The organism is Kitasatospora sp. NPDC057904 (genome assembly GCF_042887925.1).
Lineage (GTDB): Bacteria > Actinomycetota > Actinomycetes > Streptomycetales > Streptomycetaceae > Kitasatospora.
In genome coordinates, this window is sequence record NZ_JBHVOL010000015.1 from 70,716 (window position 1) to 183,804 (window position 113,089).

Consider the following 113,089-nt stretch of genomic DNA (forward strand, 5'->3'; position numbering starts at 1 on the left):
CGGCGTCATCCCGACCGTCGCGCCCTACCTGCTGCCCGCCGTCCTGCGGCTGGTCCGCCGCCGCTACCCGGAGCTGGAACTGCACGTCCACGAGGAGCGCACGCCCTCGCTGCTGGAGGGGCTGGCCGCCGGGCGGCTGGACGTCCTGCTGCTCGCGCTCCCGGCCGGCGGCGCCTCGCCGACCCGGGACATCCCGCTGTTCGACGAGGACTTCGTGCTGCTGACCCCGCCCGGGCACCCGCTCGCCGGGCGGATCGACGTCCCGCGCGACGTGCTGCTCGACCTGGACGTGCTGCTGCTGGAGGAGGGCCACTGCCTGCGCGACCAGGCCCTCGACATCTGCCGCGAGGTCGGCGCCGACCCGGCCGGGTCGACCACCCGGGCGGCCGGCCTGTCCACCCTGGTCCAACTCGTCGCCGGGGGCCTCGGGGTGACACTGTTGCCCGCGACCGCCCTGGACGTCGAGGCCGGCCGCGCCGACCGGCTCGCCGCCGTCCGCTTCGCCGCCCCCGCGCCCGGCCGGCGCATCGGCCTGGCCACCCGCCCGGGCTCGGCCCGCAGTGCCGAGTACGACCGCTTCGCCGCCTCGCTGCGCGAGGTCCTCGCCGAACTCCCGGTCCGGATCGTCGAGTAGGGCGTGCCTACGGGACCTCCGCCGGCGCCGCCAGGCACAGCCCGACCGTCGTCGCCACCAGCAGGTCGAGCGCCCGCACGGTGTCCGCGTCCGGCCCGGCGGCGGGGTCGGCGCCCAGCGCGAGGTAGCGCGCCGTCAGGCCGTCGAAGCCGCTGAGGAAGTGGACGGCGATCTCGCGCGCCGGCATCGGCAGGGTCAGTCCGTGCGCCGCCGCGAGGGCGGTGAGCATCTCGGTCGCCGTGCCCTCGACCTCGCGCTGGAGCGCGAGCATGATCTCCTGCAGGTCGGCGTCGCGCATCGCCAGCGCGCCGAACTCGCTGAGCAGCACGCAGCGCCCCTCCTCGCCGGTGGCGGCGTCCCAGAGCGCGTGCACGAGCGTGCGGACCTGCTCGCCGAACGGGCCGTCACCGGGGGAGGCCGCCCGGACCTGGCCGATGAAGTCGGCGGTCAGCTGCTCGACGACGGCCCGGTAGAGGTCCTTCTTGGTACCGAAGGTGTAGTGCACCGTCGCCTGGGCCACGCCGAGCTCGGCCGCGATCGCCCGGGTGCTGCCGGCCGCGATGCCCTCGCGGCTCATCAGGTCGAGGGCGGCCTGCACCAGCTGGGGCCGCCGTTCTGCGGCGGGGACGTGTGCCATCCAGCCAGGGTATCGCCATGGTCGGACAACTGTGTCGAACGATTCCGTCGATTGCTCGTGTCGCTCGACTTTGTCATCCGACAAAGTCGAGCGTACGGTGGATCCGAGACCTGGTCAGGCACCCGCCTGCCCGACGACCGGACCGAAGGGTCAGCCATGGCCACGTACCTGTACCGATTGGGCCGCTCCTGCTTCCGGCGCAGGCGGGCCGTCCTGGCCGTCTGGATCGCCGTGCTGATCGCCGTCGGCGGGGCCGCCGGGGCGTTCGCGGGCAAGACGAGCAACGAGTTCAAGGTCCCCGGCACCGAGGCGCAGGCGACCCTCGACCGGATCAAGGACGCCTTCCCGCAGCAGGGCCACGGCTCCGCGCAGATCGTCTTCGCCGCCCCGGCGGCCGACGGCGTCAAGGCGCCGGACGCGGGCCGCGCGGTGAGCGAGGCCGTCCACCGGATCGCCGCCGTCCCGGGCGTGGCCGCCGCGCCCGACCCGTACGCCACCGGCGCGGTCTCGCCGGACGGCAAGGTCGCGATCGCGCTGGTCTCCTTCGACCGCAAGCTCGGCGACATCACCGACCAGCAGCGCGACGCGGTCAGGGCGGCCGCCGAACCGGCCCGCGCGGCCGGGCTGGACGTCGCCTTCGGCGGCGACGCGTACAACCGGATGGCCCAGGTCGACGGCGGCGAGGCGATCGGCCTCGCGGTGGCCGGCGTGGTGCTGGTGATCACCCTCGGCTCGCTGGTCGCCGCCGGACTGCCGCTGCTCACCGCGCTGGTCGGCGTCGGTGCCGCGATGGCCGGACTGCTCGCGCTCACCGGCTCGTTCGAGATCATCACCACCGCGCCGGTGCTGGCGCTCATGGTCGGGCTCGCGGTCGGGATCGACTACGCGCTGTTCATCCTCTCCCGCCACCGCCGCCACCTGGGCGAGGGCCTGACGCCCGAGGAGGCCGCGGCCCGCGCCACCGCGACCGCGGGCAGCGCCGTCGTGTTCGCGGGCCTGACCGTCGTCGTGGCGCTCGCCGGGCTCGCCGTCGCGGGCGTCCCGTTCCTCACCGTGATGGGCCTCGCCGCCTCCGGCGCCGTCGTCGTGGCCGTCCTGGTGGCGATCACGCTGCTGCCCGCGCTGCTCGGCTTCGTCGGCCGCCGGATCGACCGGCTGCCGGTCTGGCGGCGGGCCATGCGCACCGGCGGCACGACCACGATGGGCGAGCGCTGGGCCGGTTTCGTCGTGCGCCGCCCGCTGCCCGTCCTGCTCGTCGGCCTGGCCGGGCTCGGGGCCCTCGCGGTGCCCGCCGCGAGCCTCGGCCTCGGCCTGCCGGGCGGCGGTTCACAGGCCGCGGGGACGGACGCGCGCAAGGCGTACGACCTGGTGAGCGAGGGCTTCGGGCCCGGGTTCAACGCGCCGCTCGTCGTCGTGGTGGACGCGAAGGGCACGCCGCAGCCCGAGCGGGCCGTGCAGGGCGTGGCGGCGCAGCTGCAGACGCTGAAGGGCGTGCAGACGCTGCTGCCGCCGGCCGTCGACCCGGCCAGTGGGACGGCCCTGCTGACCGTCATCCCGCGGACCGGGCCCGACGACGAGGCCACCAAGTCGCTCGTCAACGAGATCCGCGCCCAGCGCGCGGAGTTGAAGGCCTCGACCGGCGCCGGCATCGCCGTCACCGGCACCACGGCCGCCAACATCGACGTCTCCACCAAGCTCGGCCAGGCGCTGCCGCCCTTCCTCGCGGTCATCGTCGGCATCGCGATGGTGCTGCTGGCGCTGGCGTTCCGCTCGGTGCTCGTCCCGCTCAAGGCGGTGGCCGGGTTCCTGCTCAGCATCACCGCCTCGCTCGGCGCGGTGGTCGCGGTCTACCAGTGGGGCTGGCTGGACGGCCTGATCGACGTGCCGAAGGTCGGCCCGGTGGTGAGCTTCGTGCCGATCCTGCTGATCGGGGTGCTGTTCGGGCTGGCGATGGACTACGAGCTGTTCCTGGTCTCCGGGATGAAGGAGCAGCACGTCCACGGCGCGGCGCCGCGCGAGGCCGTGGTGGCCGGGGTGCGGGGCGGCGCCCGGGTGGTGACGGCGGCCGCGCTGATCATGGTGGCGGTGTTCGGCTCGTTCGTCTTCGGCCACGACCCGATCGTCCAGCCGATCGGCTTCGCCCTCGCGGTGGGCGTGCTGGTGGACGCCTTCGTCGTGCGGATGGCGCTGGTGCCGGCCGCGATGGCGCTGTTCGGCGAGGCCGCGTGGTGGTTCCCGAAGCGGCTGGAGAAGGTCGTGCCGCGGGTGGACATGGAGGGCGAGCAGCTGATCGCCCGTCTGGACCGGGAGCGGGTGTCCGGGGCGGCGAAGGAACCGGCCGGGGTCTGACCGGCCCCACGAGCCGGGCCCGGCGGGATCACTTCCCGCCGGGCCCGGCCGTCGGCCCGGTCGTCACTGCGGCAGCCGCTGCTCGAACCAGACCACCTTGCCGGTGCCCAGCCGGGTCGCGCCCCAGCGGTCGGCGCAGCGGGCCACGATCTGCAGCCCGCGCCCCCGCTCGTCCTCGGGGCCGGTCCGGCGCGGGCGGGGCAGCAGCGGGCTGTCGTCGCCGACCTCGCAGCGCAGCCGGGTGGTGCGCACCAGGCTCAGGGTGACCGGACGGGTCGCGTGCTGGACGGCGTTGGTGACGAGCTCGCTGACCATCAGTTCGGTCGCCTCGCTGAGCTCGCCCAGGCCCCAGCGGCGCAGCGTGTGCGCGGCCAGCCGGCGGGCCCGGCCCGGCGTCTCGTTGCGCGGCTGGAGGTACCAGTGCGCGACGTCCCCGGCCGGGATGCCGTCGAAGCAGGCGCCGAGCAGGGCGATGTCGTCGCCGCGGTCGCCCGGCGGCAGGATCCGCAGCGCCTCCTGGCACAGCTGCTCGGGGGCGTGCCAGGTGGAGCCGGCGATCTTGGCGCGGAGCAGTTCGAGGCCGTCGCTGAGCGGGCGGCTGCGGGTCTCGACCAGGCCGTCGGTGAACAGCAGCAGGGCCGAGCCGGGCGGGGCGGGCAGTTCGACGGAGTTGAAGTCGACCCCGCCGACGCCGATCGGCGCCCCGGAGTCGAGCTCGACCAGTTCGGCCGTTCCGTCCGGCCGTACGAGCACCGGCGGGACGTGCCCGGCGTTGGCGATCACCACGCGGTTGGCGATCGGGTCGTACACCGCGTAGACGCAGGTGGCCAGGTGCTGTTCGCGGCCGAGCCGCTGGGCCTGTTCGTCCAGGTGGTAGAGCACCTCGTGGGGCGGCAGGTCGAGCGCGGCCAGGGTCTGCGCGCTGGTGCGGAGCTGGCCCATGATGGCGGCCGAGGTGAGCGAGTGGCCCATCACGTCGCCGACGATCAGGGCGACCCGGTTGCCGGGCAGCGGCACTGCGTCGTACCAGTCGCCGCCGACCTGGGCGCCGCGCTCGCCGGGCAGGTAGCGCTGGGCGAGGCGCACGCCGTGCGGCTGCGGGAGGCGCAACGGCAGCATGCTGCGCTGGAGTTCGTTGGCTATCTCCCACTCGCGGGCGTACCGCAGGGCGGTGTCGACGGCCAGCCCGGCCTGGGTCGCGAGGTGCGCGGCGGTCGCGGTGTCGGCGGCGTCGAACGCCGGGCGGCCGGTGCGTTCGGGAGGCCGGCGGATCAGCACGAGCAGACCGAGCACCGCCTTGCGCCCGCGCAGCGGCAGCGCGAGGACGGACGTGCCCGCGCCGAGCCGGGCCAGCCCGCGGGTGCCGTACAGCTCGCGCAGCAGCGTCTCGGTGCGCTCGGCGGCGGGCGTGCCGATCACGGCGGCCTCGGCGGGGCGGCGGCTGAGCAGGGCGTGCGCGAGGGCGCCGCCGCGGGTCACCGGGGTGGCGGGCCCGCCGTCGGCGTTCGAGCGGGTGCCCCAGCGGGTGCGCCGGCGGTCCTCCGCGCCGCTGGGGCGGCCGCGGCGCCCGATCCGGGTGCCGGTGCTGTAGTGGATCCGCAGTTCGTCGGGGAAGCCGGGTTCGCGCTCGACGTTGGGCAGCGGGTCGCGCAGGTGGACGACGGCGGCGTCGGCGAGGGCCGGGACCAGCACCCGGCCGACGTTGCGCAGCGTCGCGGCGAGGTCGAGGGCGCTGTTGATCCGCCGGGTCGCCGAGTCGAGCCAGCCGAGGCGCCCGGCGACGTCGTCGCGACCGGCCGCCGCGGGTTCGCTGCGCGGCTGGGGGAGCGCAGGCGGCTGTCCGGCCTCGGTGTTGAGCTGGTCGCGCACGGCTGCCTGTCCTGGGCTCGGGGTGGGCTCTGGGGGTGTGCTGCTTGCTGGTCTCTTCCGCTGTCGCGGCTGTCGGCGTGCTCGGGAGCCGCCGCCGGGCGGTCAGCCGACGCGTCGGCAGCAGAGGAACAGTTGCTCCTCCGGCGGCAGCGAGGTACTGGCCGGCGCGTACGGGTGCCCCGAACACTCCTCGACGGCGAACCCGGACGCGACCAGAACCCGTTCCAGATCCTCCCGCAGATACCCGCTGATCCGCAGCTCTCTGCCAAGGAACGGAAGCGGAACGTGATCCAGATCGGCCTCGACCATCCCGAGGGCCAGCAGCCCGCCCGGCCGCAGCAGCGCGTGCAGCCGGCCGAGGACGGTCGGGATCTCGTCCTGCGGCAGCAGGATCAGCGAGAAGAACGCGGTGACGGCGGCGAACCCGCCCGCGCCGTCCGGCCCGAGCCCGGGCACGTTCCAGACCCGCCCGGCGCGCTCGGTGCCCAGGTCGTAGAGGTCGATCCGGTGGAATACGGGCGGGTGCTCCCCCGGGTGGTGGGCCTGCGCGGCCAGCGTGAGCATCACGTCCGAGAGGTCCGTCGCGGTGACCCGCAGCCCGCCCGCGGTCAGCTGGCGGACCGTCGGCTCCCCGGTGCCGCAGCCGACGTCCAGGACCCGGGCGCCCGGCTCCAGCTGCGCCAGCAGCCGCCGGCCGCACGCGAGCTGTCCGTCCTTGGCCGGGAACGCCTCGCCGTACCCGGCGCCGATCGTGTCGAAGGCGACCGCCTGCAAGGCCCGTACGGCCCGGCGCCGCCGGGTGTCGGGCTCGTCGTCACCCGCGTCCTCGCCGACGGGGAACGGGTCCGATATCTGTCCGGTCGTCACGATAGAGAGGCACCCTTCCACCCTGGCCTCCGCCAGCCTGGCCGGCCGCTGCCGGTGGCGGTGCGTCACGCTCCCCGCATCACACTGACGGACTGCACTCCGCACGCTGAGAACTGGGCATTCCGAAACTCTGGCACGTCGCCGGCCGGCACTTGTGTGTGCACTGGCATCTGAGAATATGCGTGATCACACCGCCGTGGGGCCCCTTTCCGGCCAACTCGTCGTTCTTGGGCCGTTGTGGACGGTGTTGCGGAAGCACGACGGTGCGGGCCGGGGTGGTGCGCGTCGGCCCCGCACGCCGCACAGCGCGCCGGGGGCGTGGGTGCTGACCTGCGGTTTTCACCGCTCCGCAGGCTGACAATCGGACGTTTATCGAACGTCAATCGGCGCGGTGCACAGTAGGGACCAGCGCCGGGGAAGCGTTGAGGGCGCTCCCGCAGCCGGGGGGCTGCGGGAGCGCCGACGCAACGCGAATCGGGGGAGGATCTCCGCTGGGGGGTGGAGGCCTCACGGCGCCGGGGGTGAGGAAGAGGCAGGCTCGGTGTGCTGCTGGGAGATGAGGTCCGCCACGGGGGAGGCCTCCGGCACACCGAGCCGCGTGAACATCGCGTGCGCCTCCCGCAGACACGCCAGCCCGCGGGCCGGCTGCGCGAGCGCCAGCAGCGCCTCGCCGAGCGCGGCGTTGGCGAGGCCCTGGCAGTAGGCGCCGTCGATCTCCTGGGCGATCGCCAGCGATTCGCCGGCCGCCTCGGCCGCCTCGCCGGCCTGTCCGATCGCCAGCAGGCTCTCCGAGAGCCGGGCCAGCGTGTACCCCTCGCGGAGCCGGTTCTGCTGCTCCTGGTACAGCTTGTGCGCCTCCCGGAGGTGCGAGACGGCCTCCACCGGCGCACCCGTCGACGACAGTACGACGCCGAGCTGGTACACCGTGTCCGCGAGGCAGGCCCCGTTCGCCGACCTGCGCGCATTCGCCACCGCCGCGTGGACGGACTCGACGGCCTCCGCGGTCCGCCCGACGTCGAGCTGGGCCCGGGCGATGTTCCCGAGCAGCCGCGCCTCGCTGATCGGTGCGCCGACGACGTGGCTGATCGAGAGCGCCTGCTCGAAGAACGGCAGGGCTTCGGCGCTCCGGTTGGCGATGCTCAGGATGATCCCGAGGGTGTTGGTGACCATCGAGCGCACGACCGTGACGTCGTCCGGGTGCTGGAGCGACAGGCTCTCGCGCAGGGAGTTCTCGGCGCCCAGGAAGTTGTTCGCGAAGTACTCCAGCGTGCCCCAGGCCAGGTGGACCCGGGCGAGCGCCCGGGTGTCCCCGTGCGACTGGGCGTTGGAGTCGGCGATCTCCAGCAGACGCCGGGTCCTGGGGGCGTGAGTCGGGTCCTCGACGATGCTGTTGAGCGTGATCAGCAGGTCCAGAGCGGGCCGCAGCAGGTTCGGCGGGCCTCCCAGCGCCGCCTCGAGCGTGCTCAGCAGCATGCCGGTCTCGGCGCGCAGCCACTGCTGGGCGTCGGCGGCGGTCGCCAGGCCGAGCCCCGGCGCCTTCAGTTCCTCCAGCGTCTCGAAGAGCAGATCGTCGGGCTCGATGGCCTGCGCGGCGGTGCGCAGCGTCGGCAGCAGGTGCTCCAGCAGCCGGAGCACCGCCTGCTGCTGCTCCTGCGTGTCCGCGGACTTCTCGTTCTGCCGCTGGGCGTAGAGCCGCAGGAGGTCGTGGTAGCGGTAGCGCCCGGGCGTGAAGCACTCCAGCATGTTCGCCTCGACCAGTGCCTCGGCCAGGTCCTCGGCACGCTCCTCGGCCTCGCCGAGGAGCGCCGCCACGGCGTCCAGCGGCAGGTCGGGGGAGTCCACGAGGGAGAGCAGGCGGAAGGCACGGGCCTCGTCGGCGCGCAGTTGGCCGTACCCGAGCCCGATCGTCGTTTCCACCGCGAGGTTGCCCAGCTGCAGCTCGTCGAGCCGCCGCCGTTGGTCCGCTAAGCGCCGGGCGAGGTCCGAGATGCTCCAGCGCGGCCGGCTGGCGAGCCGGGCCGCGGCGATGCGGACGGCCAGGGGCAGGAAGCCGCAGGCGGTGACCACCGCCAGGGCCGCGTCCGGCTCCGACGAGACGCGCTGCTCGCCGACGATGGCGGAGAACAGCGCCAGGGCCTCGGCGGGCGTCAGTTCCTCGACGTCCACCAGATGAGCGCCCGGGATCCCGGCGAGCCGCGACCGGCTGGTGGCCAGCACCGCACAGCCCGACACCCCGGGGATCAGCGGCCGCAGCTGGTCCGCGTCCTGGGCGTTGTCGAGCAGGATGAGCATCCGCCGGTTCGCCAGCAGCGAGCGGTACAGGGCGGAGCGCTGCTCCACCGAGTCCGGGATCTCGGTGACGCCGAGGGCGTGCAGGAAGTCGCCCAGGACGACGGCGGGTTCGGCCGGTGAGGCGCCCGCGCCGCGCAGGTCGACGTACAGCTGGCCGTCGGGGAACTCGGCCCGCACGCTGTGGGCGACGTGCACCGCGAGCGTCGTCTTGCCGACCCCTCCGATGCCGGCCAGCGACGTCACCACGACGGCCTGGCCGGTGGCGCTCTGGAGCACCGCGCGGAGCTCGTTGACCAGCCCTTCGCGTCCGCTGAAGTCCGATACGTCGGCGGGCAGTTGTGCCGGCGCCGGCACGCTGGTCGTGGCGTCGTGCCGGACGGCGGCGGGGCCGGTGCCGGTGGGCGGGGTCAGGGCGGGGTCGCCGGCCAGGATGCGGGCGTGCATCGCGGAGAGCCCCGCACCCGGTTCGACGCCGAGCTCGTCGATCAGCAGCTTGCGCGTGTCGGTGTAGACGCCGAGCGCCTCGGCCTGCCGCCCGCAGCGGTACAGCGCGAGCATCAGCAGCTCCCGCAGGCGTTCCCGCAGCGGGTGTTCCGACGTCAGCGAGCTCAGCTCGGCGACGACCTCGGTGTGCAGGCCGATCTCCAGCGCGACCGCGCAGCACTCTTCCCAGACCGACACGTGTCGCTCGGCCAGCCGCAGCCGCTGGGAGTCGGCGTACGGTCCCGGCACGCCGGCCAGGGCCCGGCCTCTCCACAGCGCCAGGGCGGAGACGAGCAGCCGGTGTGCTTCGGCCGGGTCCCCCTTGGTCCGGGCGGTGGCGGCCTCGGTGACGGTGGTTTCGAACACCGAGAGGTCCAGCGTCCCGGAGGAGATCCGCAGCGCGTACCCGTCGCTCACCGAGACGAGGATCTCGGCCGGCGCGCGCACCTCTCGGTGCGGCTCGATGACCGTGCGCAGCCGCGAGACGTACGTCCGCAGCGCGGCGATGGCCTGCGGCGGGGGCCGTTCGCCCCAGATGCCGTCCACCAGGTCCTGCGTCGTGACCGGGCGGCCCTGCTGGAGCAACAGCGAGGTCAGGACGGCCTGCTGCTGGGGGGATCCCAGCGACAGGGGCTGCTCGCCGCGCCACGCCTGCATGGGGCCGAGCACCTGGAAGCGCAGCGCCTTGCTGTGCGGCGTTTCCTGAGGCTCCATGAATCCCCCGATTGACCTGTGGCGGGTGCGCGGGGCGCTTGGGTGGTCCCGCTGTGGTCGCATCAGCTTAGGCGGGCGGCTGTAAACACCGGAGAGCGGCTCCGGCGGCGCGATGTTTATAGGACATTTAACGGCTCCTACGATACTGTCCCGGCGCCTTGGTCGAGTCAGTCGGGCGCGAGCAGACCTCAATGACCTGAAAGGCAGCCAACCCATGGCCGAGAATGACCCCACCAGCACTGTGACTCCGCAGGCCGCGCCGAACGCCAACGGGGCCGCCGCGGGCCAGCCCGCCGGCGCCGTGGCCACCGCGACTCCCGCCGCCGACGCGGCGGTGGCCGACGCCGCGTCGAACGTGGCCGGGTACATAGTGCCCGCGGACGAGCAGCACGTCGACCCCCAGGAGCTCATGGGCGGCGGCGAGGTGGAGGAGCCGCAGCACCCCCAGGGCAAGCCCGGCGAGACCGTCCCGCTCGGTGTCATCAACAGCCGGCCGTAAGTGACCCGGGCCGTCCGCCCGGTGCCGCACCCCTGGTGAGGCGCCGGGCATGCACTGTCGACGGCCCCGCGCGCACCGCCCGGCGATCCGGATTCCGGTCGCCGGCCCCCCAGGCAGAGCCGATCAGTTCGATAGCGAGGTTGTCATGAGCAAGCTTCGTCGTATTGCGGTGGTAGCGGTGTCGACGGCCCTTCTGGCCGCCGGTTCCGTGGTGACGGCCACCGGCGCCTTCGCCGGGGTCATCTTCAGCCGTCCCTGACTGGACGTCAAGGTCGCGCCCTGCGTTCGCAACTGGCGAGTGCGGGGCGTTCGTCGTTTTCGGGGGCACGGCGGTGGTCGGATCCCGCCCGTCGGCCTCCTTCGCGGCGCCGGCCCCGAATTCTCCCCCGGGAGTTTCGTGGCGGCCCCGGATCCTTTCCGGAATTCCGGATTCGGGGGAAATCGGCGCGATGTCTTGAATGGCCGTTTTGCTGGATTTTGCAGGGCAATGGCGGTTGTCGCCATTTTAACGAATGACGATCTCGTTCCGTGCCGCTAGCCGGCGCGCTCCCCGCCGAGGTGGCGGCAGCGGCCGCGGGCGGGGCGGCGGGGTCTTCCGGTCGGATCGGAGTCCGGGCCGTCGTCGGCCGGGGCGGGGCTCGGGGCGGGGGCCGGGGTGACGTGGGTCGGGTCGGCGGTCCATTCGCGGCCGCCGGACTCGGGGCGGAGGTAGTGCTCGCCGCCGATGGTGTCCATGTAGATGCCGGTGCGCCCGGTCCTGCGGTCGAGGACGCGGTCACCCGCGTGCGGCCGGTAGGCGGCGGCGTTGCGCTGACGGGGATTCACCGAACCCTCCCTAGCTCTGCGGTCGCCGTCCGCGCGTCCGTGGTGACGCTCGGCGACTACCCAGCATCTCTAGAGAAGCTAATATCTCTAGAGATGTCAACGGTCGTATCCGCTTACTTGCGACCGCGGGCGCGCCTACGATTTCCGAGAGGGAGAGGGAGCGGCGATGACCGGCAGCAGTGGCGACAAGCAGCCCAAGTACCAGCGGATCGCCGACACGCTCAGGGCGGCCATCGACGCCGGCGAGTACCGCGCGGGCGACCGGCTGCCGGGCGAGAACGACCTCATGGACGAGTACGGCGTCGCCCGGATGACCGCCCGCCAGGCCCTCGGGGTGCTGCAGAGCGAGGGCATCGCCGAGGCCCGCCGGGGCGCCGGGGTGTTCGTGCGGGACTTCCGCCCGCTGCGCCGGCACGGGATCCAGCGGCTCGCGCAGGGTCAGTGGGGCTCCGGGCGGTCGATATGGTCCGCGGACATCGACCGGCGCACCCTCGTCGTCGACCAGGTGTCGGTCACCGAGCGCGGCGCGCCCGAGCACGTGGCCCGCGTCCTCGGCGTCGACCCGGGCGAGCCGATGTGCGTGCGCCACCGCCGCTTCGTCCTGGACGGCAAGCCGGTGCTGCTGTCCACGTCCTACCTCCCGGCGGTCCTGGTCGCCGGGACGGCGATCACCCGCGAGGACACCGGCCCGGGCGGCACCTACGCCCGCCTCGCCGAGATCGGCGCGAAGCCCGTCCACTTCCGCGAGGAGGTGCGCTCGCGCATGCCGAGCGCCGAGGAGGGCGTGCGCCTGGACCTGACCGCCGGCACCCCGGTGATCCTGATCTGCCGCACCGCCTTCGCCGACGAGGGCCAGGTCGTCGAGCTGAACGAGATGATCCTCGACGCCGCGTCCTACGTGCTGGAGTACGACTTCGACGCGTGAGCTCCGCTGTGACCGTCAGCCGACGGCCGGCCGTCGGATGTCCTGCTCGCGGAGATCGGTGATGACCCGAGCGACGGTGGCGAAGTCGTCGTCCAGGTGCAGGACGGTCATGTCGTGGTGGACGGCGGTGCCGGCCAGCAGCAGGTCTGCCAGCCCGGCCGCTCGGTGCTGGCCTTTCTGGGTCAGCTTGTACTGGGCGGTGTCGATCCACTCCCAGATTGACTTCGGGGCACCGACGGTCGGGCCGAACAGTGCCGCGAGTTCGTCCTCCAAGTCGTCCCGATGCGCCGAGTTCCGGGCGGAGAAGAGGATCTCGGTCCTGGTGGACTTGCTGATCCTGATCAGGCCGGACTCGATGTGTCCCCACCACTGCGACCGAAGCTCACGGTCCGACACCAGTCGCACATAGGCCGAGGTGTCGATCAGGAAGCTGTCGATCATTCGGCTTCCTCCCGCTGCGCCCGCTTGCGGGCCTCGTAGACCCGGACGGTCGGCTCGAACTCGCCTGCGGCGGCTCGGCGGGACAGCTTCTCCAGAGCCTCCAGCCGCTTCAGTCGGTTGACGTAGTCGGCGAGGGCGTTGTTGACCGTGTCCTTCTTCGTCGTCGTCCCCATCAACCGCATGGCCTCCGCAAGGATCGTGTCGTCGACATCGATGTTGGTCATACTCACCTGCGCGCCTCCGTGGACGATGTGGGTGATCCACCTCTCTCATCCACGGTACCCACGTTCAGCCCGCGCCGGTATCCGAAACCGCCCCGGGCGCACGGAGGCGGCCGGGGCGGTGGGACGGGACCGGGGGAGGGCTACTCCTTCGAGCGCACCCGGAGGTTGGTGATCAGCGGGCCCTCGGTGGTCTCGCGGAAGAAGTCGTTGCCCTTGTCGTCGACGACGATGAAGGCCGGGAAGTCCTCGACCTCGATGCGCCAGACGGCCTCCATGCCGAGCTCGGCGTACTCCAGGACCTCGACCTTCTTGATGCAGTCCTGGGCGAGCCGGGCCGCCGGGCCGCCGATCGAGCCGAGGTAGAAGCCGCCGTGCGCGGCGCACGCGTCGGTGACCTGCTTGCTGCGGTTGCCCTTGGCGAGCATGACCATCGAGCCGCCGGCCGCCTGGAACTGGTCGACGTAGGAGTCCATCCGGCCCGCCGTGGTGGGGCCGAAGGAGCCGGAGGCGTAGCCCTCGGGGGTCTTGGCCGGGCCCGCGTAGTAGACCGGGTGGTCCTGGAGGTACTTGGGCATGCCCTCGCCGGCGTCCAGGCGCTCCTTGATCTTGGCGTGCGCGATGTCGCGGGCGACGACGAGCGTGCCGGTGAGCGAGAGCCGGGTCTTCACCGGGTACTTGGACAGCTCGCTGCGGATCGCGGACATCGGCTGGTCGAGGTCGACGCGCACCACGTCGTCGTCCAGGTGCTCGTCGGTGGTGTCCGGCAGGTACTTGGCCGGGTCCGTCTCCAGCTGCTCCAGGAACACGCCCTCGGCGGTGATCTTGCCGAGCGCCTGGCGGTCGGCGGAACAGGAGACGGCCATGGCGACCGGCAGCGAGGCGCCGTGGCGCGGCAGGCGCACGACGCGCACGTCGTGGCAGAAGTACTTGCCGCCGAACTGCGCGCCGATGCCGATCTTCTGGGTCAGCTCGGTGACCTTCTGCTCCAGCTCCAGGTCGCGGAAGCCGTGCCCGGTCTTCGCGTCGCCGGAGGTCGGCAGGTGGTCGAGGTAGTGCGCCGAGGCGTACTTGGCGGTCTTGAGCGCGAACTCGGCGCTGGTGCCGCCGATCACGATGGCCAGGTGGTACGGCGGGCACGCGGCGGTGCCGAGCGAGCGGATCTTCTGCTCCAGGAACGAGAGCATGCTCGCCTCGTTCAGGATGGCCTTCGTCTCCTGGTACAGGTACGACTTGTTGGCGGAGCCGCCGCCCTTGGCCATGAACAGGAACTTGTACGCGTCGCCGTCGGTGGCGTACAGCTCGATCTGGGCCGGCAGGTTGTTGCCGGTGTTCTTCTCGTCCCACATGGTCACCGGGGCCATCTGGGAGTAGCGCAGGTTGAGCTTGGTGTACGCGTCGTACACGCCGCGCGCGATGGCGGACTCGTCGGCGCCGGAGGTGAGCACGTTCTGGCCGCGCTTGCCCATGACGATCGCGGTGCCGGTGTCCTGGCACATCGGCAGGATGCCGCCGGCCGAGATGTTGACGTTCTTCAGCAGGTCCAGCGCGACGAAGCGGTCGTTGGGGCTGGCCTCCGGGTCGTCCAGGATGCGGCGCAGCTGGGCGAGGTGCGCGGGGCGCAGGTAGTGCGAGATGTCGTGCATCGCCTCGGCGGTGAGCAGGCGCAGCGCCTCGGGCTCGACCTGGAGGAAGGTGCGGCCGCCGGCCTCGAAGGTGGAGACGCCCTCGGAGGTGAGCTTGCGGTACGGGGTCGGGTCAGCGCCCAGGGGGAGCAGGTCGCTGTACTCGAAGTCTGGCGTGGGAGCCATGGGGGCGGTCCTTAGGTTTCCAGTGATCCGGCTGCGTCGGCGAAGCACCATCCAGGGTAGGACCCGGCGATCGCGTGCACGCGGACAGGTCCGCCTTGCGTGACCGGGCTCACTCGGGCAGCAGTGCGAGCGACTAGTCTTGGCCCGTGGACAACTCGCCGCCGCAGGACGATCAGGGTCGGCCGCCCGTGCCGGCGCCCGTGCCGATGACCAAGCCCGAGAACCATCCCGAACCGCAGCCCCGGCCCGAGCGGCCGGACCGGCCGGCGCCGGCGCCCGTGCACGCCCCGGTGGCCGAGGCCGAGCTGCGGGCCTCGGACGCCGACCGCGAGCGGGTGGCCGACCTGCTGCGCGACGCCTACGCCGAGGGCCGGCTGGACGTCGACGAGCACGCCGAGCGCATCGAGGCCGCGTACGCGGCGAAGACCCTGGGCGAGCTGGCGCCGCTCACCCGCGACCTGCCCAGCCACCGTCCGCTCTCCTTCGAGAAGCCGCCGCTGGACGCCCCCGCCGCCCGCCCGTCCGTCCCGGCGCAGCCGCCGGCCCGTCAGGAGGCGCCCCAGATGGTGGCGATCTTCGGCGGGGCGTCCCGCAAGGGCCGCTGGCGGGTCGGCTCGCACCTGAAGGTGGTCGCGGTCTTCGGCGGCGTGGACATCGACCTGAGCGACGCCGTCTTCGAGTCGCCGGAGGTCGTCATCGACGTGCTGGCGCTGTTCGGCGGCGTCGAGGTCCGGGTGCCGGAGAACGTCAGCCTGCACGGCGGCGGCGTCGGCATCTTCGGCGGCTTCGACGTCAAGGAGCAGACGGCGGCGGACCCTTACGCCCCGGTGGTCCGGATCCGGGGCACGGCGATCTTCGGCGGCTGCGACGCCAAGCCGCGCCGGGGCAAGAAGCTCAAGGAGTGGGTGCGCAAGCAACTCGGCGTCGAGTAGCGGGCGTTGGCCGGCGACTGTCCGGCCGCCGACCTGCGCGTGATCCGACCGGTGCCCGGCCGTGGGAGCAACTCCCGGCCGGGCACTCGGCGTTGCGGCGGGTGCAGCGAGTAGTCGATTGCGTGCAGTGTGCATGAATCGCGGCCCGGCGGGGTATTCCCTCTCGCACATCGCTTCTTGTACGGCTGCGCACCGGGGGCGGCCAGCGGCCGGCCCGGGGGTGGAGAGCGGGGGCTCGCAGCCGGGCAGGGGAGCGAGCTTCCCCGTGTCCGAGAGTCTCGTCAGGAGTACGGCCGTGCTGCATCCGATCGAGTCCCGCACCACCTCGCCCGTCGCCGCCGCGCAGCTGTTGGAGCCCCGCCCCGACAGCCGCCCGCAGCCGCAGGGCTCACCGGCCGGTCAGGGGCCCCAGGGGGAGGACAACCCCTGGCACACCGGCGCCGCGTGCCGTCGGGACGAGGTGGGGCTGTTCTTCGCGCCGTCCAAGGAGCCGACGGCGGCCCGGCTGTCGCGCGAGGACCAGGCGAAGCGGGTCTGCGCCCGCTGCCCGGTGCTGCTGGAGTGCCGTGAGCACGCGCTGGCGCAGCCGGAGCCGTACGGCGTCTGGGGTGGGCTGACGGCCGCCGAGCGGCGCGTGGTGCTGGCCCGTCGCCGCCGCCGGGAGTCGGAGCTGCGCGAGGCGGCCCGGGTGTCGACGGCCCACCGGCGGATAGCGGGCTGACGGCGCCGGATCGCGCGCCGGAACGCGCCGCGGCCCCGGCGGAGGGGGATTCCGCCGGGGCCGCGTCGTGTCGGGCTGTGAACTCCAGGCCTTGGAGCCTCAGTTGGCGCGGTCGAAGTCGATCGCGCTGTAGGCCCGCAGCTTGGACAGCTTGTGGGTGGAGTGGATCTCGCGGATGGTGCCGCTCTTGGAACGCATCACCAGCGAGCTGGTGGTGGCGGTCTCCGAGCGGTAGTGGACGCCGCGCAGCAGCTCGCCGTCGGTGATGCCGGTCGCGACGAAGAACACGTTCTCGCCGCTGACCAGGTCGTCGGTGGTGAGGACCCGGTCGAGGTCGTGCCCGGCGTCGAGGGCCTTCTGCCGCTCGGCGTCGTCCTTGGGCCACAGGCGGCCCTGGATCACGCCGCCCATGCACTTCATCGCGCAGGCCGCGATGATGCCCTCGGGGGTGCCGCCGACGCCCATCAGCAGGTCGACGCCGGTGCCCTCGCGGGCGGCCATGATGGCGCCGGCCACGTCGCCGTCCGAGATGAACTTGATCCGGGCGCCCGCCTCGCGGATCTGGCGGACCAGACCGTCGTGGCGCGGGCGGTCGAGGACGACGACCGTGACGTCCTCGACGGCACTGCCCTTGGCCTTGGCGACCCGGCGGATGTTGACGGCCGGCGGGGCGGTGATGTCGACGAAGTCGGCGGCCTCCGGCCCGGCGACCAGCTTGTCCATGTAGAACACGGCGCTGGGGTCGAACATCGTGCCGCGGTCGGCGACCGCGAGCACCGCGACGGCGTTGTTCATGCCCTTGGCGGTGAGCGTCGTGCCGTCGACCGGGTCGACCGCGACGTCGCACTCGGCGCCGGTGCCGTCGCCGACCCGCTCGCCGTTGTAGAGCATCGGGGCCTCGTCCTTCTCGCCCTCGCCGATGACGACCACGCCGTTCATCGAGACGGTCGAGACGAGGGTGCGCATGGCCTTGACGGCCGCGCCGTCGGCGCCGTTCTTGTCGCCGCGGCCGACCCACCGGCCGGCTGCCATCGCCGCGGCCTCGGTGACCCGGACGAGTTCGAGCGCGAGGTTCCGGTCGGGAGCCTCGGGCGCAACCTCAAGGGCACTGGGAAGGTGGTGCGGGTACTGCGTGGTCATCGTCGTTACCTCTCTGTACGCGACGGCCAGTGAGCGCCCGACTACTGCCTGGTCGAACGCCGTGGTGAGGGTCCTGCGATCGTATCTGCCTTAGAGATGACTGTCTGTGGCGCGGGTCGCCACGCTCGGCCCGGCTCCCTCCCGGTAACCACCGGTTCGTCCCGCTTCACCCGTACGCGGGCACCCCGGGTGACCTGTCCGGTGTGTGGATGAGTCACCATGTGGGGGTGGCAGGAGAGAGCAAGGGCATGAGGGGCCGGCAGACCGTGCGGGACATGGTCCTGTCGATGCTGGCGGTCGGCGGCGTGGTGTGGATCGGGTACCTGTTCCTCCCGCACGACGCGGACAGCGTGCCCCAGCACAAGGTCGAGTACCGGGTCGAGGCGGCCACCGCGAAGCGCGCCGCGCCGTACAAGCTGGTTGCCCCGGAGGGGCTGTCCGACAAGTGGCGCGCCACGTCGGTCAGCTACCAGTCGGCCGCGCAGAGCAACGGCAAGGGCAACGCCTGGCACCTGGGCTTCGTCACGCCGTCCGGGCAGTACGCGGCGGTCGAGCAGAGCGACGTCCCGCGCGAGTCGCTGGTGTCGGACAAGGTCGACGGCGCCAAGCCGGACGGCACCGCGGAGGTGGCCGGCCGCACGTGGGACCGCGTGCAGGGCGCCAAGGCCCGCGCGCTGACCTCGCAGGACGGCGGCGGCACGACGCTCCTGACCGGCACCGCCTCGTACGACGAGCTCGCCGAGTTGGCGCAGGCGCTCAAGTAGGCCGTAGGCCGTTCGGGCCGCGCGCCGAACAGGCCGCGCGCCGCAGGGGCCGTACTCCGCAGAGGCCGTACGCCGAAGGGCCCCCACCGGATGATCCGGTGCGGGCCCTTCCGCATGGCCGGGCGCGTCAGACGGTGGTGACGACCTCGTCGTAGGCCAGGCGCGGCGAACGCGGGAACCAGGCGTCCTCGCCCGGCTTGCCGATGTTCACCACGGCCAGCACCGAGTGCTCGCCGTCACCGAAGAACTCCTTGTTGATGCCCTCGGCGTCGAAGCCGGTCATCGGGCCGGCGGCCAGGCCGGCGGCGCGGACGCCGATGATGAAGTAGCCGGCCTGCAGGGCGCCGTTCAGGCGGGCGGAGCCCTCGCGGGCCGGGCGCTCCGAGAAGAACACGTCCTTGGCCTGCGGGAAGTGCGGGAACTGGGTCGGCAGCTCCTCGTGGAACTCGTTGTCCACGGCCAGGATGGCGACCAGCGGGGCGGCGGCGGTCTTGGCCTTGTTGCCGTCCGCCAGGTGCTGGACCAGGCGCTCGCGGCCCTCGGCCGAGCGGACCAGGACGACGCGCAGCGGCTGCTGGTTGAAGGCGGTCGGGCCGTACTTGACCAGGTCGTAGATGGCCTGGACCTGCTCCTCGGAGACCGGCTCGTCGGTGAAGGTGTTCGCCGTGCGCGCCTCGCGGAACAGCAGGTCCTGAGCGGCGGCGTCGAGTACCAGGGCGTCGGTGGTCATGCTTCTGCACCTCATGCGGGAGGGGGGTCGTCGGTGTGGCCGACCGCGGTCGGTCACTGCTCCCAACATAGGTGAAGTTTCAACTATTCCCAAGTGGTATGTGGCGCACATCACTTCGAAAGTGACGCCGGTGCCCCCCCGGGGCCGGTCACTCCCCGGCCCCGGTGCCCTCCTCGGCGGCCAGCGCGGCGTCCAGCCGGGCACGGGCACCGTCCAGCCAGCGCTGGCAGACCTTCGCCAGCTGCTCGCCGCGCTCCCAGAGCGCCAGCGACTCCTCCAGCGACGTGCCGCCGTTCTCCAGCTGCCGGACGACCTCCAGCAGCGCGTCCCGCGCGTGCTCGTAGCCGAGGGCGTCGTCCGCGCCCTGCGGCACCTCGCCGGGGCGGTCCTGCTCCTGCTGCTCTGCCATGCGAGCCAGACTAGGGGCTCACGCCGACAGAGCCGGCACAACGGCCGCGCCGGGTGGAATTCGGGTGCGCACGGCCGCGCCCCGGCACTACCCTCCGCCGCATGATCGACGTCCGCCCCGCCGCCCCGGCCGACGCGCCCGAGCTGGTCCGGCTGCGCAACCTGATGTTCGAAGCGATGCCGGGCATGGCCGCCCAGGCCGGCCCCGGCCCCTGGCAGGCCACCGCCGAGCGGGTGCTGCGCGAGCGCCTCGCCGTCCCGGCCGGCGCGCTCACCATGCCGTCCTTCGTCGTCGACGACCCCGCGCGGCCCGGCCGGCTCGCCGCCTGCGCCGTCGGCACGCTGGAGGAGCGGCTGCCCGCGCCCGGCAACCCGGAGGGCCGCTTCGGCTTCGTCTTCAACATCTGCACCGACCCCGGCCACCGGCTGCGCGGCTACGCCCGGGCCTGCACCGAGGCGCTGCTGCAGTGGTTCGACGACCACCGGGTCGGCCGGATCGACCTGCACGCGAGCAGTGGCGGCGAGGCGCTCTACCGCAGCCTCGGCTTCGGCGAGCACTCGACGGCGCTCTCCCGCCGGCGCTCGTTCTAGCCCGCGGAGGCCCCCTCCTCGGCCACCGTCACGCCGAACCCGCCGCCCGCCACCCTGGCGTGCAGCGCCTCCCCGGAGGCGACCTGGCCCGGATCCGTCACCACCGTGCCGTCCGCCCGCTGGAGCACCGCGTAGCCGCGCTCCAGGGTGGCCGCGGGGGAGAGCGCGACCACCCGGGCCAGCGTGTGCCCGAGGTCGCTCTGCGCGTGGTCCAGCCGGTGCCGCAGGGTGCGCCGGGCCCGCTCCAGCAGCCCGTCCACCTCCTGGCCCCGCCCGTCCAGCATCCGGTGCGGCGCGGCCAGCACCGGGCGGCTGCGCACGCCGTCCAGCCCGTGCTGCTCGCGCTCGACCCGCCCGTGGACGTACCGCCGGGCCCGGTCCCGCAGGTGGAGCACCTTGGCGAGCTCCTCGCCGACGTCCGGCACCACCCGTTTGGCGGCGTCGGTCGGAGTGGACGCGCGCAGGTCGGCGACGAAGTCCAGCAGCGGCTGGTCCGGCTCGTGCCCGATCGCGCTGACCACCGGCGTCCGCGCCGCCGCGACCAGCCGCACCAGCCCCTCGTCCGAGAACGGCAGCAGGTCCTCGACGCTGCCGCCGCCCCGGGCCACGATGATCACGTCCACCTCGGGGTGCTCGTCCAGCTCCCGGACGGCCGCGCTCACCCGCTCCACCGCGCTGACGCCCTGCACCGGCACGTTCCGCACCTCGAAGCGGACGGCCGGCCAGCGCCGCCGGGCGTTCTCCAGGACGTCCCGCTCGGCCGCCGAGCCGCGCCCGGTGACCAGCCCGACGCACTGCGGCAGGAACGGCAGCGGCCGCTTCCGCTCGGCCGCGAACAGCCCCTCCCCGGCGAGCCGCCGCTTCAGCTGCTCCAGCCGGGCCAGCAGCTCGCCGAGCCCGACCGGCCGGATCTCCGAGGCCCGCAGCGACAGCTGCCCGCGCGCCGCGTACCACTCCGGCTTGGCGTGCACGACGACCCGTGCGCCCTCCTGCACGACGTCCGCGACCTGGTCGAAGACCGACCGGAAGCACGTCACCGTGAGCGACACGTCGGCCTGCGGGTCGCGCAGGGTCAGGAACACCACGCCCGCCCCGGGCCGCCGGCTGAGCTGGGTGATCTGCCCCTCCACCCACACCGCGCCGAGCCGGTCGATCCAGCCGCCGATCAGCGCGGAGACCTTGCCGACCGGGAGCGGGGCTTCAGGGGAGCTGCTGTTGGCCATGCGTACGAGGTTAGGGCCCGTCGTCAAACTCCCGTCTGCGTGGCGGCGCTGGGGCACGCGCCTCGCCGCGTTGTCGTCGGTCGCCGATGCTCCGCATGGACTCCCTCCTCCGCCTTGCGATGCACGCACCCCAACGCCGCCACGCCCGCCCTCCGGGCGGACGACGGGAGTTCGACGACGAGCCCTAACGGCGCCCGCCGACAGCGTCTCCGCCCGCGTCGCCCGTGCCGCCCGTGCCGACCGAACCCTGCACGGCCAGCACCACCAGCCCGACCGCCAGCCACGCCACCCCGACGATCTGCGCCGTCGTCGAGGCCTCGTACACCACCGCCCCGATCACCGCGATCCCCAGCACCGGCACCACCACGTGCCGCAGCCGGTCGCGCGAGCCGTGCCGCACCGCGTACCAGCCGACGACGGAGGCGTGCAGGAGCGCGAAGGCGGTCAGCGCGCCCACGTTCACCACCGAGGTGAGCCGGTCGAGGCCGTCGTCCCGGTTCGCCGCCCAGACCGCCGCCGCCAGCGTGATCACCGCCGCCGCGAGCAGCGCCCGGCGCGGCACCGCCGAGACCGGGTCGACCGAGCCGAGCAGCCGCGGCAGCCGCCCCTCGCGGCCCATCGCGAAGACCAGCCGACCGGCCGCCGCCTGCCCGGCCAGCGCCGCGAAGGCCGCGCCGATCGCCTTGCTCGCCGCCACCAGCACGTGCAGCCAGTGCCCGACGCTGGCCTCCACGGTGTCGTAGAACGCCGAACCCTGCGCCACCGGGTCGGCCGCCAGCTGCGCCGGGGTGAGCGGCTCCAGCAGCGCCGCCAGGTACGTCTGCGCGACGAACAGCACCCCGGCCAGCGCCAGGCACCACAGCACCGCCCGCGCCACCGCCGCCGACGCCCCCACCGCCTCCTCGACGAACGTCGCGATCGCGTCGAAGCCCAGGTAGGAGAGCACCGCGACGGACACCGCCGAGATCACCGCCGTCAGCGAGAATGGGCCGACGGCGGTGAACGGCGTGTCCCAGGCGCGCCGGGCGCCGTCCTGGACCAGCACCACCACGGCCGCGACGACGAACACCGTGAGCACCGCGATCTCCATGGCGAGCACCGCGAAGCCGACCGAGGCCGCCGTCCGGACCCCGACCAGGTTGAGCGCCGTGGTCACCACGACCGCGAGCGCCGTCCACACCCAGCGCGAGACGCCCGGCACCAGCGAGTGCAGCGCGATCCCCGAGAAGAGGTACGCGACCGCGGGGATCAGCAGGTAGTCGAGCATCGCCATCCACCCGGCGACGAACCCGGGCCCCTCGCCGAGCCCGGCCCGTGCGTACGCGAACACCGACCCGGTCCGCGGCACCGCGCGCACCATCTGCGCGTACGAGAACGCCGTGAAGCCCATCGCGACCGTCGCCGCCAGGTACACCGTGGCGACGGCGCCGCGGCTCTTGGCGTCCAGCACGCCGAACACGCCGACCGGGGCCATCGGGGCGATGAACAGCAGCCCGTAGACCATCAGGTCGCGCACGCCCAGGCTGCGTCGCAGGCCGCCCTCGCCGCCCGTGCCGCCCGCGCCGCCCTGGGCGTCCTGCGCGATTCGCTCACTCATGAGCACCACATTTGAGCACCGGCGACCGGATCCGTCCGGATTGCGCCTCCCGTCGGCGCGGCTCCCCGCCGCCCGTACGATGGACCCATGTCCAACACCGCGCAGCGCCGTGTCCTGCTCGCCGCCCCCCGGGGCTACTGCGCGGGAGTCGACCGCGCCGTGATCGCCGTGGAGAAGGCCCTGGAGCAGTACGGGGCCCCCGTCTACGTCCGCAAGCAGATCGTCCACAACAAGTACGTGGTGCAGACCCTGGAGAAGAAGGGCGCGGTCTTCGTCGAGGAGACGGAGCAGGTGCCCGAGGGCTCGATCGTGGTCTTCTCCGCGCACGGGGTCGCCCCGTCCGTCCACGACGAGGCGAAGGCCGGCAAGCTGGCCACCATCGACGCCACCTGCCCCCTGGTCACCAAGGTGCACAAGGAGGCCGTCCGCTTCGCCGACGAGGACTACGACATCCTGCTGGTGGGCCACGAGGGCCACGAGGAGGTCATCGGCACGATGGGCGAGGCCCCGGAGCGGATCCACCTGGTGGACGGCGCCGAGGACGTGGCCAACGTGCAGGTCCGGGACGAGTCCAAGGTCGTCTGGCTGTCCCAGACCACCCTCTCGGTGGACGAGACCATGGCGACCGTCGGCGAGCTGAAGAAGCGCTTCCCGCTCCTGGTCAGCCCGCCCAGCGACGACATCTGCTACGCGACCCAGAACCGCCAGGTCGCCGTCAAGCAGCTCGCCCCCGAGACCGACCTGCTGATCGTCGTCGGCTCCAAGAACTCCTCCAACTCGGTCCGCCTGGTCGAGGTCGGCCTGGAGTACGGCGCCAAGGCCGCCCACCTGGTGGACTTCGCCGAGGAGATCCGCGAGGAGTGGCTGGAGGGCGTCACGACCGTCGGCCTCACCAGCGGCGCCTCGGTGCCGGAGATCCTCGTCGACGGCGTGCTGGAGTTCCTGGCCGCCCGCGGCTACGACACGGTCGAGACCGTCAAGACCGCCGAGGAGCACCTGACCTTCTCGCTGCCCAAGGAGCTGCGCCGCGACCTGCGCGCCGAGGCCGCGGGCAAGCTGTAACGCCGTGCCGCGAGGCCCGGTGCCCCACCCGGGGCGCCGGGCCTTTCTGCTGTGCGCGGCCGCGCGGCCTCTCGTAGTTTTGTGCACAGGCTGTGGACGACGGTCCGCGGCATCCGGCGGAGGGCGGTCGTGATGACGGCGGTATTCGGAGTGGACATCGGCGGTTCGGGCATCAAGGGCGCCCCGGTCGACCTGGGCCGCGGCGCCCTGGCCGAGGAACGCCACAAGGTGCTCACCCCGCAGCCGTCCGCCCCCGAGGCCGTGGTCGCCGCCGTCCGGGAGGTGGTCCGGCACTTCGGCCACGAGGGCCCGGTCGGGCTGACCTTCCCCGGCGTGGTGGTCGACGGCCGGACCAGGACGGCCGCCAACGTCGACAAGGGCTGGATCGGCCTGGACGCCGAGGGGCTGTTCCGCGAGGCGCTGGACCTGCCCGCGACCGTCCTCAACGACGCCGACGCGGCCGGCCTCGCCGAGACCGCGCACGGCGCCGGCCGGGAGCAGTCCGGCGTGGTCCTGGTGCTCACCTTCGGCACCGGCATCGGCAGCGCGCTCTTCGTGGACGGCGTGCTGGTGCCCAACACCGAGCTGGGCCACCTGGAGCTGCGCGGCAAGGACGCCGAGCGCCGGGCCTCCTCGGCGGCGAAGGAGCGGCACGACCTGAGCTGGGAGCAGTGGGCCGGGCGGGTCGACGAGTACCTGGACCTGGTGGACATGCTGTTCTCGCCGCAGCTGATCGTGATCGGCGGCGGGGTGAGCCGCAAGCACCAGAAGTTCCTGCCGCTGCTGCGCGAGCGCGGGGCCCGGGTCGTGCCCGCGGAGCTGCGCAACGACGCGGGCATCGTCGGCGCCGCCATGGCCGCGGCCCGCGCGGCCGGCTGAGGCCGCCCGCGGGGGCGCCGCTCAGCGCGAGCGCTGGATCCGGCGCTGGGCGACGAACCGGGCGAGGACGATCAGCGCGGCCAGCCCGGTGCCGGTGAAGAGCCAGCCGGCCCGCAGCGCGAGCCCGGTCGCCAGCGCCACCACCTGGGCGGTCACGCCCGGGGAGTTGACCGGCGCGAGCAGCGACAGTGCGAGCGCGAAGGCGATCGGGCCGCTGATCGGCGCGGCGAGCAGGTCGACGTAGCGCACCCGGACGGCCAGCTGGAAGCAGACGACCACGTAACCGAGGCCGAACAGCCAGCCGAGGCCGTCGAACAGCAGCCGGTCGGCCCCGGCCACCGCGAGGGTCGCCAGCACGCCGACCACGCCGGTGCCGACGGCGGTCAGCCGGGTGGGCCGCCCGGTGCGGCGGCGCCCGTAGAGCCGGGCGTCGCCGCGCCCGCGCAGCGGCAGCCGCAGCCGCAGTTTCGGGGTGGCCGGGCGGACGCTCGCGGGGGCCCCGGCCACCGGCCGCAGCCGGGAGGAGGGGGCCCCGGCGGCCTCGGGGCCGCGCCCGGGACCGGGGACGGCGGCGCCCTTGCCGTTCGGCGGACGGCGTCTGGGCCCTGGCGGCTGGGTACGGATGCTCTGCTCCACCCACCCAACGTACGGTCCGATCATCGCCACACTGTGTAATGGACCGTTCAGGCCTCGCTCCGTGTCTCCGGACGGAGTACTGATGTGATCGTCGTTCAGGCCCGCCGGCCTGCCCGGCCGACGCCGCTTCCACTCCGGCGACCGGCTGGGCAACCGGCCGGAGTTCCTGGAGCCCCTGCCGGTGGCGACCGGGGCGTGAGGAGCTGCCCGTAGACTTGGGGGTCGGCCCGCACGGTGCCGGTCCAACTCCTCCAAGCCCCGGGACTGCGCTTCATGTCGCTCACGATCGGAATCGTCGGCCTGCCGAACGTCGGCAAGTCGACCCTGTTCAACGCCCTGACCAAGAACGACGTGCTGGCGGCCAACTACCCGTTCGCCACCATCGAGCCGAACGTCGGCGTCGTCGGCGTCCCGGACACGCGGCTGGCCAAGCTCGCCGAGATCTTCGGCTCGCAGCGCATCCTCCCGGCCACCGTCGACTTCGTCGACATCGCCGGCATCGTGCGCGGCGCCTCCGAGGGCGAGGGCCTGGGCAACAAGTTCCTCGCGAACATCCGCGAGTCGGACGCGATCTGCCAGGTCGTGCGGGCCTTCACCGATCCCGACGTGGTGCACGTGGACGGCAAGGTGTCGCCCAAGGACGACATCGAGACCATCCACACCGAGCTGATCCTGGCCGACCTCCAGACCGTCGAGAAGGTCCTGCCGCGGCTCCAGAAGGAGGCGCGCCTCAAGAAGGACACCGCCCCCGTGCTGGCCGCCGCCGAGGCCGCGCAGGCGATCCTGGAGACCGGCAAGACCCTCTTCGAGGCCGGCTTCGACACCGCCCCGATCCGCGAGCTCCACCTGCTGACCGCCAAGCCCTTCCTCTACGTCTTCAACGTGGACGAGGACGAGCTGGCCGACGAGGACTTCAAGAACGCCCAGCGCGAGCTGGTCGCCCCGGCCGAGGCGATCTTCCTGAACGCCAAGATCGAGTCCGAGCTGATCGAGCTCGACGACGAGGAGGCGCTCGAACTCCTCCAGTCGATGGGCCAGGAGGAGCCCGGCCTCGCCACCCTCGCCCGCGTCGGCTTCGACACCCTCGGCCTGCAGACCTACCTGACGGCCGGCCCCAAGGAGACCCGCGCCTGGACCATCAAGAAGGGCGCCACGGCCCCCGAGGCGGCCGGTGTGATCCACACCGACTTCCAGAAGGGCTTCATCAAGGCCGAGGTCATCTCCTTCGCCGACCTGGTCGAGACCGGCTCCATCGCCGAGGCCCGCAGCAAGGGCAAGGCCCGCATCGAGGGCAAGGAGTACGTCATGCAGGACGGCGACGTGGTGGAGTTCCGCTTCAACGTCTGATCATTTGATTGCTTTGAGATAGATCGATCTGTCAAATGTGCAGGTCGGACGGGGCCCGCCTCCCTTGAGGCGGGCCCCGGTCCGTTTTCCGTGCTGACTCGGTGCTGACTTCTTCGGCCCGTCGCATGCACTTGAGTGGTACGTTATGTGGTACCGGTCATGGAAGGAGTTCAGTCGATGTCGATCACAGCCAGCGAGGCGCGCAAGGCTCTCTTCCCGTTGATCAAGAAGGTCAACGACGATCACGAGGCCATTGAGATCGTCTCCAAGCACGGGAATGCCGTGCTCGTCTCGGCCGAGGACTATGCCGCCTTGCGTGAAGGCTCCTACCTCTTGCGCTCGCCGGTGAACGCGCGCCGCTTGCTCAAGGCGTACGAGAACGCCCTTGGCGGCACAGGGCTTTCCGAGCGGGAGCTCATCGATCCTGATGCGGCGGGTGTCGAGAAGGGCGCCGCGTGAGGCTCGTCTTCGAAGAGGCCGGCTGGGAGGACTACACGTCCTGGCTCAAGAGCGACCGCAAGATGCTCGCTCGGATCAACAAGCTCATCGAGGACGTCCTGCGCGACCCGTTCACCGGGATCGGCAAGCCCGAGCCGCTGAAGTACCACTTGCCCGGTGCCTGGTCGCGGCGGATCGATGACGAGCACCGTCTCGTCTATCTGGTCACGGACCGGGAGATCATCATCCTGGCAGCCCGCTACCACTACTGATCGTCAGCAGCGGGTTCACGTCACCGTGCTGGTTCTGTGCTGACTTCGTTCGTCGGCAGGGGCGTTCTCGCAGGTTGCAGTGGTGTGATGGCAATTCCGCTTCAACGTCTGACCGCCGCCGGTGCGGTGGACCGCCCGGTTCCGTGTTCGCACGGGGCCGGGCGGTTCGGCGTTCGTGGGGGGAGTTCAGCGGACGGTGACGGTCGCCGTGCCGTCGGGCTCGGTGGTGACGGTGACGGCTTCGAGGGTGTCGGCGTGGGCGTCGGGGCGGTGGGCGGCGGCGCGGGGGCCGATGCCGACGACGCGCAGGCCGGCCGCGCGGGCGGCGGCGATGCCGGCCCCCGAGTCCTCGAAGGCGAGGCAGTCGGCCGGGGGGAAGCCGAGTGCGGCGGCGCCCTTGAGGAAGCCCTCCGGGTCGGGCTTGCTCGCGCCGACCGACTCGGCGGTCACCAGGACGCCCGGCATCGGCAGTCCGGCGGCGGCCATCCGGACCCGGGCGAGCGGCTCGTCGGCGGAGGTCACGAGGGCGTGAGGGAGGCCGGCCAGCGCGGTGAGGAAGGCGGGCGCGCCGGGGACGGGGACAACGCCGTCGGTGTCGGCGCGCTCGGCGGCGAGCATCCGCCGGTTGTCGGCGAGGTTCTCCTCGGCCGGGCGGCCGGGCAGCAGCTCGGCCATCGTCGCGTGGCCCTGGCGGCCGTGCGCGACGGCGAGGACGGCGGCCGGGTCGAGGCCGTGCACGGCCGCCCAGCGCCGCCAGCAGCGCTCGACAACGGCGTCGGAGTCGACGAGGGTGCCGTCCATGTCGAGCAGGAGGGCGCGGGCGGTCAGCCGGACGGGGGCGGCGGGCATGGGGCGGGCTCCTCGCGGTGCGGGCCGGCGGGGGCCGGCGGGCGGCGGTGGACCCGGCGAAGACGAGCCCTTTGTTCAATGATGATACAAAAGATCATCCGAGCAGGTGGGCGTTGACCGCCCGGGCCTCCGCCGCCAGCTCCGCCAGCTCGACCACCTCGACCCCGGCCGCCTCCAGCAGCGCCGTGCCCTGGCAGTCGGTCACGAACAGGTCCGGCTCGCGCCAGGCCACCACCACCCGCGGCACGCCCGCCGCGATGATCAGCCGGGCGCACGGTACCGGGCGCGAGGCCCGCTGCCCGCACGGCTCCAGCGAGCTGTAGACCGTCGCGCCGCGCAGCCGCGGGTCACCGGCCGGGAGCTTGCCGAGCGCGGCCTCCTCGGCGTGGTCGTGCGCGTCCGTCTCGCGGCTGTACCCCTCGGCGAGCACCTCGCCGTCGGCGCCGACGACCACCGCGCCGACCGAGAAGGCGGTCCCGGACGGCGGGCAGAGGCGGGAGAGTTCGACGGCCCGGCGCAGGTGGTCGAGGTCGGTGGTCACGGGGCGGGCTCCTTCGGGGCGTACCTGAGCAGGACGACATCGCCCACCGTACGTGCCTCCAGCAGGCGCATCCGCCGCGCCGGACCGCCCGGGAAGGCGGCCGGGTGGACGAACCGCGGCGCCTGCGCCTGGCCGACCAGCAGCGGGGCCACGGCCAGCTGGAGCTCGTCGGCCAGGCCCTGCGCGAGGAACTGGGTGTGCACGCTGCCGCCGCCCTCGACCATCAGGCGGCGCACGCCGCGGGCACCCAGGTCGTCCAGCACCGCGCCGAGGTCCACCGCGCCGCCGAGCGCGACCACGTTGGCCAGCCCGTCCAGCGCCGGGCGCAGGGCCGCCGCGCCGGCGTCCGTCGTGTACGCGACCTTGCCGCCGCCGGTGTGCCAGAACCGCAGCGCCGGGTCGAGTGCGCCGCTCGCGCTGAGCGTCACCTTCAGCGGGTACGCCGGCCGGCCGGCCGCGACCCGGGCGGCCCTCCGGCCGGCGTCGTTGACCAGCAGGCGCGGGTTGTCGGCGCGCAGGGTGTTGCCGCCGACCAGGATCGCGTCGGCGGCGGCGCGCTCCTCGTCGACCCGGTCGAAGTCGGCGGCGTTGGAGAGCAGCAGCCGCTCGGGGGAGGCGTCGTCGAGGTGGCCGTCGAGCGACACGGCGGCGCTCAGCAGGACGAAGGGGCGCGGGCCGGGCATGGGGCGGGACCGTTCTGTCGGGGGGCCTCCACGGTACGGCGGGCGGCGGGGCGGGCGCCGTCGGGTGGCCATCATGTGAGACGAATCTTCTCGCTATGCGAGAACAGGAGTAGCGTCGGGGGAAGCCGAACACGATCGAGGGGGATCCGATGAGCGGAACGTCCACCGTTTACACGCACGGCCACCAGGAGGCCGTGCTGCGCTCGCACCGCTCGCGCGGCGCCGCCGACTCCGCCGCCTACCTGCTGCCCGAACTGCGCCCCGGGCAGGCCCTGTTGGACGTCGGCTGCGGGCCGGGCACGATCACCGCCGACCTGGCCGAGCTGGTCGGTCCGAGCGGGCGGGTGGTGGCCGTGGACACCTCCGCCGAGGTGCTGGAGCAGGCGGCCGAGTACGTCGCCGCGCGGGGGCTGTCGAACGTCGTCTTCGAGGTCGCCGACGTCCACCGACTGTCCTACCGTGACGGCGAGTTCGACGTGGTGCACGCCCACCAGGTGCTCCAGCACGTGGCCGACCCGGTGGGCGCGCTGCGCGAGATGCGCCGGGTGCTGGCGCCGGGCGGCGTGGTCGCGGCCCGGGACGTCGACTACGCCTCGATGACCTGGTACCCCGAGGCGCCCGCGCTGGACGACTGGCTGGCGCTCTACCGGCGGACCGCGCGCGCCAACGGCGGCGAGCCGGACGCCGGGCGGCGGCTGCTGTCCTGGGCCCGGGCGGCCGGCTTCGCCGAGGTCGCCGCCACCGCCACGACCTGGACGTTCGCGACGCCCGAGCGGTGCGCGTGGTGGGGCGGCATGTGGGCGGACCGGACGGTCGACTCGGCGTTCGCCCGCACGGCGGTGGCCGCGGGCTTCGCCGACCGGGCGGAGCTGGAGCGGATCGCGGCCGGCTGGCGGGAGTGGAGCGGCGCCGGGGACGCCTGGTTCTCGATGCTCCACGGCGAGGTCCTGGCGCGCGGCTGAGGGGCGGGAACAAAGGGCGGGCAGGCGTTCGAAAAGATCGGGTAAAGTCGCGCGACCGTTCGTTCTCGGGCCCGTTCGGGTCCGAGCCGTGTGCCGAAGGCCGCCGAGCGGCGCAGAACGCCGAGTTGACGCCCGCACCGCCGGGCCGGGGGAGTCCACGTGTCCAAGCCCGATCCCGACGCGCCCGTCCCCGGGCCGGAGAACCCCGCGGCCGCCGAGAACCCGGTGGCCCCGGTGGCCCCGGCGGACCGGGTGGACCTCGGCAAGGAAGCGGCCCCGCCCGCCGAGTCTCCGCAGCCCGCGGACACCCCGGCGGACCGGGTGGACCTCGCCAAGACCGACATCCCGGCAGCTCCCGCCGACGCGGCCCCGCCTGCTGCCGCCCCGGCCCCCGCCGACCCGTGGGCCGCCCCCGCCGGGGCCCCGCCCCTGGCGCCGCCGCCGCCCGTCGGGGCAGCCGGGGCCACCGGGCCCGCCGGGGGCTGGGCGTCGGTGCCGCCCGCCGCGTACTCCGGCTTCCAGCCCGGTTACCCGTACGGCTACCCCCAGCCCCCCAAGCAGGTCAACGGGTTCGCCATCGGAGCCCTCGTGACCGGCCTCGTCTGCGCGTGGCCGGTCGCCCTCGTGCTGTCGATCGTCGCGATGGTCCAGATCAGGAAGCGCGCCGAGCGCGGCATGGGCATGGCCGTGACGGGCCTGGTGTTCGGCGTGTTCGGCGTCATGGTCACGGTGTTCGGCGTCCTCGGCGCCGTGCTGGGCCCGGTCGACCGTGCCGATTCCGGCGCGCCGCCCAAGGCCCCGGCCGGCTCGGTCCGCTGGTCCGCCCTCAAGTCCGGGGACTGCTACAGCTCCCCGGACGGGGGCAGCCGGGTCGACCCGGACGGCGGCGACGAGACGGTGTACTGGGTCCGCAAGGTGCCCTGCTCCGCCCCGCACCACGGCGAGGTGGCCGGCACCGCCAGGACCCCGGCCGGCGACAGCCGGACCTACCCGGGCGAGTCGGCGATCCGCGAGCGCGCCGCGGAGCTCTGCCGCCCCGTGCTCGACAACTACGCCCTCGACCAGTGGGCGATCCCGGACGGCATGGACGAGATCTACCTCTACCCGACCGCCGGCAACTGGAAGTACGGGGAGCGGTACATCACCTGCGCCTTCGAGGACCGCGACGCCGAGCACGTGGGCACCGTCCGCACCGACCGCGGCAGCCTGACCTCCGCCCAGCTCGCCTACCTGGAGGCCGTCCGCGGCTTCAACACGGCCTACGCGAACCAGCCCAAGGGCGAGGTCGCGACGGCCGGCTCCGAGTACGTGACCTGGGCCGGGCGGATGGCGGCCGCCTCCCGCGCCGAGGCCGAGCAGCTGTCCCGCACGACGACGTCCTGGCCGGACGCCGCGAAGCCGAAGGTCGCCGCGCTGGCCGCCGCCCAGCGGGACGCCGCCACCGCCTGGGAGTCCGCAGCGCGGACGACCGATCCGACCGCGTTGGAGGGCGAGATCCGGCGGGCGAAGCTGCTGACGGCCAAGACCACCCCGCTCAGCGTGGACGCCCGCCGCGAGCTGGGCCTGTCCACCGGTGAGCAGGTGCCCGACCTCCGGGTCTGACGCGCCGTCTTACCCGGAGTTAACCCGGCCCGTACCTGCCGGTAGCGAGCCGCCCGTACGGTTCGGGACAGGTATCCCCGGCCCGACCCCCACGCAGGCCGGGGATACGCTCCCGCCATGAGCACCTTTTGGGTGATGCGGCAGGACGACAACGGCAACCGCTTCGTCGTCGCGCGGGGACTGGCGAAGGACGAGGCCGAGCGCCTCGCGGCCGAGTTCGAGGCCCGCGGCCACAAGCAGCTCTACTGGACCGAGGCCGAGCGCGCGGCCCCGGGCGCCTAGGCTCGTGCCATGAATCCCGCAACCGTGAACATCGAGGAGCAGGCCGCCGTCCGGATCGTGATCGGCGGCGTGATCGTCCGGGCGGGGCGGGTGCTGGCCGCGCGCCGCAACACCCCCGCGGAGGTGGCCGGGCGCTGGGAGTTCCCGGGCGGCAAGGCCGAGCCCGGCGAGACGGAGTCCGAGGCGCTGGAGCGCGAGCTGCTGGAGGAGCTCGGCGTGCACGCCCGGGCGCTGGAGCGGCTGCCCGGCGCGTGGGCCGTCCGGCCGGGCCTGGAGCTGCACTTCTGGGCCGCGGAGCTGCTCGACGGCGACCCCCGTCCGCTCCTGGAGCACGACGAGCTGCGCTGGCTCGGCCCGGACGAGCTGGACTCGGTCGACTGGCTCGACCACGACCGGGACGTCCTCCCACACGTCGCCGGCCTCCTGGGCACCTGAGCCCCCACCTGTCGGCGCGAGCCCGGCGCCGCGCCAGGTAGGTCAATCGGACAAGACGACCCGGCAGCCGGGATAGCCTGGGTTCTGCTGGGTATGTCACTTTTCGGCACGTTTCGTCACCATCGGTGAGCCGCCCCAGCCGGCGCCGCCGATCCCGACCAGAGCCGGAGGCCCCGTCGGTGTCGAATACCGGTAACGGCGGCGGGGGAGCACGGCGGACAGGCACCGCGGGGAGCGCCGCCGCCCGCGCCCGGCTGCGCCGCGGCGCCCGCCCGGCGGCCCCGCAGCCGGCCGCCGTCCGCCGCCGGGGCCGCGGGCCCGCGGCCGTCACCGAGGCCGCCCCGGGCGGTGCCGAGGCCGGCACCCCGCGGCCCGCGCCGACCCTCGACGTCCCCGCCCCGGGCCTGCGCAGCCGGCCCGCCCGCCCGTTCCCCGGCGGGCCCACCGAGCCGCCGGGCGGGGCCGGCACCCCGGCCGAGGGCAGTCTGCTCGACATGCTCAAGGTCGCCATCGCGATCCTCGACACGGCCGGCCGCGTGGTGCTCTGGAGCCCCGCCGCCGAGGAGCTGCTCGGCTGGCCGAACGAGCTGCTGGTCGGCCGCCGGATCGACGAGCTCATCCCGGACCACGACCAGGTCGCCCGGATCCAGGCCGCCATCCGGGACACCCTGCGCAACGGTCGCTGGGCCGGGCCCGCCGAACTGCGCGACCGGGACGGCGTGCCGGTCGCCGTGGACGCCCGGATCTCGCTGCTGGTGGACGGCGACGGCACCCCGTTCCTCCAGGTCAACCTGGCCGAGGCGGCCGCCGTCCGGGCCGTCGAGCGCGACCTCGCGGTGCGTGACGCGCTGTTCGAGCAGTCCCCGCTCGGCATCGCCGTCCTCGACACCGACCTGCGCTACACCGCCGTCAACCAGACCCTCGCCGAGATGAACGGCGTCGCCACCGACGACCACGTCGGCCGCACCACCGGCGAGACCCTGCCCGAGCGGGCCGCCGACGAGATCACCGCCATCCAGCGCCAGGTGCTGGCCACCGGCGAGCCGGTCATCGACGTCACCCTCGCCTCGCCGGTCACCGCCCGCTCCGGCTACCGCTCGATCTCCTACAGCCGGATGACCGACCGCTCCGGCCGGGTGCTCGGTATCTCCGGCACCGTCATGGACGTCACCGAGCGCTACCGGGCCGTCGCCAAGGTCGAGCACGCCCGGCGCCGGCTCTCCCTGCTCAACGAGTTCGGCTCGCGGGTCGGCGACCTCCTCGACGCCGCCCGGATCGCCCAGGAGCTGGCCGGCTCCGTCGTCCCCCGGCTCACCGACCACTCCGCGGTGATCCTGCTGCAGGCCGTCGCCCACGGCGACGACCTGCCCCGCCACGGCCACGACCGGCGCACCTCGCTGCTCCAACTCGGTACCGCCTCCGTCCAGGACGGCCCCGAGGTCGACGTGATGCTGCGCCGCGGCGCCCGGATCACCTTCGCCGAGGACTCCGCCTGCGGCCGGGTGCTGCGCACCGGCGTGCCCGAGCTGCTCTCCGGCGCCGACCAGCTGAACGACGTCACCTACCCGGGCGACCCGAAGATGCAGGCCGCGCACGACCTCGGCGTGCACTCGATGCTCGTCGTCCCGCTGCGCGCCCGCGGCATCGTGATCGGCCTGCTGCTGGTCAGCCGGGCCGGCTACCGCGAGGGCTTCGACCGGGACGACCTCGCCTTCACCGTCGAACTCGCCGACCGGGCCGGCAGCTCCCTCGACAACGCCCGCCTCTACGCCCGCGAGCGCACCGCCGCGCTCACCCTCCAGCGCACCCTGCTCCCGCAGCAGGTCCCGCAGCCCACCGGCGTCGAGGTCGCCTACCGCTACGTGCCCGGCTCCAGCGGCACCGAGGTCGGCGGCGACTGGTTCGACGTCATCCCGCTGCCCGGCGATCGCACCGCGCTGGTCGTCGGCGACGTCATGGGCCACGGCCTGCGCGCCGCCGCGACCATGGGCCGGCTGCGCACCGCCGTCCGGGTGCTCGCCGCCCTCGACCTGCCGCCGGACGTGTTGCTGCGGCACGTCCACGAGCTCGCCGACGACCTCGCCCAGGGGCCGGACGAGGCGCTGCTCGCGACCTGCGTCTACGCCGTCTTCGACCCCGGCACGGCCCGGCTGACCGTCGCCAAGGCCGGGCACATCCCCCCGGTGCTCGTGGTGCCCGGCCAGGAGACCGAGGAGCCGACCCGCACCGGCGGCCCGCTGCCCGGCGGCACCGGCCGGATCCTCGACCTGCCCTCCGGCGCCCCGCTCGGCGTCGGGGGCGTCCCGTTCGAGTCGGTCGAACTGAAGATCCCCGAGGGCAGTCTGCTCGCGCTGTGCACCGACGGCCTGGTCGAGTCCAGGGACAAGGACCTGGACGTCGGCCTCGGCCGGCTGGTCACCGTCCTCCAGGAGCCGCACGCGTCCATCCAGGCCGCCTGCGAGGCCGTGCTCGACACCATGGAGCAGGGGCGCGAGCCGGACGACGTCGCGCTGCTGCTGGCCCGGCTCGGTCACGGCCAGGCCGGCACCCCGACGGCCGGCTGGACGCTGCCGGCCGAGCCCACCGCCGTCTCCCGGGCCCGGCGGCTGGTGCGCTCCACGCTCGCCGAGTGGGGCGTCGAGGCGCTGACCGACATCGCGGAGCTGCTGGTCAGCGAGCTCGTCACGAACGCCGTCCGGTACGCCAGCGCCCCGATCGGGGTCCGGCTGACGCTCGGCGAGACGCTGCTGGTGGAGATCTCCGACCCGCTTCCCGACCCGCCCCGCGAGCGGCACGCGGCCGAGGCGGACGAGGGCGGCCGGGGCCTGGAGCTGGTCCGTCGGCTCGCGCTGCGCTGGGGCGCCAGGGCCGAGGGCATCGGCAAGGTCGTCTGGTTCGAGCAGGCGCTCCCGGGTAATGAGCCCGACGAGCCGTGAGGCGTGCGGCGGGCGAGGGCGTGAGCCGGCGCGGAGGACCAGCGGGACGCGAGTAGAACGGAGCTGCATATGCCACCTGGCGGCCAGGGGGAGCGCGCACTCCGGAAGGGGGCGCGGGCGTGGCATTGTGGTTGCGCGGGCGGTAGGACAAAAACCTTCGCCCGATCTGATGTTGTGATGTTGAGGGCGTGTGAACGCACCCCTCGATGATGAATACTCGGTCTTCTCGACATCCGGACGGTCGCGGGTTGGAGGGGTCGGTCCGTTGAACAGCACCCCGGCGCGGAACGCGCCGAGCAGCAGCGGTCATGCCGCCGTGCCCGGGCAGGCCGGTTCACCGCACCTGCCCGCCCCGGTGACGGCCCGCGCGGCCGCCGCGGCCGAGGGCCGGAACGGCGCCGCCGCCCACGTCGGCACCCACGCGGGTGCCGGCTCGGTCTACGACTACATCCGGGTCGCCACCTTCGCGATCGGCCCCGACGGGCGGATCAGCCAGTGGAGCGAGCGCGCCGCCGAGTTCTTCGGCGTCCCCGCCACCGACGCGGTCGGCGCCGACCCGATCACCACGTTCGTCCCGCGCGAGCTCTGGCAGCGCGGCCGCGCCCGGCTGGAGCGCACCCTCGGCGGCGAGGAGTGGACCGGCACCACCCCGTACCTCGACGCCGCCGGCGGCGAGGGCCTGGCCGAGCTGTACCTGATGCCGGACACCGCCCTGCCCGCCGGCGCCACCTGTCTCGCCGTCGACCTCGGCCGGCTGCGCCGCGTGGAGACCGATCTCGCCGCCTCGGAGGCGGTTTTCGGCCAGACCCCGACCGGCTTCGTCCTGTTCGACGACCGGCTGCGCCTGCAGCGCGTCAACGACGCCTTCGCCTCCGGCATGGGCCTCGCCCCGGTCGACCTCGAAGGCCTCACCCCGCACGACCTCTTCCCGCCCTCCGAGGCCGACCGGCTGAGCGCCGCCCTGCGCAAGGTGCTCGCCACCGGTGAGCCCGTGTTCGACCTGCGCTTCCACGGCGTCGTCCCCACCCGCGAGGGCAACCGGCTCTGGGCCGTGTCGCTCTACCGCCTCAACGGCGCCGCGGGCCAGCCCATCGGCGTCGCCGGGCAGGTCTCCGACGTCACCAGCCGGCACGTCGCCGAGCGCGAGGCCGACGGCGTCCGCCGCAACCTCGCGCTGCTCAACGAGGCCAGCGCGCACATCGGCTCCACCCTCGACCTGGAGACCACCGCCAAGGAGCTGCTGGACGTCGTCGTCCCGCCGTTCTGCGACCTCGCGACCGTCGACCTGTACACCGCGCTGCTCTCCGGCGAGAGCGTCCCGAGCGCCGGGCGCCTCGGCGACACCGTCCTCACCGACGGCAGCGGCGAGCTGCGCCGGGTCGCCGTCTCCAGCGTCGTCGGCGGCGCCTCCTCGGTGCTCGGCTCGGTCACCGGCCTGCCCATCGCCGAGGCCGGCGGCACGCTCTGCTACCCGCGCCGCTCCCCGCACGCCCGGGCCCTGCGCACCGGCCGCAGCGTCGTCCCCGAGCCGGGGCCCGACCCGCTGCTGCGCTCCACGCTGATCGTCCCGCTGGTCGCCCGCGACCAGGTCCTCGGGCTCGTCCAGCTCTCCCGCGCCATCGGCAGCGAGCCCTTCGACGCCCGCGACGTCGCCATCGCGGAGGAGCTCGTCGCCCGCGCCGCCGTCTGCATCGACAACGCCCGGCTCTACCGCCGCGAGCACGAGCGGGCCCTGATCCTCCAGCGCAGCCTCCTGCCGCCCGGCAACCCGGCCGCCAGCGGCCTGGAGATCGCCTGCCGCTACCTGCCCAGCAACAACAACACCGAGGTCGGCGGCGACTGGTTCGACGTCATCCCGCTGCCCGGCAACCGCACCGCGCTCGTCATCGGCGACGTCATGGGCCGCGGCCTGCGCGCCGCCGTCGCGATGGGCCAGCTGCGCACCGCCGTGCGCACTCTCGCGATGCTCGACCTCGACCCCGCCGAGGTGCTCGGCGCCCTCGACGAGATCGCCCGCGGCCTCGGCGACGACTCCGTACCGGCCGGCCCGGCCAGCCCGTACGGGCGGCTCACCTCGACGGCCGACGAGGAGGCCCGCGAGGTCTACCTGGCCACCTGCGTCTACGCGGTCTTCGACGCCGTCACCCGGCGCTGCGTGTTCGCCAACGCCGGCCACCTGCCGCCGGTCCTGCTCAGCCCCGGCGAGCCCGCCCGGATGCTCGACGTGCCGCCCGGCCTGCCGCTCGGCGTCGGCGGCGAGCCCTTCGAGGAGGTCGAGCTGACCCTGCCCGACGGCGCCGTCCTCGGCCTGTACACCGACGGCCTCGTGGAGAGCCGCAAGCACCAGCTGGACGAGGGCCTGCGGGCCTTCCGCACCGCGCTCTCCGCCGAGGGCAAGGGCCTGGAGGACCTCTGCGACCACGTCCTCGGCGAGCTCAACCCGCACCACGGCGAGGACGACATCGCCCTCCTGATGGCCAAGGTGCACGCCTTCCCCGAGGACAGCGTCGGCAACTGGTTCCTGCCGCCCGAGCCCACGTCCGTCGCCAAGGCCCGCGAACTCGCCTGCAGCTGGCTGCTCGCCCGCGGCCTGGACGAGCTCGTCGACACCACCGAGCTGCTCGTCAGCGAGCTGGTCACCAACGCGCTCAAGCACGGGCGCGGCGAGATCCGGCTGCGGCTGCTGCGCGACCGCGGGATGGTCTGCGAGGTCTGGGACGACGGCTACGCCCAGCCCCGGCAGCGCCGCGCGCAGGAGACCGACGAGGGCGGGCGCGGCCTGCAGCTCGTCAGCCTGCTCGCCGAGCGCTGGGGCAGCCGGCGGACGCCCAAGGGCAAGATCGTCTGGTTCGAGCTGGCGCTCTGAGGCGTCCGGGGGATCGGCCGTCCGGGTGCAGTCGCCCGGCGGCCCGCCGTGTCGGCGCGGGCGCGACCGGCCGGTCGGCGTTCGATGGCCGCCATGCGCGTCCGCCAGCTCACCGCCGCAGCCGCCGCGCTGCTGCTCGCCGCCGTGCTCGGCGGCTGCTCCGACCGCCCGGCCCCGGCCCGGCCCCCGGCCCCCGAGCCCGCCCCCGAGGCCACCGCCGCCACCGGGGACGTCCGGCCCGCCGACCGCGCCGCCGTCCGGGACGGCGGGACGCTGCGCTGGGCGGTGGACCGCGTCCCCGCGACGCTCAACGTCTACCAGCCCGCCGCGACCGCCGACTCGGCGCTGCTCGCGCACGCCCTCTACCCGTCGCTCTTCCGGCCCGACGGGCACGGCCGGCTCGTCCCCGACCCGGACTACCTGGCCGGCGCCGAGTCCACCCCGCCCGGTCAGCGGCCGCAGGTCGTCACCTACCGGCTCAACCCGCACGCCGTCTGGAGCGACGGCACCCCGCTGACCGCCGCCGACCTGATCGCCCAGCGGGCCGCGCTCTCCGGCCTCGACCCGGCGTACCGGGGCGGGCACCCGGCCGGGTACGACGCCATCGACTCGATCGGCCAGGGCGCCGACCCGCACGAGGTCAAGGTCACCTTCCGGCGGCCCTGCGCCGACTGGCCGTCCCTCTTCGGACCGCTGTACCCGGCCGCCGAGACGTCCACCGCGGCGGCGTTCAACCAGGCGCTCGCGGGCGGGGGCCACCTCGGCGCCGGGCCGTACACGGTGTCCCGGTACGACGCCGAGGACGGACGGGTGACGCTGGAGCGCAACCCGCTCTGGTGGGGCGACCGGCCGAAGGCGGACCGGATCGACTTCCTCGCGGCGGCCCCCGAACGGCGCCTCGACGCCCTGGACCAGGACCTGCTGGACATCGCCCCGGTCACCGCCGCAGTGGACCGGGCGGTGCCCCCGGCGCCGTCCGCGAGCCCCTCCGCGGCCGCAGCGCCCGCCGCCGCCCCGCCCGCCGCCGCGCCCGAGGCGGCCGCGCTCGCCCTGCGGCGGGCCGAGTCGCTGCCCGGGATCACCGTGCACCGGGCCGCCGCCGCCTCGCTCACCCAGCTCACCCTCAACGCCGCCCGGGGCCCGCTCACCGACCCGGCGCTGCGCCTCGCGCTCGGCCGGGCCGTCGACCGGCGGCGGGTCGCCGCCGCGGCCCTCACCCCGCTCGGCGTCGCCCCGGCCGCCCTGGGCAGCCACCTCCTCGCGGGGGACCAGGACGGCTACCGCGACAACAGCGCGGCCGCCGGCCCGGCCGACGCCGCCCGGCTCTTCGACGAGGCCGGGTGGAAGCGGCCGGCCGGCGGTGGCACGCGGGCCAAGGACGGTAAGCCGCTCACCCTCGACCTGCTCGTCCCGGCAGGCTCCGCGACCGCCAAGCGCACTGCCGACGCCCTCACCGCCAGCCTCGCCGAGCAGGGCGTCGCCCTGCGGACGGTGACCGCGCCCGCCGACACCTTCGTCAAGGAGCACCTCGCGGTGGGCGACTACGACCTCGCCCTGTTCTCCTGGCCGGCCGGCCCCAGTCCGGCGAGCGAGCAGCGGCCCGCCTACGCCAAGCCCCGGCCCGACCCCGACGGCACCCTCGACCCGGGCAGCAACTACGCCCGCAGCGGCACCGAGGAGATCGACCGCCTCTTCGACCGGGCGGCCGGCGAGCTCGACCGGGCCACCCGTCTGGACCTGCTCCAGGAGGCCGACGTCCGGATCTGGCAGCTCGGCCACTCGGTGCCGCTCTACCAGCGGCCGGAGCTGGTGGGCGTCCGCTCGGGCGTGGCCGGGGCCGGGGTGTGGGGCTTCGACTGGCCGCGCTTCCAGGACGTCGGGTGGGCCGTGACGCCGTAGCCCGGCGTGACCCGGCTGTGATCTTGATCCCGCCGGACGGGCTCGTTTCTGCCCCGGTGCGCCCTTCCCCGTACCATAGGAGAAAGCCGGGGCGTGTCCAGATGCCCGGCGGGTGGACCGGTAGTAGCAGGCGAACGGGTGACGGCGGCCGACGGCGGCCGCAAGTGCGCGTCTCGCGGCCGGGCGCCGTAACCCACGATTCCGGGAGAATCCGCTAGGCATGCCCACGCGCAACGACATCCGTAACGTCGCCATCGTCGCCCACGTCGACCACGGCAAGACCACCCTGGTCGACGCCATGCTGAAGCAGGCCGGCGCCTTCGCGGCCCACCAGCACCTCGACGACCGCATGATGGACTCGAACGACCTGGAGCGCGAGAAGGGCATCACCATTCTCGCGAAGAACACCGCGGTCAAGTACCACCCCAAGGATGGTGGCGCTCCGATCACCATCAACATCATCGACACCCCGGGCCACGCCGACTTCGGTGGCGAGGTCGAGCGCGGTCTGTCGATGGTGGACGCGGTCGTGCTCCTCGTCGACGCCTCCGAGGGCCCGCTGCCGCAGACCCGCTTCGTGCTCCGCAAGGCGCTCTCGGCCCGTCTGCCCGTCATCCTCTGCATCAACAAGACGGACCGCCCGGACTCCCGGATCGACGAGGTCATCAACGAGACCTACGACCTCTTCCTGGACCTGGACGCCGACGAGGACCAGATCGAGTTCCCGATCGTCTACGCCTGCGCCCGTGACGGCGTCGCGTCGCTGACGAAGCCGGAGAATGGCACCGTCCCGGCCGACAGCACCAGCCTGGAGCCGTTCTTCTCCACCCTGCTGGAGCACGTCCCGGCCCCGAGCTACGACGAGGACGCCCCGCTCCAGGCCCACGTCACCAACCTGGACGCCGACAACTTCCTCGGCCGCATCGCGCTGCTGCGCGTCGAGCAGGGCGAGCTGCGCAAGGGCCAGACCGTGGCCTGGATCAAGCGCGACGGCTCGATCCAGAACGTCCGCATCTCCGAGCTGCTGATGACCGAGGCGCTCACCCGCAAGCCGGCCGAGGTCGCCGGCCCCGGTGACATCTGCGCCGTCGCCGGCATCGGCGACATCATGATCGGCGAGACCCTGGCCGACCCGGAGAACCCGATCGCGCTGCCGCTGATCACGGTGGACGAGCCGGCCATCTCGATGACCATCGGCACCAACACCTCGCCGCTCGTCGGCCGTGGCGGCAGCGGCAAGGGCGCGGACGCCAAGGCCGGTGCCAAGGTGGACCGCAAGGTCACCGCCCGCCAGGTGAAGGACCGCCTGGACCGCGAGCTCATCGGTAACGTCTCGCTGCGCGTCCTGGACACCGAGCGCCCGGACGCCTGGGAGGTGCAGGGCCGCGGTGAGCTGGCGCTGGCCATCCTGATCGAGACCATGCGCCGCGAGGGCTTCGAGCTGACCGTCGGCAAGCCGCAGGTGGTCACCAAGGAGGTCAACGGCAAGACGCACGAGCCGGTCGAGCGCCTCACCGTGGACGTCCCCGAGGAGCACATGGGTGCCGTCACCCAGCTCATGGGCATCCGCAAGGGCCGGATGGACAACATGTCCAACCACGGCTCGGGCTGGGTCCGCATGGAGTTCGTCGTGCCGTCCCGCGGCCTGATCGGCTTCCGCACCGAGTTCCTCACCAACACCCGCGGCACCGGCATCGCCCACTCGATCCACGAGGGCCACGAGCCGTGGTTCGGCACGCTGACCACCCGCAACAACGGCTCGCTGGTCGCCGACCGGGCCGGCGTGGTCACCGCCTTCGCGATGACCAACCTGCAGGAGCGCGGCGTGCTCTTCTGCGAGCCGGGCACCGAGGTGTACGAGGGCATGATCGTCGGTGAGAACTCGCGCTCCGACGACATGGACGTGAACATCACCAAGGAGAAGAAGCTCACCAACATGCGGTCGTCGAACGCCGACGTCGCCGAGTCGATCGTCCCGCCGCGCAAGCTCTCGCTGGAGCAGTCGCTGGAGTTCTGCCGCGAGGACGAGTGCATCGAGGTGACCCCGGAAACGGTTCGCATCCGCAAGGTCGTCCTCGACCAGAAGGACCGCGGCCGCACCGCTTCGCGCGCCAAGAAGGCGTGATCCCGACGGTTTGATCGGCCTTTGGCCGGAAAGCTCCGCCCCCCTTTCCACTGGAGAGGGGGGCGAACTTTTTCAATCACCCCAAGTTGTCGATGCGCGTATAAACGGAATAGCGCCTATCACAGTGGGGTGTCCGCTGAGCGAACATGACAGTCCGTCATTCATGACGACTGTCCGTTTGGTACCTGTCTGGCTATGTCTCATATGTCCGGTTTTCGAAACTTACCGACCGTTCATGTGACCTAATTGAGATCGGCAGTGGTCACTTTCGTGTCCGTGCGTGACGGATAGTGGAGCCAGTCAGGCTCGGGTCAAGGGTTAACGCGCAGGGGTGCGCGCCGAAACCACGAGCGCGGACGGCACAGCGGATCCGGTATCAACCAACCGCGGTGCTCTCCTCGTTGGAAAGTCGATTTCAGGAGGCATCCCCCATGCGTGGTGCAACCCAGACCAAGTGGCTCGTTGCGGCGACCGCGATCGCCCTGGCCGCGACCGCTTGCAGCACCAGCTCGAAGAGCAGCGACTCGGCCTCGAAGGACGGCGGCAGCATCGCCGTCCAGCTCGGTGAGCCCCAGCACGGTCTGGTTCCGCAGAACACCGCGGAGTCCGAGGGCACGCAGGTCGTGTACTCGCTGTTCACCGGTCTGGTCGACTACGACATCAAGACCAACGCGCCGAAGCTCGCGATGGCCGAGTCGATCGACTCCGCGGACAGCACGACCTGGACGATCAAGCTCAAGGACGGCTACACCTTCCACAACGGCGAGAAGGTCACCGCCAAGTCCTTCGTGGACGCCTGGAACTGGGGTGCCAACCAGGACAACGCCGCCGAGGGCCTGCCCTTCTACGACAAGATCCTCGGCTCCGACGAGCTGGCTCCGGGCAAGGGCAAGACCCCGACCGCCAAGGAGCTCAAGGGCCTGAAGGTCGTCGACGACAAGACCTTCACCGTCACCCTGAAGGCGCCGTTCTCGCAGTTCAAGACGATGCTGGGTTACAACCCGTTCTACCCGCTGCCGACGGCGTTCTTCTCTGACCCGAAGGCGTTCGGCGAGCACCCCATCGGCAACGGTCCCTTCCAGATGGACGGCGACTGGGACCACAACAAGCAGATCAAGATCAAGCGTTACGACAACTACGGTGGCACCAAGGCCCACCTGCAGAACGTGACCTTCAAGATCTACGACAACCTGGACACCGCGTACAACGACCTGCGCGCCGACAACATCCAGGCCACCAACAAGCTCCCGATCTCCGCGATGTCCACCGTCGCCAGCGAGTTCGGTGACCGCTACATCAACAAGCCGGAGTCGGGCATCGGCTACATCGGCTTCCCGATCGCCTACAACCCGGCCTACCAGAAGCCGGAGATCCGCAAGGCGATCTCGATGGCGATCGACCGTGACCAGATCACCAAGACGATCTTCGCCGGCACCCGCGTCCCGGCCTCGGACTTCGTCAGCCCGCTGATCAACGGCTACCGCAAGGACGCCTGCGGCGACGCCTGCAAGTACGACCCGGCCAAGGCCAAGGACCTCTTCACCCAGGCCGGCGGTCTGCCGGGCAACACCCTGGAGCTCGGCTACAACGCCGACGGCGGCCACAAGGAGTGGATCGAGGCCGTCGGCAACCAGCTGAAGAAGAACCTCGGCGTCGAGGTCACCTTCAAGCCGTTCGAGAAGTTCGGCAAGATCCTGGACGCGCTCCAGGCCAAGCAGTACCAGGGCGCCTTCCGCATGGCCTGGTCGATGGACTACCCGTCGATCGAGGACTACCTGCGCCCGATCTTCTCCAAGGTCGCCATCGACAGCGGCTCGAACTACGGCGGTTACGTCAACGACCAGTTCGAGAGCCTGCTGACCCAGGCCGACGGGGCGAAGACCGAGGACGAGGGCATCAAGCTCTACCAGCAGGCCGACGACATCCTGATCAAGGACATGCCGTACATCCCGGTCTACACGTACCAGTCCTCCGCTGCGTACACCAAGAAGATCAAGAACTTCAACACGGATGCGCAGATGCGCTACAACCTGGCCGAAGTTGAGATGGCCGGCTGATCCGGTAGTCAGACGATCGGGGGCGGGTGGACCGGACCACAGTCCGGCTCGCCCGCCTCCCTTCCTTGTCCGAAAGTATGGAGGTCTGATGGGCCGCTATGTGATCCGCCGGTTGATACAGGCGATCCCTGTTCTCATCGGTGCGACGTTCCTGATCTATTTCATCGTCTTCTCGCTGCCGGGTGACCCGGTGCAGGCGCTGGCCGGTGAGAAGCGCGCCGACCCGATCGTGGCGGAGATGATCCGTCAGAGGTACCACCTGAACGACCCGTTCCTCGTTCAGTACTGGCACTACATCTCGGGCGTCTTCCAGGGCGACCTGGGCGAGAGCCTGCAGGGTCGCAGCGTGAGCGACATGATCGGCGACGCCTTCCCCTACACCCTGAACCTCGGCATGGTGGCGTTCGTCATCGAGGCGGTCGTCGGTGTGGCGGCGGGTGTCATGGCGGCCCTGCGCAAGGGCAAGTTCCTCGACCAGCTGGTCCTCCTGAGCACCCTGCTGGTCATCTCGGTCCCGGTCTTCGTCACCGGCTTCATCCTCCAGCTGGTGCTCGGCGTCCAGCTGAAGAACTCGTACGGCATCGACTTCTTCTCGGTCTCCTTCAACGAGGAGGACGGAATCCGGGCCTACCTGCTGCCGGCCTTCGTCCTCGCGTCGCTCTCGCTCGCGTACGTCGCCCGACTGACCCGCACCAGCCTGATGGAGACCATGCGCGCGGACTACGTCCGCACCGCCGTCGCCAAGGGCCTGAAGCGCCGTCGGGTGATCGGCCGGCACGCCCTGCGCAACGCGCTGATCCCGATCGTCACCTTCCTCGGCGCCGACCTCGGTGGCCTGATGGGCGGTGCGGTGATCACCGAGAAGATCTTCAACATCCACGGCATCGGCGGTCTGCTCGCCCAGGCCGTGTACCAGAAGCAGGGCACGATCATCGTCGGCGTCGTCACGCTGCTGGTGATGATCTACCTCGTGACCACCCTGCTCGTGGACATGCTGTACGCCGTGCTCGACCCGAGGATTCGCTATGAGTGACACCATCACCAAGGACGCCTCGGCGCCGGCCGGGGACAACAGCCCGAAGGCCGCGCCGGCGAAGAAGCAGAAGCCGGAGCGCGTTGCCAGCCTGTGGTCGGACGCGGTCCGCGACCTGCGCCGCAACCCGATGTTCATCATCGGCGGCGTGCTGGTGCTGGCGCTGATCGTCATCTCGATCGTGCCGCAGTGGTTCACCGACGGCAGCCCGTTCGACAACAACGCGTGCGACCTGTCGCACTCGCTGGAGCGTCCGAGCGCCGACCACTGGTTCGGCTACGACGTCCAGGGCTGCGACAACTACACCCGCACCATCTGGGGCGCCCGCAACTCGATCATCGTCGGCATCCTGACCACCACCATGGTCACCGTGGTCGGCTCCCTCCTCGGCCTGCTGGCCGGCTGGAAGGGCGGGATCATCGACTCGGTCCTGTCGCGGTTCACCGAGATCTTCTTCTCGATCCCGACCCTGCTCGGCGGCATGCTGATCATGTCGATGCTCGGCAAGGGCAACGCCTACACCGTCTCCCTGGTGATGGCCGTCCTCGGCTGGCCGCAGATCTACCGCATCATGCGCGCCTCGGTGCTGGCGAACAAGAACAACGACTACGTGATGGCCGCCCGCGCCCTGGGCGCGGGTGCCGGCCGGATCACCTTCCGGCACATCCTGCCGAACGCCATCGCGCCGGTCATCGTCGTCGCCGCGATCAGCCTGGGTGTCTACATCGGCGCCGAGTCCGCCCTGTCCTACCTGGGCATCGGCGTCCAGTCGCCGGAGATCTCCTGGGGCCTGATGATCAGCGACGCCCAGGTCCGCTTCCTGGCGGCCCCGCACGTGCTGCTCTTCCCCGCCGCGGTCCTGAGCGTCACCGTGCTGGCCTTCATCATGCTCGGCGACGCGGTGCGCGACGCCCTCGACCCGAAGCTCCGCTGAGAGAAGAGGTGACGACCCGATGACCACCGTGATCGAGAAGAACCAGAAGAGCGGCCGGCTCGAAGTTGGCACCCCGCTGCTGGAGGTCAAGGACCTCCACGTGGAGTTCCACACCCGGGACGGCGTCGCGAAGGCCGTGAACGGAGTCAACTACTCCGTGGCCGCCGGTGAGACCCTGGCGGTGCTCGGCGAGTCCGGCTCCGGCAAGTCGGTGACCGCCCAGACCATCATGGGCATCCTCGACATGCCGCCCGGCAAGATCAGCCAGGGCCAGATCCTCTTCCGCGGCCAGGACATGCTGGCCATGAAGGAGGAGGAGCGCCGGCAGATCCGCGGCCAGAAGATCGCGATGATCTTCCAGGACGCGCTGTCCTCGCTGAACCCCGTCATGACCGTCGGCGCCCAGCTGGGCGAGATGTTCCGGGTGCACCGCGGCGCCTCCAAGAAGGAGGCCCGGGAGAAGGCCATCGAGCTGATGGAGCGGGTCCGCATCCCCGCCGCCAGGCAGCGCGTCGGCGACTACCCGCACCAGTTCTCCGGCGGCATGCGCCAGCGCATCATGATCGCGATGGCGCTCTCCATGGAGCCCGACCTGATCATCGCCGACGAGCCCACCACCGCCCTGGACGTGACCGTCCAGGCCCAGGTGATGGACCTCCTCGCCGAGCTGCAGGCCGAGTACAACATGGGCCTGATCCTGATCACCCACGACCTCGGCGTGGTCGCCGACGTCGCGGACAAGATCGCCGTCATGTACGCCGGCCGGATCGTCGAGACGGCCCCGGTGCGCGACCTGTACGCCAACCCGGCGCACCCGTACACCAAGGGCCTCCTGCGTTCCATCCCGCGCCTGGACCAGAAGGGCCAGGAGCTGTACGCGATCAAGGGTCTGCCCCCGAACCTGCTGAAGGTCCCGGCCGGCTGCGCGTTCAACCCCCGCTGTGACGTCGCCACCGACCTGTGCCGCACGGAGATCCCGGCGCTGCACCAGGTGACCGACAAGGACGGCAAGGAGCTCACCGGCCGCCGCAGCGCGTGCCACCTCTGGAAGGAGACCCTCCATGGCTGAGCCCATCCTGGAGGTCAAGGACCTGGTCAAGCACTACCCGCTGACCCAGGGCATCCTCTTCAAGAAGCAGGTCGGCGCGGTCAAGGCGGTCGACGGCATCTCCTTCGACCTGATGAAGGGCGAGACGCTCGGCATCGTCGGCGAGTCCGGCTGTGGCAAGTCCACGCTGGCCAAGGTGCTGATGAACCTGGAGCGGGCCACCTCCGGCCAGGTGCTGTTCAAGGGCGAGGACATCTCCAAGCTGACCGGCCAGGCCCTCAAGGCCGTGCGCCGGAACATCCAGATGGTGTTCCAGGACCCGTACACGTCGCTGAACCCGCGCATGACGGTCGGCGACATCATCGGCGAGCCGTTCGAGATCCACCCCGAGGTGGCGCCGAAGGGCGACCGCCGCAAGGCCGTCCAGGACCTCCTGGACGTCGTCGGCCTGAACCCGGAGTACATCAACCGGTACCCGCACCAGTTCTCCGGCGGTCAGCGCCAGCGCATCGGCATCGCCCGCGGCCTCGCGCTCAAGCCCGAGATCATCATCTGCGACGAGCCGGTCTCCGCCCTGGACGTGTCCGTCCAGGCGCAGGTGATCAACCTGCTGGAGCAGCTGCAGAGCGACTTCGGGCTCTCGTACATGTTCATCGCCCACGACCTCTCCATCGTCCGGCACATCTCCGACCGCGTCGGCGTGATGTACCTCGGCAAGATGGTCGAGATCGGCTCGGACGAGGAGATCTACGAGAACGCCACCCACCCGTACACCCAGGCGCTGCTCTCCGCGGTGCCGGTGCCGGACCCGACGGCGCGCGAGCACCGCGACCGGATCATCCTGACCGGCGACATCCCCTCGCCGGCCAACCCGCCGTCCGGCTGCCGCTTCCGCACCCGCTGCTGGAAGGCGGAGGACCGCTGCTCCGAGGAGATGCCGCTGCTCGCGGTGCCCTCGCTGCTCAAGGGCGCGGCCGCGCACGAGTCGGCCTGTCACTTCGCCGAGGTGCGCGAGACGGAGACGGCCGCGGCCTGACCGACGGCACCCGTGACGCACCCGGAAGGGCCCGTGGCTTCCCGCCACGGGCCCTTCCGGCATTCGGTAGGTCCGGCGCTGCGTCGATCCGGCGCTGCGTCAACTCCGCGGGCGGTCACCGCACCCATCCGGGGGTACTCGACTCGCGCCGTCGCCGGGGCGCGCTTCTCATGGGGTGTGATGCGACACACACCCTGAGGAGGGACCTCCATGCCCGTAGCCGCCCGTGCTCGTTGGGTCCTCGCCGCTGCGACGTCCGTGGCCCTGGTGGCCACCGGGTGCAGCAGCAGCGGGGGCGGCAGCAGCTCGTCGGACACCAGCAAGACCTTCAGCTACCAGAGCAGTGAGCCGCAGAACCCGCTCCAGCCCGCCAACGCGAACGAGACCGGCGGCGGTCGCATCATCCAGAACCTGTTCAAGGGGCTCGTGGACTACGACCCCGGCACCGCGAAGATCCGCATGCAGGTCGCCGACAAGATCGACACCAGCGACTCGCAGACCTACACGGTCACGCTGAAGGACGGGTGGAAGTTCCACGACGGCACCCCGGTGCACGCCAAGAACTTCGTCGACGCCTGGAACTGGGGCGCGGCCACCACCAACAACCAGATCAACAGCTCCTGGTTCTCCGACATCGAGGGCTACAAGGACGTCCACCCGGCCACCGGCCAGCCGACCACGGACAAGATGTCCGGCCTGAGCGTCACCGACGACCTGCACTTCACGGTCAAGCTGAGCAACAAGGTCTCGTACTTCGAGTACAAGCTCGGCTACATCGCCTTCTCGCCGCTGCCGGACGGCTTCTTCAAGGACCCGGCCGGGTACGGGCAGAAGCCCGTCGGCAACGGGCCGTACCAGTTCGTCAGCTGGTCCCACAACCAGCAGGTGGTCACCAAGGCCTTCCCGGACTACCAGGGCGTGGACAAGCCGAAGAACGGCGGCGTCGTCTTCAAGATGTACAACACGTCCGAGGCCGCCTACGCCGACCTCCAGTCCAGCAACCTCGACGTGATGGACCAGGTGCCGCCGTCCGCGCTGGCCACCTACAAGAGCGACCTCGGCGACCGGGCGATCGACTCCCCCCAGGGCGCCATCCAGAACGTCGGGTTCACGCTCTACCAGGCCGACTGGTCCGCGCCCGACAAGGCCAAGGTCCGCCAGGGCATCTCGATGGCGATCGACCGCGACACCATCACCAAGACCGTGCTCCAGGGCTCCCGCAAGGCCGCCAGCGCCTGGGTGGCCGAAGGCGTCGAGGGCTACAAGGAAGGCGCCTGCGGCGACTTCTGCAAGTTCGACCCGGCCAAGGCGAAGACGCTGATCACCGAGGGCGGCGGTGTCCCCGGCAACAAGCTGACCATCCTGTACAACGCGGACGGCGGCCACAAGGAGTGGGTCGACGCGGTGTGCAACTCGATCCGGCAGAGCACCGGGGTGGACTGCACCGGCGACCCGAAGCCCGACTTCAAGACCGCGCGCGCGGCGATCACCGGACACCAGGTCAACGGCATGTTCCGGACGGGCTGGGTGCAGGACTACCCGCTGAACGCCAACTTCCTCGCGGACGTGTACCGCACCGGCGCCGCGTCCAACGACACGGGGTACAGCAGCCCGCAGTTCGACCAGGCCGCCAAGCAGGCCGACGAGGCCGCCAGCGTCGCCGACACGGTCACCGGCTACCAGCAGGCCGAGGCGGTGCTGCCCGGCGACATGCCGGCCATCCCGCTCTGGTACTACCGCACCAACTCGGGCTACTCGACCAAGGTGCAGAACGTGAAGTTCGACTCCTTCGGCAACCCGGCCTGGACCCAGGTCGAGGTCAAGGGCTGATCCCCTCTCCCGCCGGCCCCGCCCTCACCGCACGGAGGGCGGGGCCCGGCCACCTCGGAAGGAGGCTCGGATGGGCAGTTACGTGCTGCGTCGGGTGCTGCAGATGATCCCGGTGTTCCTCGGCACCACGCTGCTGATCTTCCTGATGGTCTACACGCTGCCGGGCGACCCGGTGGCGGCGCTGTTCGGCGAGAAGGCCGCCGATCCGGCCGTGGTGGCCAGCATCAAGCACAAGTACTACCTCGACCAGCCGGTCTGGAAGCAGTACCTGCACTACATGGGCAACCTCTTCCAGGGGGACTTCGGGACCAGCTTCACCGGCCGTCCGGTCACCGACATCATGGCGGACGCCTTCCCGGTCACCATCCGGCTCGCGCTGCTGGCCTTCGTGTTCGAGATGGTCCTCGGCCTGTGCCTCGGGCTCGTCTCCGGCCTCAAACGCGGCAGCCTCCAGGACACCCTGGTGCTGATCCTCACCCTGCTGGTGATCTCCATCCCGGTCTTCGTGCTCGCGTACATCGCGCAGACGGTGTTCGCCACCAACCTGGGCTGGGTCACCCCGACGGTGCAGGACAGCTACGACCTGTCCCAGCTGCTCCTGCCGGCGATGGTGCTCGGCTCGCTCTCGCTCGCGTACGTCGCCCGGCTCACCCGCACCTCCATCGGCGAGAACCTGCGGGCCGACTACATGCGCACCGCGGTGGCCAAGGGCCTGCCCCGGCGGACCATCATCTCCCGTCACCTGCTGCGCAACTCGCTGATCCCGGTGGTCACGTTCCTCGGCACCGACCTGGGCGCCCTGATGGGCGGCGCGATCGTCACCGAGGGCATCTTCAACGTGCAGGGCATCGGCAACGTCCTGTACCGGGCGATCAACCAGAAGGAGGGGCCGACGGTGGTCGGCATCGTGACCGTCCTGGTGATCGTCTACCTGGTCGCCAGCCTCCTCGTCGACCTGCTCTACGCGGTCCTGGACCCGAGGATCCGCTATGCCTGACATCCATGACGAAGAGTCCTTCGAACCGCACCCCAAGCCCAGCGTCTCGCGCCTGGACTACGCGGGCGAGCAGGGCATGGCCGTCGAGCAGGACACCCTGGTCGAGGCCGACCCGGTCAAGCGCGAGGAGGCCCGCAGCCTCTGGGGCGACGCCTGGCGGGACCTGCGACGGCGCCCGATCTTCCTGATCTCGGCGGTGCTGATCCTGCTGCTGGTCGTCATGGCGATCTTCCCGTGGGCGTTCACCGACGCCGACCCGCGCAAGGCCGACCTGGTGCACAACTACCTGCGCCGGCCGGACTGGTCGGACGTGTTCGGGGCCGGCTGGTTCGGCTACGACGGACAGGGCCGGTCGATCTTCGCCCGCGTCGTGTACGGCGCCCGCGCCTCGATCACCGTCGGCATCTGCGTCACCGCGGCGGTCACCGTGCTCGGCGGCCTGGCCGGCATGGTCGCCGGGTACTTCGGCGGTGGCGTGGACGCGGTGATCTCCCGGATCGTCGACATCTTCTTCGGGATCCCGCTGCTGCTCGGCTCGCTGGTGCTGCTGAACGCGTTCGCCACCCGCACGGTGTGGAGCGTGGTCATCGCCCTCGGCTTCCTCGGCTGGACCCAGATCGCCCGCGTCATGCGCGGCGCCGTGCTGACCGTCAAACAGGCCGACTACGTGGTGGCCGGACGGGCACTCGGGGCCGGGACCGGACGGCTGATGTTCCGGCACATCCTGCCGAACGCGATCGCGCCGGTGATCGTCGTCGCGACCATCGCGCTCGGCGGCTACATCGCGACCGAGGCGACGCTGAGCTTCCTCGGCATCGGCCTGCAGGACCCGACCATCTCCTGGGGCATCGACATCTCCTCCGCCCAGAAGGTGATCCGGACGGCGCCATACGTCCTGTTCTTCCCGGCCGCGGCGCTCTCCGTCACCGTGCTGGCCTTCATCATGCTGGGCGACGCGGTGCGCGACGCCCTCGACCCGAAGCTTCGCTGAGCGAGGGGAACGCATCGTGACTACAGCTGTGGACACCACCGGACCCGGGCGGGACGCGCCGTACGAGGGACCGCTGCTCGACGTGCGCGACCTGCACGTCGAGTTCGTCACCCGGGACGGCGTGGCCCGGGCGGTGAACGGGGTCAACTACAGCGTCCGGGCGGGGGAGACGCTGGCGGTGCTCGGCGAGTCCGGGTCGGGCAAGTCGGTGACGGCGCAGGCGATCATGGGCATCCTGGACATGCCGCCGGCCCGCATCCCGCGCGGCGAGATCCGCTTCCGCGGCCAGGACATGCTGAAGATGGGCCGGGAGGAGCGGCGGCGCATCCGCGGCCGGAAGATCGCGATGATCTTCCAGGACGCGCTGTCCTCGCTCAATCCGGTGCTCAGTGTGGGCTTCCAGCTCGGCGAGATGTTCCGGGCGCACCAGGGGACGTCCCGCAAGGAGGCCAAGGACAAGGCCGTCGAGCTGATGGACCGCGTACGCATCCCGGCGGCGGCGCAGCGGGTGAACGACTACCCGCACCAGTTCTCCGGCGGCATGCGTCAGCGCATCATGATCGCGATGGCGCTGGCCCTCGAACCGGACCTGATCATCGCCGACGAGCCCACGACGGCGCTGGACGTGACGGTGCAGGCCCAGGTGATGGACCTGCTGGCGGAGCTCCAGGCGGAGTTCCAGATGGGGCTGATCCTGATCACCCACGACCTCGGCGTGGTGGCCGACGTCGCGGACAAGATCGCGGTGATGTACGCGGGGCGGATCGTCGAGACGGCGCCCGTGCACGAGTTGTACGCGCGCCCGGCCCACCCGTACACGCGGGGCCTGCTGGACTCGATCCCGCGACTGGACCAGAAGGGCCAGGAGCTCTACGCCATCAAGGGGCTGCCGCCCAACCTGCTGCGGATCCCGAAGGGCTGCGCGTTCAACCCGCGCTGCCCGCGGGCGCAGGACGTCTGCCGGGCCGAGGTGCCGGAGCTGTACCCCGTGACCGAGGAGGACGGCACCGCGCTGGCCGGGCGGGGCAGCGCGTGCTTCTTCTGGAAGGAGACCCTCCATGGCCGGTAACGGGGCGAGTGCGCTGGGGGCGACCACGGCGGCGGCGACCACGCCGGAGGAGCTCGTGTTCGACCAGAACGTGGCGCGCGGCGAGCCGATCCTCGAAGTCCGCGACCTGGTCAAGCACTTCCCGCTGACGAAGGGGGTGCTGCTCAAGAAGCAGGTCGGCGCGGTGAAGGCGGTGGACGGGGTCTCCTTCGACCTGATGCAGGGGGAGACGCTGGGCATCGTGGGCGAGTCGGGCTGCGGGAAGTCCACGCTGGCGAAGGTGCTGATGAGCCTGGAGCCGGCCACCGGGGGATCCGTCCGGTACAAGGGCGAGGAGATCTCCCGGCTGTCGGGGTCGGCGCTGAAGGCCGTGCGGCGGAACATCCAGATGGTGTTCCAGGACCCGTACACGTCGCTGAACCCGCGCATGACGGTCGGGGACATCATCGGCGAGCCGTTCGAGATCCACCCGGAGGTGGCTCCGAAGGGCGACCGCCGCAAGGCCGTCCAGGATCTGCTGGACGTCGTCGGGCTCAACCCGGAGTACATCAACCGGTATCCGCACCAGTTCTCCGGCGGTCAGCGTCAACGCATCGGCATCGCCCGGGGGTTGGCGCTCAAGCCGGAGATCATCATCTGCGACGAGCCGGTCTCCGCCCTCGACGTGTCCGTCCAGGCGCAGGTGATCAACCTGCTGGAGAAGCTCCAGGGCGAGTTCAACCTCTCGTACATGTTCATCGCGCACGACCTCTCGATCGTCCGGCACATCTCCGACCGCGTCGGCGTGATGTACCTCGGCAAGATGGTCGAGATCGGCTCCGACGCTGAGATCTACGACCACGCCACCCACCCGTACACCCAGGCCCTGCTGTCGGCCGTGCCGGTGCCCGACCCGACCGCGCGGGAGTCGCGGGACCGGATCGTGCTGACCGGGGACGTCCCCTCGCCGGCGAACCCGCCGTCGGGCTGCCGCTTCCGCACGCGCTGCTGGAAGGCGCAGGAGCGGTGCGCGGTGGAGGTCCCGCTGCTCGCGGCGCCGTCGTGGCTGGACGGGGCGGCCCGGCACGAGTCGGCGTGTCACTTCGCGGCGGAGCGGGACAACGGGAGGGGGGCCGCCGCGGCCGGGTAACAATTCGGTCGACGTCGCGGCAGGCGGCGCACACCAAGGGCGCGTCCTCGATTCGAGGGCGCGCCCTGCGCTGTGCTGCGCAAACGCCGGAAAAAGATCGATTACTCCTCGTAAACGCGCGAATACCGGAGATCATCGTCCGCCTTCCGGAGATCGGAACGGGTGATCCCGTATGCGATATGCGGGAATTTGGCGAGCATTGTCCGGGCCGGGTCCGGCGCGTAATTGAAAAGAGATGTGACGCGGATTCCGAAAGCCGGTCGGTTGATCGATAGTTGCTTTGCGCGTATCAGTGGTCACCTCGCCAACTGTGCGGATCGGCCCTGAGATGTCGGCCTCCGTCACGCCCGGCACACCGAGTGGCGGGGCCGCCGTTCGTTCGCAAGCCCCCAAAACGAGGAGCAGTTGAATGAGGCTCACCAAGACGATGCGCCTGACCGCCCTGGCGGCCTGCACGGCGCTCGCGATCTCCGCGTGCACCACGGGCAGCGACAAGAAGTCCCCGGCCGGCAAGACCGGCGGGTCGATCAGCGTCCAGCTGGGTGAGCCGCAGAACGGCCTGGTCCCGCAGAACACCGCGGAGTCCGAGGGCACCCAGGTCGAGTACGCGCTCTTCACCGGGCTGGTCGACTACGACCCCAAGACCAGCACGCCCAAGCTCGCCATGGCCGAGTCGATCGACTCCCCGGACTCCACCGTCTGGACGATCAAGCTCAAGGACGGCTACACCTTCCACAACGGCGAGAAGGTGACCGCGCAGTCCTTCGTCGACGCCTGGAACTGGGGCGCCGACCAGGACAACGCCGCGCAGGCCCTGCCGTTCTTCGACAAGGTCCTCGGCTCCGACGAGCTCGCGCCCGGCAAGGACAAGAAGCCCACGGCCACGGCGCTCAAGGGCCTCAAGGTCGTGGACGACAAGACCTTCACCGTCACCCTCAAGGCGCCGTTCTCGCAGTTCAAGACCATGCTCGGGTACAACGCCTTCTATCCGCTCCCGAAGGCGTTCTTCAACGACCCGAAGGCCTTCGGCGACAACCCGATCGGCAACGGCCCGTTCCAGATGGACGGCCCGTGGCAGCACAACCAGCAGATCAAGGTCAAGCGCTACGACAACTACCCGGGCAAAAAGGCCAAGCTCGATTCGGTCACCTTCAAGATTTACGACAAGCTGGAAACCGCGTACAACGACCTCCGCGCGGACAACATCCAGATCACCAACAAGCTGCCGATCTCGGCGATGGCGACGGTGGCCCAGGAGTTCGGTGACCGCTACATCTACCAGCCGGAATCCGGCGTCGGCTACATCGGGTTCCCGATCGCGACCAACAAGGCGTTCGCGAGCCCCGACCTGCGCAAGGCGATCTCGATGGCGATCGACCGCGAGGCCATCACCAAGACGATCTTCTCCGGCACCCGCAAGCCGGCCGACGACTTCGTCAACCCGATCATCCCGGGTTACCGCCAGGGCGCGTGCGGCGACGCCTGCAAGTACGACCCGGCGAAGGCGAAGGCGCTCTACAGCCAGTCCGGCGGCCTGCCCGAAAACAAGCTGGAGATCGGCTACAACGCGGACGGCGGCCACAAGGAGTGGATCGAGGCCGTCGGCAACCAGCTGAAGAACAACCTCGGGATCGACGTCACCTTCAAGCCGTTCGAGAAGTTCGGCAAGATCCTCGACGCGCTGGGGGCCAAGCAGTACTCCGGCGCCTTCCGGATGGCCTGGTCGATGGACTACCCGTCGATCGAGGACTACCTGCGCCCGATCTTCTCGAAGATCGCCATCGACAACGGCTCCAACTACGGCGGCTACGTCAACGAGGACTTCGAGGCGCTGCTCGCCAAGGCCGACCAGGCGAAGACCGAGGACGAGGGCCTGAAGCTGTACCAGCAGGCCGACGACATCCTGCTCAAGGAGCTGCCGTACATCCCGGTGTACACCTACATGAGCTCCGGGGCGTACACCAAGACCGTCAAGAACGTGATCATCGACGCCCAGAACCGGATCGACCTGACCTCCGTCGAACTCGCCTGACCCGACTCCCGCTGACCGGTGCGTCCCGCAGGGCGGCGCGGGAAACCCCCGTGCCGCCCGCCGGTGACGCGCCCCAACCACGAGGAGGCCGCCACATGGGCCGCTATGTGGTCCGTCGGGTCATCCAGGCCGTACCTGTGATCCTCGGCGCGACGTTCCTGATCTACGCACTGGTCTTCCTGCTGCCCGGTGACCCCATCCAAGCGCTGGCCGGTGAGAAACGCGCGGACCCGACGGTCGTCGCGATGCTGCACGACCGGTACCACCTGGACGATCCGTTCTTCCTCCAGTACTGGCACTACCTGGTCGGCCTGTTCCAGGGCGACTTCGGCGAGGACTACCGCGGCCACGCCGTCGTCGACGTGATGACGCGGGCCTTCCCGTACACCATCAACCTGGCCGGGACCGCGCTGGTCATCGAGATGGCGGTGGGCGTGACCGCCGGTGTGGTCGCCGCCCTGCGGCGCGGCCGGTTCATCGACAACCTGGTGCTGATCTCGACCCTGATGGTCATCTCGATCCCGACCTTCGTGATCGGCTTCGTGCTCCAGCTGCTCCTCGGGGTGAAGCTCCACAACGACTACGGCATCGACTTCTTCCCGGTCTCGTTCAACGAGGACGACGGCTTCCGCGCGTACCTCCTGCCGGCCTTCGTGCTCGCGTCCACCTCGCTCGCCTACATCGCCCGGCTCACCCGGACCAGCCTGACCGAGGTGATGCGGGCCGACTACGTGCGCACGGCGGTGGCCAAGGGCCTGAGCCCGCTGCGCGTCGTGGTGCGGCACGGGCTGCGCAACGCGCTGATCCCGATCGTCACCTACCTCGGCATGGACCTGGGGTCGCTGATGGGCGGCGCGGTGATCACCGAGGGCATCTTCAACATCCCCGGGATCGGGCACCAGCTGTTCCAGTCGGTGTACCTGCGCGAACGCACCATCGTGGTGGGCGTCGTGAGCGCCCTCGTCATGGTGTACCTCCTCACCAACCTGGTGGTCGACCTGCTCTACGCCGTTCTTGACCCGAGGATCCGCTATGAGTGAGCCGACGAACGCGCTGGACACGACGGCCCCGGTGACCGCGGCGGCGGCCGCCAAGGGCGACAAGGAGCGGGTGGGCAGCCTCTGGACGGACGCCTGGTACGACCTGCGGCGCAACCCGCTCTTCATCATCGGCGGGCTGCTGGTGCTGCTCATGGTGGTGATGGCCGTCGCCCCGCAGCTGTTCACCGACAAGGACCCGAACTCGGCCGGCTTCTGCGAACTCTCGTCCTCGCTGCAACGCCCCTCCGCGGACCACTGGTTCGGCTTCGACGTCCAGGGCTGCGACGTCTACACCCGGACGATCTGGGGCGCCCGCAACTCGATCATCGTCGGCATCCTGACCACGTCGCTGGTGGTCCTGGTCGGCGGCACGCTCGGGCTGCTGGCCGGCTGGATGGCCGGGTTCTGGGACAGCCTCCTGTCGCGCATCACCGAGATCTTCTTCGCGATCCCGCTGCTGCTCGGCGGCATGCTCATCATGTCGACCTGGCAGAAGGGCAACGCCTGGACGGTCTCGGCGGTGATGGCGGTGCTCGGCTGGCCGCAGATCTACCGGCTGATGCGTTCGGCGGTGATCTCCAACAAGCACAACGACTACGTGGTCGCCGCGCGCGCGCTCGGGGCCGGCACCGGGCGGATCGTCACCCGGCACATCCTGCCGAACGCGGTGGCGCCGGTGATCGTCGTCTCGACCATCAACCTCGGCGTGTTCATCGGCGCCGAGGCCGCGCTGTCCTACCTGGGCATCGGCATCCAGTCCCCGGCGATCTCCTGGGGCCTGATGATCAGCGACGCCCAGTCCCGCTTCCTGAACGCCCCGCACGTACTGCTCTTCCCGGCCGCCGTGCTGAGCATCACCGTGCTGGCGTTCATCATGCTCGGCGACGCGGTGCGCGACGCCCTCGACCCCAAGCTGCGCTGAGGAGGGCCGCGGACCATGACTGACACGACGAAGCCGTCCGGCACGAGGGACGGCGGGGCGCGCCTGAGCGCGATCGAGGTGACCGGCCCGCGCCGGGAGAACCTGGTGCCCGGCACGCCACTGCTCGAAGTCGACGACCTGCACGTCGAGTTCGTCACCCGGGACGGCATCGCCAAGGCCGTCAACGGCGTCAGCTACTCGGTGTCGGCCGGGGAGACGCTGGCGGTGCTCGGCGAGTCCGGTTCGGGCAAGTCGGTGACGGCGCAGGCGATCATGGGCATCCTGGACATGCCGCCGGGGCGGATCACGGCCGGCAAGGTGCTGTTCCGGGGCCAGGACCTGCTGACGATGAGCCCCAAGGCCCGGCGCGCGGTGCGCGGCCGGAAGATCGCGATGATCTTCCAGGACGCGCTGTCCTCGCTCAATCCGGTGCTCAGCGTGGGCTACCAGCTCGGCGAGATGTTCCGGGTGCACCAGGGCGCCTCGCGCAAGGAGGCGAAGGACCGCTCGGTCGAGCTGATGGAGCGGGTGCGCATCCCGGCGGCGGCGCAGCGGGTGGACGACTTCCCGCACCAGTTCTCCGGCGGCATGCGCCAGCGCATCATGATCGCGATGGCGCTCTCGATGGAGCCCGACCTGATCATCGCGGACGAGCCCACCACTGCCCTGGACGTGACCGTCCAGGCCCAGGTGATGGACCTGCTGGCCGAGCTGCAGTCCGAGTTCCACATGGGGCTGATCCTGATCACCCACGACCTCGGCGTGGTGGCCGACGTCGCGGACAAGATCGCGGTGATGTACGCGGGACGGATCGTCGAGACGGCGCCCGTGCACGAGCTGTACGCGCGCCCGGCCCACCCGTACACCCGGGGGCTGCTCAACTCGATTCCCCGGCTGGACCAGAAGGGGCAGAACCTGTACGCCATCCAGGGCCTGCCGCCGAACCTCCTGCACATTCCGGCCGGCTGCGCGTTCAACCCGCGCTGCGACCGGGCGCAGGACCGCTGCCGGTCCGAACTTCCGCCGCTCGTCCCGGTGCTGGACGCGGAGGGCAGGGACCTGCCGGGCCGGCACAGCGCCTGCCACTTCTGGAAGGAGACCCTCCGTGGCTGAGCCGATCCTGGAGGTCCGGGACCTGGTCAAGCACTACCCGCTGACGCAGGGGATCCTCTTCAAGCGGCAGGTTGGCGCGGTGAAGGCCGTGGACGGCATCTCCTTCGACCTGGTCACCGGGGAGACGCTGGGCATCGTGGGCGAGTCGGGCTGCGGGAAGTCCACGCTGGCCAAGGTGCTGATGAGCCTGGAGCGGGCGACCGCGGGCCAGGTGCGCTACAAGGGTCAGGACATCACCCGGTTGTCGGGGTCGGCGCTGAAGGCCGTGCGGCGGAACATCCAGATGGTGTTCCAGGACCCGTACACCTCGCTGAACCCGCGCATGACGGTCGGCGACATCATCGGCGAGCCGTTCGAGATCCACCCCGAGGTGGCCCCGAAGGGCGACCGCCGCAAGGCCGTTCAGGATCTGCTGGACGTCGTCGGGCTCAACCCGGAGTACATCAACCGGTATCCGCACCAGTTCTCCGGCGGCCAGCGTCAACGCATCGGCATCGCCCGGGGGTTGGCACTCAAGCCGGAGATCATCATCTGCGACGAGCCGGTGTCGGCGCTCGACGTGTCCGTCCAGGCGCAGGTGATCAACCTGCTGGAGCAACTGCAGACCGAATTCGGCCTGTCGTACATGTTCATCGCGCACGACCTCTCGATCGTCCGGCACATCTCCGACCGCGTCGGCGTGATGTACCTCGGCAAGATGGTCGAGATCGGCTCGGAGGACGAGATCTACGCCCATCCGACCCACCCGTACACCCAGGCCCTGCTGTCGGCCGTGCCGGTGCCCGACCCGACCGGCCGCGAGCAGCGCGAGCGCATCCTGCTCAGCGGCGACCTGCCGTCGCCGGCGAACCCGCCGTCCGGCTGCCGCTTCCGCACCCGCTGCTGGAAGGCGCAGCAGCGGTGCTCCGAGGAGGTGCCGCTGCTCGCGGTGCCCGCGCTGCTGGAGGGCCCGGCCGCGCACGAGTCGGCCTGCCACTTCGCCGAGGTGCGGGACGTGATCGGGAGCGCCTGAGCCCGTTCCCCGGCCGGGTCGCGGAGTCCGTCGACTCCGCGGCCCGGCCGCGTGGTTCCGGGGGGCCGTCAGCCCCCGGGGGCGGTCACTTCTCGAAGCCGACGTTCTCCCAGACGATGTCGGACAGGCCCTGCGCGCCGATGTTGGCGAGGTTGGCGCGGGCGCCGTACAGCTGCGGCCGCTGGTAGAGCGGGAGCATCCCGGCCACCTTCCACAGCTCGGCGTCGGCCTGGTTGATGGCCTCGGAGGCGGTGGCGGTGTCGGGCGCGGCGGCGGCCCGGTCGAGGGCGGCGTCGACGGCGGCGCTGCCGGTGCCGGCGTGGTTGTTGCCGCTGTTCTGGACGAAGCTGGCGCGGCTGCCGCTGGCGGGGAAGGGCGTGCCGAGCAGCGCGTACACGGCGAGGTCGAAGTCCTGGCGGTTGACGTACTTGTCGAAGAACTCGTTCGGGCCGGCCTGGACGGTGGTGACCTTCACGCCGACGCCCTTGAGCATCCCGGTGAGGCTCGCGGCCTCGCTCTGGGCGGTGGCGACGCCGGCCGGGACGACCAACCGCAGGTTCAGCTCGCGGCCGTCCTTGTGGCGGACGTCGCCGTCGAGCTTCCAGCCGGCCGCGTCGAGCTTGCGGCGGGCCTCGGCGGGGTCGTAGCGGCTGAGGCCGAGCGAGTTGTCGCGGTAGGCGTTCTGGTTGGCGACCAGCAGGTGGTTGTTGAGCGTGGCCGGCGGCCAGTCCAGGCCCTTGAGGTCCTCGCGGGCGATCGCGTCCCGGTCGATCGCCTGGAACACGGCCTGGCGCACGGTCGCGTCGGTGAGCAGCGGGCTGCGGCCGTTGAGGGTGAGCTGGCGGAAGTCCGGCCCGCCGGCCCGCCGGACGACGGCGCCCTTGGTGCGCTTGATGGCCTCGTACCCGGCCACGTCCGGGCCGTTGTTGAAGAGGTCGATGTCGCCGCGGCCGAAGGCGGCGGCCATCGTCGCGGGCGTCATGGCGTGGAAGACGATGCGGTCCAGCAGCGGCTTGTCGCCCCACCAGGCCGGGTCGGCGACCAGGGTGACGGTCTGGGCCGCCGGGTCCAGCTTCTCGACCTTGAACGGGCCCGCGGTGACCGGGATGGCGTCCAGGTAGGCGGTGTTGAACAGGTCGGGGCCGCTCACCCTGCTCGCCGGCAGCAGCGGGGCGTTGGCGGCGCCGTTGAACATCGACTGCCACTCGGAGAAGGGCTGGTCGAAGGTCATCACGGCCTGGAAGTCGTCCTTGCCGGGCACCACCGAGGAGACCAGCTCGAAGCCGGTGCTGCTGGAGGACTTGTACGCCGGGTCCTTGCCGTTCATCGCGCGCCAGTCGGCCTCGATGTCGCGCCAGGTGATCGGGGTGCCGTCGGACCAGTGGGCTTTCGGGTTGAGCGTCCAGACGACCACCTGGTGGCCGTCCCTGAGCTCGGCGTGGGCGTCCTGGAGGTAGGCCGGGTTGGGGGTCTGGGTGCCGGCCGCGTCGGAGCGGAAGAAGGTGGGCAGCAGCGCCTTGGTGACGCTGCCGGTCGAGGACTCGGTGCCGTCGGCGTGGATCGGCGACCACTGGTGGGAGAACTGGGTGATCGCGAGGTTCAGGGTGCCGCCCTGGCGCAGCTGGGCGCGATCGCGCGGATTGATGTCCGTCGCGGTGGACTTGGGCGACTTCGGGACGGACGCCATCGCGTCGCCGGGTGAGCCGTCCGGCTGGGACGCACACGAACAGAGCGTCAGCGAGAGCGTGAGCGCGGTGAGGCCGGCGAGCAGGGCCGTCCGGTGGTGGAGGCGGCCCATTGGCGTGCTCCCGAGGCAGGTGTGGCGGATGGTGTGGCGTCACATCTTGGCGAGCGGGACGGGAGTTGTCGAGGGGGAGGGCCGGGGGCGGCCGAGGGGGCGGGCCGAGGGGCGGGCCCGCTCCTTCACGGGGAAGGCGGCGGACCCGCCCCTCGGCGGTCGGGCGCGGTCGCTCAGGCGACGGTGAACTTGAAGGTGCGGTCCTTGTCGCCGCTCTTGTCGAGCAGCGGGGTGAGCGCGTCGGCGACGTCCTGCGCGGTGATCGCCGCGGACTGGCCGTTCTTCTTGATCTTGACCTTGTCGAAGACGTTGCCGAGCTGGGCGTTGAGCGCGTCCAGGTCCCACTTGGGCGTCAGCTTGCCCGAGGCGTCCGGCACGAGGGTCAGCGCCTTGGCGGCGGTCAGCTTGCCGAAGTTCCACGTCTTGGCGCCGGCCGTGATGTGGATCGGGCCGCTGACCGCGGACTTGCCGAGGCCGTCCGCGGCGGCCTGCAGGGCCTGGGCGGAGACCTTCGGCTGGGCGGCCGTGACGTTCAGCGCGATCGGCTGGTCGGGCTTGCCGGCGGCGCGGTCGCGGTAGGCCTGCTCGACCACGGCGACGGCGCTCGCGGAGTCCAGCGCCTGACCGGCCTTGCCGGGCACGACGACCGGGTCGCCGGTGTCGCCGAACTTGACGTAGCCCTCCTGCAGGCCCTGGCCCGCCCCGGCGGCCAGGCCGTCGAGCGCGGCCTTGAGCTTGGCCCGGTCGACCTTGACCTCCGGCGCGACGTTCTTCGTGCCGCCCTGAAGCGACTTGATGACGTCGACCGGGCTGTAGCTGTGCTGGGTGAGGCCGTCGACGGTGGCCGTGGTGTCGAAGCCGAGTCCGGCGACGGTCGGGTCCAGGTCGACGCTCTGGTCGCCGATCTTCAGCTTGAGCGGCTGCTGGCCGGCCTTGCCCACCGTCTCGTCGAGCTGGTGGATGGCCTGGTCGCGGTTGTTGCCGCCGATGTCGGTGCCGAGCACCACGGTGCCCTTGGGGATGTCCGACTGGTTCAGCATCAGGCCGGTGCCGTACGCGGCGGCGCCGAGGAACAGGACGCCGCCGATGCCGTAGACGCCGAGCTTGACGATCTTCTTGCCGGCGCCGCCCTTCTTCTTGGCCTTGCCCTGCGCCTTGGCGGGCGCGGCCTTGGCGGGCTCCGCGGCGGCGGGGGCCGGGCCGCCGGCCTCCGGGCGGGGGCCGGGCGGGGGGGCCGGCAGCGGGGTGACCGCGGTGGCCTCCGGGTCGCGGCCGGGCTGCCGCGCACCGGCCGGGGCGGCGCCGAACGGATCGGTGCCGAACGGGCCGGTGCCGAACGGGTCGGCGGGGGAGGCCTTGCCGCCCGGTGCGCCCGGCGCGGCGGGGGCGCCGGGGAACAGGCCGCCGGGGGCGGCGAACGCGTCCTGGCCGGCGGGCGCACCGGGGCGCTGCGCGGCGAACGGGTCGGCGCCGGTGGGCGCGGAGGCGAACAGGCCCGGCTGCTGGCGGCCCTCGCCGGCACCCCGGCCGGCGCGCTGGGCGCCGTCCTGGGGCAGGCCGGGTATGGCGGCCGGCGCCGGAACGTCCTCGCGGATCGGCGCGAAGCCGTCGACGGAGGTGTCCTCGGGGTCGGCCGCGCCGCCGGCCGGGAAGGGCCGGGCGCTCTGCGGGCCGCGGTTCTGCGGGCGGCCGTCCGGGGCGCCGGCACCCTGCGGACCGCGCTTCTGCGGACGGCCGTTCTGCGGGCCGCGCGGACCGGCGGGGGTCGCCGCGGCGGGAGGAACGGGGGCGAACGGGTCGGCGGCGAACGGGGCCGCCGCGGCCTCGTACACGCCGGGCTCGTCGGCCCGGCCCTCCGGGCCGCCGAACGGCGCGGGAGCCGGGGCGGGCGCGGCACCGTTGGCCTGCGCCTGGGCGGGGACCGGACGGCCGCCCTGCCGGGCGGCGCCCTGGCCGGAGCGCTGGGCGCCGTTCTGCGGGGCGCCGTCGGGGCGCGCGCCGTTCGGTTGGGGCTTGGGCCGGGCCTGGGCCTTGGCCTGCGGCTGGGCCTGGGGCTCGGCTCCGGCGCCCGGCGCACCGGCCGGGACCGGGGCGGGCGCTGCCTCGCCGGGCGCCGACGCGGCCTTCTTCTGCCGCGGCCGGAACCACGCGCCGGTCGACTCGGACTCGGAGGTCGCCGGCGGGATCGGCGGGATCTGCCACTCCGGCGGCAGGTTCGGCGGCGTCGCCGTGCGGCCGCCGCCCTCCATCACGCCGAGGACGGGGGAGGAGGGCGCGGAGCGGTGGCGCGCGCCGCCCGCCTCGGGGGCGGACGCCGGGGCCTCGTCGCCGGGGCCCTCCTCGTTCTTGACGGCGCTGCGGACGACGACCGGCGGGATCGGGCGCGAGCCGGGGATGTTGATCCGGACCCGGGTGGTCAGGGTGGTCTCGGTCTTCGGGACCTCGTCCTCGCCGCCCGACGCCGCGCCCTGGGCGGCACCGTTGCCGGCCCGGTCGCCGCCGGGCAGGCCCGGTGTGCCGTAGGGCGGGGTGCCCGACGGGTAGGCGTCCGGGCCCGTGCGCCGGGGCGTCGGGTGGGCGTTGTCAGATTCGCGGCTGCTCAATGCTGCTCTGCTCCGGGTTCGCGGGCGGGCCGTGCGGCGCGACCGCGGTTCGTGGTCGCCGGGCCTGGGGCGGGCGGCGGTCGGGTACGGCGTTCTGCGGCACCACCATACTGGGAAGAACTGAGCGGTGAACGGGTTCGGACAGATCCTGATACGTCCGGTTCCTCCGGTATGAGAGTACGGCCGTGTGGTCCTGACTGCGCGTCGTGCGCGGTACCGTACGCGCCGCACTCCCGGGCTCAGCGGGGCGGGTTGGGGACCCCGGGGAACCAGCTCGCGCGGGTGGGCAGGGTGGCGCAGATCACGCCCAGGATCGAGCCGGCGAACATCCAGGCGAGCGAGGTGGCATTGGGCCACAGCACGGTGTCGCCCTCCGGCCGCGGCACGATGACGACGACCAGGGCGATGAACCAGCCGGCCGCGGGCAGGGCGGCGCCCAGCCGGGTGCCGGTGACGCGCAGTCCGCCGTAGAAGGTGGCGGCGGTCGCGCCGAGCGCGAGCAGGACCCCCACGGGCGGCCACAAGGCCTGCACAAAGGATCCGCAGACCGAAACCGCGAAGCCGAGCGCGAAGAACAGGACATACGCCACGAACCGGGCGCCGCGCGGGGGCTGAGCCTCGGCCAGGCGCTCGTCCCGGGTGCCGAGGACGGTGGCGGGGAACGAGCGCTTCGGCGCCTGCGGCGGCTTCTGGTCGGCGGGGCCGGCGGACCCGGCCGGCGTGCGGTCGGCGGACTTGTTCATCGGGCGCCCTCCTCGGCGGTCGCCGCAGTGGTCTCTTCGGCGGTGGTGCGCTCGGCGTCCAGGCCGGCGAACAGGTCGTCCTCGGGCCGTCCGGGCCCCGCCTGCCCGCGCACCAGCTGGTAGTACTCGGTGGCCACCAGCGGCTGGCCGAGGTGGTTGGAGAGCGCGAACGAGGCGCCGTCCACGGTGATCTGGGTGACGTGCGCGGCCATCGCGGCGGCCTTCCGCCCGGCGTACGCGGCGCCGTCCACCGCGGTGGTGACCACCGCGTCGTCCACCACCCCGGGGACGTCCGACGGGGCGGCCGTGCCCGGGAAGGCCGCGCCGGCGGCGGTGGCGGCGAGCCCGGCCTCGATCACCGAGCGGGGCATCCGGTTCCAGTACACCTTGGCGATCCGCCAGGCCGGGCCGAGCCCGGGCCCGTACGCCGGGTCGGCCGCGAGGTCGTACGCGCGCATCGCGACCCGGTGCGCCTGGATGTGGTCCGGGTGCCCGTAGCCGCCGTTCTCGTCGTACGTGACCAGGACCTGCGGCCGCACCTCGCGGATCACGGCGACGAGGTGGCCGGCCGCCTCGTCCACGTCGGCCCGCCAGAAGCAGCCGGGCGCGTCGTTCTCGGGCACGCCCATCATCCCGGAGTCGCGGTAGCGCCCCGGGCCGCCGAGGAAGCGGAAGTCGGTGACGCCGAGGGCGGCCATGGCGTCGGTCAGCTCGCCGATCCGGTGCGCGCCGAGGGTGTCGTCCCGATCGGCCGTCAGGTGCGCCAGCCCGGGCGGGATCACCTCGCCGCCCTCGCCGAGGGTGCAGGTCACCAGGGTGACGCGGGCGCCCTCGGCGGCGTACCGGGCCATGGTGGCGCCGTTGCCGATCGACTCGTCGTCGGGGTGGGCGTGCACCAGCAGCAGGCGGCGTCCGGTAGTCGAGGTCATGGGAGGAAGCCTAACGACCGGCCCGGCGGGCGCGGGAGCGCGCGCGGTTTCAGAGCTTCAGGCCGTTGATCATCCCGGCGAGGTTGCTGGTGACCTGGCTGATCGACGGGGCGATGGAGCTGGACGCCAGGTAGAAGCCGAGCAGCGCGCAGATGATCGCGTGCGAGAGCTTCAGGCCGGAGCGGCGGACCATCACCACCACGATGACCAGCATCAGCATGGCTGCGGAGACGGACAAAGCCATGTCGGCTCACACCCCTTCTCGGGTGCGCCGCCCCCTGGGGAGGTCGGCGGTCGGACCGTGCGGGACTTGCGGTCGGGCGACCGGCGGTCCGGGACGGGGCCGGACGATCACCCGCCTGATCAGTCTTACCCGATGGGTGAGCGGAGCATTACGTTCGGTGAGTCCGCGCGCGCCGGGGTACGGCAGCACTCGTGGGGCGCATGGGCCGGTCGGAGGGGGTGCGGACCACTTTGGGGCGTACTTCCCGACGATGCTCCGAACGAGTGATCAAAACGCTCCCGGCAGCGCGCGCGAGAGGTCGTAGGGTCTGGTGCCATGACCTCCCACACCCCTGCGGACACCTTCCCCCGGCAGTACGCGCGGACCCTGCGCTACACCGTCGGCGCGCCCCGGTCGTTCTCCGTCGCACCAGACGGCTCCCGGGTCGTCTTCCTCCGCTCCCGCTCGGGCAGCGACCGGGCGAACCTGCTCTGGACCCTCGACACCGCCACCGCCGAGGAGCGGATCGCCGCCGACCCGGCCGTCCTGCTCGGCGGCGGCGAGGAGGACCTCTCCCCGGCCGAGAAGGCCCGCCGCGAGCGCAGCCGCGAGGGCTCGGCCGGCATCGTCGGCTACGCCCTCGACGCGGCCGGCCGGCTGGCCGCCTTCGCCCTGTCCGGCCGCCTGTTCACCGCCGACCTCGTGACCGGCGCCACCGCCGAACTCCCCGCCGAGGGCCCGCTGCTGGACCCGCGTCCCTCCCCGGACGGCCGGTACGTCGCGTACGCCAACACCGCCGGCGAGCTGCGGCTCACCCGCACCGACGGCAGCGGCGACCGCGCCCTCGCCGAGCCCGACGGGCCGAACGTCACGTGGGGGCAGGCCGAGTTCATCGCCCAGGAGGAGATGAGCCGAGACCGCGGCCACTGGTGGTCCCCGCAGGGCGACCGGCTGCTGGTCGAGCGCGCCGACGACACCCCGGTGCGCCGCTGGTGGATCGCCGACCCGGCCAACCCGGAGCGCGAGCCCGCCGAGGTCGCCTACCCCGCCGCCGGCACCGCCGACGCCGAGGTCGGGCTCTGGGTGTTCGACCTGGACGGCGGCCGCACCGAGGTCGACTGGGACCGCGCGGCCTTCCCCTACCTCGCCCGGGTGCACTGGTCCGGGGGCGGCGTGCCGCTGCTGCTCGTCCAGGCCCGCGACCAGCGCAGCCAGCGGATCCTCGGCCTCGACGTCGCCACCGGCGCCACCGAGGTGCTGTTCGAGGAGCACGACGACACCTGGCTGGAGCTGTTCCAGGGCGTTCCGGCCTGGACGCCGGACGGCAAGCTCGTGCGGATCTCCGACGAGGGCGGGGGCCGGGCGCTGGTGATCGGCGACCAGGCCGTCACCGGGGACGACCTGCACCTGCGCTCCGTCGTCGCGGTCACCGCCGACGAGGTGTTCTTCACCGCCTCCGGCGGCGCCGCCGAGACCGACCCCGAGCCGGGCTGGGTCGCCGTCGGCCGGATCGGCCACGACGGCAAGCGGCTCGCCTGGGAGGCCGCCAACGGCCGCCCGTTCACCTCCGTCACCACCGCCGTGCACGCGGCCGGCATCACCGTCCGGGCCACCGCCGAGCCCGACCTGCCCGGCAGCCTCGTCCAGGTCTCCCGGGACCTGCCCGAGGGCGTGGTCGTCGACGACGTCGCCACCATCGCCTCGTACGCCGAGACCCCGGTCATCACCGCCCGCCCGGTCTTCCGCTTCGCCGGCGAGCGCCGCATCCCCGCCGCCGTCTTCCTGCCCACCGGCTACGACCGCGAGCGCGACGGCCTGCTGCCCGTCCTCATGGACCCGTACGGCGGCCCGCACGGCCAGCGCGTCGTCCAGGCGCACAACCCGCACCTCACCTCGCAGTGGTTCGCCGACCAGGGCTTCGCGGTGATCGTCGCCGACGGGCGCGGCACCCCCGGGCGCGGTCCGGACTGGGAGAAGTCGATCGCCTTCGACTTCGCCGGGAGCACCCTGGACGACCAGGTGGACGCGCTCCAGGCGCTGGCCGGGGAGTTCCCGCTCGACCTCGGCAAGGTCGCCATCCGCGGCTGGTCCTACGGCGGCTACCTGTCCGCGCTCGCCGTGCTGCGCCGCCCGGACGTCTTCCACGCGGCCGTCGCCGGCGCGCCGGTGGCCGACTGGGAGCTGTACGACACCCACTACACCGAGCGCTACCTGGGCCACCCGGCCGAGCGGCCCGAGGTGTACGCGGCGAACTCGCTCACCGGGTACGCGGCCGGTCTGGAGCGCCCGCTGATGATCATCCACGGGCTCGCGGACGACAACGTGGTGGCCGCCCACACCCTGCGCCTGTCCTCCGCCCTGCTCGCCGCCGGCCGCCCGCACACCGTGCTGCCGCTGTCGGGCGTCACCCACATGACGCCGCAGGAGGAGGTCGCGGAGAACCTGCTGCTGCTCCAGGTCGACTTCGTGAAGCGCTCGCTGGGGATGTGACCCCGGCAGGGGCGCGCCAAAGCCCCTGACCAGCGGTTTCGGCGGCCGGTACCCCTGACGGGGGTACCGGCCGCCGGCATGACATCCGTCATACGGAACGCACGACGGCGGACACTGCCGCCGTACCCGGCCCGCGCGGGACCCTGAGGTGGTGCGAACGGCACCGGACGCGACACCACCAGGGGACAGGAGCAGGGCGATGGGCACGGATGTGGCCGCCTTCCGCGGCGTCGGCAAGAGCTACGGGCGGGTACGGGCCGTCGACGGGCTGGACCTCGTGCTGCGGCCGGGCGAGACCGTCGCCCTGCTCGGGCCCAACGGCGCGGGCAAGTCGACCAGCCTCGACCTGCTGCTCGGCCTGCGGGAGCCCGACCAGGGCACCGTCTCGCTCTTCGGTACCGGCCCGCGCGAGGCGATCGCGGCCGGGCGGGTCGGCGCGATGCTGCAGAGCGGCGGGCTGATGGCCGACGTCAAGGTCCGCGAACTGGTCAAGCTCGCCTGCGACGTCCACCCGCGCGGCCGCGCGGTCGCCCAGGTACTGACCGACGCGGGGGTCACCGAGCTGGCCGAGCGCCGGGTCGACAAGCTGTCCGGCGGCCAGGAGCAGCGGGTCCGCTTCGCCCTCGCGATCGCCGGCGACAGCGACCTGATCGTGCTGGACGAGCCCACCACCGGCATGGACGTCACCGTCCGGCAGGCGTTCTGGGCGAGCATGCGCGCCCAGGCCGACGCCGGGCGGACGGTGCTGTTCGCCACCCACTACCTGGAGGAGGCGGACTCGATCGCCGACCGCGTCCTGGTCCTGCACCGGGGCCGGCTGATCGCCGACGGCACCTCCGCGGAGATCAAGGCGCGTGCGGGCGCCCGCCGGGTGGCCTTCGAGCTCCACGACGCCGACCTCGCTCCGGACGCCGGCCCGTTCGACGGCGGCGTGCTGCGCACCCTGCCGGGCGTGCAGTCCCTGGACGTCACCGCCCGCGTGCCGGGCGTGCGGACGGTCCGGATCCGGACGGCGGACGCGGACGCGAGCGTCGCCGGGCTCTACCGGGCGGGCCTGTACCCGCGCGGACTGGAGGTCACCGGGCTGGGCCTGGAGCAGGCCTTCCTCACCATCACCGGCGAGCAGGACGACCGCGACGACCGGAACGCCGCGCCGAAGGAGACCGTGCGATGACCACCCTGATCCAGCTGGAGATCCTGCGGACCTTCCGCAACCGGCGCTACCTGTTCTTCACCGTCGCCTACCCGGCGCTGATGTACTTCTTCTTCATCCACGCCTACGGCTCCGCCAACCAGGCGGGCGGCCTCCCGGTGAAGACCTACTTCATGGTTTCGATGGCCACCTTCGGCGCGGTCGGCGCGGTGCTCACCGGCAACGCGCAGCGGATCTCGCTGGAGCGCAAGAGCGGCTGGACGCGTCAGCTGCGGCTGACGGCGCTGCCGGGCCGGGCGTACACCGTCGGCAAGATCGCGGCGAGCGCGGTGACCACGCTGCCGGCGATCCTGGTGGTGTTCGCGGTCGGCGCGAGCCAGGGCGTGTCGCTGGGCGCCGCGCAGTGGATCGGCCTCGCGGCCGCGCTGTGGCTGGGCAGCTTCGTGTTCGCCGCGCTCGGCGTGGCGCTCGGGTACGCGGCGGCGCCGGACTCGGTGCAGCCGATCGTGATGATCACCTACATGGCGATGGCGCTGCTCGGCGGCACCTGGTTCCCGGTGAGCGGTTCGCTGGAGAAGTTCGCCCGCTTCAACCCGGTGTTCCTGTACAACAAGCTGGCCGCCTTCACCCAGCCCGGGCACTCGCTGGACACCGTCGCCGTCGCGGGGCTGGCCGCCTTCCTCGCGGTGTTCGTCGTCGCCGCCACCGCCTTGTACCGGCGCGACACCCGACAGGCATGATGATCCACATGGACGACACCCGCCGCACCCACCGCACCGACGAGCAGCCGGAGGTGGGTGTGGCGCGCGCGTCGTTCATGAACGTCCCCGGATCCCCGGTGGAGACCAGGCGGCAGATGCTGGTCAAGGTCGCCTGGATGCTGCTGTGGATGCTCTACCTGGCCTACCCGGCGGGCGAGCTGCTGCGCGGCGGCCACAGCCCGGGCGCCCGGGTCTTCGGCTGGGTGTGCCTGGTCGGCTTCGTGGCCGCCTACGTCCTGCTGGTGATCTTCCGCTCGACGGCGGGCATGAAGCCGCGGGCCTGCCGGGTGATCGTCGCGATGATGGTCGTGCTCGCGGTCGTGGCCACGTTCGTCCTCGGCGGCACCTTCCTGACGCTCTTCATCTACGCCTCGGTCTGCCTCGCGATCATCACGCCGGTGCGGCTCGCGCCGCGCGCGCTCCTCGGCATGGCGGTGCTCACCGGCGCCACCGGCCTGGCCGTCGACGCCGGTTCGGACGCCACCACGACCTTCGCCCTCAGCGCCTTCCTCTCCGGCATCGCGATGACCGGCCTGCAGCGGCTCGTCGCCACCATGAAGGAGCTGCGCGAGGCCCGGGCCGCCGTCGCGCACCTGGCCGCCTCCGAGGAGCGGCTGCGGCTCGCCCGCGACCTGCACGACCTGCTCGGGCACTCGCTGTCGCTGATCACGCTGAAGAGCGAGCTCGCCGGGCGGTTCATGGACGCCGGGAAGGACGAGGCGGCGCGGGCGCAGGTCGCGGACATCGAGCAGGTGGCGCGGCAGTCGCTGATCGACGTCCGGGAGGCGGTGACCGGCTTCCGCCGGCCCACCCTGCCGGTCGAACTCGCCGCCGCCCGCACGGCGCTGGCCGCGGCGCAGGTGCGGCTGGACGCGTCGCCGGAGCTCGTCGACAGCTGGCCGGGCCTCGCCACCGAGGAGGCGGGCGCGCTGGCCTGGGCGCTGCGCGAGGCCGTCACCAACATCGTCCGTCACGGCGAGGGCGCCACCGTCTGCACCGTCACCGCCGACACGGCGTGGGAGGACAGCGGCGAGCGCTTCGCCGTCCTGCAGATCACCGACGACGGGCGCGGCCCGGGCAAGTCCCAGCCGGGCAACGGCCTCTCGGGCCTGGACGAGCGCCTCGCCCTCGTCGGCGGCCGCCTGGAGAGCGGCCCGGGGGAGCGCGGCAAGGGCTTCCGGCTGCGCGCGATGGTGCCGCTGCGCGAGGTGCCGGCGCGGGTGACGCCGACGGCCGAGCGGTCGTAGGGGGAACGCAGAGGGGCCCGTGCGCGGGTGCGCACGGGCTCCTCCTGCTCACGGTGGGCGGACCGAGCCCCACGGGGTGCCGCCGGTCACCCCGGCCGCGGCGGTCAGCCGCAGGAGCTCGCCACCGCGCCGAGGCCGCTGATGTCGCCGAAGGCCGCCAGCAGGGCCTTCATGCGCTGCTCGAAGTTCTTGCCCTTGATGAGCACCTTGGCGAGCTTCACCACACCGCCGAACTTGCGGATCTTCGAGACCGCGAGCGCGTTGCCCGCGATGAAACCGCCGACGGCACCCACGCACTTGGCCAGGTGCCAGGCGTCGCCCCAGCCCCAGAACTGCGGGGTGACGGCGCCCTCCGGCGCGCCGGTTCCGGTCGCGTCGTCCGAGGACGCGTCGTCCGACGCCGCGGTGAGGTAGGCGAGGGCCGACGCCTGGGCGTCCTCGTCGTCCGGGTACATCGCCTGGACGACCTGGTCGAGCGAGGCGTCCTCCGGCAGGTCCGCCAGGCGGTCCTCCAGCCCGTCCTCGACGATCGTCGGGGCGGGCGTGCCCTCGAAGGCCTGGGCGAGGGCGTGCGCCTCGACGGTGGCCTGCGCGAGCCGGACGTTGTGCTGCTCGGTGGCGCTCGCCATGCCCGCACCACTGCCCAGTGCGAGAGCGGTGACGACCGTGACGGCGGCCATGCGGAGCTGGTTCTTGGTCACTTTCGTTTCCCTGTCTGTTGTGCGCACACAGGGGTCCTCGTATCCGTTCGGGAGGAAGTGCACAACCGCGAGCAGGATCCCCCGAATTGCGGCGCCGAAGCCCCCGAGCGCGCCGATCCCCGTCGGTCCGGGACGATCACGGATGATCGCGCCCCCGGCGGTGGTCGAGCCCGCCGGTCCGGACGAGTGGAAAACGTAGCGGAAACCGGTGACCAAGACCCGTAAATGAGGGTGACCGGACCAACGTGATAGTGCAATTGTCAGCGGGGGACTGCTACTTGATAGTGGTCCGGACTGCACGGGTCCGAGAATCGGGGGAAGCGGCTGTGCCTGCGCACGGGGGAGACGCGACGTTGACGGCGGGGCCGGCCCGGGAGTCCGGGCCGGACGCCTACTGGTCCGCCACGACGGGTGACCTGGTCGAGTACCGGACCGGACTGGAGCGCGCCTGGCTGACGCTCCTCGACTTCGACCCGGGGATCACCGCCTTCGCCACCCGGCCGCTGCGGTTCGGGGCGGTCGACGACGACGGCCCGTGGCGGCACGCCCCGTTCGTCCTGGCGCGCCGCGCCGACGGCCGGAGCCTGGTCCTGGAGACCGACGAGCCGGCGCCCGGGCACCGGGCCGAGCGGGTCCGGCGCGCCTGCGCCGAACTGGGCTGGGACCACCGCCGGGTGGGCGAGCCGGACCGCCAGCGCTGGGCGAACGTCGAGTTCCTCTCCGGCGCGAGACGCCCGGTCCACCTCGGTGCCGAACTCGCCCCCCGGCTGCTGCGACTGGCCCGCGGCGGCACCACGATCGGCGGCCTGCTGGCCCGCATGCCGTACCCCGACCTGGCCCGCGGCGTGCTGTTCCACCTGATGTGGCACCACCGCGTGGTCGCCGACCTCGACGTACCCCTGCGGGAGGCGACCCTCGTCACGACCGCCGGGGAGCCGGCGTGACCCCGGCCACCCGCGGACCGTTCCGGCTGCACTGCGGCGCCCGGCTCTGGCTCGACGGCCGGCCGCACACCGTCACCGGCATCACCGACGACACGGTCCGGCTCCGTGCGGACACCGGAGCGCTCACCCTGATCGGCGCCGGCGCCCTGCTCGCCGAGCCCACCTTCCGGCCGTACGGCCAGGCGCCGGACGGCACGGTCCCAGAGGAGGGACGCCCGGACGCCGGCGCCCTGCTGGACCGGCTGAGTCCCCAGCAGTGGCGCGAACTCTTACGGGCCCAGGAGCACCTCCTGGAACTCACCACCGGCTACCGTTCCGGCTGCCCGGACGACTCCAGGCCGGACGAGCCCCGGGCCCAGTACGCGCCGGGGCTCTCCCTGACCCGCCGGGTGGAGAGCAAGGCCGCCGAACTCGGCTACGCGCCCGTGCAGATGTGGCGGCGCCTGAAGCGCTGGCGGGAGGAGGGCCTGTGGGGGCTGGTGGACCGCCGCTCGCTGCGCCGCTCCGGCCCCGCCGGCCCGGCGGGCGCACCCGCGAAGCCCGACCGGGCCGAGCCGCCGGAGATCCCCGGCCTGCCCCTGGTGGCGGACCGCCCCGGCGCGGTGGTGCTGGTCGACACCGTCCCGCTGGACGTGAGCGCCGTCGACCCGGCCACCGGCGCCGTGACCCCGGTCGGCCTGACCGCCGCCGTCGACCTCTGCACCCGCAGCCTGCTGGGCTGGCGCCTGCTGCCGGGCGGTGCGGGGCTGGTGGACGCCGGGCTCGTGATCGCCGACGCCCTCGTGCCCGAGCCGATGCGGCCGGGCTGGCCGGACGATCTGCGGCACCGGACGCTGCGGCTGCCCTGCGAACCGCTGCTGGCGGCGGACGAGCGGTTCGCGGCCGCCGCGGCCCGTCCGGTGGTCTTCCCCGAGCGGATCGTCGTCGACCGCGGCGCGGCGGTCGTCCCGGAGACGGTCAAGGACGTCTGCCGCCGCTACGGCATCGTCGTCCAGGGCGGCCGGGCGTACCCGCCGGCCGGCAAACCCCAGGCCGTCGCCGCCCTCGCGCAGGTCCGGGCGCAGTTCGCCGCCCACCTCGCCGGCCGCGGCGAGGAGCCGGACCGCCCCCGGACGACCGGCGAACTGGAGGAGCTCTTCGCCGAGTACGCCGTCGCCGGCTACCAGCGCCGCCGCCAGCCCGGACTGGCCCTGCCCGGCCTGCCCGGCCCCGACCTCAGCCCGAACGAGGCCTACCGGCTCGCGGTCCACCGCTGCGGCTACATCGCCGCTCCGCGCGATCCGGCGCTGTTCCTCGAACTCCTCCCGATCCACTGGGCCGTGATCCGCCCCGACGGGGTGCACAAGGACGGCCTGCGCTACGACGGCCGCGCGCTGCGGCGCCACGTGGGCCGGCCGTCGCCGTACCCCGGGGGCCGGTGGCCGATCCGCTACGACCCCCGCGACCCCGGCCGGGTCCACTTCCACGACCCGGGCACCGGGACGTGGTCGGCGCTGGCCAGGACCTCCGGCCCGGGCGGGGTCGAGCCGTTCGCGGACCTGACGCCGGCTCTGCGGGAGGTCCTCGCCCACCGCGGCGCCCGCACCGGCGCCGTCCCCGCGCAGCGCGGCCCGCTGACCCGGGAGCGGGCCGCCGAACCGGCCGGCGGACTCCCGGGGGAGCAGGCCGCCGTGCCAAGATCAGCCAATGAGTGACGATCAGAACGGCCCCTCGATCCGCGTGCTGCTGGCCGAGGACCAGGGGATGGTCCGGGAGGCGCTGGCGGCGCTGCTCGGACTGGAGGGGGACATCGACGTCGTGGCGCAGGTGGGCCGCGGCGACGAGGTGGTGGCGGCGGTGCTGGCGAACGACGTCCAGGTCGCCGTACTGGACATCGAGATGCCCGGCATGACGGGCATCGAGGCGGCGGCGAAGCTGCACCGGGAGGCGCCGGGGACGAAGGTCGTGATCGCGACGACCTTCGGGCGGCCCGGCTACCTGCGGCGGGCGATGGAGTCCGGCGCGGACGCGTTCCTGGTGAAGGACGCGCCCGCCTCCGAACTCGCCGAGGCGATCCGCCGGGTGCTGCGCGGGGAGCGGGTGATCGACCCGGCGCTGGCCGCCGCCGCGCTGGCCGAGGGCGCCAACCCGCTGACCGCCCGCGAGCGGGACGTCCTCGGGGCGGCGGCGGACGGCGCGGTGAACGCGGACATCGCCAAGCGCCTGCACCTGTCCGAGGGCACGGTCCGCAACTACCTCTCGATGGCGATCCAGAAGACCGAGGCCCGCAACCGCACCGAGGCGGTCCGCATCGCCCGCGAGAAGGGCTGGCTGTAGTCCGTCGGTCGAGTCCGTCGAGTCGGTCGAGCTGGTCGAGTCAGTTGAGCCGGTGCCGGGCCGCCCTGGCCTCCTGGCGGACCTTGGCCGCCGCGTCCGGGTCGAAGGCGTCGAGGATCTCGGCGTAGGCGTCCATCTCCGCCGAGCCGCCGAGGAAGTCCCCGGTCCGGACGAGGAGTTCGGCGCGTTCGAGGCGCAGCTGGGCGGGGTGGCGGGGGAGCAGCAGGGCGAGTTCGGTGGCCCAGAGCTGGGTGCGGGCGTGTTCGGGCCGTTCGGAGGCCCAGGCCCGGATGTTGCCGAGGACGCGGTGGACGATGTCGAGCGGCTGGGCGGGGGTGAGCAGCGCGGGCGCGAAGGGGTGCCCGGTGGCCTCGACGAGGCGCTCGGCGTCGCCGGGGTCGAGCAGCCGTCCGCCGTGGAAGGGGTCGGCCAGGACGTACTCCTCGCCGCCGGCCGGGCCGCCGACGGCGACGATGAAGTGGCCGGGCAGCGCGATGCCGTGGACGGTGAGCCCGGCCCGCCGGCCGACCGCCATCCACACCAGGGACAGCGTGATGGGCAGCCCGCGCCGCCGCCGCAGGACCTCCGGCAGCAGCGAGGACTCCAGCCGCCGGTAGTCGGACTGCCGCCCGTGGAACCGCTCCCGCCCGCCGAGGACGGCGGCGAGCAGGGCGGCGGTCTCCTCGGGCCCGGCGGGGGCGCGTTCGGCGACCGCGAGGCGGACGGCGGCGGCGTGCCGGTCGAGGGCGGCCCCGCACGCGGCGAGCAGGGCGTCGAGGCCCGGCGGCTCGCCGGGGTCGTCCGGGTCGGTGAGGGGGCCGTGTTCGGCGGCGGCGAGCAGGCAGAGCAGCACGGGGTCGGGCTGTTCGGCGCGGGCGGCGGTCCGGAAGCGGTCTCTGCTCTGCTCGGTCACGGTGACGGCGACGGCTTTCCTACGGCGGGCGGGCGATCGGGCAAGCGGTGGCCTGGGCTACCCCTGGGGCGGCCGGGCGTAGTGGTAAGTGTGACTGGTCGTGAAGCCGAGTCCGTCATAGAGCGCGACCGCACCGTCGTTGTCCGCCTCGACCTGCAGGTAGGCCCCGGTGGCGCCCTCCTCGGCGGCGCGGGCGGCGAGCACCGCCATGACGGCCGTGGCCAGCCCGGCCCGCCGGGCGTGCGGCTGGACCTCGATGGCGCCGAAGCAGGCCCACGCGCCGTCGACGACGCAGCGTCCGATGGCCAGCGGCGGCTGTCCCGCGGCGCCGGGCACGGTGGCGAACCAGACCGAGGGCCCGCCGTGCAGGACCCGCCGGGCGGCCTCGCGCACCGCCGGGTCCGCGCTCAGCTTCCCGTACAGGGACATCCAGTCGGGCCCGGCCGTGCGGGAGAGCCGCACCCGGTCGTGCCCGGAGCCGATCCTGGCGAGTGCGGCCAGCGGGGCGGTGCGCACCAGCGTCGGCGACTGCGCGGGGCCGAGCAGTTCGCGCAGTCCGTCCGCGGTGCCGGGCGTGACGACCTCGACGAGGGTGGGCAGTTCGCGCTCGGCGTACCAGTCGCGGACGGCGGCCAGTGCCGCCGGCAGCGGCAGCCCGGGGTCGCCGAGCGCCTGGACGGAGTTGGCCCGCTGGGTGAACCCGGCCGAGGCGCGCAGGGTCCACTCGCCGAGCGCCTCCTGCTCGACGCCGGGCCAGCCGCGCGCCGCGATCCGCTGGAGCTCGACCGGCGTCGCGGCCGGCAGCGGGGCCCGTCGGGCCGGGAAGAGCGGGACCACCTTGCCCGCGACCAGCAGTTTCTCGGGGAAGGAGACCGGCTCGCCCGCGCGGGGCACGACCGTCAACCCGTGATCGTCCCACGATGTGAGCACGCCGATCACATCACGGAAGACCGGCCGGTCGTCCACGAACCCGGACAGCCGCCGGGCGGACACGCGTCGTCCCACGTCGGAGCGATCTATCCGGACCTCCGGACGGTCCTGCGGACGGCTGCTTTCCGGGCCGCCTGCCGTCATCTGGGCACCTCCTGTGCATTTGCGGTCTCCGACCCGCGATACTAGGGGCGGGCATCGACGACGCCGCGCTCACCGCGCACGCGAGCAGAACAGAACGGGCCGCCAGGGCCCTTCCGAGGAGGAACGACAGCGTGACTTACGTCATCGCGCAGCCTTGTGTCGACGTGAAGGACAAGGCGTGCATCGAAGAGTGCCCGGTTGACTGCATCTACGAGGGCGAGCGATCGCTCTACATCCACCCGGATGAGTGTGTCGACTGTGGCGCTTGCGAGCCGGTCTGCCCGGTCGAGGCGATCTTCTACGAGGACGACACTCCGGAGGAGTGGAAGGACTACTACAAGGCGAACGTCGAGTTCTTCGACGACCTCGGTTCGCCCGGTGGCGCCTCGAAGCTCGGCCTGATCGAGCGTGACCACCCGTTCATCGCCGCTCTGCCGCCGCAGAACGCCGACCACTGACGATCGGTGGCATCTGAGCTGTGAGCACCGACAACAGCACGCGCGCGCCGTTCCCGGGCCACCCGGGGGCGGCGCGCCGCGTTTCGGACCGCCTGCCCGTCTTCCCGTGGGACAAGCTGGAGCCGTACAAGCGGACGGCCCTCGCCCACCCGGGCGGCCTGTGCGACTTCTCCGTCGGCACCCCCGTCGACCCGGTCCCCGAGGTGATCCAGAAGGCGCTGGCCGCCCACTCGGACACCCCCGGTTACCCGACCGTCTGGGGCCCGCTGGAGCTGCGCGAGGCGATCGCCGGCTGGCTGCGCCGCCGCTGCGGCGCCGAGATCGGCCCGCAGGCCGTGCTGCCGACCATCGGCTCCAAGGAGCTGGTGGCCTGGCTGCCGACCCAGCTCGGCCTCGGCCCGGGCGACCAGGTCGCCTACCCGCGCCTCGCCTACCCCACCTACGAGGTGGGCACGCGGCTGTGCGGCGCGGAGCCCGTCGAGTACGACTCGGTGGACGAGCTGGACGGCTCGCGCGTGCGCCTGCTCTGGGTGAACACGCCGTCCAACCCGACCGGCCGGGTGCTCGGCGCGGACGAGCTGCGCCGCACCGTCGCGTGGGCCAGGGAGCACCGGGTGCTGCTGGTCAGCGACGAGTGCTACCTGGAGCTCGGCTGGGAGGCCGAGCCGGTGTCCGTCCTGCGCCCGGACGTGTGCGGGGGCGACCACGAGGGCCTGCTGGCCGTCCACTCGCTCTCCAAGCGCTCCAACCTGGCCGGCTACCGCTCCTCCTTCCTGGCGGGCGACCCGGTCGTGGTCAAGGAGCTGCTGGGGCTGCGCAAGCACGGCGGCATGATGGTCGCCGCGCCCGTGCAGGCCGCGACGATCGCCGCGCTGGACGACGACGCCCACGTGGCCGAGCAGCGGGAGCGCTACGCGGCCCGGCGCTCGGCGCTGCGGGCGGCCCTGGAGGCGTACGGCTTCCGGATCGAGCACTCGGAGGCGAGCCTCTACCTGTGGGCCACCCAGGACCGCCCGTGCTGGGAGACGGTGGCCGAACTGGCCGCCCTCGGCATCCTGGTGGCGCCCGGGGAGTTCTACGGCCCGGCCGGCGGGCAGTTCGTCCGGGTCGCCTTCACAGCGACGGACGAGCGGGTCGCCGCGGCCGTCGAGCGGCTGAACGCGGCGCGCTAGCGGGACCGCACGAAGGGCCGGTGTCCGCCTCGGACACCGGCCCTTCGCCGTCTTCGTCGTACGTCGTCGAGGCCCCGTCAGCGGGCCCGTCCGGGGGTGGCCTAGAGGCCGACGCCGCCGCCGTTCACGGCGCCCAGGAGGCCGCCGATCGGGCCGAGCGCACCGGTGACGCCGGACAGCGGGTTGTTCGGGCCGAGGTCGGCGCCGCCGAGGCGGTTGGCCGAGCCGTGCTCGGCGAGGCCGAGGACGTCGGCGCCGGGCAGGGCGCCCGCCAGGCCGCCGGCCGGCAGCGAGCGCTCGACGGAGCCCAGCGGCAGCGCGTCGGTGACGGCGCTGGTGCTGGGCACGCCGTTGGTGAGGCTGCCGAGGCTGGGCACCTGCTTGGCGACCGAGCCGGTCTGGGCGAGCCCGCCGACCGGGCTGGCGGCGCTGCGGGTGCCCATGGCCTTGCCGGTGACGGCCTCGCCGAGCTTGCCGGCCAGCGCGGAGGCGACCTTCGGGGTGACGGCGGAGAGCTGCCCGGTGGTGGCGGCGGTCTGGTCGACCGGGGCGGTCAGCGAGCTGGCCTTCTCGTTCGCCTCGGGCAGCTGGTGGGCGACGATGTTGCCGGCGGCGTCGGCGGAGGCCGGTACGCCCGCGGCGACGGTGGCGGCGCCGGTGGTCCCGGCGGCCTCGCCGAGCTGGTGGGTGGTGTGCTGGAGGCTGGAACCCGCGTCGGTGTTGGTCAGCTGGCCCAGCGGAGCGGCGAGGTCGCTCTTGGGCAGCAGGGCGTCGCCGCCCAGGGCGGACGCGGAGCCGGCCGCGACCAGCGGGGTCGCTCCGGCCGCCACGACGAGCGCGGCCTGGGCGATCCGGCGCGTGAGGGGGTGAGACATGGGGCTCCTCGAAGGGTCTGGGTCCGTCCCGTCCGCCGGGTGGACGACCGGGCGGACGACGTTGTTACCGCTTGAGAAGCCAGAAGGTTTCGGCCGGTGCAAGGAAAGTGTCCGACCGACCATCGGATCGTATGACCGCGCGGGGGTGCCCTGGCGGAGCCCGTCGGAGCCCGTGGATCCTGCACCGGGCAAGGGGAGTGACGGTTCTCCGGCGGGGGTCGCCGGAACGGGCGGCCGGTCCACAAAGGTTGACCGGAATCACCCGTCCGGCGGCAACCCGTACGTCAGTGCGTCAGCTCTTGTCGGACGGCGCCAGGGTGACCTGGACGAGCTTGGTCGTCGTCCCCGTCGGCTGCGACTGCCAGCCGTCCTCCGACGAGGTCTTGCGCCAGATCTTCCCGTCGTAGGCCACCGTCGCGATGCCCAGCTGCTGCGCCTGGGCGACCGCCCAGTGCGCGACCTCCCAGCCGCTCGCCCGCTCGGCGGCCGCGGCGGCGTCGGCCCCGGCGTCCGCCGAGGTGGTCAGCGCGGCGGCGGACGGGTCCGGGGTCAGCGCGACGGCGTTCTCGGCCCCCTTGATCGACGACGTGTAGCCGGGGGCCGCGGCGACCGTGCGGCCGAACTCGCGGCGCACCCGGTCGGAGAGCACCTGGGTGCGGTCCGGCGCCGCCGCCGGGGTCGCGGAGGCGGACGCGGTCGGCGAGGCGGAGTCGGCGGAGTCGTCCGTTCCCGGCTTGGCGTAGTCGTGCACGACGCAGCTGAACGAGGCGGGCTCGCGGCCGGCCAGCGCCGAGGTGAGCAGCGTCGCCTTGGTCTCGTGCTTGGCGTACGCCTGCGGGTAGCCGCTCTTCTGCACCGCCTGGGCGGCGTCGGTCAGCGGCAGCCGGGTGTAGCCGGGCACCTTGACCAGGCCGTCCAGGAACTTGTTGGTCGCGTAGACCGGGTCCTGGATCTGCGCCGCGGTGCCCCAGCCCATCGAGGGGCGCTGCTGGAACAGGCCGAGCGAGTCCCGGTCGCCGCCGGCGAGGTTGCGCAGCTTGGACTCCTGCATGGCCGTGGCCAGCGAGATCGCCGTCGCCCGGTCCGGCAGCCCGCGCGAGCGGGCCACCGCGGCGATCGTCGCGGCGTTGGCGGCCTGCGACACCTCCAGGGTGCCCTCGCCGGTCGCGGTCTTCACGGTGCAGCCCTCGGGCTCGGTGCCCTTGAAACCGAACCACCAGATGCCGACCACGGCCGCCCCGCCGACCAGCGCGAGACCGAGCAGCCCGACGATCACGAGCAGCAGGGCACGCAGCGGCCCGCGGCGGGGGGGCTCCAATTCGTCGCCCTGGTCCTCGCTGCTCTTCTTCCTGGCCACCCTCGCCCCTCTCGCGCCTGCTTCTTGATCCGACACCGTACCCACTCGGACGGGTGTGCGGCGCCCCCCGGTTGCCGTTACGCTTCGCCGACCCTGTCACAGGACCGCTACGCAGGGTCTCCGCGGCGCGCACTAGGCTGGCGTCATGAGCAGCCCCGAGACGACGCCCCTGGACCTCACCCTCGACGGCGGCACGCTGACCGCCCGCCTCGTCGACTTCCCGTCCGTGAGCGGCGACGAGCAGCCGCTCGCCGACGCCGTGGAGGCCGCCCTGCGCGCCTACCCGCACCTGACCGTCGACCGGTACGGGAACAACGTGGTGGCCCGCACCCGCCTCGGCCGCTCCGAGCGGGTCCTGCTGGCCGGCCACCTGGACACCGTCCCGATCGCCGACAACGTGCCCTCGTACGTCGACGGGGACCTGCTCTACGGCTGCGGCACCTCGGACATGAAGTCCGGTGTCGCCGTCCAGCTGCGGCTCGCGGCCACGCTGCCCGAGCCCAACCGCGACCTGACCTTCGTGTTCTACGACTGCGAGGAGGTGGAGGCCCACCGCAACGGCCTCGGCCACCTCGCCAGGGAGCGGCCCGACTGGCTGGCCGCCGACTTCGCGGTGCTGCTGGAGCCCAGTGGCGGCGTCGTCGAGGGCGGCTGCCAGGGCACCCTGCGCGCGCAGGTCAGGCTCACCGGCGTGCGCGCCCACGCGGCCCGTAGCTGGCTCGGCGACAACGCCATCCACCACGCCGCCGAGGTGCTCTCCCGGCTCGCGGCCTACGAGCCGCGCCGGGTGGAGATCGACGGGCTGGAGTACCGCGAGGGCCTGAACGCGGTGCGGATCGACGGCGGCGTGGCCGGCAACGTCATCCCGGACGAGTGCGTCGTGACGGTCAACTTCCGCTACGCGCCGGACCGCAGCGAGGCGGAGGCGGAGAAGCACGTCCGCGAGGTCTTCGACGGCTTCGAGGTGACCGTCACCGACTTCGCCCCCGGCGCCCTGCCCGGCCTCGCCCAGCCGGCCGCGCAGGCCTTCCTGGCGGCCACCGGCGGCCAGGCCAGGGCCAAGTTCGGCTGGACCGACGTCGCCCGCTTCAGCGCGCTCGGCGTCCCGGCGGTCAACTACGGCCCCGGTGACCCGAACCTCGCGCACAAGCGGGAGGAGCACTGCTCGCTGAGCGCCATCGCCGAGGCCGAGGAGCGGCTGCGCGCCTGGCTCACCAGCTGACCGCCGGCCGCCCGGCAGCTGATCCGATCAGAAGCCGAACGCCATCTTCCGGTTCCCCAACCGACCTTCCCCCGTTGCCTGAAAACGGGGGAGGTCCGGCGTAGGGTTTCGTCATGACAGGCACCGGAGACGAGAAGCAGTACGGGCACGGCCCCGAGCAGGTCGGCGTGCCGCGGAAGAAGAAGGCCTGGCCGGAGAAGCAGAAGGGCCCGGTGCTGGTGCGCCGGGACCAGGTCGGCACGAGCACCACGGACCAGCGCCTGCTGGACACCACCGGGCCGACCGACTGGCTGCACACCGATCCGTGGCGGGTGCTGCGGATCACCTCGGAGTTCGTCGAGGGCTTCGGCGCCCTCGCCGAACTCCCGCCCGCGATCAGCGTGTTCGGCTCGGCCCGGACGCCGGTCGACTCGCCCGAGTACGAGTCCGGCGTGGCCATCGGCCGCGCGCTCGCCGAGGCCGGCTACGCGGTGATCACCGGCGGCGGCCCGGGGGCCATGGAGGCCGCCAACCGCGGCGCCTCCGAGGCCGGCGGCCTGAGCGTGGGCCTCGGCATCGAGCTGCCCTTCGAGCAGGGGCTCAACGAGTTCGTCGACCTCGGGCTGAACTTCCGTTACTTCTTCGTCCGCAAGACGATGTTCGTGAAGTACGCCCAGGGCTTCGTGGTCCTGCCCGGCGGGCTGGGCACGCTGGACGAGCTGTTCGAGGCGCTCACCCTCGTCCAGACGAAGAAGGTCACCCGCTTCCCGGTGATCCTCTTCGGCAGCTCCTACTGGGGCGGGCTCTACGAGTGGCTCAAGAACACCCTCGTCGCGCAGGGCAAGGCGGCCCCGCGCGACCTGGAGCTGTTCCACATCACCGACGAGATCGACGACGTCCTGAAGATCCTCGCCGACGCCCGCCGGCCGGTCAACGAGATCTGAGCCGACGGGATCCGGGCAAGCGGGATCCGGGCGCCGCGGTCAGGCCAGTCCCCGGCGGGCCACCGCCGGGGGCCGGGTGCCCCGGATCGAGGCGACCATGTCCAGCACCTGCCGGGTCTCGGCGACCTGGTGCACCCGGTAGACCCGCGCGCCCAGCCAGGCCGAGACGGCCGTCGTCGCGAGCGTGCCCAGCAGCCGCTCGTCCACCGGCTTGTCGAGCGTCTCGCCGACGAAGTCCTTGTTGGACAGCGACACCAGCACCGGGAAGCCGGTCGCGGTCATCTCCGGCAGCCGCCGGGTCGCCTCCAGCGAGTGCCGGGTGTTCTTGCCGAAGTCGTGCCCGGGGTCGATGATCAGCGCGTCCCGCCGCACGCCCAGCTCCACGGCCCGCTCGGCCAGGCCGACGGTCACCCGCAGGATGTCCGCCATGACGTCCTCGTAGCCCACCCGGTGCGGCCGGGTGCGCGGCTCGGCGCCGCCCGCGTGCGTGCAGACCAGCCCCGCGTCGTACCGCGCGGCCACCTCGGCGAGCTTCGGGTCCACGCCGCCCCAGGCGTCGTTCAGCAGGTCCGCGCCGGCCTCGCAGACCGCCTCGCCGACCTCGTGCCGCCAGGTGTCCACGCTGATCACGGCGTCCGGGTGGCGCTTTCGCAGCTCCGCGACGAACGGCACCGTGCGGCGCAGCTCCTCCTCGACGGTGACCTCGTCGCCCGGCCCGGCCTTGACCCCGCCGATGTCCAGGATCGCGGCGCCCTCGGCCACCGCCCGGTCGGCGGCCACGAAGGCGGCCTCGTCCGCGAACGTCGCCCCCCGGTCGAAGAACGAGTCCGGGGTCCGGTTGACGATGGCCATGATCACCAGCTCGTCGTCACCGAATTCGCGCGGTCCCAGGCGCAGCGCCACCGATGTCTCCTCCACGGCTCCCCAGGGTGCGATGATGGCCCCCGGCCTCACTAGGGACCATGCTGTCATGATCAGCGCGGTCCGGGCACCTGACAGCAGGCCGGCCGGGAAGTCGGGAGGACAGCTCGTGTTCTGGGTGATCGTGGTCGCCATGGCCGTGGTGGTCGGCGGCGCCGCGCTGGTGGCGCTCGGCGGCGGCGGTTCGATGCCCGAGGCGGTTCAGGACCGCCTCGCGGCGCGGCTGCCGCAGGACCGTCCGCTGCACAAGACGGACGTGGACGACCTGCGCCTGCCGATGGCCGTGCGCGGCTACCGGATGGACGAGGTCGACGACGTCCTGGACCGCCTCGGCGCCGAACTCGCCTACCGCGACTCGCGGATCGCCGAACTGGAGGCCGCCGCCCACCTGCGCGGCGCGGTCGAGGCCACCACGGGACCCGACGCCGGCGCCGAACCGCTGCCCGGCCTGGAGGCGTTCGCCAAGGTCGTCGAGCCGGCCGGGGCGCCCGAGGACGCGAAGCCGGTGGAGGACCGGTGACCGGTCCGCAGGACGGCACCGTCCTCGGCGCCGACGGCCTGCGCCGCTGCGGCTGGGGCGACTCGACCGACGACTACCGGGTCTACCACGACACCGAGTGGGGCCGCCCGGTGCACGGCGACGACGCCCTGTTCGAACGGGTCTGCCTGGAGGCCTTCCAGTCCGGTCTGTCCTGGCTGACCATCCTGCGCCGCCGCGAGGGCTTCCGGGCCGCGTTCGCCGGTTTCGAGATCGCCGCGGTCGCCGAGTTCGGCGAGGCCGACGTCGAGCGGCTGCTCGCCGACGCCGGCATCATCCGCAACCGGGCCAAGATCGAGGCGGCCATCGCCAACGCCCGGGTCGCCCGCGGGCTCGACGGCGGCCTGGAAGAGCTGATCTGGGGCTTCGCCGGAGACCCGGACCGGCCGGCCCCCCGCACGCTCGCGGAGGTCCCGGCCGTCACGCCCGGGTCGACGGCGCTCGCGAAGGCGCTCAAGAAGGAGGGCTTCCGCTTCGTCGGCCCCACCACCGCCTACGCGCTCATGCAGGCCTGCGGCCTGGTCGACGACCACCTGGCGGCCTGCCACGTGCGCACCGAGCTCCGGAGCCCGTCCGGCAAGGCCCGGCGGCCCCGGTAACGCGGCGCTCAGCGGCCCCGGTAGGCGGGCTTCTCCTTGGCGATGAAGGCGCGGACCGCGATCCGGTGGTCCTCGCTCTCACCGGCCAGGGTCTGCAGCTCGTCCTCCTTGTCGAGCAGTTCGTCCAGCGAGTGCGAAGCCCCGTACGCCAGCGACTCCTTGATGGCGCCGTAGGCCACCGTCGGGCCCTCGGCCAGCTCGCGGGCGAAGACCCGTGCGGTGGCGGCCAGTTCCTCGGGCGCGACGACCTTGGTGGCCAGGCCCAGCTCCATCGCCTCGGTGGCCCTGACCGTCCGCGGCAGCATCAGCAGCTCGGTGGCCTTGGCGTGCCCGACCAGCCGGGGGAGCGTCCAGGAGGCGCCCGAGTCCGCGGTCAGCCCGATCCCGGCGAACGCGGTGTTGAAGCCGGCCTTCTCGGACAGGATCCGGAAGTCGCAGGCGAAGGCGAGCGAGGCGCCCGCGCCCGCCGCGACCCCGCCGACCGCCGCGACGGTCGGCTTGCGCATGCCCGCCAGCGCCCGCACCAGCGGGTTGTAGTGCTCGGCGACGGTCCGCAGCGCGCCCTCGCCGGTCTCGTCGGCCCGCTTGAGCATCGCGAGGTGCTCGTTGAGGTCCTGTCCGACGCAGAACGCGCGCTCGCCCGCCCCGGTCAGCAGCACGGCGCGCACCGCCGGGTCGGCCGCCGCGGCGGTCATCGTGTCCCGCAGCGCGACCTTCGTCGCGACGTCCAGCGCGTTCATCGCCTCCGGACGGTTGATCGTGATGACGGCCAGGCCGCCGTCCAGCTCGTACAGCACGGAATCGGACATGGGCGAGGGGTCTCCCTTGTGATCGCTGCGGTCTCGTCGGGTGTCAGGATGCCGGAGCACCGGGCCGCCTGGGGAGTGTGAGGTATCGCACCTTCCGGTGGTGTCCGCACCGCCGGCGTGCCGGGGCTTATGACGGCAAATGCGGCGGTTGGGGCGGATCCGGCCGAGGTTGCACCGAGAGTGATGTTGGTCATCAGGCCGTGGCATGCGGGATAATGGCTTCCGATCAATGCGTTCGATACCGGCGGTGGACGGACTGCCGGTGCGTAGCTGAGCGGTTGCAGGAAGGGGAACGAGCATGGCGGCCATGAAGCCGCGGACGGGTGACGGCCCGCTCGAAGTCACCAAAGAGGGGCGGGGCATCATCATGCGCGTTCCGCTCGAAGGCGGCGGACGCCTCGTGGTGGAGCTCACGCCTGACGAGGCCGACGCCCTCGGCGAGGCCCTGAAGAAGGCCTGCGGCTGACCGCAGCGGGTGCTCCCCATCTCCTGGAGATGTACTGCCGGCCCGGGTCCGACGTCATGTCGGCCCGGGCCGGCGGCTTCCCGGGACCGGCCCGGGACCGGCCCGGGGGCGCTCCCGGGGGCGCTCAGCGTTTGACGGCGCAGAGCAGCCCGTCCGAGACCGGCAGCAGCGCGGGCAGCAGCCCGTCGCTCTCCCGGACGTCCTGGACCAGGTTGCGCACCGCGTCCGTCTGCGGGTCCTGCAGCTCCGGCTCGGCCAGCCGGCCCTCCTGGAAGACCCCCTCGAAGCAGACCATCCCGCCCGGCCGCAGCAGCCGCAGCGCCTCCGCCAGGTACTCCCGCGACTCCGCCGGATCGCCGTCGCAGAACACCAGGTCGTACTGGCCGTCCGCGAGCCTCGGCAGCACCTCCAGCGCCCGTCCCGGTATGAACCGCGAGCGGTTGGCCGCGAAACCCGCCGCCTGGTACGCCTCGCGCGCCAGCTGCTGGCGCACCGGCTCGGAGTCCACCGTGGTCAGCACGCCGTCCGGCCGCATCCCGCGCAGCAGGTAGACCCCGGAGACGCCCGTCCCGGTACCGATCTCGGCGACCGCCTTGGCGTCCAGCGCGGCCGCCATCAGTCTCAGGCACGCCCCGCCGCTCGGCCCGATCGCCCTTATCCCCGTCCGCGCGGACTGCGCCCGGGCGTAGGTCAGCACCGCGTCCTCGCCCACGTAGGTGTCTGCGAGGGCCGCGCGCGCGGGCCCGAACTCGCTGATGGCTGCCTCTTTCGGAGCCCCGGGTGGCGGCCCGGTGCCGGGGGATGTCGATATTTCCTGCCACAGATTACTGGCCGGGCGGGAACCGCGTACGGCGGCGGGCCGTTGTGAGGAGGGACCGGGTGCGGGAGACCTCCCGGGCACTTTTATCCGGGCTTGACGGGTGAGGTGGATATGGTGGTGGCCCTGCTGGGCAGAAGAGCCGACCGAGGAGGTGTGGCCGAGGGCGACGTCCCCGTGCGGCGGCACGTCCGCGGCACCGCGTCGGCCCGTACGCCGAAGCCCGTGATGAACCAGCCTGCGCACTCCGACCTGGACCAGCCCGCCGCCGCGACGCCGGACGCCGGTACCACCGAGGCCCCCGCCCTCGCGACCTTCACCGAGGGTCCCGACGCGCAGTCCTGGACTCCCCCCACGTGGGAGGAGATCGTCGAGGCCCACAGTGCCCGCGTCTACCGCCTGGCCTACCGCCTGACGGGCAACCAGCACGACGCCGAGGACCTCACGCAGGAGGTCTTCGTCCGGGTGTTCCGTTCGCTGTCCACCTACACCCCCGGCACGTTCGAGGGCTGGCTGCACCGGATCACCACCAACCTGTTCCTGGACATGGTCCGCCGCCGCCAGCGCATCCGCTTCGACGCGCTCGGCGACGACGCGGCCGAGCGCCTCGCCTCCCGCGAGCCCAGCCCGGCCCAGCACTTCAGCGACACCCACTTCGACGCCGACGTCCAGCAGGCGCTGGACACCCTCGCGCCGGAGTTCCGCGCCGCCGTGGTGCTCTGCGACATCGAGGGCCTGTCCTACGAGGAGATCGCCGCCACGCTGGGCGTCAAGCTCGGCACCGTCCGCAGCCGCATCCACCGCGGCCGCTCCCACCTGCGCGCCGCGCTCAAGCACCGCGCCCCCGGCTCGGCCCCCGGGCGCGAGCGCCGCGGCGGCTCGGAGGAGCCGGTGCCGGTGGGCGCCGCCGCCGGCGAGGTCCCGGCAGCACCGGGCGGGCGCGGACGGAGGCGATCGTGAGCGGAACCGGCCGCTCGGGGTCGGGCCGTCCGGAGCCGTCCGGCCGGTCCGCCGCCAGGCGGGGCTGGTCCCTGCCCGGCCGCCGCGGCGGTGACGAGCCGGGCGAGCCGCTGCCGTCCGCCGCCCCGCTGCCCGGCGACGCCGAGCTGCGGGCCGTGGCCGTGCGCCCCGCCGAGCCCGCCGCCGAGGAGCACCACCTCGGCGAGCGGCTGTCCGCCTTCCTGGACGGCGAGCTCGGGCACGACTCCCGCGAACGCGTCCAGGCCCACCTGGCGACCTGCCCGCAGTGCCTGGCCGAGGCGGACGAGGGCCGCGGCGTCAAGCACCTGCTGACCCGCACCGGCACCCCCGGCCCGTCCTCGGGCCTGATGGCCCGCCTGATGGCCGTCGGGAGCCTGCCGGACGACGAGCAGCCCGGCTCCGACTGGCGCGACGGCCGGGACGACGACGACCTGCCCGGCGGCGGCGTCACCGGCCCCGGCACGCTCGGCGGCAGCCGGCTCGACGGCGGCTCCTTCGGCCGCGGCGCCGGCGCCTCCTTCGGCGCGGGCGCGCTCGGCGCCGGCACCCCGCTGCCCGGGGTCGACCCGCGCGCGTTCGGCCGCGGCGGGGCCGTCCTGCGCCCGCTGATGGGCCGCCGCGCCGCGCGCCCCGAGGCCCCGGCCCGGCCGCAGCCCGCCGCCGCGGTGGCCGTGGTCCGGCCGTCCGCGCCGCGCGGGCGCCGCTTCGTCTTCGCCGCCGCCGGCGCCTTCTCGGTGGCCGCGGTGACGCTGGGCGGCGTCGGCGGCCTGAGCGCGCAGAGCGAGGACCAGCACGGTACGTCGGTGAGCCCGGTCGGCTCGGCCGGCACCCCCGGCCGCGGTGGCGGGCTGGTCCCGATGAACGCGCAGGTCCCGGTGGACTTCCCGGGCTTCCCGGTCGCCGCGACGCGCGAGGCGACCCCCTTGCCGGACCGCCCGGTGGGCGGGCTGACCGCCCTGCACCGGGAACTCCGCTAGACCCGGTCCTCAAGACCCGCGCCACAGCGCCGCTCGCGGACGGCTTCCGGCCATCGGCCGGTCTTTACCACGGGTTCATCACACCGTGGACCGGAGACCCGCCGATGGCCATTACCCTGTAGGAACCGTCGTCCGGCGAGCTAGGGAGCATAGGTGTTCAGCGACGTAGGCGGGCTGGAGATCCTGACCCTGATCGTCATGGCGATCATCATCTTCGGCCCCGACAAGCTTCCGAAGCTGATCCAGGACACGATGGGCTTCATCCGCAAGGTCCGCTCCTTCGCCGACAGCGCGAAGGAGGACATCCGCAGCGAGCTCGGCCCGGAGTTCAAGGACTTCGAGTTCGAGGACCTGCACCCCAAGACCTTCGTCCGCAAGCAGCTCATGGGCGGCAACGAGGACCCGCTGGGCCTCAAGGACATGAAGGACTCGCTGGACATCCGGTCGGTCCTGGACGACAAGCCCACCGGCCCGGTGAACGGCCGCGCCGGCAGCGTCAGCTTCGACAAGGCCGCCGCCCCGGCCGCCGCCTCCGCCGGCCCGCCGCTCCAGCCCGGCGAGCGCCCCCCGTTCGACCCCGACGCGACCTGACCGCGCCCCCGCGCCGTCGCTCTTCGGCCACGCCGCCGCCCCGCTCGCCCGCACGGTTGAGCGGGGCGGCGGCGTGCGCGCCGCTATTGTGCTGATTGTTCCCGTCGAGCTGTCCGTCAGTTCCCGCGCCCGCGCGGGCCGCAGGACGCGCGGCGGGGGCGCCGGGGCCCGCCACCAAGGGAGCGGGGTCCCGGCAGGCACACGTGCTTTAGAGGAGGCCCGGGGATGGACGCGACGAGTCAGGCGGGAGGGGCGACGGCCACGGCCGGCGGCCCGGTGGTCGGCGGGCAGGCCGGCCCGGCGGACCCGCTGGTGCCCTACCTGTCCGCCGACTTCCCGTGGTACGGCCTGGACGACGGCTGGACCGGCCGCCGCTACCTGATGCAGGCCGGCGCCGGCGGCCCCCGCGGCGGGGCGTCCGCCGGGGTCGACTACGGCACCCTCGGCCACGGCGAGGAGCCGGCCCGCCAGTTCGAGCCGCGCGACGTGCGCAAGTTCGCCGTCGTCGTCACCGTCGCCCGCCGCGACAGCCGCCGCAGCGCCGACAACACCGGCACCCTGGAGGCGACCTCCGCCTCCTCCGCCGCCTGGCTGGCCGGCTCCGGCCTGCTCGCCGCCACCTGGCCCGGCCAGCTGGACCGGGCGCTGCGCCAGGACTGGCTGGAACAGCAGAGCTCCCTCGCGTGGGACCTCGCCGACGACCTGGCCGGCCCCGGCTGGTCCACCCTGAGCCTGCCGGTGAACGGGCTGCCGCAGCCGTTCCGCTACCGCGAGTCCGAGTACGGCTGGGTGCTGGCCGGCGAGGCCCCCGGCGTCCTGCTGGGCGCGTACGGCCGTGGCGTCAGCGCCTACGGCGCCGGCTTCTCGACCGTCCCGGACCTGACCGCCTACACCCGCCCCTAGCGCCACGGTACCGGCACCGGTACCGGCGCCCCGTCCGCGAACGCGCCGAGGGGCCGGGTGGCGCACCACCCGGCCCCTCGTGACGTACGGCTAGAACTTGTTCCTGGGCGTCAGGCCGAGCGACATGCCGGACAGGCCGCGCTGGCGCCCGCCGAGCTTGCCGGCGACGGCGCGCAGGGCGGCGCCGGCCGGGGAGTCGGGCGCGGCGAGCACGACCGGGCGGCCGTCGTCGCCGCCCTCGCGCAGGCGGACGTCGATCGGGATCGAGCCGAGCACCGGCACGGTCGCGCCGACGGTGCGGGTGAGCGCCTCCGCGACGGTCTGGCCGCCGCCGGTGCCGAAGACGTCGATCATCTCGTCGCAGTGCGGGCACGGCATGCCGGACATGTTCTCGATCACGCCGACGATCTTCTGGTGCGTCTGCACCGCGATCGTGCCGGCCCGCTCGGCCACCTCGGCGGCGGCCATCTGCGGGGTGGTGACGATCAGGATCTCGGCGTTCGGGACCAGCTGCGCCACCGAGATCGCGATGTCGCCGGTGCCGGGCGGCAGGTCCAGCAGCAGCACGTCCAGGTCGCCCCAGTACACGTCGGCGAGGAACTGCTGGAGGGCGCGGTGCAGCATCGGGCCGCGCCACACGACCGGGGCGTTGCCCGGGGTGAACATGCCGATCGAGATGACCTTCACGCCGTTCGCCTGCGGCGGCATGATCATGTCCTGGACCTGGGTGGGCCGGCCCTCGACGCCCAGCATGCGCGGCACGCTGTGGCCGTAGATGTCGGCGTCCACCACGGCGACCTTCAGGCCGTCCGCGGCCATCGCGGCGGCCAGGTTGACGGTCACCGAGGACTTGCCGACGCCGCCCTTGCCGGAGGCGACGGCGTAGACGCGGGTGAGGGTGCCGGGCTTGGCGAACGGGATCTCCCGCTCGGGGGCGCCGCCGCGCAGCAGCTGGGAGAGCTCCTTGCGCTGCTCGTCGCTCATCACGTCGAGCTCGACCTCGACGCCGCTCACGCCGGGGACCCGTCCGACCGCCTCGCGGACCCGGGTGACGATGGTCTCGCGCATCGGACAGCCGGAGACGGTCAGGTAGACCGCGACCCGCACCGCGCCGCCCTCGGCGATCTCGACCGATTTCACCATGCCGATCTCGGTGATCGGGCGGTTGATCTCCGGGTCGTTGACGGTCGACAGCGCCTGGCGCACGGAGTCCTCCGTGACGCCGGCCGCGACCTCTGTCTCGTTGGCCATGCCTTGATGGTACGGCGCCCGCCGATCCCCTTAACCCGTCGGTAGCGTGCCGCCGGTCACAGCGCCTCGCTGGTCTCCCGGCGCTCCTCGATCTCCTTCAGCAGGGACTGGAGTTCGGAACGGATGAAGTCCCGGGTGGCGACCTCGCCGAGGCCCTGGCGCAGCGCCGCCACCTCGCGGGTCAGGTACTCGGTGTCGGCGATGTTGCGGTCGCTGCGGGCCCGGTCCTGCTCCATGTTGACGCGGTCCCGGTTGTCCTGGCGGTTCTGCGCGAGCAGGATCAGCGGCGCCGCGTAGGAGGCCTGCAGCGACAGGACCAGGGTCAGGAAGATGAACGGGTAGGAGTCGAAGCGCACGTCGTCCGGGAGCAGGGTGTTCCAGGCCACCCAGATGATGATCACCACGGTCATCCAGACGATGAACCGTCCGGTGCCGAGGAAGCGGGCGATGCGCTCGGAGAGCTTGCCGAAGGCCTCCGGGTCGTACGAGGGCAGGGAGAGCAGGCCCGGCCGGGCGGTGCGCGGCTGGTCGAACCGGGCGCGGTTGGAGCCGCTGATCGGGGAGGTCTCCAGGCGCTCGCGGCTGCTGCCCTCGCGGGTGCGCAGTTCGCGCAGCTGGCGCAGTTCCCGCAGCTCGCCGCGCAGTCGCCGGCGTGCGGGGTCGTCGTCCGCCCGTCCCTTGCGGTCAGCGTCCACCGATCGCCCCTTCCGTCTCGTGCTGGTCGTGGTCCCGGGCGTGCAGCGCGGCGTCGCGCCAGTCCTCCGGCAGCAGGTGGTCGAGCACGTCGTCGACGGTGACGGCGCCGAGCAGGTGGTCCGCGTCGTCGACGACCGGGGCCGCGACCAGGTTGTAGGTCGCCAGGTAGCTGGTGATCAGCGGCAGCGGGGTGTCCGGCGGCAGCGGGTCGAGGTCGTCGTCGACCAACGAGCCGACCAGGACGTACGGGGGCTCGCGCAGCAGCCGCTGGAAGTGCACGGTGCCGAGGTAGCGGCCGGTCGGGGTCTCGTTGGGCGGGCGGCAGACGAAGACCTGCGCGGCGAGCGCGGGCTTGTGGTCGCGCACCCGGATCCGGGCGAGGGCCTCGGCGACCGTCGCGTCCGGCTCCAGCACGACCGGCTCGGTGGTCATCAGACCGCCCGCGGTGTCCTCCTCGTAGGACAGCAGGCGGCGCACCGGCTCGGCCTCGTCCGGCTCCATCAGCTGGAGCAGGCGCTCGGCCTCGTCGTTCGGCAGCTCGGAGAGCAGGTCGGCGGCGTCGTCCGGGTCCATCGCCTCCAGGACGTCGGCGGCGCGCTCCTCCTGGAGCTTGCCGATGATCTCGACCTGGTCGTCCTCGGGGAGCTCCTCCAGGACGTCGGCGAGCCGCTCGTCGTCGAGCGCGGCGGCCACCTCGGCTCGGCGCTTGGCGGACAGGTGGTGCATCACGCCGGCGAGGTCGGCGGGGCGCAGCTGCTCGAAGGTGGCGAGCAGGTTGGCCGCGCCCTGGTCCTGTTCGAGCAGGGCGAAGCCGGTGACGTCCTGCCAGTCCAGGGTGAGCCGCTCGCCCTTGCCCTTGCGCAGCCGCCCGGCCCGGCCGACCTGGACGAAGACCTTGCTGATCTCCCACTCGCGCAGCCGGCTCTGGACCATGCCGACGTCCAGCACGGTGACCGGCTCGTCGGTCTTCGACCACGTGACGGTGCGGTCCAGCAGCTCGGCGAGGACGAGGGTCTCGGCGGGGCGCTGCTCGAAGCGGCGCAGGTTGATCACGCCGGTGGTGAGCACCTGGCCGGACTCCAGGCTGGTGATCCTGGTCATCGGGAGGAAGATCCGGCGCCGTCCGACCACCTCGACCACGAGTCCGAGCACCCGCGGCGGGCGCCCGCCCAGGCGCAGGGTGACGACCACGTCGCGGACCCGGCCGACCTGGTCCCCGTTCGGGTCGAAGACCGCGATCGCGGAGAGATGGGAGATGAAGACCCGGGTGCCTGGCCCTGCCATGAACTCCCTCGACTCGCTCGACCGGTCCGAAACCGTGCTGGGCGCGCGCCGCGGCGCACCCGTTGGCCAAGGCTACCCGCGGCGTGCGGGAGCGGCCCGACGAGGCACTGTCGCGACGGAGTACCGGAGGCGAACCTTCAGCGGCGCTTGAACAGCAGTTTGGGCAGGCCGGCCGGGATCGGCCGGCGGGTGGTCGCCGGGGTCGCCGGCGGCACGGCGGCGTGCGAGCCGTCCGGCATCGCGCCCGGGCGCTCGGCCAGGGCGCCGGCCGGCTCCAGCCGCAGCACCCGGCACTCGCGGGCCCAGCGGTCGGCGATGGTGTCGGTGTCGGGCGCGTTCAGCCGCTTGCCCTTGAGCTCCTCGACCGCGCCCAGCCAGGCCTCGCTGTGCGGGGCCAGTTCGGTGACCCGGGCCGGCCAGCCGGTGAGCCGCCCGCCCTTGTCCTTGCTGCGGACGGTGACCACGGCGCCGGAGCCGGCGGCCAGGCCGTGCAGCGGCTGCTCGCCGCCGTCGCCGACGACGACCACGGCGCCGTCGTGCCACGCGTGCCAGACCGGGCGGGACTGCTCCTGGCCGTCGGCGCGGACCCAGAGCAGTCCGGACTTCTTCGCGGCCTCCTCCAGGAGGGCCTGGTCGAGGAAGTCGTCGGCGGTGGCGGGCGTACGGTCCATGGCCCACAGCGTACGGCCTCCGCCTCGTACGGGCCGTCTCACCCGTCGGGCGACAGTTCCATCGCTCTGGCACGGGCCTTACGGTGAGACCCGCTCAGCCACCCCGCCAGCCACCCTCGCCCGCGAAGGAGCGCCGTGCCCGCCGCCCGGCCCGCCACCGCCCCCGCGCCCACCGCCGGTGCGTCCCCCTCGCACCCGCTGCCCACCCTCGACCTCCTGCTGCTCGCCGTCTCCATCAGCGGCATCTCGCTCTCCGGCCCGCTGATCAGCGCCACCGCCGCGCCGGCGCTCGCGATCGCGTTCTGGCGCAACGTCATGTCGGTCGGCGTGATCGCCCCGTACGCGCTGCTGCGCCACCGCGCCGAGCTGCGCGGGATCGGCCGGCGGGCGCTGCTGCTCGCGGCCGCGGCCGGCGCCCTGCTCGCGCTGCACTTCGCACTCTGGATGCCGAGCCTGCGGATGACCTCGGTGGCCTCGGCGACCGCCCTGGTCACCACGTCCCCGCTGTGGACGATCCTGCTGATGCGGCTGTTCGGCACCCGGGCGCCACGGATGGTCTGGCTCGGCATGGGCGCCGCCTTCGCCGGCGTGCTGGTGCTCACCGGCGTCGACCTCTCGCTCTCCCCGCGCGCGCTCCTCGGCGACGCCCTCGCGCTCGGCGCGGGCCTGGCCGCGGCCGGGTACATGCTGCTGGGCGCCGAGGTCCGCAAGACCGTCAGCACCACCGCGTACACGCTGGTCTGCTACGCCACCACGGCGGTCGTGCTGCTGGGAGTCTGCCTGGCCGCCGGGACGCGGATGTCCGGCTGGCCGGCCGGGGTGTGGTGGCAGATCGTGCTGCTGATGGTCGCCGCGCAGTTCCTCGGCCACTCGCTGAGCAACCGCGTGGTGCGCACGCTCGGCCCGTCCGTCACCTCCACCGCCATCCTGCTGGAGGCCCCGGGCGCGGCGCTGATCGCGGCGCTCTGGCTCGGCCAGTGGCCCCCGGCGGCCGCCTACCCGGCGGTGGTGCTGATCCTGCTCGGCCTGGTGCTGGTGGCCCGCGCCGGGCGGCGCTGACGGCGTCCCGCCGGCCGGGGCGTGCGCTACAGCCAGCCGTTGCGGCGGAAGCCGCGGTACATCGCCACGCAGATCACGGCCACCGTGCCGAGCACCAGCGGGTAGCCGAACCGGTGGTGCAGCTCGGGCATGTAGTCGAAGTTCATGCCGTACACGCCGGTGATCATGGTGGGCACGGCGAAGATCGCGGCCCAGGCGGTGATCTTGCGCATGTCCTCGTTCTGCGCGACGGACACCTGCGCGAGGTTCGCCTGGAGCAGTGAGTTGAGCAGTTCGTCGAAGCCGTGCACCTGCTCGGTCACCCGCGCCAGGTGGTCGGCGACGTCCCGGAAGTACTTCTGGACGTCCGGGTCGACGAGCCCCTGCTGCGGCTCCGAGAGCTGCTGCATCGGGCGCAGCAGCGGGACCACCGCCCGCTTGAACTCCAGCACCTCGCGCTTGAGCTGGTAGACCCGGCCGACGTCGGTGCCGCGCCCGCCGCGGTTGCAGAAGACGTCGAACTCGATCTCGTCCACGTCGTTCTGCAGCCGCTCGGCGACCAGCAGGTAGTTGTCGACGACGTGGTCGGCGATCGCGTGCAGCACCGCGGCCGGGCCCTTGGCGAGCAGCCCGGCCTCGTCCGCGTCCGCCTCCAGCCGGTGGCGCAGGTCCTGGAGCGAGCCGTGGCCGCCGTGCCGGACGGTGATCACGAAGTCCCGCCCGGCGAAGACCATCAGCTCGCCGGTCTCCACGACCTCGCTGGTCGGCGTCAGCTGGTCGTGCTCGACGTAGCGGATCGTCTTGAACACCGCGAACAGCACGTCGTCGTAGCGCTCGACCTTGGGCCGCTGGTGCGCGTGCACCGCGTCCTCGACCGCGAGCGGGTGCAGCCCGAAGCGCTGGGCGATGCCCTCGAACTCCTCCTCGGTCGGCTCGTGCAGTCCGATCCAGCTGAACGAGCCCGCTCCGCCCGGCAGTTGACGCGCGGCCCGGACCCGCCGGGCGGCCTCGCGCGGGCTGCAGCGCTGCCCGTGCCGACGGCCGTCCTGGTAGACCGCGCAGTCCACCACGGCCGAGCCGGCATCACCCGGCGGCACGGTGTCGTAGCGGCCGGTGGCCGGACGGCGGCGGCCCGGGCGGACGGCGGCGCGCAGGTTGTTGATCATCGACATGGCAGGCTCCCTGGAACAGGAGCCGCCGCACGTGCGGCGCGAGCGGGCGGAGGGCCGCGGGTGCGACGGCGAGGAACACCGGTGAAGGGCGGGGAGCTCTCCCGGCCGGTTTCTCCGCGGGCCGCCCCCGGTCGCCGCTACGGGATCAGCGGGCGGGGCGGGACGTGCGGGAAGGGCGCTGGGGAGAGCTGCCGGTACTCCGATCTCGGCCGGTATCCACCGCAACCACCTCCTTCGCGCCGCGGCCCCGGAAGGCCCGAACTCATGGTTCCCGGTGGCCAGTCGCTCACCCTAACATCCGGCCGGCGACCGGCGCCGGGCCCGGTGCGCGGGATACGCTCACGGGCATGGCGCACGACTTCCCGATCTTCGGCGACCCCCACGGCTCCTCCCCGGAACTCTCCCGGGAGGCGGTGCTGGCGGCCGTCGAGGCCCGGCTGATCGCCACCTTCGGCGAGCCGAGCGGCCGCGCCGCGGTCACCTTCCTCGGCACCGACCGGATCGAGCTGCTGCGCTTCGGCCCGGACGCCGGCGGCCTCGTCCGCTACACGACCCTCGGCATGGCCGCCGTCCCGATGGCCGACCCGACCGCGATGGTCGCCGACCAGGTGCGCGGCCCGCGCGCCGAACTCGTCCTGACCGTCCGCGGCGGACGCGACGACGTGCTGCGCAGCCTCGCCACCTTCGCCGCCACGCCGCAGGTGGAGGGCCTGGTGGTGGCCCCCGGCGGCTCGCTGGACCTGGGCTCCCCGCTGTGGGCGGGCGCGCCGTTCACCTCGGTCCTGGTCGCCGAGCCGGGCGGCCTGGTGCCGGACCTCGACCTGGACGAGCCGGCCGACCCGGTCCGCTTCCTCCCGCTGCTGCCGATGACCCCCAACGAGGCCGGCTGGAAGCGCGTCCACGGCGCCGCCGCCCTCCAGGAGCGCTGGCTGGAGCACGGTACGGACCTGCGCGACCCGGAACGCCGCGGCGTCCGCCTGGACTGACGGGGCGCCACCCGGGGTGCGGTTCTCGGCTCAGGCCGGGGCCCTGCGATCCGGACCGGAAGGCACGCCCGGGCGCGCGCTCCGGGCGCACCCCGCCCCGGCGCTCCCGCACGCCCGCGCGGCTCCGCGCGCGGGCTCAGCCCCCGATCGGCTTCGCGCCGGTGGCCTGGGCCAGCAGCGCCTCGTACACCCCGGGGTCGGTGGTGTGCTCGCCGAGCCGGACGGTCTTGCGCTCGCCGTGGTAGTCGCTGGACCCGGTGACCAGCAGCCCGAGCTCGCCGGCCAGGCCGCGCAGCCGGGCCCTGGTCTCCTCGTCGTGGTCGGTGTGGTCGACCTCCAGCCCGGCCAGCCCGGCCGCCGCGAGCCCGGCGAGCACCTCGTCGGAGACGGTCCGCCCGCGCTTGACCGCGCCGGGGTGGGCGAACACCGGCACGCCGCCGGCCGCCCGGACCAGCCGGACCGCCTCGGCCGGGTCGGTCTCGTGCTTGCGGACGTCCGCCCGGCCGCCGTTGGCGAGCCACTCGGCGGTGAAGGCGTCCGAGACGGTCGCCACCACGCCGGCCTCGACCAGCGCGCTCGCGATGTGTGGCCGGCCCACCGAGCCCTCGCCCGCGATCCGCTTTACCTGCTCCCAGTCGATGTCCGCTCCCAGCTCCCGGCAGCGCTCGACGATCGCCTTCCCGCGCCGGAACCGGTCGGTGCGCACCAGCTCCCGCTCGGCCGCGAAGGCCGGCTCGGCCGGGTCGAACAGGTACGCCAGCAGGTGCATGCTGATGCCGTCCACGACGCAGGACAGCTCGGCCCCCGGCACGAGGGTCAGCGCGGTGCCGGCCGGCAGCGCGTGCACGGCCTCGGCGGCCTCGGCGTGCCCCGCGACGGTGTCGTGGTCGGTGAGCGCGACGACGTCGAGGCCCGCGGCCACCGCCGCCGCGACCAGCTCGGCCGGGCTGTCGGTGCCGTCGGACGCGGTGCTGTGGGCGTGCAGGTCGATGCGCACGGGTCGGACCTCCTGGAGCTCGCGGATGCGGCCCAGGATAGGGCGCTCAGCCCAGGAGCCGGGGGGAGAGGGCCCCGCAGGGCAGGAGGTCCAGTTCGGCGCCCGCCTCGCGCAGGTCGGTGAGGACGAGCTCGTCGTACATCACCAGCGCGGACTGCTCGGGCCACGCGACGGCCCACAGCCAGAGCCCGCGGGCCTCGCCGACGAACACGGCGCGGTCGGCCGGGGCGTCCGGGACGTGGAACATCGGGGTGGGCCGCCCGGCGGCCATCAGCTTGGCGTCGGCGGGCTTGTAGAGGGCGACGGACTCGCCCGGGTCGGGACCGGGCATCCCGGCGTAGCGGGCGCCGAGGCCGACGCCCAGCTCCTCCGCCACCAGCACCAGCTCGCCGAAACCGCCGAGCGGGGCCGGCCCGGAACAGGCAACGGCGGTGGCGCGGGCGCCGGAGACGTCGTCGCCGACGTGCGCGATGCCGGTGTAGAGCCAGCCGACCGGCAGCGGCCAGGGCAGCCACACCGGGACCTGGGAACGGGCGACGGCCACGCCGAGCGCCTCCACGCTCGGGGGCAGCACCGGCTGCATCGGGTGCACGGCTCCGTGCTGGTCGCACTGCCAGGTGTCCGAAAACAGGCCGGGGGCGCGGACCCGACCGGCGCACCTCGGGCAGCTGGGCTCGCCCCTCATAGCCGACAACGCTCCTCCCTCCGGACCGCCGCGTCAAGGACGATCACCCGTACGGAGGGTTCGGCGGCACCTGTCGGTGGCGGGACGCCCGGCCCGGCGCGGGTGGGCGCGGGTGCGGGCGGCTCAGGTTGGGGGATGTCCAGCGGCGGGGGGCGGCAAACGTCGGGCCGGTGGGGCCGGGCGGGGCCCGGACGCACTGACGCCCCGTCATTGGCGATAGCGGTGACGGGGCGTCAGTCGGGTTTCGGCACGTCCGGATCGGACGCTCCGGGCTCGTCGGCGGCGGGCGGGGTCTCCCGGTCGGAGGCGCCGCGCGGGGTCAGACGGTCGGGCACGGACGGATGAGCAGGCGCTCGCCGGTGCGGGCGGCGGCCTGCACGACCTCGCGGACAGTCTCGGCGTCGGCGATCAGGCGGTCGGTCGCGGAGCCGTTGGCGTCGTCCAGCCGGACGATCTCGAAACGCATGGGCTTCGTCATGGGCGTCTCCTTTCCTCGCCCCGCGTCGCGGGGCGGTTGCGGCTGAGTCGGTATCAGCCCTTCCAGGGTCTTGCGGGCGGTCCGGCGATGGGGCCGGATCGCGCGGCTCGTACGTGTGGCGGTCTGCTGCGGCAAGGGCTCCCCCTGCTTGCCCGGTGCTGCTGGTGCCTCGTGGACCACGGTGTCGTGGCGGTGCTTCCGGGCCGTTGCCCGTCCGTTAAGTACTGGTTTCAGTGGATTGAAACCCGCGGAGGGCCGGCGATGATTCCCGGACAGAATCAAAGATTACCGTAACTAACGACTTTTGTCCTCTGTTGAACGCGGTCGAACTTCGAGAAGTGGTTCAGACCACGTCGGGCGAGGCCACGCCACCGGCCCAGAACGCGGCCAGCGCCTGCGCCGTCGCGGCCGGGCGCTCGGCGTTGGGGGAGTGGCCGGCGTCCTCGACGACCACGCGGCGGGCGCCGAGCCGCTCCGCCATGAGCGTCTGCGCCGGCACCGGCCAGGCGTGGTCCCGCACGCCGGAGAGCACCAGCACGGGCAGCCCGGCGGTGGCGGCGGCCAGCTCGTCGACCCGGTCGGGCCCGGCGACCAGGTGGCCGCCGGTGACGGCCAGCGCGCGCGGCACGTTGGCCAGCCAGCGGCGGTGCAGGAACGCGGCGACGTCGGCGGCCGGGCGCTCCTTCCGATCGCCGCCGCCCTCCTCCATCTGCCGCATGACCTGCCAGATCTCCTCCAGGCTCAGCACCGGCAGCGCGTCCAGCAGCAGCTTGGTGCGGGCCGCCTCGGCCGGGTCGATGGCGCCCGCGCCGGTGGACATCAGCGTCAGCGAGGCCCACGGCAGGGCCCCCTCGGCCGCCGCCGCGAGCACCGCCTCCCGCACCACCTGCCCGCCGAAGGAGTGCCCCACGACGTGCAGCGGCCGGCCGTCGCCGGCCTCCCCGGCGAGGGCACGGGTGAGCGCCCGGACGTCCTCCCCGAGGGCCCCGACGGCGTACGCGGCCGGATCGTCGGGCCCGCCGGTCTCGTGCTGCCCGCGCTGGTCGACGGCCGTCACCCGGTACCCGGCCGCCGCGAGCGGCTCCAGCAGCGCGATGAAGTCCTCCTTGCTGCCGGTGAACCCGGGCACCAGGAGCGCCGACCCGCGCACCTCGCCGGCCGGCTCGGCCCGCAGCGCCGCGAACCCGCCCCGCTCGGTCGCGACCCGCACGGCGCGGGCACAACGGGGAAGGGTGAGGAACGGCGGCGTGCTCATGGGCCTGCTCTCCTGCGTGCGTCGTACGACTACCCGGGCGAAGCCCGAGCCTAGGGCGTGTCTCCACGTCCTGGGGCCCGTCTCCACGCCCCGGGAACGCCGGAGGGGGTGGGCAGGCCCGTTGTCGGCCCGCCCACCCCCTCCGGGGTGGGTGCGTCAGCTCTCCGGGGTCGCCTCGGCGGCCTTGCGGGCGCGCGTCCGGCGGCGCGGGGCCGGGACCTCGGCGGTCTCGGCGGCCGCAGCCTCGGTCTCGGCCGCGACGGCCTCGGCCTTGGGCTTGCGGGTCCGGGTGCGCGTGGCGGGCTTCTCCTCGGCCGGGGCCTCGGTGACGGCGGCGTCGGCCGCGGTCTCGGCCTTCGGCTTGCGGGTGCGCGTCCGGGTGGCGGGCTTCTTCTCCTCGGCCGGGGCCTCGGTGACGACAGCGTCGGCCACGACCTCGGCCACGACGGCCTCGGCCTTGGGCTTGCGGGTCCGGGTGCGCGCGGCGGGCTTCTCCTCGGCCGGGGCCTCGGTGACGGCGGCGTCGGCCACGGTCTCGGCCTTCGGCTTGCGGGTGCGCGTCCGGGTGGCGGGCTTCTTCTCCTCGGCCGGAGCCTCGGTGACGACGGCCTCCGCCACGACCTCGGCCACGACGGCCTCGGCGGCCTCGACCACGGCCTCCGCCTTGGGCTTCCGCGTCCGGGTCCGGGTGCGCGCGGCCGGCTTCTCCTCAGCCGGAGCCTCGGTGGCCGCCACGGCCTCGGCGACGACGGCCTCGGCGGCCTCGACCACCGCGGCCTCGGCCACGGCAGCCTCGGCGCCCGACGCACCACCGCGCGAGCGGCGGCGACGACGGCGCGGCGCGGCCTCGCCCTCGGCGCCCTCGACGGCCGGGGCCGTCGCGGCGGACGCGGTCACCGCGGCAGCGGCCTCGCCCTCGGCGCCGACCTCGGAGCCCCGGCGGGTGCGCCGGCGCTCGCGGGTCCGCTTCGGCTTCTCCTCGGCCGCCTCGACGGCCGGGCCGCCCGGACGGCCGGAGCGACCGGAGCCGCCCGAGCCGCCGGAGCCGTTCGAGCCGCCGGAGCCGTTCGAGCCGGCGGACCCGCCGCGGCCACCCCGGCCGGAGCGCGCCCCGCGCCCGCCGGTCTCGCCGAGGTCCTCGACCTCCTCCGCGCCCAGGCCGGCGCGGGTGCGCTCCGAGCGGGGCAGGATGCCCTTGGTGCCCGGCGCGATCTTCAGCAGCTCGTAGAGGTGCGGCGAGGTGGAGTAGGTCTCCTCCGGCTCGTTGAACGGCAGGTCCAGCGCCTTGTTGATCAGCTGCCAGCGCGGGATGTCGTCCCAGTCGACCAGGGTGACGGCGGTGCCGGAGGCGCCGGCCCGGCCGGTGCGGCCGATCCGGTGCAGGTAGGTCTTCTCGTCCTCGGGGCACTGGTAGTTGATGACGTGCGTGACGCCCTCGACGTCGATGCCGCGGGCGGCGACGTCGGTGCACACCAGCACGTCGACCTTGCCGTTGCGGAAGGCCCGCAGGGCCTGCTCGCGGGCGCCCTGGCCGAGGTCGCCGTGGACCGCGCCGGCCGCGAAGCCGCGCTGGGTCAGCTGGTCGGACACGTCGGCGGCGGTGCGCTTGGTGCGGCAGAAGATCATCGCGAGCCCGCGGCCGTCGGCCTGCAGGATGCGCGAGACCATCTCGACCTTGTCCAGCGAGTGCGCACGGAAGATGTGCTGCTCGATGTTGGCGACGGTCGCGCCGGTGTCGTCCGGCGCGGCGGCCCGGATGTGCGTCGGCTGGCTCATGTACCGGCGGGCGAGGTTGATGACCTGGCCCGGCATGGTGGCCGAGAACAGCAGGGTCTGCCGCTTGGCCGGCAGCATGGTGATGATCTTCTCGACGTCGGGCAGGAAGCCCAGGTCGAGCATCTCGTCGGCCTCGTCCAGGACCAGCGCGCGGACCCTGGACAGGTTGAGCTTCTTCTGGCCGGCCAGGTCGAGCAGGCGCCCCGGGGTGCCGACGACGATGTCGACGCCCTTGGTGAGCGCCTCCACCTGCGGCTCGTACGCCCGGCCGCCGTAGACGGCGAGGACGCGCACGTTGCGGACCTTGCCGGCGGTCTGCAGGTCGTTGGTGACCTGGGTGCACAGCTCGCGGGTCGGGACGACGATCAGCGCCTGCGGGAAGTCGGTGAGCTGTTCCTCGGTGGCGCGGCCGGCGTCCACGTCGGCGCGCACGACGGCCCGCTCGATCAGCGGGAGGCCGAAGCCGAGGGTCTTGCCGGTGCCGGTCTTGGCCTGGCCGATGACGTCGTGGCCGGTCAGCGCGACCGGCAGGGTCATCTCCTGGATGGGGAACGGGTGGACGATGCCGACGGCCTCCAGGGCCTCGGCGGTCTCCGGGAGGATTCCCAGCTCTCGGAACGTCGTCTTGATGGGTTCAGCGGTGGTGGACAGGGTGCTGCCTCTTCCGTGTGGGAGGGGCCGAGAGCGAGCGGCGGGCGGGCGGGCGCGCGGCTGCGTACGGACCTGGACGGTCCTGAAACAGCTGCGCGGACGCACAACCGCGCCGGTCCCTGCGGCCGGCCGGTGCGCGCGGCCCGATGGCGGGGCGCGTCGCCGGCGGCGTCGGGGAGGATTCCCGTGAGGGACCTGCGCGGGACCTCCGCCGGGTGGGCGCGGTCTCGGCGGCCCTCGCTCGGCCACTGATGCGGTGCCAAGGCTTGAAGTCCAAGCCATGGTCGGAGCCGATCGGCTCTCCGACCGGGCATCCGCGTACGTGAGTACCCGTGCCTCCGATGCGGACACGTCCGAGGGGACGGTGCCGCTGGGGAGCGGGCTTGCGCGGGACACCGAGACGGCGGTGACACCGTGCGAGCACGACGGGGCTCCGTACCACCATACAGTCAGGCGACGACTCGAACACGTGACGCGTCTGACATTGCCCCCGGCGACCGGCGCGTGACCGGGCGTTCCGGGTGGTCACCCGGCACGCCCGGGGGCGGCCGGTCCGTGTGGGGGAGCCGGGCGGGCGGGACTAAGGTGGCGGGTCATGGAGACCCATGGTGAGACGCAGGACGAGGCCGGCTCGATCGGCGACTGGGCGAGCTGCTCGGCCGACCCGGGCTACCGCGCGGCGGTGCTGGACCTGCTCGGCGCCCTCGCGTACGGCGAGCTGAGCGCCTTCGAGCGGCTCGCCGAGGACGCCAAGCTGGCGCCCGACCTCGCCGACAAGGCGGCCCTGGCCCGGATGGCCTCCTCCGAGTTCCAGCACTACCAGCGCCTGCACGACCGGCTCGCCGAGATCGGCGCGGACCCGCAGGAGGCCATGCGCCCCTTCGTCGAGCCGCTGGAGCTGTTCCACCGCATGACGGCGCCCTCGGACTGGCTGGAGGGCCTGGTCAAGGCCTACGTCGGCGACGCCATCGCGACGGACTTCTACCGCGAGGTGGCCGTCCGCCTCGACGACGACACCCGGGACCTCGTCCTCGGCGTCATGTCCGACACCGGCCACGCCCAGTTCGCCGTCGACAAGGTGCGCCAGGCGATCGAGGCCGACCCGCGGGCCGGCGGCCGGCTCGCCCTGTGGGGCCGACGGCTGATGGGCGAGGCGCTCAGCCAGGCCCAGCGGGTGGTCGCCGAGCGTGACGCGCTGTCCAACCTGCTGGTCGGCGGCGTGCAGGTGCAGGGCTTCGACCTGGTCGAGGTCGGCAAGATGTTCAACCGGATCACCGAGGCGCACACCAGGCGGATGGCCGCCCTCGGCCTGGCCTCCTAGGGCCTCCCGCCGACGCGCCCTACGCCGGCCGGTGCCGCCGCGGCGCGCGGTGGGCGCCCCCGCGGTGCGGGTGGTGCCGGTGCGCCGGGGCCCGGCCGGCGGCCACGTCGGGCCGGGCCAGCATCGAGGTGAGCACCACCGAGGTGACCGCCGCCGCGAAGGCCGCTCCGGCCGGGTAGCGCCCGGCGAGGCCGAAGGCCGCGACCGCCCCGCCGACCAGCGCCGCCGCCACCGCGGTGCCGAGCACCAGGGCGCGGGCCGCCGGGAAGTACGCCGGCAGCGCCAGGAGCGCGGCCAGGCCCACGACCAGGCCGACGAGGGCGAAGACGATCGACTCGACCAGCAAGGCTGCCTCCCCGGGGGACGGGCGCGCGGCACTCGAACGGCCGCACCTGCGCCCTACCCCGGTCCGACCGGCCGTACACGCAACGGTGCCCCGCTCCCTCGGGGGGAACGGGGCACCGGGCGGGCGACTCAGAGAGTGCCGAAACCGACCTTGCGGACGGCCTGCTCGCCGATCTCCACGTACGCCAGGCGCTCGGCCGGGACGATGACGCGGCGGCCGTGCTCGTCGGTCAGCGAGAAGAGCTTCGAGCTGCCCTCCAGCGCCTTGGCGACCGCGCTCTCGACCTCATCGGCAGTCTGCGTGCTCTCGATCACGATCTCGCGCGGCGCGTTCTGCACGCCGATCTTGACCTCCACGGCTTCCGTCCCTCCGGGGTTGCAGCCATCCACGCGCGGGCACCGGAGCGCCTGGGACAAGCGTTCGCGACGACCGCGCCGTACGGCTTCACCATAGAGCACGCGATCACCGCGGAGGCGAAGGTCAGCAGATCACCGGAGCCCACCGCGGCCGCGGGCCGGCCCTAGGCCGACTCGCCGGCCGGGTGCATCGGGAAGCCCTTCAGACCGCGCCAGGCGAGGCTGGCGACCAGCCGGACCGCCTCGTCGCGCGGGATCTCCAGGCCCTGCGACAGCCAGTAGCGGGCGGTGATCTGGGCGAGGCCGCAGACCCCGGCGGCGAGCAGCTTGGACTCCGCCTCGGGCAGGTCGGTGTCCTCCTGGATCACCTGGCTGACCAGCGTCGCGCTGGCCTCCGAGGCCCGCTCGACCCGCTCGCGCACGGCCGGCTCGTTGGTCAGGTCCGACTCGAAGACCAGCCGGAAGGCGCCCGACTCGCTGGAGACGTAGTTGAAGTACGCCTCCATCGTCGCGGCCACCCGCAGCTTGTTGTCGATCGTGGTGGACAGCGCCTCGCGGGTCGACTCCACGAGGGCGTCGCAGTGCTTGTCCAGCAGCGCCAGGTAGAGCTCCAGCTTCCCGGGGAAGTGCTGGTAGAGCACCGGCTTGCTGACCCCGGCGCGGTCGGCGATGTCGTCCATGGCGGCCGCGTGGTAGCCCTGCGCGACGAACACCTCCTGGGCGGCACCGAGCAGTTGTTCACGGCGGGCGCTTCGCGGCAGGCGGGCACCGCGCGGGCGCTCCTGCGCCTCCTGGATGGCCGTCACGGCGCTCCTCACTTCGGGGTTCGTACGGGGCTGCGAGGTGACCGATTCTACTTTTCGGTAACCGCGTCCGCGTTCGGCGGACGTGAGAAAAGCCCCCGGCCTCCTTGTCAGGAGCCCACAATACGGCGCTGACCTCGGCATCGGCAGTGGTGTGACGGGGGTGGAACGGCCCGGCCACGCAGGGTGCCCGCCCGGCGGCGGCCGCCCGGCCGGCGCTCACTACCATCGTCCACCATGAGCGGCGCTGAGCAGCAGATACGGTCGGTCGAGGTCCCCGGTGCGGTGCTCGCGGTGCACCGGCCGGCCGGTGCGGGCGGGCCCGGCGGGCGAGGGGCGGACGGGCGGGAGCCGGGGCTGTTCGTGCACGGGCTCGGCGGCTCGGCCGGCAACTGGACGGCCCTCATGGGCCTGCTCGCCGACCGGATCGACGGCGAGGCCGTGGACCTGCCCGGCTTCGGCGCCTCCGCGCCGCCCGCGGACGGCGACCTGAGCGTCAACGGCCACGTCCGGGCCGTCATCGGCTACCTGGAGGCCGCCGGCCGCGGGCCCGTCCACCTCTTCGGCAACTCGCTGGGCGGCGCCGTCGCCGTCCGGCTCGCGGCCCTGCGCCCCGACCTCGTCCGCACCCTCACCCTGGTCTCGCCCGCGCTGCCCGAGCTGCCGCCGCAGCGCACCGCCTGGCCGACCGGCCTGCTCGCGGTGCCCGGTCTGCCCGGTCTGCTGGGCCGGCTCCCGGCGGGCGCGCGCGGCCCCGAGGAGGCCGCCGACGGCATCCTGCGGCTGGTCTACGGCGACCCGGACGGGCTGCCCGCGGCCACCCGGGCCGAGGTGGTGGCCGAGTACCGGCGCCGGCTCGCGGTGCCGCACGCGGCGCGGGCCCTGGTCGGCTCGGTGCGCGGGATCGTCTCCGCCTACACCGAGCGCGGCGAGCAGGCGCTGTGGCGGCAGGCCGGGCAGGTGCGCGTACCGGTACTGCTCGTGTACGGGCTGCGCGACAAGCTCGTCTCCTACCGCTCGGCCCGGCGGGCCTGCGCGGCCTTCGCGGACGCCCGGCTGCTGGTGCTCCCGGAGTCCGGGCACGTGGCGATGATGGAGCACCCCGGGCAGGTGGCGCGCGAGGTGCGGGAGCTGCTGACCGCCCGCGCCCGGTAGCGGCGGCGCTAACGGCCCCGTTCGCGGCGAGGTCACGCCGGTTCACTCGTTCAGGTGGCAACCAGGCATGTGACCGATGGATGGCCGCGGGCCGGTCCTACCTTTCTGCTGCCGGACCGAACAGGTGTGGGGGGAGAGCCACACACGCCGCGCCACACGGCGGGCAGCAGGCGGTCGGCCACCAGCTTCCGCAGCCCCCGGGAGGGGCAGCAAGAGGAGGTCTTCCGTGCGCGTCGCGCTGCTCACCGAGGGTGCCCGTCCGTACCCGGGCCGTGGCACCGGACCCTGGTGCGACCGGCTGGCCGAGGGCCTGCCGGAGCACGGGTTCGAGCTCTACCTGCTCACCGGCCCGGATGCCCTCGGCGTCGGGGACCGGATCTCGCCCGCCTGGCGCGGGGTCCACGAACTGGCGCTGTGGGGGCGCAGGCCGGCCGGGCGGGCCCCCGGCGCACTCCGCAGACGCCAGTACGCGCGGGCGTACGAGGAACTGGTGCGCGCCCTGGTCCTGCCGGGCGAGCGCGACGGGTTCGGGGCCGGGCTGTACCGGCTGGCCGCGCTCGCCCGGGAGGACGCCGGCCTGTCCGCGTTCCTGGCCTCCGCGCACGCCCGCCGCGCCCTGGAGCGGGTCTGGCGGCTGCCCGGCGCGGACACCTCGGCCGGGCAGCCGCTGGTGTGCGACGTCCTGGTCGCCGCCGACCTCCTGGAGCAGTGCCTGCGCCCGCTGTCCGCGCCCTGGTACGGCACCGGGCCCGGCGGCCTCGGCGGCGCCGACCTGTGCCACGTCGTGGGCGGCGGCCCGGCCGCGCTGCCCGCCCTGGTGGCCCGGCACCTGCACGGCGTCCCGTTCGTCGTCACCGAGCACGGGCTGCACCTGCGCGAGCAGTACCTCGGCTACCGCGAGGCGCCCTACCGGTGGCCCGTCCGGGCCCTGCTGCTGGCCTTCTTCCGGGCGCTCACCGAGGAGACGTACCGGCAGGCCGCGATACTGACCCCGGGCAGCGCGCACGACCAGCAGTGGCAGCGCCGCTGCGGGGCTGACCCGGCGCGCACCCGGGTGGTGTACGAGGGCACGCCCGCGGTGTCCCGGCCCGCCGCCGGACCGGAACCGGCCGCGCCGACCCTGACCTGGGCGGGCGCCCTGGAACCCGGCCGCGACACCGAGCTGATGCTGCACGCCTTCGCCCGGGTGCGGGCCGAACTCCCCGACGCCCGGCTCGTCGTCCACGGCGAGGAGGCGCGGCCCGGCTACCTCGCGCACTGCGCGGCGCTGGCCGACCGGCTCGGGATTGCGGCGGGGGTGGACTTCGCCGGGCGGCCCGACTCGCTCGCCGCGGCCTGGGAGAGCGGCACGGTGGCGGTGTTCTCCGCGCTGGCCCAGCGCCGGCCGCGGCTGCTCGCGGACGCGATGCTGAGCGGGCGGGCGGTCGTGTCGACCGACGTCGGGGTGGCCCGCGAGGTGGTCGGACCGACCGGGCTCCTGGTGCCCCCGCGCGACCCGAGCGCCCTGGCCGGCGCCTGCCTGGCGCTGCTGCGCGACGAGGAGCGGCGCTCGCGGCTCGGGCTCGCCGGACGGCTCAGGGCGCAGGAACGCTTCGCCGTCGAACCGGTGATCGGCGCCTTCCGGGAGATCTACCTGGAGCTCGTCTCGCAGTTCCCGGCCTTCCCCGACGGCGGGGGCGGCGGCACGCCCGGCGAGGCGCCCCGCCCGTTCGCCCGGCCCGCCGAGTTCTGGCTGCGCGGCGGCGCCGACGGGGTCGGCCGCGGCGCCCCCGACGACGCGGCCGAGGACGGCGGCGACGGAGCGCGGGAGCGCGGGGGCCGGCTGCGGACCCCCGGCCGTCCGGCGGCCCTCCGGGCGGACGGCGGGAGCCTGGAGACGGACCCCGGCGCCCTCGCGGAGGCGGTCTGATGTCCGCGGGCGGCGCGGAGGCGGGGGGCGGTGCCGGCCGCCCCTCGGGCGATCCGGTGCGCGAGGTGATGGCCGAGCACCGGGCGCTGTGCGAGCGGGCCGTCGACCCGCTGGAGATCGCCGCCGGGCTGGAGGAGGCGGGCCTCGGGGCCGAGGCGGCGGCCCGCTGCCGGCACGCCGACCTGTTCGCGCTGGCCGACGAGCTGTACGCGCGCGTGCCGCGCCGCCCGTACGTGCCGCCGCAGCCCCCCGGCCGGGAGTGCGGCGCCGCCGCCAGGGCCACGCTCGTCGCCGTCGCCCTGGCCGCCCCGCCGTGCGCGGCGGTGGCCTGGTTCGGGGCGCGCTGGCCGGTGCTGCTGACCGCCGCCGTCCCGCTCGTGCTCGTCCCCGCCCTCACCGCGGACCGGCCGGCCCGCCCGCCCCGGCCACCGTTCGCCGGCCCCGCCGCCCCCGACGGCCTCGGCCCCGAGGCCGCCCCGCCCGGCACCGGCACCCGCTGGCGCCCCGCCGCCCTCGCCTACGGCCTCGGCCTGGCCGCCCTCCTGCTGCTCCCGCCCGCGCTGCCCGGCGGGGACCGCCCGCTGACCATCGCCCTGGCGCTGGCGGCCGCCGCGTCGGCCGGGTCGGCCGAGCGGGCGGCCCGGTGGTACCGGCAGGTCGGCCGGGGCCACCTGGGCGCGGCGGGCACGCTGGCCGAGTTCCGGGCCCGGATGCGGCCGGTGCTGCCGGTCGCGGTGGCCCTGCACCTCGCCGTCCTCGCGGTGCTGACCTTCGCCGCGCTCGCCGTGCTGACCGTCGTCGCGCCGCGCCCGGGGCCGTCCCACGGGGGCGGGCTGCTGCACGTGGCCGCCGAGCGCTCCGGCGCCCTCCCGTGGGCGGCGCAGGGCGTGCTGGGCCTGCTGCTGGTGCTGCCCGCGCTGCTGGCGCGCTGCGGCCGGTGGACCGCGGCCGCGCTGGGCGCGCTCGCGGGCCCGGCCGCCACCCTGGCGGTGCTCGGGCTCGGCCGCTCCGGCCCGTCGGCCGCTCTGCTCGGCGGCGGCGTCGCGGCGGTGCTGCTCGGGTACGCCTGGGCGGTGCTCGGCCGCGCCGAGGCGCACCGCTGACCCGTACCGCGCGCCCGTCCGTCCGTCCGCCCGCACGCCCCGATCCCCTGGACCCCGGCCGTCGAACCGGCCCCCGTACATGCCCGATTTCAGCCCGCCAGGTCGACCCCGACCTCGCTTCGTGGAAGGACACCCCCGATGAGGGTGCTGCTGCTGGGTGCCGACGGCTTCATCGGCCGCCGCGTCACCGACCGTCTGCTGCTGGACCAGGAGTTGCAGGTGACGGTCCTCGGCCGGCGCGACTCGGCCGACATCCGCTTCGACCTGACCACCGGCAGCCCGGGCGCGCTGGCGCGCTTCCTGGACGCCGTCGCCCCCCAGGTGGTGATCAACTGCGCGGGCGCCACCTACGGCAGCTCGCGCACCCTGATCCGGGCGAACACGCTGGCGGTCGCCACCGTCTGCGAGGCGATCCGGCGCAGCCGGGAGCCGGCCCGGCTGGTGCACGTCGGCTCGGCGGCCGAGTACGGACCGGTGCCCGGCGGGGTGCCGGTGTCGGAGCAGGCCGAGCCGCGGCCGGTCGGCCCGTACGGGGTGTCCAAGCTGGCCGGGACGGAGCTGGTGCTGGCCTCCGGCCTGGACGCGACGGTGCTGCGGGTGTTCGACGTGGTGGGCCCGGGGGCGCCGACCGCCTCGCTGTTCGGACGGCTCGCGGAGGGGCTGCGCCGGGCGCTGGAGCGGGACGAGTCGCAGGTGCGGATGCCGGACCTGTCCGGATACCGGGATTTCGTGGACGTGCGGGACGTCGCGCGGGCGATCCAGTCGGCGGCGGTGTCGGCCGCGACCGGGGTGATCAACATCGGCAGCGGGCACGCCGTCCGGGCCCGGGACGCGGCGCAGCTGCTGGTGCGGGCGGCGGGCTTCGAGGGGTCCGTCGTGGAGGAGAACCGGCAGGTCCTGCTGCCCGCGCAGGCCGTCGCGGCGGGCGGGGACCACCCGCCCG

The 113,089-nt window shown here is 73.3% G+C and carries 102 protein-coding genes and 1 pseudogene (2 of these 103 only partly in view); 61 read left to right on the forward strand and 42 right to left on the reverse strand.

What is annotated here, in order from left to right; translation table 11 throughout:
• Positions 1-634, forward strand: the 3' portion of a protein-coding gene (locus ACFVSN_RS31335; protein WP_387595982.1) for a LysR substrate-binding domain-containing protein. Its footprint begins 335 nt before the window's first position; the window shows 634 of its 969 coding nt (coding positions 336-969); its start codon lies off the left edge, out of view; its stop codon occupies positions 632-634.
• A gap of 7 nt (positions 635-641) precedes the next feature.
• On the opposite strand, the gene ACFVSN_RS31340 is transcribed toward ACFVSN_RS31335, so the two are convergent.
• A complete protein-coding gene (locus ACFVSN_RS31340; protein ID WP_380441601.1) occupies positions 642-1,271 on the reverse strand; it encodes a TetR/AcrR family transcriptional regulator in 630 nt (209 codons plus the stop codon).
• Positions 1,272-1,427: 156 nt separating this feature from the next.
• Here ACFVSN_RS31340 and ACFVSN_RS31345 point away from each other — a divergent pair, with 156 nt between their 5' ends.
• The gene (locus ACFVSN_RS31345) at positions 1,428-3,620 is read left to right on the forward strand and encodes an MMPL family transporter (protein ID WP_387595932.1); all 2,193 of its coding nucleotides are present in this window, start codon (positions 1,428-1,430) and stop codon (positions 3,618-3,620) included.
• 63 nt (positions 3,621-3,683) lie between these two features.
• Here ACFVSN_RS31345 and ACFVSN_RS31350 read toward each other — a convergent pair whose 3' ends face one another.
• The 3 genes from ACFVSN_RS31350 to ACFVSN_RS31360 all read right to left on the reverse strand — a co-directional run bounded on the left by ACFVSN_RS31350 (position 3,684) and on the right by ACFVSN_RS31360 (position 9,845).
• Positions 3,684-5,489, reverse strand: coding sequence for a SpoIIE family protein phosphatase (locus ACFVSN_RS31350; protein WP_380441605.1), 1,806 nt, complete (start codon positions 5,487-5,489; stop codon positions 3,684-3,686).
• Between the two features lie 102 nt (positions 5,490-5,591).
• On the reverse strand, positions 5,592-6,356 hold the full coding sequence (locus ACFVSN_RS31355) for a methyltransferase domain-containing protein (RefSeq protein ID WP_380441607.1): 765 nt from the start codon (positions 6,354-6,356) through the stop codon (positions 5,592-5,594).
• A 507-nt stretch (positions 6,357-6,863) separates the two neighbouring features.
• The gene (locus tag ACFVSN_RS31360) at positions 6,864-9,845 is read right to left on the reverse strand and encodes a BTAD domain-containing putative transcriptional regulator (RefSeq protein ID WP_380497219.1); all 2,982 of its coding nucleotides are present in this window, start codon (positions 9,843-9,845) and stop codon (positions 6,864-6,866) included.
• Positions 9,846-10,059: 214 nt separating this feature from the next.
• Here ACFVSN_RS31360 and ACFVSN_RS31365 point away from each other — a divergent pair, with 214 nt between their 5' ends.
• Positions 10,060-10,344 carry a hypothetical protein gene (locus tag ACFVSN_RS31365; RefSeq protein WP_380441611.1) on the forward strand — a complete coding sequence of 95 codons (285 nt, stop codon included), beginning with the start codon at positions 10,060-10,062 and terminating at the stop codon, positions 10,342-10,344.
• 534 nt (positions 10,345-10,878) lie between these two features.
• Here ACFVSN_RS31365 and ACFVSN_RS31370 read toward each other — a convergent pair.
• On the reverse strand, positions 10,879-11,169 hold the full coding sequence (locus tag ACFVSN_RS31370) for a hypothetical protein (RefSeq protein ID WP_387595927.1): 291 nt from the start codon (positions 11,167-11,169) through the stop codon (positions 10,879-10,881).
• 166 nt (positions 11,170-11,335) lie between these two features.
• Here ACFVSN_RS31370 and ACFVSN_RS31375 point away from each other — a divergent pair, with 166 nt between their 5' ends.
• The gene (locus tag ACFVSN_RS31375) at positions 11,336-12,094 is read left to right on the forward strand and encodes a GntR family transcriptional regulator (RefSeq protein ID WP_380441615.1); all 759 of its coding nucleotides are present in this window, start codon (positions 11,336-11,338) and stop codon (positions 12,092-12,094) included.
• A gap of 15 nt (positions 12,095-12,109) precedes the next feature.
• Here the strand turns inward: ACFVSN_RS31375 and ACFVSN_RS31380 are convergent, their stop codons facing one another.
• The 3 genes from ACFVSN_RS31380 to ACFVSN_RS31390 all read right to left on the reverse strand — a co-directional run bounded on the left by ACFVSN_RS31380 (position 12,110) and on the right by ACFVSN_RS31390 (position 14,567).
• Positions 12,110-12,532, reverse strand: coding sequence for a PIN domain-containing protein (locus ACFVSN_RS31380; RefSeq protein WP_380441657.1), 423 nt, complete (start codon positions 12,530-12,532; stop codon positions 12,110-12,112).
• Positions 12,532-12,765: a type II toxin-antitoxin system VapB family antitoxin gene (locus ACFVSN_RS31385; protein WP_380441617.1), complete on the reverse strand. Its 234-nt coding sequence runs from the start codon at positions 12,763-12,765 to the stop codon at positions 12,532-12,534. The genes ACFVSN_RS31380 and ACFVSN_RS31385 overlap by 1 nt, the downstream gene beginning before the upstream one ends.
• A 134-nt stretch (positions 12,766-12,899) precedes the next feature.
• On the reverse strand, positions 12,900-14,567 hold the full coding sequence (locus tag ACFVSN_RS31390) for a fumarate hydratase (protein WP_380441619.1): 1,668 nt from the start codon (positions 14,565-14,567) through the stop codon (positions 12,900-12,902).
• Positions 14,568-14,773: 206 nt separating this feature from the next.
• Between ACFVSN_RS31390 and ACFVSN_RS31395 the strand changes: the two genes are divergently transcribed.
• Positions 14,774-15,499, forward strand: a complete 726-nt coding sequence (locus tag ACFVSN_RS31395; RefSeq protein ID WP_387595979.1) for a DUF1707 domain-containing protein — start codon at positions 14,774-14,776, stop codon at positions 15,497-15,499.
• A 346-nt stretch (positions 15,500-15,845) separates the two neighbouring features.
• The gene (locus ACFVSN_RS31400) at positions 15,846-16,220 is read left to right on the forward strand and encodes a WhiB family transcriptional regulator (protein WP_380441661.1); all 375 of its coding nucleotides are present in this window, start codon (positions 15,846-15,848) and stop codon (positions 16,218-16,220) included.
• A gap of 99 nt (positions 16,221-16,319) precedes the next feature.
• Here ACFVSN_RS31400 and glpX read toward each other — a convergent pair whose 3' ends face one another.
• Complete coding sequence (glpX, locus tag ACFVSN_RS31405) at positions 16,320-17,360, reverse strand: class II fructose-bisphosphatase (protein WP_359963404.1); 1,041 nt, start codon at positions 17,358-17,360, stop codon at positions 16,320-16,322.
• A 248-nt stretch (positions 17,361-17,608) separates the two neighbouring features.
• On the opposite strand from glpX, the gene ACFVSN_RS31410 reads away from it, so the two are divergent.
• Complete coding sequence (locus tag ACFVSN_RS31410; protein ID WP_380441621.1) at positions 17,609-18,124, forward strand: DUF4245 domain-containing protein; 516 nt, start codon at positions 17,609-17,611, stop codon at positions 18,122-18,124.
• Positions 18,125-18,251: 127 nt separating this feature from the next.
• Here the strand turns inward: ACFVSN_RS31410 and ACFVSN_RS31415 are convergent, their stop codons facing one another.
• Both ACFVSN_RS31415 and ACFVSN_RS31420 read right to left on the reverse strand, forming a co-directional pair.
• Positions 18,252-18,854: a malonic semialdehyde reductase gene (locus ACFVSN_RS31415; RefSeq protein ID WP_380441623.1), complete on the reverse strand. Its 603-nt coding sequence runs from the start codon at positions 18,852-18,854 to the stop codon at positions 18,252-18,254.
• Between the two features lie 148 nt (positions 18,855-19,002).
• Entirely contained in the window at positions 19,003-19,263 is a 261-nt protein-coding gene (locus tag ACFVSN_RS31420) for an exodeoxyribonuclease VII small subunit (RefSeq protein ID WP_380441625.1), read from the reverse strand.
• Positions 19,264-19,364: 101 nt separating this feature from the next.
• Here ACFVSN_RS31420 and ACFVSN_RS31425 point away from each other — a divergent pair, with 101 nt between their 5' ends.
• Positions 19,365-19,853, forward strand: a complete 489-nt coding sequence (locus ACFVSN_RS31425; protein ID WP_387595919.1) for a GNAT family N-acetyltransferase — start codon at positions 19,365-19,367, stop codon at positions 19,851-19,853.
• Here ACFVSN_RS31425 and xseA read toward each other — a convergent pair.
• Positions 19,850-21,076 carry an exodeoxyribonuclease VII large subunit gene (xseA, locus tag ACFVSN_RS31430; RefSeq protein ID WP_380441628.1) on the reverse strand — a complete coding sequence of 409 codons (1,227 nt, stop codon included), beginning with the start codon at positions 21,074-21,076 and terminating at the stop codon, positions 19,850-19,852. The genes ACFVSN_RS31425 and xseA overlap by 4 nt on opposite strands.
• A 184-nt stretch (positions 21,077-21,260) precedes the next feature.
• Positions 21,261-22,673: an APC family permease gene (locus ACFVSN_RS31435; RefSeq protein ID WP_387595916.1), complete on the reverse strand. Its 1,413-nt coding sequence runs from the start codon at positions 22,671-22,673 to the stop codon at positions 21,261-21,263.
• Positions 22,674-22,760: 87 nt separating this feature from the next.
• Here ACFVSN_RS31435 and ACFVSN_RS31440 point away from each other — a divergent pair, with 87 nt between their 5' ends.
• Both ACFVSN_RS31440 and ppgK read left to right on the forward strand, forming a co-directional pair.
• Complete coding sequence (locus ACFVSN_RS31440) at positions 22,761-23,735, forward strand: 4-hydroxy-3-methylbut-2-enyl diphosphate reductase (protein WP_380441633.1); 975 nt, start codon at positions 22,761-22,763, stop codon at positions 23,733-23,735.
• 132 nt (positions 23,736-23,867) lie between these two features.
• Complete coding sequence (gene ppgK / locus ACFVSN_RS31445; protein ID WP_380441635.1) at positions 23,868-24,614, forward strand: polyphosphate--glucose phosphotransferase; 747 nt, start codon at positions 23,868-23,870, stop codon at positions 24,612-24,614.
• Between the two features lie 21 nt (positions 24,615-24,635).
• On the opposite strand, the gene ACFVSN_RS31450 is transcribed toward ppgK, so the two are convergent.
• Positions 24,636-25,250 (reverse strand): DUF6542 domain-containing protein, encoded by a 615-nt coding sequence (locus tag ACFVSN_RS31450; RefSeq protein WP_380441637.1) that lies wholly within the window; start codon positions 25,248-25,250, stop codon positions 24,636-24,638.
• A gap of 273 nt (positions 25,251-25,523) precedes the next feature.
• On the opposite strand from ACFVSN_RS31450, the gene ychF reads away from it, so the two are divergent.
• From ychF to ACFVSN_RS31465, 3 genes are all read left to right on the forward strand, one after another.
• Entirely contained in the window at positions 25,524-26,597 is a 1,074-nt protein-coding gene (gene ychF, locus ACFVSN_RS31455) for a redox-regulated ATPase YchF (RefSeq protein ID WP_380497230.1), read from the forward strand.
• 177 nt (positions 26,598-26,774) lie between these two features.
• Positions 26,775-27,056, forward strand: coding sequence for a type II toxin-antitoxin system Phd/YefM family antitoxin (locus ACFVSN_RS31460; protein ID WP_380441641.1), 282 nt, complete (start codon positions 26,775-26,777; stop codon positions 27,054-27,056).
• Positions 27,053-27,307 carry a Txe/YoeB family addiction module toxin gene (locus tag ACFVSN_RS31465; protein ID WP_380506743.1) on the forward strand — a complete coding sequence of 85 codons (255 nt, stop codon included), beginning with the start codon at positions 27,053-27,055 and terminating at the stop codon, positions 27,305-27,307. The genes ACFVSN_RS31460 and ACFVSN_RS31465 overlap by 4 nt, the downstream gene beginning before the upstream one ends.
• Positions 27,308-27,493: 186 nt before the next feature.
• Here ACFVSN_RS31465 and ACFVSN_RS31470 read toward each other — a convergent pair whose 3' ends face one another.
• Positions 27,494-28,156 carry an HAD-IA family hydrolase gene (locus tag ACFVSN_RS31470; RefSeq protein ID WP_387957043.1) on the reverse strand — a complete coding sequence of 221 codons (663 nt, stop codon included), beginning with the start codon at positions 28,154-28,156 and terminating at the stop codon, positions 27,494-27,496.
• Between the two features lie 94 nt (positions 28,157-28,250).
• A pseudogene (locus tag ACFVSN_RS31475) lies at positions 28,251-29,380 on the reverse strand (dihydrofolate reductase family protein).
• Positions 29,381-29,529: 149 nt separating this feature from the next.
• On the opposite strand from ACFVSN_RS31475, the gene ACFVSN_RS31480 reads away from it, so the two are divergent.
• The 23 genes from ACFVSN_RS31480 (at position 29,530) to ACFVSN_RS31590 (ending at position 60,709) form a co-directional block, all read left to right on the forward strand.
• Positions 29,530-30,342 (forward strand): methyltransferase domain-containing protein, encoded by an 813-nt coding sequence (locus ACFVSN_RS31480; protein WP_387957044.1) that lies wholly within the window; start codon positions 29,530-29,532, stop codon positions 30,340-30,342.
• Positions 30,343-30,501: 159 nt separating this feature from the next.
• Complete coding sequence (locus ACFVSN_RS31485) at positions 30,502-31,944, forward strand: DUF4190 domain-containing protein (RefSeq protein ID WP_387957045.1); 1,443 nt, start codon at positions 30,502-30,504, stop codon at positions 31,942-31,944.
• Between the two features lie 117 nt (positions 31,945-32,061).
• Entirely contained in the window at positions 32,062-32,226 is a 165-nt protein-coding gene (locus tag ACFVSN_RS31490; RefSeq protein ID WP_387957046.1) for an SPOR domain-containing protein, read from the forward strand.
• A gap of 9 nt (positions 32,227-32,235) precedes the next feature.
• Positions 32,236-32,661: an NUDIX domain-containing protein gene (locus tag ACFVSN_RS31495; RefSeq protein WP_380441653.1), complete on the forward strand. Its 426-nt coding sequence runs from the start codon at positions 32,236-32,238 to the stop codon at positions 32,659-32,661.
• A 179-nt stretch (positions 32,662-32,840) separates the two neighbouring features.
• Positions 32,841-35,597, forward strand: a complete 2,757-nt coding sequence (locus tag ACFVSN_RS31500; RefSeq protein WP_387957047.1) for a SpoIIE family protein phosphatase — start codon at positions 32,841-32,843, stop codon at positions 35,595-35,597.
• A 265-nt stretch (positions 35,598-35,862) separates the two neighbouring features.
• Positions 35,863-38,463, forward strand: a complete 2,601-nt coding sequence (locus tag ACFVSN_RS31505) for a SpoIIE family protein phosphatase (protein ID WP_387957048.1) — start codon at positions 35,863-35,865, stop codon at positions 38,461-38,463.
• A gap of 93 nt (positions 38,464-38,556) precedes the next feature.
• Positions 38,557-40,362, forward strand: coding sequence for an ABC transporter family substrate-binding protein (locus ACFVSN_RS31510; protein ID WP_387957049.1), 1,806 nt, complete (start codon positions 38,557-38,559; stop codon positions 40,360-40,362).
• Between the two features lie 220 nt (positions 40,363-40,582).
• Positions 40,583-42,487, forward strand: coding sequence for a translational GTPase TypA (typA, locus tag ACFVSN_RS31515; protein ID WP_380438128.1), 1,905 nt, complete (start codon positions 40,583-40,585; stop codon positions 42,485-42,487).
• A 431-nt stretch (positions 42,488-42,918) separates the two neighbouring features.
• Positions 42,919-44,544, forward strand: a complete 1,626-nt coding sequence (locus tag ACFVSN_RS31520; RefSeq protein ID WP_380438130.1) for an ABC transporter substrate-binding protein — start codon at positions 42,919-42,921, stop codon at positions 44,542-44,544.
• Between the two features lie 88 nt (positions 44,545-44,632).
• Entirely contained in the window at positions 44,633-45,577 is a 945-nt protein-coding gene (locus tag ACFVSN_RS31525) for an ABC transporter permease (RefSeq protein WP_380438133.1), read from the forward strand.
• Positions 45,570-46,511 (forward strand): ABC transporter permease, encoded by a 942-nt coding sequence (locus tag ACFVSN_RS31530; RefSeq protein ID WP_380498032.1) that lies wholly within the window; start codon positions 45,570-45,572, stop codon positions 46,509-46,511. The genes ACFVSN_RS31525 and ACFVSN_RS31530 overlap by 8 nt, the downstream gene beginning before the upstream one ends.
• 19 nt (positions 46,512-46,530) lie before the next feature.
• Positions 46,531-47,580, forward strand: a complete 1,050-nt coding sequence (locus tag ACFVSN_RS31535) for an ABC transporter ATP-binding protein (RefSeq protein WP_380438137.1) — start codon at positions 46,531-46,533, stop codon at positions 47,578-47,580.
• On the forward strand, positions 47,573-48,595 hold the full coding sequence (locus ACFVSN_RS31540) for an ABC transporter ATP-binding protein (RefSeq protein WP_380438139.1): 1,023 nt from the start codon (positions 47,573-47,575) through the stop codon (positions 48,593-48,595). The genes ACFVSN_RS31535 and ACFVSN_RS31540 overlap by 8 nt, the downstream gene beginning before the upstream one ends.
• 210 nt (positions 48,596-48,805) lie before the next feature.
• Complete coding sequence (locus ACFVSN_RS31545) at positions 48,806-50,425, forward strand: ABC transporter substrate-binding protein (protein ID WP_380438141.1); 1,620 nt, start codon at positions 48,806-48,808, stop codon at positions 50,423-50,425.
• Between the two features lie 70 nt (positions 50,426-50,495).
• Positions 50,496-51,422 carry an ABC transporter permease gene (locus ACFVSN_RS31550; protein WP_380438143.1) on the forward strand — a complete coding sequence of 309 codons (927 nt, stop codon included), beginning with the start codon at positions 50,496-50,498 and terminating at the stop codon, positions 51,420-51,422.
• Positions 51,415-52,413 (forward strand): ABC transporter permease, encoded by a 999-nt coding sequence (locus ACFVSN_RS31555; protein ID WP_387957050.1) that lies wholly within the window; start codon positions 51,415-51,417, stop codon positions 52,411-52,413. The genes ACFVSN_RS31550 and ACFVSN_RS31555 overlap by 8 nt, the downstream gene beginning before the upstream one ends.
• Before the next feature lie 16 nt (positions 52,414-52,429).
• A complete protein-coding gene (locus ACFVSN_RS31560; RefSeq protein WP_380498031.1) occupies positions 52,430-53,482 on the forward strand; it encodes an ABC transporter ATP-binding protein in 1,053 nt (350 codons plus the stop codon).
• Positions 53,472-54,590, forward strand: coding sequence for an ABC transporter ATP-binding protein (locus ACFVSN_RS31565; protein ID WP_380438146.1), 1,119 nt, complete (start codon positions 53,472-53,474; stop codon positions 54,588-54,590). The genes ACFVSN_RS31560 and ACFVSN_RS31565 overlap by 11 nt, the downstream gene beginning before the upstream one ends.
• Before the next feature lie 409 nt (positions 54,591-54,999).
• Positions 55,000-56,622: an ABC transporter substrate-binding protein gene (locus ACFVSN_RS31570; RefSeq protein WP_387957051.1), complete on the forward strand. Its 1,623-nt coding sequence runs from the start codon at positions 55,000-55,002 to the stop codon at positions 56,620-56,622.
• A 95-nt stretch (positions 56,623-56,717) separates the two neighbouring features.
• The gene (locus ACFVSN_RS31575) at positions 56,718-57,662 is read left to right on the forward strand and encodes an ABC transporter permease (protein WP_380438150.1); all 945 of its coding nucleotides are present in this window, start codon (positions 56,718-56,720) and stop codon (positions 57,660-57,662) included.
• Entirely contained in the window at positions 57,655-58,584 is a 930-nt protein-coding gene (locus tag ACFVSN_RS31580; protein ID WP_380438152.1) for an ABC transporter permease, read from the forward strand. Before ACFVSN_RS31575 ends, ACFVSN_RS31580 begins: the two co-directional genes overlap by 8 nt.
• A 63-nt stretch (positions 58,585-58,647) precedes the next feature.
• On the forward strand, positions 58,648-59,697 hold the full coding sequence (locus ACFVSN_RS31585; RefSeq protein WP_380438274.1) for an ABC transporter ATP-binding protein: 1,050 nt from the start codon (positions 58,648-58,650) through the stop codon (positions 59,695-59,697).
• Positions 59,690-60,709 (forward strand): ABC transporter ATP-binding protein, encoded by a 1,020-nt coding sequence (locus tag ACFVSN_RS31590; RefSeq protein ID WP_380438153.1) that lies wholly within the window; start codon positions 59,690-59,692, stop codon positions 60,707-60,709. Before ACFVSN_RS31585 ends, ACFVSN_RS31590 begins: the two co-directional genes overlap by 8 nt.
• A gap of 85 nt (positions 60,710-60,794) precedes the next feature.
• On the opposite strand, the gene ACFVSN_RS31595 is transcribed toward ACFVSN_RS31590, so the two are convergent.
• The 5 genes from ACFVSN_RS31595 to ACFVSN_RS31615 all read right to left on the reverse strand — a co-directional run bounded on the left by ACFVSN_RS31595 (position 60,795) and on the right by ACFVSN_RS31615 (position 67,026).
• A complete protein-coding gene (locus tag ACFVSN_RS31595) occupies positions 60,795-62,507 on the reverse strand; it encodes an ABC transporter family substrate-binding protein (RefSeq protein ID WP_387957052.1) in 1,713 nt (570 codons plus the stop codon).
• Positions 62,508-62,680: 173 nt separating this feature from the next.
• Positions 62,681-65,110 carry a hypothetical protein gene (locus ACFVSN_RS31600; RefSeq protein ID WP_387957053.1) on the reverse strand — a complete coding sequence of 810 codons (2,430 nt, stop codon included), beginning with the start codon at positions 65,108-65,110 and terminating at the stop codon, positions 62,681-62,683.
• A gap of 239 nt (positions 65,111-65,349) precedes the next feature.
• Entirely contained in the window at positions 65,350-65,853 is a 504-nt protein-coding gene (locus ACFVSN_RS31605) for a DUF6113 family protein (protein WP_387957054.1), read from the reverse strand.
• On the reverse strand, positions 65,850-66,782 hold the full coding sequence (mshB, locus tag ACFVSN_RS31610; protein WP_387957055.1) for an N-acetyl-1-D-myo-inositol-2-amino-2-deoxy-alpha-D-glucopyranoside deacetylase: 933 nt from the start codon (positions 66,780-66,782) through the stop codon (positions 65,850-65,852). The genes ACFVSN_RS31605 and mshB overlap by 4 nt, the downstream gene beginning before the upstream one ends.
• Positions 66,783-66,831: 49 nt before the next feature.
• Positions 66,832-67,026, reverse strand: coding sequence for a DUF2304 family protein (locus ACFVSN_RS31615; RefSeq protein WP_380438163.1), 195 nt, complete (start codon positions 67,024-67,026; stop codon positions 66,832-66,834).
• A gap of 315 nt (positions 67,027-67,341) precedes the next feature.
• Here ACFVSN_RS31615 and ACFVSN_RS31620 point away from each other — a divergent pair, with 315 nt between their 5' ends.
• The 4 genes from ACFVSN_RS31620 (at position 67,342) to ACFVSN_RS31635 (ending at position 72,656) form a co-directional block, all read left to right on the forward strand.
• A complete protein-coding gene (locus tag ACFVSN_RS31620) occupies positions 67,342-69,495 on the forward strand; it encodes a prolyl oligopeptidase family serine peptidase (RefSeq protein ID WP_380438165.1) in 2,154 nt (717 codons plus the stop codon).
• 199 nt (positions 69,496-69,694) lie between these two features.
• Positions 69,695-70,669, forward strand: coding sequence for an ABC transporter ATP-binding protein (locus ACFVSN_RS31625; protein ID WP_387957056.1), 975 nt, complete (start codon positions 69,695-69,697; stop codon positions 70,667-70,669).
• Entirely contained in the window at positions 70,666-71,388 is a 723-nt protein-coding gene (locus ACFVSN_RS31630) for an ABC transporter permease (RefSeq protein WP_387957057.1), read from the forward strand. Before ACFVSN_RS31625 ends, ACFVSN_RS31630 begins: the two co-directional genes overlap by 4 nt.
• An 8-nt stretch (positions 71,389-71,396) precedes the next feature.
• A complete protein-coding gene (locus ACFVSN_RS31635) occupies positions 71,397-72,656 on the forward strand; it encodes a sensor histidine kinase (RefSeq protein ID WP_387957058.1) in 1,260 nt (419 codons plus the stop codon).
• 104 nt (positions 72,657-72,760) lie between these two features.
• Here the strand turns inward: ACFVSN_RS31635 and ACFVSN_RS31640 are convergent, their stop codons facing one another.
• Positions 72,761-73,357: a hypothetical protein gene (locus tag ACFVSN_RS31640; protein WP_380438173.1), complete on the reverse strand. Its 597-nt coding sequence runs from the start codon at positions 73,355-73,357 to the stop codon at positions 72,761-72,763.
• Positions 73,358-73,710: 353 nt separating this feature from the next.
• Here ACFVSN_RS31640 and ACFVSN_RS31645 point away from each other — a divergent pair, with 353 nt between their 5' ends.
• Genes ACFVSN_RS31645 through ACFVSN_RS31655 form a run of 3 tightly spaced genes read left to right on the forward strand, consistent with a single transcriptional unit; the run spans position 73,711 to position 76,617 of the window.
• Positions 73,711-74,301 (forward strand): TnsA-like heteromeric transposase endonuclease subunit, encoded by a 591-nt coding sequence (locus ACFVSN_RS31645; RefSeq protein ID WP_380438175.1) that lies wholly within the window; start codon positions 73,711-73,713, stop codon positions 74,299-74,301.
• Positions 74,298-75,995, forward strand: a complete 1,698-nt coding sequence (locus ACFVSN_RS31650; protein WP_387957059.1) for a Mu transposase C-terminal domain-containing protein — start codon at positions 74,298-74,300, stop codon at positions 75,993-75,995. Before ACFVSN_RS31645 ends, ACFVSN_RS31650 begins: the two co-directional genes overlap by 4 nt.
• On the forward strand, positions 75,988-76,617 hold the full coding sequence (locus ACFVSN_RS31655) for a response regulator transcription factor (RefSeq protein ID WP_359963282.1): 630 nt from the start codon (positions 75,988-75,990) through the stop codon (positions 76,615-76,617). Before ACFVSN_RS31650 ends, ACFVSN_RS31655 begins: the two co-directional genes overlap by 8 nt.
• A gap of 40 nt (positions 76,618-76,657) precedes the next feature.
• On the opposite strand, the gene ACFVSN_RS31660 is transcribed toward ACFVSN_RS31655, so the two are convergent.
• Positions 76,658-77,530, reverse strand: coding sequence for a transglutaminase family protein (locus tag ACFVSN_RS31660; RefSeq protein WP_380438180.1), 873 nt, complete (start codon positions 77,528-77,530; stop codon positions 76,658-76,660).
• Positions 77,531-77,587: 57 nt separating this feature from the next.
• Positions 77,588-78,604, reverse strand: a complete 1,017-nt coding sequence (locus tag ACFVSN_RS31665) for a GNAT family N-acetyltransferase (RefSeq protein WP_380503120.1) — start codon at positions 78,602-78,604, stop codon at positions 77,588-77,590.
• Between the two features lie 131 nt (positions 78,605-78,735).
• Here ACFVSN_RS31665 and fdxA point away from each other — a divergent pair, with 131 nt between their 5' ends.
• Both fdxA and dapC read left to right on the forward strand, forming a co-directional pair.
• A complete protein-coding gene (gene fdxA, locus ACFVSN_RS31670) occupies positions 78,736-79,062 on the forward strand; it encodes a ferredoxin (RefSeq protein WP_030061559.1) in 327 nt (108 codons plus the stop codon).
• Positions 79,063-79,082: 20 nt separating this feature from the next.
• A complete protein-coding gene (gene dapC / locus ACFVSN_RS31675) occupies positions 79,083-80,234 on the forward strand; it encodes a succinyldiaminopimelate transaminase (RefSeq protein ID WP_387957060.1) in 1,152 nt (383 codons plus the stop codon).
• 101 nt (positions 80,235-80,335) lie between these two features.
• Here the strand turns inward: dapC and ACFVSN_RS31680 are convergent, their stop codons facing one another.
• Positions 80,336-81,109 carry a hypothetical protein gene (locus ACFVSN_RS31680; protein ID WP_380438186.1) on the reverse strand — a complete coding sequence of 258 codons (774 nt, stop codon included), beginning with the start codon at positions 81,107-81,109 and terminating at the stop codon, positions 80,336-80,338.
• A 292-nt stretch (positions 81,110-81,401) separates the two neighbouring features.
• Complete coding sequence (locus ACFVSN_RS31685) at positions 81,402-82,466, reverse strand: hypothetical protein (protein ID WP_380503127.1); 1,065 nt, start codon at positions 82,464-82,466, stop codon at positions 81,402-81,404.
• 145 nt (positions 82,467-82,611) lie between these two features.
• Here ACFVSN_RS31685 and dapE point away from each other — a divergent pair, with 145 nt between their 5' ends.
• Both dapE and ACFVSN_RS31695 read left to right on the forward strand, forming a co-directional pair.
• Entirely contained in the window at positions 82,612-83,688 is a 1,077-nt protein-coding gene (gene dapE / locus ACFVSN_RS31690; protein WP_380438190.1) for a succinyl-diaminopimelate desuccinylase, read from the forward strand.
• 113 nt (positions 83,689-83,801) lie between these two features.
• Positions 83,802-84,611: a TIGR00730 family Rossman fold protein gene (locus tag ACFVSN_RS31695; protein ID WP_380438192.1), complete on the forward strand. Its 810-nt coding sequence runs from the start codon at positions 83,802-83,804 to the stop codon at positions 84,609-84,611.
• Between the two features lie 39 nt (positions 84,612-84,650).
• On the opposite strand, the gene folP is transcribed toward ACFVSN_RS31695, so the two are convergent.
• On the reverse strand, positions 84,651-85,463 hold the full coding sequence (gene folP, locus ACFVSN_RS31700) for a dihydropteroate synthase (protein ID WP_387957069.1): 813 nt from the start codon (positions 85,461-85,463) through the stop codon (positions 84,651-84,653).
• Positions 85,464-85,581: 118 nt separating this feature from the next.
• On the opposite strand from folP, the gene ACFVSN_RS31705 reads away from it, so the two are divergent.
• Both ACFVSN_RS31705 and ACFVSN_RS31710 read left to right on the forward strand, forming a co-directional pair.
• The gene (locus ACFVSN_RS31705) at positions 85,582-86,052 is read left to right on the forward strand and encodes a DivIVA domain-containing protein (protein ID WP_380438194.1); all 471 of its coding nucleotides are present in this window, start codon (positions 85,582-85,584) and stop codon (positions 86,050-86,052) included.
• A complete protein-coding gene (locus tag ACFVSN_RS31710; RefSeq protein WP_380438196.1) occupies positions 86,049-86,669 on the forward strand; it encodes a DNA-3-methyladenine glycosylase I in 621 nt (206 codons plus the stop codon). The genes ACFVSN_RS31705 and ACFVSN_RS31710 overlap by 4 nt, the downstream gene beginning before the upstream one ends.
• Positions 86,670-86,677: 8 nt before the next feature.
• On the opposite strand, the gene ACFVSN_RS31715 is transcribed toward ACFVSN_RS31710, so the two are convergent.
• Positions 86,678-87,478, reverse strand: a complete 801-nt coding sequence (locus tag ACFVSN_RS31715; protein WP_380438198.1) for an enoyl-CoA hydratase-related protein — start codon at positions 87,476-87,478, stop codon at positions 86,678-86,680.
• A 298-nt stretch (positions 87,479-87,776) separates the two neighbouring features.
• Here ACFVSN_RS31715 and ACFVSN_RS31720 point away from each other — a divergent pair, with 298 nt between their 5' ends.
• Positions 87,777-87,944, forward strand: a complete 168-nt coding sequence (locus ACFVSN_RS31720) for a DUF3117 domain-containing protein (RefSeq protein ID WP_014137929.1) — start codon at positions 87,777-87,779, stop codon at positions 87,942-87,944.
• Between the two features lie 124 nt (positions 87,945-88,068).
• On the opposite strand, the gene ACFVSN_RS31725 is transcribed toward ACFVSN_RS31720, so the two are convergent.
• Entirely contained in the window at positions 88,069-88,701 is a 633-nt protein-coding gene (locus tag ACFVSN_RS31725) for an O-methyltransferase (RefSeq protein WP_329928162.1), read from the reverse strand.
• Between the two features lie 174 nt (positions 88,702-88,875).
• Between ACFVSN_RS31725 and sigE the strand changes: the two genes are divergently transcribed.
• From sigE to ACFVSN_RS31745, 4 genes are all read left to right on the forward strand, one after another.
• Positions 88,876-89,721, forward strand: coding sequence for an RNA polymerase sigma factor SigE (gene sigE / locus ACFVSN_RS31730; RefSeq protein ID WP_380503174.1), 846 nt, complete (start codon positions 88,876-88,878; stop codon positions 89,719-89,721).
• Complete coding sequence (locus ACFVSN_RS31735; protein WP_380438200.1) at positions 89,718-90,719, forward strand: zf-HC2 domain-containing protein; 1,002 nt, start codon at positions 89,718-89,720, stop codon at positions 90,717-90,719. Before sigE ends, ACFVSN_RS31735 begins: the two co-directional genes overlap by 4 nt.
• A 153-nt stretch (positions 90,720-90,872) precedes the next feature.
• Positions 90,873-91,310 carry a sec-independent translocase gene (locus ACFVSN_RS31740; protein ID WP_380438202.1) on the forward strand — a complete coding sequence of 146 codons (438 nt, stop codon included), beginning with the start codon at positions 90,873-90,875 and terminating at the stop codon, positions 91,308-91,310.
• 225 nt (positions 91,311-91,535) lie between these two features.
• Positions 91,536-92,213 carry a hypothetical protein gene (locus ACFVSN_RS31745; RefSeq protein ID WP_380438204.1) on the forward strand — a complete coding sequence of 226 codons (678 nt, stop codon included), beginning with the start codon at positions 91,536-91,538 and terminating at the stop codon, positions 92,211-92,213.
• 90 nt (positions 92,214-92,303) lie between these two features.
• Here ACFVSN_RS31745 and ACFVSN_RS31750 read toward each other — a convergent pair whose 3' ends face one another.
• The 4 genes from ACFVSN_RS31750 to ACFVSN_RS31765 form a co-directional block, all read right to left on the reverse strand.
• Positions 92,304-93,464 carry an Mrp/NBP35 family ATP-binding protein gene (locus ACFVSN_RS31750; RefSeq protein WP_380438206.1) on the reverse strand — a complete coding sequence of 387 codons (1,161 nt, stop codon included), beginning with the start codon at positions 93,462-93,464 and terminating at the stop codon, positions 92,304-92,306.
• A gap of 56 nt (positions 93,465-93,520) precedes the next feature.
• The gene (locus ACFVSN_RS31755; protein ID WP_380438280.1) at positions 93,521-94,108 is read right to left on the reverse strand and encodes a DUF1003 domain-containing protein; all 588 of its coding nucleotides are present in this window, start codon (positions 94,106-94,108) and stop codon (positions 93,521-93,523) included.
• Positions 94,109-94,148: 40 nt separating this feature from the next.
• Positions 94,149-95,444, reverse strand: a complete 1,296-nt coding sequence (locus ACFVSN_RS31760) for a magnesium transporter MgtE N-terminal domain-containing protein (RefSeq protein WP_380438208.1) — start codon at positions 95,442-95,444, stop codon at positions 94,149-94,151.
• Between the two features lie 137 nt (positions 95,445-95,581).
• Positions 95,582-96,115 carry a hypothetical protein gene (locus tag ACFVSN_RS31765; RefSeq protein WP_380499237.1) on the reverse strand — a complete coding sequence of 178 codons (534 nt, stop codon included), beginning with the start codon at positions 96,113-96,115 and terminating at the stop codon, positions 95,582-95,584.
• 135 nt (positions 96,116-96,250) lie between these two features.
• Here ACFVSN_RS31765 and ACFVSN_RS31770 point away from each other — a divergent pair, with 135 nt between their 5' ends.
• Positions 96,251-97,174 carry a DMT family transporter gene (locus ACFVSN_RS31770; protein WP_387597183.1) on the forward strand — a complete coding sequence of 308 codons (924 nt, stop codon included), beginning with the start codon at positions 96,251-96,253 and terminating at the stop codon, positions 97,172-97,174.
• Between the two features lie 26 nt (positions 97,175-97,200).
• Here ACFVSN_RS31770 and corA read toward each other — a convergent pair whose 3' ends face one another.
• Positions 97,201-98,325, reverse strand: coding sequence for a magnesium/cobalt transporter CorA (gene corA / locus ACFVSN_RS31775; protein ID WP_380438214.1), 1,125 nt, complete (start codon positions 98,323-98,325; stop codon positions 97,201-97,203).
• Positions 98,326-98,672: 347 nt separating this feature from the next.
• Here corA and ACFVSN_RS31780 point away from each other — a divergent pair, with 347 nt between their 5' ends.
• Positions 98,673-99,311: a suppressor of fused domain protein gene (locus ACFVSN_RS31780; protein ID WP_380438216.1), complete on the forward strand. Its 639-nt coding sequence runs from the start codon at positions 98,673-98,675 to the stop codon at positions 99,309-99,311.
• Between the two features lie 136 nt (positions 99,312-99,447).
• On the opposite strand, the gene ACFVSN_RS31785 is transcribed toward ACFVSN_RS31780, so the two are convergent.
• The 5 genes from ACFVSN_RS31785 to ACFVSN_RS31805 all read right to left on the reverse strand — a co-directional run bounded on the left by ACFVSN_RS31785 (position 99,448) and on the right by ACFVSN_RS31805 (position 105,039).
• Positions 99,448-100,308 carry a PHP domain-containing protein gene (locus ACFVSN_RS31785; RefSeq protein ID WP_387597187.1) on the reverse strand — a complete coding sequence of 287 codons (861 nt, stop codon included), beginning with the start codon at positions 100,306-100,308 and terminating at the stop codon, positions 99,448-99,450.
• Between the two features lie 46 nt (positions 100,309-100,354).
• A complete protein-coding gene (locus tag ACFVSN_RS31790; RefSeq protein WP_380438221.1) occupies positions 100,355-100,993 on the reverse strand; it encodes a DUF6758 family protein in 639 nt (212 codons plus the stop codon).
• Between the two features lie 319 nt (positions 100,994-101,312).
• Positions 101,313-101,471 (reverse strand): hypothetical protein, encoded by a 159-nt coding sequence (locus tag ACFVSN_RS31795; protein ID WP_359963543.1) that lies wholly within the window; start codon positions 101,469-101,471, stop codon positions 101,313-101,315.
• A gap of 343 nt (positions 101,472-101,814) precedes the next feature.
• Positions 101,815-102,726: an alpha/beta fold hydrolase gene (locus tag ACFVSN_RS31800; protein ID WP_387957061.1), complete on the reverse strand. Its 912-nt coding sequence runs from the start codon at positions 102,724-102,726 to the stop codon at positions 101,815-101,817.
• A 156-nt stretch (positions 102,727-102,882) separates the two neighbouring features.
• The gene (locus ACFVSN_RS31805) at positions 102,883-105,039 is read right to left on the reverse strand and encodes a DEAD/DEAH box helicase (protein WP_387957062.1); all 2,157 of its coding nucleotides are present in this window, start codon (positions 105,037-105,039) and stop codon (positions 102,883-102,885) included.
• 709 nt (positions 105,040-105,748) lie between these two features.
• Here ACFVSN_RS31805 and ACFVSN_RS31810 point away from each other — a divergent pair.
• Complete coding sequence (locus ACFVSN_RS31810) at positions 105,749-106,474, forward strand: ferritin-like fold-containing protein (RefSeq protein WP_380438227.1); 726 nt, start codon at positions 105,749-105,751, stop codon at positions 106,472-106,474.
• A gap of 19 nt (positions 106,475-106,493) precedes the next feature.
• On the opposite strand, the gene ACFVSN_RS31815 is transcribed toward ACFVSN_RS31810, so the two are convergent.
• The 3 genes from ACFVSN_RS31815 to ACFVSN_RS31825 form a co-directional block, all read right to left on the reverse strand.
• A complete protein-coding gene (locus tag ACFVSN_RS31815; protein ID WP_387957063.1) occupies positions 106,494-106,820 on the reverse strand; it encodes a hypothetical protein in 327 nt (108 codons plus the stop codon).
• Between the two features lie 128 nt (positions 106,821-106,948).
• Complete coding sequence (locus ACFVSN_RS31820; protein WP_359963217.1) at positions 106,949-107,176, reverse strand: DUF3107 domain-containing protein; 228 nt, start codon at positions 107,174-107,176, stop codon at positions 106,949-106,951.
• Positions 107,177-107,340: 164 nt separating this feature from the next.
• Positions 107,341-107,982 (reverse strand): TetR/AcrR family transcriptional regulator, encoded by a 642-nt coding sequence (locus tag ACFVSN_RS31825; protein WP_380438231.1) that lies wholly within the window; start codon positions 107,980-107,982, stop codon positions 107,341-107,343.
• Positions 107,983-108,216: 234 nt separating this feature from the next.
• On the opposite strand from ACFVSN_RS31825, the gene ACFVSN_RS31830 reads away from it, so the two are divergent.
• From ACFVSN_RS31830 to ACFVSN_RS31845, 4 genes are all read left to right on the forward strand, one after another.
• Positions 108,217-109,134: an alpha/beta fold hydrolase gene (locus tag ACFVSN_RS31830; protein ID WP_387957065.1), complete on the forward strand. Its 918-nt coding sequence runs from the start codon at positions 108,217-108,219 to the stop codon at positions 109,132-109,134.
• Positions 109,135-109,360: 226 nt separating this feature from the next.
• A complete protein-coding gene (locus ACFVSN_RS31835) occupies positions 109,361-111,043 on the forward strand; it encodes a DUF3492 domain-containing protein (RefSeq protein WP_387957066.1) in 1,683 nt (560 codons plus the stop codon).
• On the forward strand, positions 111,043-112,146 hold the full coding sequence (locus ACFVSN_RS31840) for a hypothetical protein (protein ID WP_387957067.1): 1,104 nt from the start codon (positions 111,043-111,045) through the stop codon (positions 112,144-112,146). The genes ACFVSN_RS31835 and ACFVSN_RS31840 overlap by 1 nt, the downstream gene beginning before the upstream one ends.
• Before the next feature lie 138 nt (positions 112,147-112,284).
• Positions 112,285-113,089 carry the 5' portion of an NAD-dependent epimerase/dehydratase family protein gene (locus tag ACFVSN_RS31845; RefSeq protein WP_380503148.1) on the forward strand. It continues 197 nt past the right edge of the window, so 805 of the gene's 1,002 nt are visible here — the first part of the coding sequence; the start codon lies at positions 112,285-112,287; its stop codon lies beyond the right edge, outside the window.

Excerpts from the sequence above, each read along its gene's own strand:
- ACFVSN_RS31795 (WP_359963543.1), bottom strand. The coding sequence starts at position 101,471 with ATGACGAAGCCCATGCGTTTCGAGATCGTCCGGCTGGACGACGCCAAC.
- ACFVSN_RS31390 (WP_380441619.1), bottom strand. The coding sequence starts at position 14,567 with ATGGCTCCCACGCCAGACTTCGAGTACAGCGACCTGCTCCCCCTGGGC.
- dapE (WP_380438190.1), top strand. The coding sequence starts at position 82,612 with ATGAGCAGCCCCGAGACGACGCCCCTGGACCTCACCCTCGACGGCGGC.
- ACFVSN_RS31345 (WP_387595932.1), top strand. The coding sequence starts at position 1,428 with ATGGCCACGTACCTGTACCGATTGGGCCGCTCCTGCTTCCGGCGCAGG.
- ACFVSN_RS31545 (WP_380438141.1), top strand. The coding sequence starts at position 48,806 with ATGCCCGTAGCCGCCCGTGCTCGTTGGGTCCTCGCCGCTGCGACGTCC.
- xseA (WP_380441628.1), bottom strand. The coding sequence starts at position 21,076 with ATGGCCAACAGCAGCTCCCCTGAAGCCCCGCTCCCGGTCGGCAAGGTC.
- ACFVSN_RS31495 (WP_380441653.1), top strand. The coding sequence starts at position 32,236 with ATGAATCCCGCAACCGTGAACATCGAGGAGCAGGCCGCCGTCCGGATC.
- ACFVSN_RS31715 (WP_380438198.1), bottom strand. The coding sequence starts at position 87,478 with ATGTCCGATTCCGTGCTGTACGAGCTGGACGGCGGCCTGGCCGTCATC.
- ACFVSN_RS31765 (WP_380499237.1), bottom strand. The coding sequence starts at position 96,115 with ATGGACCGTACGCCCGCCACCGCCGACGACTTCCTCGACCAGGCCCTC.
- glpX (WP_359963404.1), bottom strand. The coding sequence starts at position 17,360 with ATGACCACGCAGTACCCGCACCACCTTCCCAGTGCCCTTGAGGTTGCG.
- ACFVSN_RS31460 (WP_380441641.1), top strand. The coding sequence starts at position 26,775 with ATGTCGATCACAGCCAGCGAGGCGCGCAAGGCTCTCTTCCCGTTGATC.
- ACFVSN_RS31425 (WP_387595919.1), top strand. The coding sequence starts at position 19,365 with ATGATCGACGTCCGCCCCGCCGCCCCGGCCGACGCGCCCGAGCTGGTC.
- mshB (WP_387957055.1), bottom strand. The coding sequence starts at position 66,782 with ATGACCTCGACTACCGGACGCCGCCTGCTGCTGGTGCACGCCCACCCC.
- ACFVSN_RS31840 (WP_387957067.1), top strand. The coding sequence starts at position 111,043 with ATGTCCGCGGGCGGCGCGGAGGCGGGGGGCGGTGCCGGCCGCCCCTCG.
- ACFVSN_RS31830 (WP_387957065.1), top strand. The coding sequence starts at position 108,217 with ATGAGCGGCGCTGAGCAGCAGATACGGTCGGTCGAGGTCCCCGGTGCG.
- ACFVSN_RS31470 (WP_387957043.1), bottom strand. The coding sequence starts at position 28,156 with ATGCCCGCCGCCCCCGTCCGGCTGACCGCCCGCGCCCTCCTGCTCGAC.
- ACFVSN_RS31570 (WP_387957051.1), top strand. The coding sequence starts at position 55,000 with ATGAGGCTCACCAAGACGATGCGCCTGACCGCCCTGGCGGCCTGCACG.
- ACFVSN_RS31555 (WP_387957050.1), top strand. The coding sequence starts at position 51,415 with ATGCCTGACATCCATGACGAAGAGTCCTTCGAACCGCACCCCAAGCCC.
- ACFVSN_RS31580 (WP_380438152.1), top strand. The coding sequence starts at position 57,655 with ATGAGTGAGCCGACGAACGCGCTGGACACGACGGCCCCGGTGACCGCG.
- ACFVSN_RS31655 (WP_359963282.1), top strand. The coding sequence starts at position 75,988 with ATGAGTGACGATCAGAACGGCCCCTCGATCCGCGTGCTGCTGGCCGAG.
- ACFVSN_RS31705 (WP_380438194.1), top strand. The coding sequence starts at position 85,582 with ATGATCAGCGCGGTCCGGGCACCTGACAGCAGGCCGGCCGGGAAGTCG.
- ACFVSN_RS31435 (WP_387595916.1), bottom strand. The coding sequence starts at position 22,673 with ATGAGTGAGCGAATCGCGCAGGACGCCCAGGGCGGCGCGGGCGGCACG.
- sigE (WP_380503174.1), top strand. The coding sequence starts at position 88,876 with ATGGTGGTGGCCCTGCTGGGCAGAAGAGCCGACCGAGGAGGTGTGGCC.
- ACFVSN_RS31805 (WP_387957062.1), bottom strand. The coding sequence starts at position 105,039 with ATGACCCTGCCGGTCGCGCTGACCGGCCACGACGTCATCGGCCAGGCC.
- ychF (WP_380497230.1), top strand. The coding sequence starts at position 25,524 with ATGTCGCTCACGATCGGAATCGTCGGCCTGCCGAACGTCGGCAAGTCG.
- ACFVSN_RS31420 (WP_380441625.1), bottom strand. The coding sequence starts at position 19,263 with ATGGCAGAGCAGCAGGAGCAGGACCGCCCCGGCGAGGTGCCGCAGGGC.
- ACFVSN_RS31605 (WP_387957054.1), bottom strand. The coding sequence starts at position 65,853 with ATGAACAAGTCCGCCGACCGCACGCCGGCCGGGTCCGCCGGCCCCGCC.
- corA (WP_380438214.1), bottom strand. The coding sequence starts at position 98,325 with ATGTCGATGATCAACAACCTGCGCGCCGCCGTCCGCCCGGGCCGCCGC.
- ACFVSN_RS31595 (WP_387957052.1), bottom strand. The coding sequence starts at position 62,507 with ATGGGCCGCCTCCACCACCGGACGGCCCTGCTCGCCGGCCTCACCGCG.
- ACFVSN_RS31625 (WP_387957056.1), top strand. The coding sequence starts at position 69,695 with ATGGGCACGGATGTGGCCGCCTTCCGCGGCGTCGGCAAGAGCTACGGG.
- ACFVSN_RS31525 (WP_380438133.1), top strand. The coding sequence starts at position 44,633 with ATGGGCCGCTATGTGATCCGCCGGTTGATACAGGCGATCCCTGTTCTC.
- ACFVSN_RS31340 (WP_380441601.1), bottom strand. The coding sequence starts at position 1,271 with ATGGCACACGTCCCCGCCGCAGAACGGCGGCCCCAGCTGGTGCAGGCC.
- ACFVSN_RS31440 (WP_380441633.1), top strand. The coding sequence starts at position 22,761 with ATGTCCAACACCGCGCAGCGCCGTGTCCTGCTCGCCGCCCCCCGGGGC.
- ACFVSN_RS31360 (WP_380497219.1), bottom strand. The coding sequence starts at position 9,845 with ATGGAGCCTCAGGAAACGCCGCACAGCAAGGCGCTGCGCTTCCAGGTG.
- ACFVSN_RS31760 (WP_380438208.1), bottom strand. The coding sequence starts at position 95,444 with ATGGCAGGGCCAGGCACCCGGGTCTTCATCTCCCATCTCTCCGCGATC.
- ACFVSN_RS31745 (WP_380438204.1), top strand. The coding sequence starts at position 91,536 with ATGGACGCGACGAGTCAGGCGGGAGGGGCGACGGCCACGGCCGGCGGC.
- ACFVSN_RS31615 (WP_380438163.1), bottom strand. The coding sequence starts at position 67,026 with ATGGCTTTGTCCGTCTCCGCAGCCATGCTGATGCTGGTCATCGTGGTG.
- ACFVSN_RS31665 (WP_380503120.1), bottom strand. The coding sequence starts at position 78,604 with ATGACGGCAGGCGGCCCGGAAAGCAGCCGTCCGCAGGACCGTCCGGAG.
- ACFVSN_RS31365 (WP_380441611.1), top strand. The coding sequence starts at position 10,060 with ATGGCCGAGAATGACCCCACCAGCACTGTGACTCCGCAGGCCGCGCCG.
- ACFVSN_RS31520 (WP_380438130.1), top strand. The coding sequence starts at position 42,919 with ATGCGTGGTGCAACCCAGACCAAGTGGCTCGTTGCGGCGACCGCGATC.
- folP (WP_387957069.1), bottom strand. The coding sequence starts at position 85,463 with ATGGCCATCGTCAACCGGACCCCGGACTCGTTCTTCGACCGGGGGGCG.
- ACFVSN_RS31540 (WP_380438139.1), top strand. The coding sequence starts at position 47,573 with ATGGCTGAGCCCATCCTGGAGGTCAAGGACCTGGTCAAGCACTACCCG.
- ACFVSN_RS31620 (WP_380438165.1), top strand. The coding sequence starts at position 67,342 with ATGACCTCCCACACCCCTGCGGACACCTTCCCCCGGCAGTACGCGCGG.
- ACFVSN_RS31635 (WP_387957058.1), top strand. The coding sequence starts at position 71,397 with ATGGACGACACCCGCCGCACCCACCGCACCGACGAGCAGCCGGAGGTG.
- ACFVSN_RS31810 (WP_380438227.1), top strand. The coding sequence starts at position 105,749 with ATGGAGACCCATGGTGAGACGCAGGACGAGGCCGGCTCGATCGGCGAC.
- ACFVSN_RS31510 (WP_387957049.1), top strand. The coding sequence starts at position 38,557 with ATGCGCGTCCGCCAGCTCACCGCCGCAGCCGCCGCGCTGCTGCTCGCC.
- ACFVSN_RS31395 (WP_387595979.1), top strand. The coding sequence starts at position 14,774 with ATGACCAAGCCCGAGAACCATCCCGAACCGCAGCCCCGGCCCGAGCGG.
- typA (WP_380438128.1), top strand. The coding sequence starts at position 40,583 with ATGCCCACGCGCAACGACATCCGTAACGTCGCCATCGTCGCCCACGTC.
- ACFVSN_RS31630 (WP_387957057.1), top strand. The coding sequence starts at position 70,666 with ATGACCACCCTGATCCAGCTGGAGATCCTGCGGACCTTCCGCAACCGG.
- ACFVSN_RS31780 (WP_380438216.1), top strand. The coding sequence starts at position 98,673 with ATGGCGCACGACTTCCCGATCTTCGGCGACCCCCACGGCTCCTCCCCG.
- ACFVSN_RS31575 (WP_380438150.1), top strand. The coding sequence starts at position 56,718 with ATGGGCCGCTATGTGGTCCGTCGGGTCATCCAGGCCGTACCTGTGATC.
- ACFVSN_RS31535 (WP_380438137.1), top strand. The coding sequence starts at position 46,531 with ATGACCACCGTGATCGAGAAGAACCAGAAGAGCGGCCGGCTCGAAGTT.
- ACFVSN_RS31410 (WP_380441621.1), top strand. The coding sequence starts at position 17,609 with ATGAGGGGCCGGCAGACCGTGCGGGACATGGTCCTGTCGATGCTGGCG.
- ACFVSN_RS31680 (WP_380438186.1), bottom strand. The coding sequence starts at position 81,109 with ATGTCTCACCCCCTCACGCGCCGGATCGCCCAGGCCGCGCTCGTCGTG.
- ACFVSN_RS31415 (WP_380441623.1), bottom strand. The coding sequence starts at position 18,854 with ATGACCACCGACGCCCTGGTACTCGACGCCGCCGCTCAGGACCTGCTG.
- ACFVSN_RS31550 (WP_380438143.1), top strand. The coding sequence starts at position 50,496 with ATGGGCAGTTACGTGCTGCGTCGGGTGCTGCAGATGATCCCGGTGTTC.
- ACFVSN_RS31565 (WP_380438146.1), top strand. The coding sequence starts at position 53,472 with ATGGCCGGTAACGGGGCGAGTGCGCTGGGGGCGACCACGGCGGCGGCG.
- ACFVSN_RS31480 (WP_387957044.1), top strand. The coding sequence starts at position 29,530 with ATGAGCGGAACGTCCACCGTTTACACGCACGGCCACCAGGAGGCCGTG.
- ACFVSN_RS31800 (WP_387957061.1), bottom strand. The coding sequence starts at position 102,726 with ATGAGCACGCCGCCGTTCCTCACCCTTCCCCGTTGTGCCCGCGCCGTG.
- ACFVSN_RS31530 (WP_380498032.1), top strand. The coding sequence starts at position 45,570 with ATGAGTGACACCATCACCAAGGACGCCTCGGCGCCGGCCGGGGACAAC.
- ppgK (WP_380441635.1), top strand. The coding sequence starts at position 23,868 with ATGACGGCGGTATTCGGAGTGGACATCGGCGGTTCGGGCATCAAGGGC.
- ACFVSN_RS31790 (WP_380438221.1), bottom strand. The coding sequence starts at position 100,993 with ATGAGGGGCGAGCCCAGCTGCCCGAGGTGCGCCGGTCGGGTCCGCGCC.
- ACFVSN_RS31490 (WP_387957046.1), top strand. The coding sequence starts at position 32,062 with ATGAGCACCTTTTGGGTGATGCGGCAGGACGACAACGGCAACCGCTTC.
- ACFVSN_RS31375 (WP_380441615.1), top strand. The coding sequence starts at position 11,336 with ATGACCGGCAGCAGTGGCGACAAGCAGCCCAAGTACCAGCGGATCGCC.
- ACFVSN_RS31750 (WP_380438206.1), bottom strand. The coding sequence starts at position 93,464 with ATGGCCAACGAGACAGAGGTCGCGGCCGGCGTCACGGAGGACTCCGTG.
- ACFVSN_RS31695 (WP_380438192.1), top strand. The coding sequence starts at position 83,802 with ATGACAGGCACCGGAGACGAGAAGCAGTACGGGCACGGCCCCGAGCAG.
- ACFVSN_RS31720 (WP_014137929.1), top strand. The coding sequence starts at position 87,777 with ATGGCGGCCATGAAGCCGCGGACGGGTGACGGCCCGCTCGAAGTCACC.